101 protein-coding genes, 1 tRNA gene and 1 rRNA gene (1 of these 103 running past the window's edge) are annotated in these 115,343 nt (G+C 73.0%); 38 read left to right on the forward strand and 65 right to left on the reverse strand.

Features of this window, described 5'->3' with window-relative positions; translation table 11 throughout:
• The 14 genes from AB0N84_RS03555 to otsA form a co-directional block, all read right to left on the reverse strand.
• Positions 1-90: ribosomal RNA gene (locus AB0N84_RS03555) — 16S ribosomal RNA — on the reverse strand; the annotation flags it as partial.
• A 512-nt stretch (positions 91-602) separates the two neighbouring features.
• Positions 603-1,373 carry a fumarylacetoacetate hydrolase family protein gene (locus tag AB0N84_RS03560; RefSeq protein WP_363543773.1) on the reverse strand — a complete coding sequence of 257 codons (771 nt, stop codon included), beginning with the start codon at positions 1,371-1,373 and terminating at the stop codon, positions 603-605.
• A 24-nt stretch (positions 1,374-1,397) separates the two neighbouring features.
• Positions 1,398-2,549 (reverse strand): branched-chain amino acid aminotransferase, encoded by a 1,152-nt coding sequence (locus AB0N84_RS03565; RefSeq protein ID WP_363543775.1) that lies wholly within the window; start codon positions 2,547-2,549, stop codon positions 1,398-1,400.
• 15 nt (positions 2,550-2,564) lie between these two features.
• A complete protein-coding gene (locus tag AB0N84_RS03570; RefSeq protein ID WP_363543777.1) occupies positions 2,565-3,632 on the reverse strand; it encodes a 3-isopropylmalate dehydrogenase in 1,068 nt (355 codons plus the stop codon).
• A gap of 13 nt (positions 3,633-3,645) precedes the next feature.
• Positions 3,646-5,235 (reverse strand): phosphoglycerate dehydrogenase, encoded by a 1,590-nt coding sequence (serA, locus tag AB0N84_RS03575; protein ID WP_069712303.1) that lies wholly within the window; start codon positions 5,233-5,235, stop codon positions 3,646-3,648.
• 166 nt (positions 5,236-5,401) lie between these two features.
• On the reverse strand, positions 5,402-5,782 hold the full coding sequence (locus AB0N84_RS03580) for a hypothetical protein (protein WP_182047726.1): 381 nt from the start codon (positions 5,780-5,782) through the stop codon (positions 5,402-5,404).
• Positions 5,779-6,222, reverse strand: coding sequence for a hypothetical protein (locus tag AB0N84_RS03585; RefSeq protein WP_182047724.1), 444 nt, complete (start codon positions 6,220-6,222; stop codon positions 5,779-5,781). Before AB0N84_RS03585 ends, AB0N84_RS03580 begins: the two co-directional genes overlap by 4 nt.
• 52 nt (positions 6,223-6,274) lie before the next feature.
• Positions 6,275-7,465 (reverse strand): mannitol-1-phosphate 5-dehydrogenase, encoded by a 1,191-nt coding sequence (locus tag AB0N84_RS03590; protein ID WP_182047722.1) that lies wholly within the window; start codon positions 7,463-7,465, stop codon positions 6,275-6,277.
• 234 nt (positions 7,466-7,699) lie between these two features.
• Entirely contained in the window at positions 7,700-8,725 is a 1,026-nt protein-coding gene (ilvC, locus tag AB0N84_RS03595) for a ketol-acid reductoisomerase (RefSeq protein ID WP_363543781.1), read from the reverse strand.
• Between the two features lie 42 nt (positions 8,726-8,767).
• Positions 8,768-9,268: an acetolactate synthase small subunit gene (ilvN, locus tag AB0N84_RS03600; RefSeq protein ID WP_066654921.1), complete on the reverse strand. Its 501-nt coding sequence runs from the start codon at positions 9,266-9,268 to the stop codon at positions 8,768-8,770.
• On the reverse strand, positions 9,265-11,088 hold the full coding sequence (locus AB0N84_RS03605) for an acetolactate synthase large subunit (RefSeq protein ID WP_069712297.1): 1,824 nt from the start codon (positions 11,086-11,088) through the stop codon (positions 9,265-9,267). The genes ilvN and AB0N84_RS03605 overlap by 4 nt, the downstream gene beginning before the upstream one ends.
• A gap of 45 nt (positions 11,089-11,133) precedes the next feature.
• Positions 11,134-12,828, reverse strand: coding sequence for a dihydroxy-acid dehydratase (ilvD, locus tag AB0N84_RS03610; protein ID WP_069712296.1), 1,695 nt, complete (start codon positions 12,826-12,828; stop codon positions 11,134-11,136).
• A gap of 90 nt (positions 12,829-12,918) precedes the next feature.
• On the reverse strand, positions 12,919-13,701 hold the full coding sequence (otsB, locus tag AB0N84_RS03615) for a trehalose-phosphatase (RefSeq protein ID WP_289457544.1): 783 nt from the start codon (positions 13,699-13,701) through the stop codon (positions 12,919-12,921).
• The gene (gene otsA / locus AB0N84_RS03620) at positions 13,694-15,280 is read right to left on the reverse strand and encodes an alpha,alpha-trehalose-phosphate synthase (UDP-forming) (protein ID WP_069712294.1); all 1,587 of its coding nucleotides are present in this window, start codon (positions 15,278-15,280) and stop codon (positions 13,694-13,696) included. The genes otsB and otsA overlap by 8 nt, the downstream gene beginning before the upstream one ends.
• Before the next feature lie 107 nt (positions 15,281-15,387).
• On the opposite strand from otsA, the gene AB0N84_RS03625 reads away from it, so the two are divergent.
• The gene (locus tag AB0N84_RS03625; RefSeq protein ID WP_363543785.1) at positions 15,388-16,362 is read left to right on the forward strand and encodes a magnesium transporter CorA family protein; all 975 of its coding nucleotides are present in this window, start codon (positions 15,388-15,390) and stop codon (positions 16,360-16,362) included.
• A 10-nt stretch (positions 16,363-16,372) separates the two neighbouring features.
• Here AB0N84_RS03625 and AB0N84_RS03630 read toward each other — a convergent pair whose 3' ends face one another.
• The gene (locus AB0N84_RS03630) at positions 16,373-17,524 is read right to left on the reverse strand and encodes an SLC13 family permease (RefSeq protein WP_363543787.1); all 1,152 of its coding nucleotides are present in this window, start codon (positions 17,522-17,524) and stop codon (positions 16,373-16,375) included.
• A gap of 93 nt (positions 17,525-17,617) precedes the next feature.
• On the opposite strand from AB0N84_RS03630, the gene AB0N84_RS03635 reads away from it, so the two are divergent.
• Positions 17,618-17,809, forward strand: coding sequence for a hypothetical protein (locus tag AB0N84_RS03635; protein WP_069712291.1), 192 nt, complete (start codon positions 17,618-17,620; stop codon positions 17,807-17,809).
• A 79-nt stretch (positions 17,810-17,888) separates the two neighbouring features.
• Here the strand turns inward: AB0N84_RS03635 and AB0N84_RS03640 are convergent, their stop codons facing one another.
• The gene (locus AB0N84_RS03640) at positions 17,889-19,067 is read right to left on the reverse strand and encodes a mechanosensitive ion channel domain-containing protein (protein ID WP_289457542.1); all 1,179 of its coding nucleotides are present in this window, start codon (positions 19,065-19,067) and stop codon (positions 17,889-17,891) included.
• Between the two features lie 116 nt (positions 19,068-19,183).
• On the opposite strand from AB0N84_RS03640, the gene AB0N84_RS03645 reads away from it, so the two are divergent.
• On the forward strand, positions 19,184-20,722 hold the full coding sequence (locus tag AB0N84_RS03645) for an amino acid permease (RefSeq protein WP_069712289.1): 1,539 nt from the start codon (positions 19,184-19,186) through the stop codon (positions 20,720-20,722).
• Positions 20,723-20,769: 47 nt separating this feature from the next.
• Positions 20,770-21,075, forward strand: coding sequence for a hypothetical protein (locus AB0N84_RS03650; protein WP_363543790.1), 306 nt, complete (start codon positions 20,770-20,772; stop codon positions 21,073-21,075).
• A 73-nt stretch (positions 21,076-21,148) separates the two neighbouring features.
• On the opposite strand, the gene AB0N84_RS03655 is transcribed toward AB0N84_RS03650, so the two are convergent.
• From AB0N84_RS03655 to AB0N84_RS03670, 4 genes are all read right to left on the reverse strand, one after another.
• Positions 21,149-21,361 carry an SCO4848 family membrane protein gene (locus tag AB0N84_RS03655; protein ID WP_069712287.1) on the reverse strand — a complete coding sequence of 71 codons (213 nt, stop codon included), beginning with the start codon at positions 21,359-21,361 and terminating at the stop codon, positions 21,149-21,151.
• A 165-nt stretch (positions 21,362-21,526) separates the two neighbouring features.
• A complete protein-coding gene (locus AB0N84_RS03660) occupies positions 21,527-22,537 on the reverse strand; it encodes a hypothetical protein (RefSeq protein WP_363543792.1) in 1,011 nt (336 codons plus the stop codon).
• Entirely contained in the window at positions 22,534-22,995 is a 462-nt protein-coding gene (locus tag AB0N84_RS03665) for a M48 family metalloprotease (protein WP_069712285.1), read from the reverse strand. Before AB0N84_RS03665 ends, AB0N84_RS03660 begins: the two co-directional genes overlap by 4 nt.
• Positions 22,992-23,429 (reverse strand): hypothetical protein, encoded by a 438-nt coding sequence (locus tag AB0N84_RS03670; protein ID WP_289457537.1) that lies wholly within the window; start codon positions 23,427-23,429, stop codon positions 22,992-22,994. The genes AB0N84_RS03665 and AB0N84_RS03670 overlap by 4 nt, the downstream gene beginning before the upstream one ends.
• An 80-nt stretch (positions 23,430-23,509) precedes the next feature.
• Between AB0N84_RS03670 and AB0N84_RS03675 the strand changes: the two genes are divergently transcribed.
• Together AB0N84_RS03675 and AB0N84_RS03680 are read left to right on the forward strand one after the other, a co-directional pair.
• Positions 23,510-24,034, forward strand: coding sequence for a YigZ family protein (locus AB0N84_RS03675; RefSeq protein WP_363543794.1), 525 nt, complete (start codon positions 23,510-23,512; stop codon positions 24,032-24,034).
• On the forward strand, positions 24,031-24,159 hold the full coding sequence (locus tag AB0N84_RS03680) for a hypothetical protein (RefSeq protein ID WP_363543796.1): 129 nt from the start codon (positions 24,031-24,033) through the stop codon (positions 24,157-24,159). Before AB0N84_RS03675 ends, AB0N84_RS03680 begins: the two co-directional genes overlap by 4 nt.
• Before the next feature lie 119 nt (positions 24,160-24,278).
• Here AB0N84_RS03680 and AB0N84_RS03685 read toward each other — a convergent pair.
• Positions 24,279-24,354, reverse strand: a tRNA-Lys gene (locus AB0N84_RS03685).
• 114 nt (positions 24,355-24,468) lie between these two features.
• On the opposite strand from AB0N84_RS03685, the gene bcp reads away from it, so the two are divergent.
• Positions 24,469-24,939 (forward strand): thioredoxin-dependent thiol peroxidase, encoded by a 471-nt coding sequence (bcp, locus tag AB0N84_RS03690; protein ID WP_363543798.1) that lies wholly within the window; start codon positions 24,469-24,471, stop codon positions 24,937-24,939.
• A 137-nt stretch (positions 24,940-25,076) separates the two neighbouring features.
• On the opposite strand, the gene AB0N84_RS03695 is transcribed toward bcp, so the two are convergent.
• Positions 25,077-25,508 carry a hypothetical protein gene (locus AB0N84_RS03695; protein WP_069712282.1) on the reverse strand — a complete coding sequence of 144 codons (432 nt, stop codon included), beginning with the start codon at positions 25,506-25,508 and terminating at the stop codon, positions 25,077-25,079.
• Between the two features lie 256 nt (positions 25,509-25,764).
• Here AB0N84_RS03695 and AB0N84_RS03700 point away from each other — a divergent pair, with 256 nt between their 5' ends.
• Positions 25,765-26,013: a WhiB family transcriptional regulator gene (locus tag AB0N84_RS03700; protein WP_022904217.1), complete on the forward strand. Its 249-nt coding sequence runs from the start codon at positions 25,765-25,767 to the stop codon at positions 26,011-26,013.
• Positions 26,014-26,147: 134 nt separating this feature from the next.
• Here AB0N84_RS03700 and AB0N84_RS03705 read toward each other — a convergent pair whose 3' ends face one another.
• Positions 26,148-27,653 carry a PAS domain-containing sensor histidine kinase gene (locus AB0N84_RS03705; protein ID WP_289457536.1) on the reverse strand — a complete coding sequence of 502 codons (1,506 nt, stop codon included), beginning with the start codon at positions 27,651-27,653 and terminating at the stop codon, positions 26,148-26,150.
• A gap of 109 nt (positions 27,654-27,762) precedes the next feature.
• Between AB0N84_RS03705 and AB0N84_RS03710 the strand changes: the two genes are divergently transcribed.
• Positions 27,763-28,275: an Rv3235 family protein gene (locus AB0N84_RS03710; protein WP_363543801.1), complete on the forward strand. Its 513-nt coding sequence runs from the start codon at positions 27,763-27,765 to the stop codon at positions 28,273-28,275.
• 105 nt (positions 28,276-28,380) lie between these two features.
• On the opposite strand, the gene secA is transcribed toward AB0N84_RS03710, so the two are convergent.
• From secA to mtrA, 6 genes are all read right to left on the reverse strand, one after another.
• The gene (gene secA, locus AB0N84_RS03715) at positions 28,381-31,167 is read right to left on the reverse strand and encodes a preprotein translocase subunit SecA (RefSeq protein WP_069712279.1); all 2,787 of its coding nucleotides are present in this window, start codon (positions 31,165-31,167) and stop codon (positions 28,381-28,383) included.
• Positions 31,168-31,308: 141 nt separating this feature from the next.
• Positions 31,309-32,010, reverse strand: a complete 702-nt coding sequence (raiA, locus tag AB0N84_RS03720) for a ribosome-associated translation inhibitor RaiA (RefSeq protein WP_182047911.1) — start codon at positions 32,008-32,010, stop codon at positions 31,309-31,311.
• 173 nt (positions 32,011-32,183) lie between these two features.
• On the reverse strand, positions 32,184-32,951 hold the full coding sequence (locus tag AB0N84_RS03725; protein ID WP_363543804.1) for a phosphoribosyltransferase family protein: 768 nt from the start codon (positions 32,949-32,951) through the stop codon (positions 32,184-32,186).
• A 109-nt stretch (positions 32,952-33,060) separates the two neighbouring features.
• Positions 33,061-34,740: an LpqB family beta-propeller domain-containing protein gene (locus AB0N84_RS03730; protein WP_363543806.1), complete on the reverse strand. Its 1,680-nt coding sequence runs from the start codon at positions 34,738-34,740 to the stop codon at positions 33,061-33,063.
• Positions 34,740-36,575 carry an MtrAB system histidine kinase MtrB gene (mtrB, locus tag AB0N84_RS03735; RefSeq protein ID WP_363543808.1) on the reverse strand — a complete coding sequence of 612 codons (1,836 nt, stop codon included), beginning with the start codon at positions 36,573-36,575 and terminating at the stop codon, positions 34,740-34,742. The genes AB0N84_RS03730 and mtrB overlap by 1 nt, the downstream gene beginning before the upstream one ends.
• A gap of 5 nt (positions 36,576-36,580) precedes the next feature.
• Positions 36,581-37,255 (reverse strand): MtrAB system response regulator MtrA, encoded by a 675-nt coding sequence (gene mtrA, locus AB0N84_RS03740; protein WP_069712275.1) that lies wholly within the window; start codon positions 37,253-37,255, stop codon positions 36,581-36,583.
• Between the two features lie 145 nt (positions 37,256-37,400).
• Here mtrA and AB0N84_RS03745 point away from each other — a divergent pair, with 145 nt between their 5' ends.
• Genes AB0N84_RS03745 through AB0N84_RS03765 form a run of 5 tightly spaced genes read left to right on the forward strand, consistent with a single transcriptional unit; the run spans position 37,401 to position 43,000 of the window.
• Positions 37,401-38,735 carry a glycerophosphoryl diester phosphodiesterase membrane domain-containing protein gene (locus AB0N84_RS03745; RefSeq protein ID WP_363543811.1) on the forward strand — a complete coding sequence of 445 codons (1,335 nt, stop codon included), beginning with the start codon at positions 37,401-37,403 and terminating at the stop codon, positions 38,733-38,735.
• Entirely contained in the window at positions 38,732-39,364 is a 633-nt protein-coding gene (locus AB0N84_RS03750) for a DUF4129 domain-containing protein (RefSeq protein WP_363543813.1), read from the forward strand. The genes AB0N84_RS03745 and AB0N84_RS03750 overlap by 4 nt, the downstream gene beginning before the upstream one ends.
• Positions 39,361-40,653: a DUF4350 domain-containing protein gene (locus AB0N84_RS03755; RefSeq protein WP_363543815.1), complete on the forward strand. Its 1,293-nt coding sequence runs from the start codon at positions 39,361-39,363 to the stop codon at positions 40,651-40,653. The genes AB0N84_RS03750 and AB0N84_RS03755 overlap by 4 nt, the downstream gene beginning before the upstream one ends.
• Complete coding sequence (locus AB0N84_RS03760; RefSeq protein ID WP_363543817.1) at positions 40,650-41,642, forward strand: MoxR family ATPase; 993 nt, start codon at positions 40,650-40,652, stop codon at positions 41,640-41,642. Before AB0N84_RS03755 ends, AB0N84_RS03760 begins: the two co-directional genes overlap by 4 nt.
• Positions 41,642-43,000 carry a DUF58 domain-containing protein gene (locus AB0N84_RS03765; protein ID WP_363543819.1) on the forward strand — a complete coding sequence of 453 codons (1,359 nt, stop codon included), beginning with the start codon at positions 41,642-41,644 and terminating at the stop codon, positions 42,998-43,000. The genes AB0N84_RS03760 and AB0N84_RS03765 overlap by 1 nt, the downstream gene beginning before the upstream one ends.
• A gap of 6 nt (positions 43,001-43,006) precedes the next feature.
• Here the strand turns inward: AB0N84_RS03765 and AB0N84_RS03770 are convergent, their stop codons facing one another.
• The gene (locus AB0N84_RS03770; protein WP_289457526.1) at positions 43,007-44,002 is read right to left on the reverse strand and encodes a stage II sporulation protein M; all 996 of its coding nucleotides are present in this window, start codon (positions 44,000-44,002) and stop codon (positions 43,007-43,009) included.
• Between the two features lie 77 nt (positions 44,003-44,079).
• Between AB0N84_RS03770 and AB0N84_RS03775 the strand changes: the two genes are divergently transcribed.
• Positions 44,080-44,949, forward strand: a complete 870-nt coding sequence (locus tag AB0N84_RS03775; RefSeq protein ID WP_363543821.1) for an RDD family protein — start codon at positions 44,080-44,082, stop codon at positions 44,947-44,949.
• A gap of 177 nt (positions 44,950-45,126) precedes the next feature.
• Here the strand turns inward: AB0N84_RS03775 and ahcY are convergent, their stop codons facing one another.
• Both ahcY and AB0N84_RS03785 read right to left on the reverse strand, forming a co-directional pair.
• Positions 45,127-46,605, reverse strand: coding sequence for an adenosylhomocysteinase (gene ahcY, locus AB0N84_RS03780; RefSeq protein WP_363543823.1), 1,479 nt, complete (start codon positions 46,603-46,605; stop codon positions 45,127-45,129).
• A 107-nt stretch (positions 46,606-46,712) separates the two neighbouring features.
• Complete coding sequence (locus AB0N84_RS03785) at positions 46,713-46,928, reverse strand: DUF3499 family protein (protein ID WP_111241051.1); 216 nt, start codon at positions 46,926-46,928, stop codon at positions 46,713-46,715.
• An 80-nt stretch (positions 46,929-47,008) separates the two neighbouring features.
• Here AB0N84_RS03785 and AB0N84_RS03790 point away from each other — a divergent pair, with 80 nt between their 5' ends.
• Entirely contained in the window at positions 47,009-47,449 is a 441-nt protein-coding gene (locus AB0N84_RS03790; protein ID WP_069712265.1) for a hypothetical protein, read from the forward strand.
• 84 nt (positions 47,450-47,533) lie between these two features.
• On the opposite strand, the gene AB0N84_RS03795 is transcribed toward AB0N84_RS03790, so the two are convergent.
• The 5 genes from AB0N84_RS03795 to manA all read right to left on the reverse strand — a co-directional run bounded on the left by AB0N84_RS03795 (position 47,534) and on the right by manA (position 54,680).
• The gene (locus tag AB0N84_RS03795) at positions 47,534-48,937 is read right to left on the reverse strand and encodes a DUF5719 family protein (protein WP_363543825.1); all 1,404 of its coding nucleotides are present in this window, start codon (positions 48,935-48,937) and stop codon (positions 47,534-47,536) included.
• Positions 48,934-51,816, reverse strand: a complete 2,883-nt coding sequence (locus tag AB0N84_RS03800) for a glycosyltransferase family 2 protein (RefSeq protein ID WP_363543827.1) — start codon at positions 51,814-51,816, stop codon at positions 48,934-48,936. Before AB0N84_RS03800 ends, AB0N84_RS03795 begins: the two co-directional genes overlap by 4 nt.
• A 120-nt stretch (positions 51,817-51,936) precedes the next feature.
• A complete protein-coding gene (locus tag AB0N84_RS03805; protein WP_182046800.1) occupies positions 51,937-52,257 on the reverse strand; it encodes a WhiB family transcriptional regulator in 321 nt (106 codons plus the stop codon).
• Positions 52,258-52,454: 197 nt separating this feature from the next.
• The gene (gene galE / locus AB0N84_RS03810) at positions 52,455-53,417 is read right to left on the reverse strand and encodes a UDP-glucose 4-epimerase GalE (protein ID WP_363543830.1); all 963 of its coding nucleotides are present in this window, start codon (positions 53,415-53,417) and stop codon (positions 52,455-52,457) included.
• A 54-nt stretch (positions 53,418-53,471) separates the two neighbouring features.
• Positions 53,472-54,680 (reverse strand): mannose-6-phosphate isomerase, class I, encoded by a 1,209-nt coding sequence (manA, locus tag AB0N84_RS03815; RefSeq protein ID WP_363543832.1) that lies wholly within the window; start codon positions 54,678-54,680, stop codon positions 53,472-53,474.
• Positions 54,681-54,756: 76 nt separating this feature from the next.
• Between manA and AB0N84_RS03820 the strand changes: the two genes are divergently transcribed.
• The gene (locus AB0N84_RS03820; protein WP_363543834.1) at positions 54,757-56,838 is read left to right on the forward strand and encodes an acyltransferase family protein; all 2,082 of its coding nucleotides are present in this window, start codon (positions 54,757-54,759) and stop codon (positions 56,836-56,838) included.
• Between the two features lie 19 nt (positions 56,839-56,857).
• Positions 56,858-58,237 (forward strand): O-antigen ligase family protein, encoded by a 1,380-nt coding sequence (locus AB0N84_RS03825; protein WP_363543836.1) that lies wholly within the window; start codon positions 56,858-56,860, stop codon positions 58,235-58,237.
• Here the strand turns inward: AB0N84_RS03825 and AB0N84_RS03830 are convergent.
• Positions 58,200-59,552 carry a hypothetical protein gene (locus tag AB0N84_RS03830; protein ID WP_363543838.1) on the reverse strand — a complete coding sequence of 451 codons (1,353 nt, stop codon included), beginning with the start codon at positions 59,550-59,552 and terminating at the stop codon, positions 58,200-58,202. The two genes, AB0N84_RS03825 and AB0N84_RS03830, sit on opposite strands and share 38 nt — an antisense overlap.
• Before the next feature lie 87 nt (positions 59,553-59,639).
• Between AB0N84_RS03830 and AB0N84_RS03835 the strand changes: the two genes are divergently transcribed.
• On the forward strand, positions 59,640-60,950 hold the full coding sequence (locus AB0N84_RS03835; RefSeq protein WP_363543840.1) for an exopolysaccharide production protein: 1,311 nt from the start codon (positions 59,640-59,642) through the stop codon (positions 60,948-60,950).
• A gap of 76 nt (positions 60,951-61,026) precedes the next feature.
• Here the strand turns inward: AB0N84_RS03835 and AB0N84_RS03840 are convergent, their stop codons facing one another.
• The 4 genes from AB0N84_RS03840 to AB0N84_RS03855 form a co-directional block, all read right to left on the reverse strand.
• The gene (locus AB0N84_RS03840) at positions 61,027-61,779 is read right to left on the reverse strand and encodes a polyprenol monophosphomannose synthase (RefSeq protein ID WP_289457515.1); all 753 of its coding nucleotides are present in this window, start codon (positions 61,777-61,779) and stop codon (positions 61,027-61,029) included.
• 51 nt (positions 61,780-61,830) lie between these two features.
• The gene (locus tag AB0N84_RS03845; protein ID WP_363543842.1) at positions 61,831-63,195 is read right to left on the reverse strand and encodes a hypothetical protein; all 1,365 of its coding nucleotides are present in this window, start codon (positions 63,193-63,195) and stop codon (positions 61,831-61,833) included.
• Positions 63,196-63,342: 147 nt separating this feature from the next.
• Positions 63,343-65,412: a hypothetical protein gene (locus AB0N84_RS03850; RefSeq protein ID WP_363543844.1), complete on the reverse strand. Its 2,070-nt coding sequence runs from the start codon at positions 65,410-65,412 to the stop codon at positions 63,343-63,345.
• Positions 65,413-65,643: 231 nt separating this feature from the next.
• Positions 65,644-66,675, reverse strand: a complete 1,032-nt coding sequence (locus AB0N84_RS03855; RefSeq protein ID WP_182046789.1) for a glycosyltransferase family 2 protein — start codon at positions 66,673-66,675, stop codon at positions 65,644-65,646.
• Positions 66,676-66,796: 121 nt separating this feature from the next.
• On the opposite strand from AB0N84_RS03855, the gene AB0N84_RS03860 reads away from it, so the two are divergent.
• The 6 genes from AB0N84_RS03860 to AB0N84_RS03885 all read left to right on the forward strand — a co-directional run bounded on the left by AB0N84_RS03860 (position 66,797) and on the right by AB0N84_RS03885 (position 74,818).
• Positions 66,797-69,364: a glycosyltransferase gene (locus AB0N84_RS03860; RefSeq protein WP_363543846.1), complete on the forward strand. Its 2,568-nt coding sequence runs from the start codon at positions 66,797-66,799 to the stop codon at positions 69,362-69,364.
• Between the two features lie 69 nt (positions 69,365-69,433).
• Positions 69,434-70,330 carry an ABC transporter permease gene (locus AB0N84_RS03865; protein WP_259346164.1) on the forward strand — a complete coding sequence of 299 codons (897 nt, stop codon included), beginning with the start codon at positions 69,434-69,436 and terminating at the stop codon, positions 70,328-70,330.
• Between the two features lie 5 nt (positions 70,331-70,335).
• On the forward strand, positions 70,336-71,574 hold the full coding sequence (locus AB0N84_RS03870; protein ID WP_289457511.1) for an ABC transporter ATP-binding protein: 1,239 nt from the start codon (positions 70,336-70,338) through the stop codon (positions 71,572-71,574).
• Between the two features lies 1 nt (position 71,575).
• Positions 71,576-72,691 (forward strand): glycosyltransferase family 1 protein, encoded by a 1,116-nt coding sequence (locus AB0N84_RS03875; protein ID WP_363543849.1) that lies wholly within the window; start codon positions 71,576-71,578, stop codon positions 72,689-72,691.
• Positions 72,688-73,533 carry a glycosyltransferase family 2 protein gene (locus tag AB0N84_RS03880; RefSeq protein ID WP_363543851.1) on the forward strand — a complete coding sequence of 282 codons (846 nt, stop codon included), beginning with the start codon at positions 72,688-72,690 and terminating at the stop codon, positions 73,531-73,533. Before AB0N84_RS03875 ends, AB0N84_RS03880 begins: the two co-directional genes overlap by 4 nt.
• 100 nt (positions 73,534-73,633) lie before the next feature.
• Positions 73,634-74,818, forward strand: a complete 1,185-nt coding sequence (locus tag AB0N84_RS03885; RefSeq protein WP_363543853.1) for a glycosyltransferase family 2 protein — start codon at positions 73,634-73,636, stop codon at positions 74,816-74,818.
• Between the two features lie 62 nt (positions 74,819-74,880).
• Here AB0N84_RS03885 and AB0N84_RS03890 read toward each other — a convergent pair whose 3' ends face one another.
• From AB0N84_RS03890 to AB0N84_RS03910, 5 genes are read right to left on the reverse strand one after another with little or no spacing between them, the layout of a single operon-like run.
• Positions 74,881-76,869: a glycosyltransferase gene (locus tag AB0N84_RS03890; protein WP_363543855.1), complete on the reverse strand. Its 1,989-nt coding sequence runs from the start codon at positions 76,867-76,869 to the stop codon at positions 74,881-74,883.
• Positions 76,869-77,732 (reverse strand): glucose-1-phosphate thymidylyltransferase RfbA, encoded by an 864-nt coding sequence (gene rfbA / locus AB0N84_RS03895; protein WP_363543857.1) that lies wholly within the window; start codon positions 77,730-77,732, stop codon positions 76,869-76,871. The genes AB0N84_RS03890 and rfbA overlap by 1 nt, the downstream gene beginning before the upstream one ends.
• Before the next feature lie 9 nt (positions 77,733-77,741).
• Entirely contained in the window at positions 77,742-78,350 is a 609-nt protein-coding gene (rfbC, locus tag AB0N84_RS03900) for a dTDP-4-dehydrorhamnose 3,5-epimerase (protein ID WP_182046782.1), read from the reverse strand.
• Between the two features lie 30 nt (positions 78,351-78,380).
• The gene (locus AB0N84_RS03905; RefSeq protein ID WP_363543859.1) at positions 78,381-79,484 is read right to left on the reverse strand and encodes a glycosyltransferase; all 1,104 of its coding nucleotides are present in this window, start codon (positions 79,482-79,484) and stop codon (positions 78,381-78,383) included.
• The gene (locus AB0N84_RS03910; RefSeq protein ID WP_289457504.1) at positions 79,481-80,995 is read right to left on the reverse strand and encodes a hypothetical protein; all 1,515 of its coding nucleotides are present in this window, start codon (positions 80,993-80,995) and stop codon (positions 79,481-79,483) included. The genes AB0N84_RS03905 and AB0N84_RS03910 overlap by 4 nt, the downstream gene beginning before the upstream one ends.
• 185 nt (positions 80,996-81,180) lie before the next feature.
• Here AB0N84_RS03910 and AB0N84_RS03915 point away from each other — a divergent pair, with 185 nt between their 5' ends.
• The 5 genes from AB0N84_RS03915 to rfbD are packed head-to-tail and all read left to right on the forward strand — an operon-like array spanning position 81,181 to position 87,382.
• A complete protein-coding gene (locus tag AB0N84_RS03915) occupies positions 81,181-82,122 on the forward strand; it encodes a glycosyltransferase family 2 protein (RefSeq protein WP_289457503.1) in 942 nt (313 codons plus the stop codon).
• Positions 82,112-83,815, forward strand: coding sequence for a glycosyltransferase family 39 protein (locus AB0N84_RS03920; RefSeq protein ID WP_363543865.1), 1,704 nt, complete (start codon positions 82,112-82,114; stop codon positions 83,813-83,815). The genes AB0N84_RS03915 and AB0N84_RS03920 overlap by 11 nt, the downstream gene beginning before the upstream one ends.
• On the forward strand, positions 83,812-85,551 hold the full coding sequence (locus AB0N84_RS03925) for a hypothetical protein (RefSeq protein WP_363543868.1): 1,740 nt from the start codon (positions 83,812-83,814) through the stop codon (positions 85,549-85,551). Before AB0N84_RS03920 ends, AB0N84_RS03925 begins: the two co-directional genes overlap by 4 nt.
• Positions 85,548-86,534, forward strand: a complete 987-nt coding sequence (gene rfbB / locus AB0N84_RS03930; protein ID WP_182046776.1) for a dTDP-glucose 4,6-dehydratase — start codon at positions 85,548-85,550, stop codon at positions 86,532-86,534. Before AB0N84_RS03925 ends, rfbB begins: the two co-directional genes overlap by 4 nt.
• Positions 86,531-87,382, forward strand: a complete 852-nt coding sequence (rfbD, locus tag AB0N84_RS03935; protein WP_363543871.1) for a dTDP-4-dehydrorhamnose reductase — start codon at positions 86,531-86,533, stop codon at positions 87,380-87,382. Before rfbB ends, rfbD begins: the two co-directional genes overlap by 4 nt.
• A 119-nt stretch (positions 87,383-87,501) precedes the next feature.
• On the opposite strand, the gene AB0N84_RS03940 is transcribed toward rfbD, so the two are convergent.
• Entirely contained in the window at positions 87,502-88,611 is a 1,110-nt protein-coding gene (locus AB0N84_RS03940; RefSeq protein ID WP_363543874.1) for a glycosyltransferase, read from the reverse strand.
• Between the two features lie 68 nt (positions 88,612-88,679).
• Between AB0N84_RS03940 and AB0N84_RS03945 the strand changes: the two genes are divergently transcribed.
• The 3 genes from AB0N84_RS03945 to AB0N84_RS03955 all read left to right on the forward strand — a co-directional run bounded on the left by AB0N84_RS03945 (position 88,680) and on the right by AB0N84_RS03955 (position 91,722).
• The gene (locus AB0N84_RS03945; RefSeq protein ID WP_363543876.1) at positions 88,680-89,663 is read left to right on the forward strand and encodes a lysylphosphatidylglycerol synthase domain-containing protein; all 984 of its coding nucleotides are present in this window, start codon (positions 88,680-88,682) and stop codon (positions 89,661-89,663) included.
• 91 nt (positions 89,664-89,754) lie between these two features.
• On the forward strand, positions 89,755-90,897 hold the full coding sequence (locus tag AB0N84_RS03950) for a glycosyltransferase family 1 protein (protein ID WP_182046773.1): 1,143 nt from the start codon (positions 89,755-89,757) through the stop codon (positions 90,895-90,897).
• A 132-nt stretch (positions 90,898-91,029) separates the two neighbouring features.
• A complete protein-coding gene (locus AB0N84_RS03955) occupies positions 91,030-91,722 on the forward strand; it encodes a hypothetical protein (RefSeq protein ID WP_363543879.1) in 693 nt (230 codons plus the stop codon).
• Between the two features lie 57 nt (positions 91,723-91,779).
• Here the strand turns inward: AB0N84_RS03955 and purE are convergent, their stop codons facing one another.
• The 3 genes from purE to AB0N84_RS03970 all read right to left on the reverse strand — a co-directional run bounded on the left by purE (position 91,780) and on the right by AB0N84_RS03970 (position 95,043).
• Positions 91,780-92,292, reverse strand: a complete 513-nt coding sequence (purE, locus tag AB0N84_RS03960) for a 5-(carboxyamino)imidazole ribonucleotide mutase (RefSeq protein WP_259346161.1) — start codon at positions 92,290-92,292, stop codon at positions 91,780-91,782.
• A 23-nt stretch (positions 92,293-92,315) separates the two neighbouring features.
• Positions 92,316-93,782 carry a glycoside hydrolase family 6 protein gene (locus AB0N84_RS03965; RefSeq protein WP_363543882.1) on the reverse strand — a complete coding sequence of 489 codons (1,467 nt, stop codon included), beginning with the start codon at positions 93,780-93,782 and terminating at the stop codon, positions 92,316-92,318.
• Positions 93,783-93,906: 124 nt separating this feature from the next.
• Complete coding sequence (locus AB0N84_RS03970; protein ID WP_363543885.1) at positions 93,907-95,043, reverse strand: 5-(carboxyamino)imidazole ribonucleotide synthase; 1,137 nt, start codon at positions 95,041-95,043, stop codon at positions 93,907-93,909.
• 141 nt (positions 95,044-95,184) lie between these two features.
• Here AB0N84_RS03970 and AB0N84_RS03975 point away from each other — a divergent pair, with 141 nt between their 5' ends.
• Positions 95,185-95,736 (forward strand): GtrA family protein, encoded by a 552-nt coding sequence (locus AB0N84_RS03975; RefSeq protein WP_363543887.1) that lies wholly within the window; start codon positions 95,185-95,187, stop codon positions 95,734-95,736.
• Positions 95,737-95,870: 134 nt separating this feature from the next.
• On the opposite strand, the gene AB0N84_RS03980 is transcribed toward AB0N84_RS03975, so the two are convergent.
• From AB0N84_RS03980 to AB0N84_RS03990, 3 genes are read right to left on the reverse strand one after another with little or no spacing between them, the layout of a single operon-like run.
• Positions 95,871-97,178, reverse strand: coding sequence for a UDP-glucose/GDP-mannose dehydrogenase family protein (locus AB0N84_RS03980; protein ID WP_363543890.1), 1,308 nt, complete (start codon positions 97,176-97,178; stop codon positions 95,871-95,873).
• Positions 97,179-97,230: 52 nt separating this feature from the next.
• Complete coding sequence (locus tag AB0N84_RS03985; protein WP_363543893.1) at positions 97,231-97,779, reverse strand: PH domain-containing protein; 549 nt, start codon at positions 97,777-97,779, stop codon at positions 97,231-97,233.
• Between the two features lie 4 nt (positions 97,780-97,783).
• Positions 97,784-98,641, reverse strand: coding sequence for a biotin--[acetyl-CoA-carboxylase] ligase (locus tag AB0N84_RS03990; protein ID WP_363543896.1), 858 nt, complete (start codon positions 98,639-98,641; stop codon positions 97,784-97,786).
• 75 nt (positions 98,642-98,716) lie between these two features.
• Here AB0N84_RS03990 and AB0N84_RS03995 point away from each other — a divergent pair, with 75 nt between their 5' ends.
• Positions 98,717-100,312, forward strand: a complete 1,596-nt coding sequence (locus AB0N84_RS03995) for an acyl-CoA carboxylase subunit beta (RefSeq protein ID WP_069712232.1) — start codon at positions 98,717-98,719, stop codon at positions 100,310-100,312.
• A 40-nt stretch (positions 100,313-100,352) separates the two neighbouring features.
• On the forward strand, positions 100,353-100,646 hold the full coding sequence (locus AB0N84_RS04000) for an acyl-CoA carboxylase subunit epsilon (RefSeq protein WP_289457488.1): 294 nt from the start codon (positions 100,353-100,355) through the stop codon (positions 100,644-100,646).
• A gap of 555 nt (positions 100,647-101,201) precedes the next feature.
• Here AB0N84_RS04000 and AB0N84_RS04005 read toward each other — a convergent pair.
• The 4 genes from AB0N84_RS04005 to AB0N84_RS04020 all read right to left on the reverse strand — a co-directional run bounded on the left by AB0N84_RS04005 (position 101,202) and on the right by AB0N84_RS04020 (position 105,695).
• Positions 101,202-102,251: a hypothetical protein gene (locus AB0N84_RS04005; protein WP_259346140.1), complete on the reverse strand. Its 1,050-nt coding sequence runs from the start codon at positions 102,249-102,251 to the stop codon at positions 101,202-101,204.
• Positions 102,248-103,585: an ATP-binding protein gene (locus tag AB0N84_RS04010; protein WP_363543899.1), complete on the reverse strand. Its 1,338-nt coding sequence runs from the start codon at positions 103,583-103,585 to the stop codon at positions 102,248-102,250. Before AB0N84_RS04010 ends, AB0N84_RS04005 begins: the two co-directional genes overlap by 4 nt.
• A gap of 5 nt (positions 103,586-103,590) precedes the next feature.
• Positions 103,591-104,307 (reverse strand): response regulator transcription factor, encoded by a 717-nt coding sequence (locus AB0N84_RS04015; protein WP_069712231.1) that lies wholly within the window; start codon positions 104,305-104,307, stop codon positions 103,591-103,593.
• A 128-nt stretch (positions 104,308-104,435) separates the two neighbouring features.
• On the reverse strand, positions 104,436-105,695 hold the full coding sequence (locus AB0N84_RS04020) for a TRAM domain-containing protein (protein ID WP_363543903.1): 1,260 nt from the start codon (positions 105,693-105,695) through the stop codon (positions 104,436-104,438).
• A 14-nt stretch (positions 105,696-105,709) separates the two neighbouring features.
• On the opposite strand from AB0N84_RS04020, the gene AB0N84_RS04025 reads away from it, so the two are divergent.
• Complete coding sequence (locus AB0N84_RS04025) at positions 105,710-106,519, forward strand: Maf family protein (RefSeq protein WP_363543906.1); 810 nt, start codon at positions 105,710-105,712, stop codon at positions 106,517-106,519.
• A gap of 79 nt (positions 106,520-106,598) precedes the next feature.
• Positions 106,599-108,377 carry a biotin carboxylase N-terminal domain-containing protein gene (locus AB0N84_RS04030; RefSeq protein WP_289457485.1) on the forward strand — a complete coding sequence of 593 codons (1,779 nt, stop codon included), beginning with the start codon at positions 106,599-106,601 and terminating at the stop codon, positions 108,375-108,377.
• An 82-nt stretch (positions 108,378-108,459) separates the two neighbouring features.
• On the opposite strand, the gene AB0N84_RS04035 is transcribed toward AB0N84_RS04030, so the two are convergent.
• From AB0N84_RS04035 to AB0N84_RS04065, 7 genes are all read right to left on the reverse strand, one after another.
• Positions 108,460-109,395, reverse strand: a complete 936-nt coding sequence (locus tag AB0N84_RS04035; RefSeq protein ID WP_363543909.1) for a hypothetical protein — start codon at positions 109,393-109,395, stop codon at positions 108,460-108,462.
• Positions 109,396-109,590: 195 nt separating this feature from the next.
• Positions 109,591-111,243, reverse strand: coding sequence for a phospho-sugar mutase (locus AB0N84_RS04040; protein ID WP_363544169.1), 1,653 nt, complete (start codon positions 111,241-111,243; stop codon positions 109,591-109,593).
• A gap of 74 nt (positions 111,244-111,317) precedes the next feature.
• A complete protein-coding gene (locus AB0N84_RS04045) occupies positions 111,318-112,145 on the reverse strand; it encodes a purine-nucleoside phosphorylase (RefSeq protein WP_363543912.1) in 828 nt (275 codons plus the stop codon).
• 62 nt (positions 112,146-112,207) lie between these two features.
• Complete coding sequence (locus AB0N84_RS04050) at positions 112,208-112,486, reverse strand: PTS sugar transporter subunit IIB (RefSeq protein WP_069712225.1); 279 nt, start codon at positions 112,484-112,486, stop codon at positions 112,208-112,210.
• A complete protein-coding gene (locus tag AB0N84_RS04055) occupies positions 112,483-112,929 on the reverse strand; it encodes a PTS sugar transporter subunit IIA (RefSeq protein WP_069712224.1) in 447 nt (148 codons plus the stop codon). The genes AB0N84_RS04050 and AB0N84_RS04055 overlap by 4 nt, the downstream gene beginning before the upstream one ends.
• Positions 112,930-112,933: 4 nt before the next feature.
• Positions 112,934-114,046, reverse strand: a complete 1,113-nt coding sequence (locus AB0N84_RS04060) for an adenosine deaminase (protein WP_363543916.1) — start codon at positions 114,044-114,046, stop codon at positions 112,934-112,936.
• 109 nt (positions 114,047-114,155) lie between these two features.
• Positions 114,156-115,343 carry the 3' portion of a thymidine phosphorylase gene (locus AB0N84_RS04065; RefSeq protein WP_363543919.1) on the reverse strand. The gene runs 102 nt beyond the window's last position, so the window shows 1,188 of its 1,290 coding nt (coding positions 103-1,290); its start codon lies beyond the right edge, outside the window; the stop codon is at positions 114,156-114,158.

The raw sequence follows: 115,343 nt of genomic DNA on the forward strand, positions 1-115,343 counted from the left end.
ACAGGAGCAAGCTCCTGATCATCGTTCGACTTGCATGTGTTAAGCACGCCGCCAGCGTTCGTCCTGAGCCAGGATCAAACTCTCCGTAAAAAAATTACAGATCCGACACCCGAAAGCGTCGAACCGAGTTGAAACTGACTGTAAAGACTGTCTACTGACAATCAATTCAATCCAAAAGGAATTGTCTCCGTACCTCCACAAATGAAGGCAACGGGGTCAAAAAATTGGCATTGACAATGTGCACGCTGTTGAGTTCTCAAGGACCAGACGCACCCCCCACTCGACTCCATCAGGAGCTCCGCCAGAGGGGCTTGGTGTCTCGACACCACGAGACCGAACCATCCGGTTCACTGTCGTGGTGGGATTCGTTGCCGAGCGGGACCCCGTCCGGACTGCATCCCCAGGTCTTCGACCCGGTGACCGTCTCGGCCGTTCCGTTCTCCGCCTCAGCGGCAACGAGTGATTACTCTACACACGGCCCGGGGACTCGGCCAACCGGTCCGACACCCGGGCGTGTCGCAACGGTTCGGTCGGCAGTGGACCGACGACGAACGGCCCGCTCCCCTGCTGGGGAACGGGCCGTTCGGCACGACTGCACGCGGTCAGTGTCGGGCGATGACCGGGTTCTTGAGCGAGCCGATCCCCTCGATGAGGACCTCGACGACCTCGCCGTCACGGATCTGCCCGACGCCGGCTGGGGTTCCGGTCAGGATGACGTCGCCCGGCAGCAGGGTCCAGATCGAGGACACGAACTCGACGAGCGTCGGGATGTCGTGCACCATCTCGCTCGTCGACGCCGCCTGACGGAGGTCACCGTCGACGCGGGTCTCGAGTCGGATGTCCGAGGGGTCGATCTCGGTCTCGATGACCGGGCCGAGCGGGCAGAACGTGTCGAAGCCCTTCGCCCGGGTCCACTGCCCGTCGCGGGCCTGCAGGTCGCGGGCCGTCACGTCGTTCGCGATCGTGTACCCGAGGACGACGCTGGCGAAGTCCTCCCGGCGCACGTTCTTGGCGAGCGACCCGATCACGATGGCGAGTTCGCCCTCGTGGTCGACGCGGCCGACGTCGGCCGGGAGGCGGATGGGTTCGTCCGGGCCGATCACCGAGGTGTTCGGCTTGAGGAACACGACCGGGTCGTCACCGGAGCGCTCGTCCATCTCCGACGCGTGCTCGGCGTAGTTGAGCCCCACGCCGATCACCTTCGACCGCGGGATCACCGGCGCGAGGAGCTTGGCGTCGGCGAGCGGCACCCGCTCCCCCGTCGTCTCGAACCCCTGGTACATCGGGTCCCCCGCGAGCACGACCAGGTCACGCTCGTCGAGGATGCCGTACCGCGGGTCTTCACCCGTGCTGCTGAACCGTGCGATCTTCACCGTTCGACCCTACCGATCCCGCGCTCAGGCCGGGTCGGTCAGCTGCGTCATCCACCCGTGCGGGTCGGGACGGCGGCCGTACTGGATGTCGGTGAGTTCCTCGCGGAGGGACATCGTGAGCTCCCCGGCGCCGGCGGTCGGCAGGGTGATGGCGAACCCCTCGCCGCGCAGCTCGGCGATCGGCGTGACGACCGCGGCCGTCCCGCACGCGAACGCCTCGGTGATCGATCCGTCGGCCACGCCGTCACGCCACTCGTCGAGCGTGACGCGGCGGCGCTCGACCCGGAGCCCGCGGTCCTCGGCGAGCTGGAGGATCGAGTCGCGGGTGATGCCCTCGAGGATCGACTCGGAGTCGGGGGTGACGAGCGTGCCGTCGGCCTTGACGAGCACGACGTTCATGCCGCCGAGCTCCTCGAGGTACCGGCCCTCCTCGGAGTCGAGGAACATGACCTGCTGGCAGCCGTGCTCGTACGCTTCCTGCTGCGGGAGCAGGGACGCGGCGTAGTTGCCGCCGGTCTTGGCCGCACCGGTACCACCACGGGCGGCACGGGCGTAGTGGGTCGACAGCCAGATCGACACGGGCTGCGGACCCGACGTGAAGTACGCGCCCGCCGGGCTCGCGATGCAGTGGTAGGCGACCGCCTGCGCAGCGCGCACCCCGAGGAAGGACTCGGTCGCGATCATGAACGGGCGGAGGTAGAGGCTCGTCTCGGGCGCCGACGGCACCCAGTCGACGTCGGTCCGCACGAGCTGCCGGATCGACTCGACGAAGACCTCGACCGGGAGTTCGGGCAGCGCGAGCCGGCGCGCCGAGCGCTGGAAGCGACGGGCGTTGGCGTCCGGACGGAAGGACCAGACCGAGCCGTCGGCGTGCCGGTAGGCCTTCAGTCCCTCGAAGATCTCCTGCGCGTAGTGGAACACGCTCGCGCTCGGGTCGAGCGAGAGCGGTCCGTAGGCGTGGACCGCGGCGTCGTGCCAGCCCCCGTCGAGCGTCCACTCGACCGTGGCCATGTGGTCGGTGAAGTGCTTGCCGAAACCGGGGTCGGCGAGGATCTCCTCGCGCTCGGCGGCCGCGCGGCGCTCGGGCGACGGGGTGGACGCGAACTCGAGGGCGAAGTCGCCGGTGCCGGCGGTGTCGGGGCTCGTGGTGTCGTTGCTCGCAGTGTCGTTGCTCATCGGGGAAGGCTCCTGTCAGGCGGTGGTGGTGCGTGCTGCGGCCGCGGCGGCGATCGCGTCGCCGACCTCGGCCGTGCTGCGCGGCGTGGTGCCCCGGCTCGCGAGGTCCGCCTCGACCGCCTGCGTCACGGCCGCCGCCAGGTCCGCACGACCGAGGTGGTCGAGCAGCAGGGCGACGGACAGGACGGCTGCGGTCGGGTCGGCGACCTGCTGGCCCGCGATGTCCGGCGCGGAACCGTGCACCGGCTCGAACATGCTGGGGAAGGTGCCGTCGGGGTTGATGTTCCCCGACGCCGCCAGACCGATGCCGCCGCTGATCGCGCCGGCGAGGTCGGTGATGATGTCACCGAAGAGGTTGTCGGTGACGATGACGTCGAACCGTCCGGGCTCGCGCACCATGTGGATGGTGACCGCGTCGACGTGCTGGTAGTCGACGGTGACGTCCGGGTGCTCCTCGGCGACCGCCGCGACGGTCCGCTGCCAGAGGGCCCCGGCGTTGACCAGGACGTTGCTCTTGTGCACCAGCGTGAGGTGCTTCCGGGGACGACGCGATGCGAGGTCGAACGCGTACCGCACGACCCGCTCCACGCCGTGCGCCGTGTTGATCGACACCTCGGTCGCGATCTCGTGCGGGGTGCCCACCCGGATCGCGCCGCCGTTGCCGACGTAGGGGCCCTCCGTGCCCTCCCGGACGACGACGAAGTCGACCTCGCCCGGGTCCGCGAGGGGGCTCGCCACCGACGAGTACACCGTCGTCGGCCGGAGGTTGACGTAGTGGTCGAACGCGAAGCGCAGCTTCAGCAGGAGCCCGCGCTCGATGATCCCGCCGGCGAGCCGGGGGTCGCGCGGGTCACCGCCGACGGCGCCGAGCAGGACGGCGTCGTGCTCGGCGACGGACGCCATGTCGTCGTCGGTGAGGATGTCCCCGGTCTCCAGGTACCGCGCGGCGCCGAGCGAGAACGCGGTCTCCTCGACGACGAGGTCCGCCGGGAGGACCGCGTGCAGCACCTTGAGCGCCTCGTCCACGACCTCCGGGCCGATGCCGTCGCCGCGGATCACCGCGAGCTTGATCGTCTGCGCCACGTCCGTCACTCCCCTACAGCGTGATGTCGATCTCGCGGAGCGAGGTCGCGTCGATGGTGGAGCGGACGTGCTCGAGGATCTCGGCGGGCACGGGCGAGTCGACCGTCAGGACGCTGAGCGCCTGGCCGCCGGCCTCACGCCGTGAGATCTGCATGGCGGCGATGTTGATGCCGGCCTCGCCGAACTCCTTGCCGTAGACCGCCACGATGCCGGGGCGGTCGGTGTAGACCATCACGACGTGGTGCGCGTCGAGGGCGACCTCGACGTCGTGGCCGTTGATCTCGACGAGCTTCTCGACCTGCTTCGCGCCGGTGAGCGTGCCGGACACGCTGATCGCCGGACCGTCGGACTGTGCACCACGGATGGTGAGCAGGTTGCGGTACTCGGGGCTCTCCCCGTCGGTGATGAGCCGGACGGTCACCCCGCGCTGCTCGGCGATGAGCGGCGCGTTGACGTAGGACACCTGGTCGCTGACGACGTCGGTGAACACGCCCTTGAGCGCCGCGAGCTTCAGGACGCTGACGTCGTACTGCGCGAGCTCGCCGTGCACCTCGACGTCGATGCTCGTGACCGGGGAGGTCGCGAGCCCGGTGAAGACCTGGCCGAGCTTCTCCATGAGCGGGATGCCCGGGCGCACGTACGGGTCGATGACGCCGCCCGCGACGTTGACGGCGTCCGGCACGAGCTCGCCGCCGAGGGCGAGCCGGACCGACTTCGCGACCGAGACGCCGGCCTTCTCCTGCGCCTCGTCGGTCGAGGCACCGAGGTGCGGCGTCACGACGACGTTCGGCAGCGCCACCAGGGGCGAGTCCTTCGGCGGCTCGGACACGAAGACGTCGAGGCCTGCACCGGCGATCGCACCCGAGGTGAGCGCACGGTGCAGCGCGTCCTCGTCGATCAGGCCGCCACGGGCGACGTTCACGACGAACGCGGTCGGCTTCATCAGCGCGAACTGCTCGTCGGAGATCATGCCCACCGTCTCCGGCGTCTTCGGCATGTGGATGGTGGTGAAGTCCGCTCGGCGGAGCAGGTCCTCGAGCGAGACGAGCTCGACGCCGAGCTGCTGCGCGCGGGCGGTGGTGACGTACGGGTCGTACGCGATGACCGAGACCCCGAAGGCCTGCAGCCGCTGCGTGATGAGCGCGCCGATCCGGCCGAGGCCGATGATGCCGACGGTCTTCTCGTACAGCTCGACGCCCGTGTAGGACGACCGCTTCCAGGCACCGGCGGCGAGCGACGCGTGCGCGGCCGGGATGTGCCGTGCGAGCGAGAGGATGTGCCCGACGGTGAGCTCGGCGGCGGAGATGATGTTCGACGTCGGCGCGTTCACGACCATGACACCGGCGGTCGTGGCCGCCTTGATGTCGACGTTGTCGAGACCGACACCCGCACGGGCGACGACCTTGAGCTGCGGCGCGGCGGCGATCGCCTCGGCGTCGATCCTGGTGGCGGAACGCACCAGCACGGCGTGCGCGTCGGCGAGGGAGGCCAGGAGGGCGGGTCGGTCGGTGCCGTCCACGTTCCGGATCTCGAAGTCGGGCCCGAGGGCGTCGACGGTGGCGGGCGAGAGTTCTTCGGCGATCAGGACGACCGGCTTCGGCACAGCTGCTGTTCCTCACACGAGACGGGCGGTGTCCGTCCATCGTATCGACGCGACGGCACCGTTACGACCGGACCATCGGTCCCGCACGGGACCACACGACGGACGGGAGGCGCGTGGCGGGCCCGCCACGCGCCTCCCGTCCGTCGACCCGTCCGGTGTGGTCGCGTCAGAAGTCGAGCAGACGCGGGACGAAGAGCTGCAGGTCCAGCCACAGCGCGCCCGCCGCCGCGAACGCGACCACGAAGATGCCGACGGTCACCGCGAGCCGCGACCGCCGCGTCGCCCAGAGGGCGATCGCGAAGGCGACCGGCGCGATGGCGATGTCGAGGACGAGCCAGACCCACGGCGTGCTGCGCTGCAGCGAGTCGCCGCCGGAGGTCGTCTCGAGGAAGGTGTTGAACGCGCGCACCGACTGCGAGACGGTGACGAGGTTGCCGACGCTCTGCACCGTCATGTAGGTGAACAGCGCACCGAAGACGATCCAGACGACGACCCGGCCGACCAGCGGCGACGGGGTCCGGCGTGCGGCCGGCGTCGCCGCGGTCACCCGAAGCTCCTCGTCATGAGGAACGGCCAGGGGAAGAGCACGAGGGCGCCGAGCAGCATCCAGAGCAGACGGGTACGGGTCCGGCGACCGCGGCCGGCCCAGAGCACGACCGAGAACCAGAGCGCGGGCGCGACGATCGCCAGGAAGCGCAGCACCTCGACGAAGACGGTGAGCACGGTGTCGACGTCGGCGACGTACGCGGTCGACGCGGTGAGGAGCCAGGCCACCGTGTACAGGAGGTAGAGACCGCCGAACACGCCGAAGCCGACGAGAGCACCCGAGGTCTCCGGCGTCTCGGGGTCGCGGCCGCCGCGCTCGCGGACGACGACCGGGTTGTGGGCCGCGTCGACGTGGGTCGCGTCGTCGGCGTCGCCCCAGGCGAGGGCTTCCTCGTCGTCGTGGTCGACGGACCCGTCCGGTGGGGATGCTGCCGTGGTCATGCCGTCGATTCTACGAGGGACCCGCGACGGCGGGCACCACGCCGTGCGTCCGTCAGACGTCGGCCGCCTGCGTCTCGAGCACCTCGGCGACCACGTCGCGGACCGCCGGGAACAGCGGGTGGCTCTCCATGAGGCCGGTCAGGATCTCGGTCAACGCGTGCGCGGTGGCTCCGGAGCGCAGCAGCGCGTGCAGCTCGATCGACTCGGGGTCGTTCTCGTCGTCGAAGGCCAGGGCGACCCGCACGGCACCGAGCAGGTGCTCGACCGGCATGCCCCGTTCGGCGAGCTGCGACGCCGGACCGATGAAGCGCTCGCGGCGACCGAGCTTCCGCAGCGGGTTGCGGCCGACCCGCACGGTCGTGTCGGGCAGCAGCGGGTTCGCGATGCGCGTCAGGTTCGCCGCGACGTAGCGGGCGTGCTCGGCCGGGTCGAAGCCGTGCTTGGCGACGAGGAGCGCGGTGGTCTCGGCCAGGACGCCGTCGACCTCGGCGCGGACCTCGCGGTCCTCCAGGGCCTCGCGGATGAGCCGGATGCCCCGGACCGTGCCGTGGTAGGCGGCGGTCGCGTGCGCGGTGTTCACCGTGTAGAGCTTGCGCTCGACGAACGGCTGCAGGTCGTCGACCCAGGTCACGCCGTCGATCTGCGGCGGCTCGGCGTCGGAGTCCGCGAACGGCGTGCGCTCGATGACCCACTCGTAGAAGGGCTCGAGCACGACGTCGAGCCCGCCGGACTGACCGAGCACCCCGGACTGGTCCGGCACGATGCGGTCGATCGCGCAGTTCGCGAAGACCGCCGCGACGTCGCGGTCCTCGAGGATCGGTGCGCGACGGATGCTCGCGTGGAGCGAGTCGGTCGCGTTGAAGGCGTTCTCGCAGGCGACGATCGTGACGTCGCCGCGGTCGAGCGGACGGGCGGCGAGGCCCTCGGCGATGACCGGGGCGACGAGCGGGAGCGTCCGGGCACCGACCGCCGTCGTGACGACGTCCGCCTCGGCGATGGCCTGGACGACGCGCTCCCGGTCGGTCTTGCTGCTCAGCGCGTGGAAGCCGTGCACCAGGTGCTCGACGGGCTGCTCGCCGACCTCGTGCACGACGAAGCGGCCGGCTTCCTCGAGCGCCGAGACCACACGGTCGTCGACGTCGACGAAGGTGAGCTCGTAGCCGCTCGCGACCAGGAACTGACCCACGAACCCGCGCCCGATCTTGCCGGCGCCGATGTGGACCGCTCGCTTCGTCACCGCCATCCGACGATCCTCCCACGACGGAGGACCCGGTCGTGACCACTGCTCGTCATCCCCGCGGTGGGGGTGACGGCACGGGAAGCCGGGCCAGCGGAGGGGACGCGTGCGGGGACGCCGGAGTCGGGCCGGGCGTCGGCGCTGGAGCAGGAGGGGTACAGGTGCATGTCGTTCGGGTCACATCGCGAGGCGGCGGTGCGTCCGCACCGCCGCCTCGTCGTCGAGTGGTCGTTGCGCAGACTACCGCGCGGCCGAGCCGTCCACGTAGTCGGCGTCGTTCGACTTCCATGCGAACAGCGCGCGGAGCTCGCGACCGGTGGCCTCGATCGGGTGGCCCTCGCCCTTCGCGCGGAGCTCCTTGAACTCCGGGGCGCCGGCGTCCTGGTCCTCGATGAAGCGCTTGGCGAAGGTGCCGTCCTGGATGTCGGACAGGACCGCCTTCATGTTCTCCTTGACCTCGGGCGAGATCACGCGCGGGCCGGAGACGTAGTCACCGAACTCGGCGGTGTCGGAGATCGACCAGCGCTGCTTCGTGAGGCCGCCCTCCCAGATGAGGTCGACGATGAGCTTGAGCTCGTGCAGGACCTCGAAGTAGGCGATCTGCGGCTGGTAGCCCGCCTCGACGAGGGTCTCGAAGCCGTACTGGATCAGCTGCGAGGTACCACCGCAGAGGACGGCCTGCTCGCCGAACAGGTCGGTCTCGGTCTCCTCGGTGAAGGTCGTCTTGATGCCGCCGGAGCGCAGGCCGCCGATGGCCTTCGAGTACGACCACGCGAGGTCCCAGGCGCTGCCGGAGGCGTCGACCTCGACCGCGACGATGACGGGGACGCCACGGCCGGCCTCGTACTCGCGACGGACGGTGTGGCCGGGGCCCTTCGGCGCGACGAGCGACACGTCGACGCCCTCGGGCGCCTGGATGTAGCCGTAGCGGATGTTGAAGCCGTGGCCGAAGACGAGCGTCGCGCCCGGCTTGAGGTTCGGCTCGATGTCGTCCTTGTAGACGATCCGCTGCACCTGGTCCGGCGCGAGGATGACGACGACGTCGGCCCACGCGGTGGCGTCGGCCGGGGTGTGCACCTCGAAGCCTGCCTCTTCCGCCCTCTGACGGCTCTTCGAGCCCTCCTGGAGGCCGATCTTGACCTCGACGCCGGAGTCGCGGAGGTTGAGGGCGTGGGCGTGGCCCTGCGAGCCGTAGCCGATGACGGCGACCTTCTTGCCCTGGATGAGCGTCAGGTCGGCGTCGGCGTCGTACACGATGTCAGTCACGAGGGTGTGTCTCCTTGGTTCCGGTGGTTGTCTGGGGCGTGCTCAGCGCACGCGGTCGGTGATGCTCTTGGGTCCGCGGCCCATGCCGAGCAGGCCCGCACGGGCGAGCTCCTTGACGCCGTAGGGCTCGAGCACCCGGAGGATCGCCTGGATCTTGCCCGGGTCGCCCGTCACCTCGACGATGAGCGAGTCGGTCGCCACGTCGACGACCTGCGCACGGAAGAGGTTCACGGCCTCGAGCACGGCCGAGCGGGTCTGGTTGTCGACGCGGACCTTCACGAGCATGTGCTCGCGCTGCACGGACTGCGAGAAGTCGAGCTCGACGATCTTGATCACGTTGACGAGCTTGTTGAGCTGCTTCGTCACCTGCTCCAACGGCAGGTCCTCGACGTCGACGACCACCGTGATCCGGGACAGGCCCTCGACCTCGGTGCCGCCCACGGCGAGCGACTCGATGTTGAAGCCGCGACGGGCGAACAGTCCGGCGACGCGCGTCAGCAGACCCGGCTTGTCCTCGACGAGCAGGGAGAGGACGTGGCTCATGCGGGGTCTCCGGTCATGTCGGCGTCCTCGACGTCCCAGCTGGGCGCGTGGTCGCGGGCGTACTCGATCGAGGAGTTGCCGACCCCCTGCGGGACCATGGGCCACACCATCGAGTCGCGGCTCACGACGAAGTCGATCACCACGGGGCGGTCGTTCGTCTCGAGGGCGAGCTTGATCGCGTCGTCGACCTGGTCGGCGCGCTCGACGCGGATGCCGAGGGCACCGTACGCGTCGGCGAGCTTCACGAAGTCCGGCACGCGACGGCTCTGGTGCCCCGTCTCGAGGTCGGTGAACGAGTGGCGGCCGTCGTAGAACAGGGTCTGCCACTGCCGCACCATGCCGAGCGACGAGTTGTTGATGATCGCGACCTTGATCGGGATGTCGTTGATGACGCAGGTCGCGAGCTCCTGGTTCGTCATCTGGAAGCAGCCGTCGCCGTCGATCGCCCACACCACGCGGTCCGGCTGGGCCACCTTCGCGCCCATCGCCGCGGGCACCGAGTACCCCATGGTGCCGGCGCCGCCGGAGTTGAGCCACGCGTTCGGCCGCTCGTACCGGATGAACTGCGCGGACCACATCTGGTGCTGGCCGACGCCCGAGGCGTAGACGCCCTCGGGACCGGTCAGTTCCCCGATGCGGCGGATGATCGCCTGCGGCGCGAGCAGCCCGTCGGTCGGCTCCGCGTACCCGAGCGGGAAGTCCTCGCGGAGCTGGTCGAGCTTCGCCCACCAGGCGCTCGTGTCGGCGCGCTGGTCCGCCGGCACGTCGTCCCAGGCCTCGAGCAGGTCGACGAGGACCTCGCGGGCGTCGCCCACGATCGGGACGTCGGCGTAGCGGATCTTCGAGATCTCCGCGGGGTCGATGTCCACGTGCACGACCTTGGCACCGGGGGCGAACTCGTCGGCCTTGCCCGTCACCCGGTCGTCGAACCGGGCACCGAGGGCGATGATGAGGTCGCTGTCCTGCAGCCCGAGGACCGCGGGCACCGTGCCGTGCATGCCCGGCATGCCGAGGTGCTGCTGGTGCGAGTCCGGGAAGGCCCCGCGCGCCATCAGGGTCGTGACCACCGGGGCCCCGGTGGCCTCGGCGAAGCGCAGGAGCTCGGCGGACGCGCCGGAGCGGACCACGCCGCCGCCGACGTACAGCACCGGACGCTCGGCGTCCGCCAGCAGCTGCGCCGCCGCGGTGATCTGCTTGCCGTGCGCCTTGGTGACCGGCCGGTAGCCGGGCAGGTCGATCTTCGGCGGCCAGACGTAGGGCGCCGACTTCTGCTGGGCGTCCTTCGTGATGTCGACGAGCACCGGACCCGGACGCCCCGTCGTCGCGATCTGGTGGGCGGCCGCGAGGGTCGCCGGGATGTCGGCCGGGTCGGTCACGAGGAACGAGTGCTTCGTGATCGGCATCGTGATGCCGACGATGTCGGCCTCCTGGAAGGCGTCCGTCCCCATCAGGGTCGAGAACACCTGCCCGGTGATGGCGATGAACGGCACCGAGTCCATGTACGCGTCGGCGATCGCGGTGACGAGGTTCGTCGCCCCCGGACCGGACGTGGCGATGGCGACGCCGACCTTGCCGGACGACGAGGCGTAGCCCTCGGCGGCGTGGCCGGCGCCCTGCTCGTGGCGCACGAGGACGTGGCGGATGGTCGTGGACGCCATGAGCTCGTCGTAGAACGGGATGATGGCGCCGCCGGGCAGGCCGAAGACGTCGGTGATCCCGAGGTGCTCGAGCGTCCGGAGGACGGCTCCCGAGCCGGTCAGGATCTCCGGCGACCGGCGTGCACCGGCGGCCGCGGACAGCGGAGTGGCTTCCGTGGGCATGAGGTGTTCCTTGCCTGGAGGGATGGCGGTTCGAACGTGTCGACGCTAGCCCGTGACCGCGCCCTTGGCGGCGGACTGGACGAGCTTCGCGAACTTCGCGAGGACTCCGCGGGTGTAGCGCGGGGGCAGCGGGGCCCAGCCTGCTCGGCGGGCCTCCAGCTCGGCGTCGTCGACCAGTAGGTCGAGCGAGCGAGCCGCGATGTCGACACGGATGCGGTCGCCATCGCGCACGAATGCCACTGGACCTGCGTCCACGGCTTCCGGTGCGATGTGGCCGATGCACAGGCCGGTTGTGCCGCCTGAGAATCGCCCGTCCGTCAAGAGTAGTACATCCTTGCCGAGGCCCGCGCCCTTGATGGCCGCCGTGATGGCGAGCATCTCGCGCATGCCGGGGCCGCCCTTCGGACCCTCGTAGCGGATGACCACCACGTCGCCCTTCTGGATCTGACCCTCGGTGAGGGCGTCCATGGCGGCACGCTCGCGGTCGAACACCCGCGCGGGGCCCTCGAACACGGCGGCGTCGAAGCCGGCGGTCTTCACGACGGCACCGTCCGGCGCGAAGGAGCCCTTGAGGATCGTCAGCCCACCGGTCTCGTGGATCGGGTTGTCGAGCTTCCGGAAGACCTCGCCGTCGAGCTCCGGCGGGTCGATCTCGGCCAGGTTCTCGGCGAGGGTCTTGCCGGTGACGGTCATCACGTCGCCGTGCAGCAGGCCGGCCTCGAGCAGCGCCTTCATGATCACCGGGATGCCGCCGTTGCGGTCGACGTCGACCATGACGTACTTGCCGAACGGCTTCATGTCGGCCAGGTGCGGCACCTTCGAGCCGATCCGGTTGAAGTCGTCGAGGCTCAGCTCGACCTCGGCCTCGTGCGCGATCGCGAGGAGGTGCAGGACGACGTTGGTCGAGCCTCCGAGCGCCATCGCGACGGCGATGGCGTTCTCGAACGCCTCCTTCGTCAGGATCTGCCGGGCGGTGAGGCCGAGACGCAGCATGTTCACCACGGCCTCGCCGGAGCGGCGCGCGTAGTAGTCACGACGACGGTCTGCGCTCGGCGGGGCGGCGGAGCCCGGCAGCGACATGCCGAGGGCCTCGGCGACGCTCGCCATGGTGTTCGCCGTGTACATCCCGCCGCAGGCGCCCTCGCCCGGGACGATCGCGCACTCGATCTCCTTGAGCTCGGCCTCGGTCATCGTGCCGGCCTTGCACGCCCCGACGCCCTCGAAGGAGTCGATGATCGTGACCTCCTTGAAGGAGCCGTCGGCCTGCTTCACGTAGCCCGGCATGACCGACCCCGCGTAGAGGAAGACGCTCGCGAGGTCGAGGCGCGCCGCGGCCATGAGCATGCCCGGCAGCGACTTGTCGCAGCCGGCGAGCAGGACGGTGCCGTCCAGGCGCTCGGCGTTCACGACGGTCTCGACGCTGTCGGCGATGACCTCGCGCGAGACGAGCGAGAAGTGCATGCCCTCGTGGCCCATGGAGATGCCGTCGGAGACGGAGATGGTGCCGAACTGCAGCGGGTACCCGCCGCCGGAGTGCACGCCCTCCTTCGCGCCCTGCGCGAGGCGGTCGAGCGAGAGGTTGCAGGGGGTGATCTCGTTCCAGGAGGACGCGATCCCGATCTGCGGCTTGTCCCAGTCTGCGTCGCCCATGCCGACGGCCCGGAGCATGCCACGCGAGGTGGTCGCTTCGATCCCGTCGGTGACGACCCGGCTGCGCGGCTTCACGTCGATGTCAGGCATGGAGGCAGTCTAGGACCAGTTGGGATACCAGCCGTGCACACCCCGCGCTCCGCGCGCTCCCGCTCGGACGGGAGGCGCGGGGCCGGGTCGTCAGCGCGTGGCGCGCAGACGCGCGAGCTGCTTCAGGACGTCGGTGAGGGCCGCCGGGTCCGCGACGCGGTGACCGGCGAGCGTGTCGCCCTCCCCCACCTTCACGCCGACGTCGCCGTCGCGGAGCACCCGGAAGGCGTCCTCGTCCGTCACGTCGTCGCCGGCGAAGAACACCGCGTCCGCACCGCGGAGCTCGCGGAGTCGGTCGACGGCGTCGCCCTTCGTGACGTGCCGCACGGCGAACTCGAGGATGTCCTTGCCGCCGCGTTCGAGCACGTCGGGGTCGGCCTCGTGCGCCGCCGCGTGTGCGGCCGCGTTCGCCGCAGCCGCGTCCTCCGGGCTCGCCCGGCGGGTGTGGACGCCGTGCCCGGCGGGCTTGTGCTCGATCACCACGTCGGGGAAGCGGGTGCCGACCTCGTCGAGCGCGGCGCCGACACGGGCGACCCGGGCGAGCTCCTCCTCGCTCAGGGCGGCTTCGTCGTGGCCGTCGACGCGCCACTCGACGCCGTGCGAGCCGACGAGCGCCATCCCGTCAGGCGCGTACGACACCCGGGCGAGGCCCTCGAGCGGTCGGCCGGAGACCAGGACGACCTCGGTGTCGGCGGCGCGCTGCAGCGTGAGGACGGCCGCCCACGAGCCCGGGAGCGCGCCGACCTGCGCGGGGTCGTCGGCGAAGGGGGCGAGCGTGCCGTCGAAGTCGAGGGCGACGAGCAGTCGCGGCGCAGCCGCGAGCGTCTCGAGGGCCGCCGTCAGGACGGCCGGGTCGGTGGAGACCTCAGGCACCCCGTGCCTCCCGGGTGTCCTCGGCGGCGCGCGCCTTCTGTGCGTCCTGGTCGAAGATCGACATGCCGTCGTCCTCCGCCTCGCGGTGCCGCTCGCCGCCGTCGTCGGACGGGTCGATCCTCGACCCGCGCGGGGCGTGCCGGTCGAGCGCCTCGAGGAACGAGCGGGACCAGCGGGCCACGTCGTTGTCGCGGACGCGCTTCCGGAGCGCCCGCATGCGCGTGGAGCGCTCGCGCCGGGGCATCTCGATCGCGCGCTGGATCGAGTCCTTCAGCGCACCGATGTCGTGCGGGTTGACGATGACGGCCTGCTTGAGCTCGTCGGCGGCGCCGGCGAACTCGGACAGGATCAGGACGCCGTCGTTGTCGAAGCGGGCGGCGACGTACTCCTTCGCGACGAGGTTCATGCCGTCGCGGAGGGCGGTGACGAGCATGATGTCGGCGGCCAGGTAGAGCGCGACCATCTCCTCGCGCGGGTACCCGTGGTGCAGGTACGCGATCGGCTGGTGGCCGATGACGCCGAGGTCGCCGTTGATCCGGCCGACCGTCAGCTCGATCTCGTCGCGGAGCGCCGCGTAGGTGTCGACGCGCTCGCGGCTCGGGCTCGCGACCTGCACGAGCGTGGCGTCCTCGACCGCGATGCGGCCGTCCTCGACGAGCTCGCCGAAGGCCTTGATGCGGTGGCGGATGCCCTTCGTGTAGTCGAGGCGGTCGACCCCGAGGAGCACGGTCGTCGGGTTGCCGAGGCTCTCGCGGATCTCGCGCGCCCGGGCCTGCACCTCGGGACGGTGGGCGATCTCCTCGAAGCTCTCGGCGTCGATCGAGATCGGGAAGTGGCGCGCCTCGACGTGCCGGACCGTGATGCCCTTGCGGCTGCGCGGTGCGGCCGGGTCGTCGACGGGCACGTCGATCGTCGAGCCCTTGGTCGTGTAGCCCTTGATGTGCCGCACGGCGCGGAGGAAGTCGGCCGCGTCGTCCTGGCGCTGGAAGCCGATGACGTCGGCGCCGAGCAGACCGTCGAGGATCTGTGCACGCCACGGCAGCTGGGCGTAGATGCCGACGGGCGGGAACGGGATGTGGTTGAAGAAGCCGATCGTCAGGTCCGGCCGCTTCGCGCGGAGCAGTGCCGGGAGGAGCTGCAGCTGGTAGTCCTGCACCCAGACGACGCCGTCCTGCTCGACGATCTCGGCGATCTGCGTGGCGAACCGCTCGTTGACCCGCTTGTAGGCGTTCCACCAGTCGCGGTGGTAACTCGGGTGCTCGATGACGTCGTGGTACAGCGGCCAGAGCGTGTCGTTGCTGAAGCCCTCGTAGTACTCCTCGACGTCGTCGGCGCTCAGCGGCACCGGCACGATGTGGATGCCCTCGTTGTCGAACGGGGCGACCTCGACGTCGGGCTGGCCGACCCAGCCGACCCACGCGCCGTCGTTGGCGCGCATGACCGGCTCGAGGGCCGTCACGAGCCCGCCGGGCGAGTGCCGCCACCCCTCGTTGCCGTCCTCGTCGACGACGCGGTCCACGGGGAGGCGGTTCGAGGCGACGACGAAGGCGTACCGGTCGGGGTCGGTGTCTGCTGCCATGGGGTGGTGGGGTCTCCGTTCCCCCCGGCTCGAGCGCCGGGATCGTCGCCGACGGTACCAGCGTGCGTGCGCCGGGCTCCCGGGACGCCGCCAGTAGTCTCGTCCGCATGGTCATGACACGGGCGTGGCGGGACGGCACCGCGGTGGAGCGGGACTTCCCGGTCGACCGGGTCTCGGACCTCCTCGAGCACGACGACGGCACCTTCGTGTGGGTGGACCACGTCGACCCGGGCCCCGACGACCTCGACCAGGTCGAGGACGAGCTCGGCGTGCACGTGCTCGCCGTCGAGGACGCCCTCGAGCGCGGCCAGCGACCGAAGCTCGACCGCTACCGCGACAGCCTGTTCCTGGTGGTCTACGACGTGCAGGGCCTCGACGACGACGGGGAGCTCGTCACGCACGAGGTCAAGGCGTTCGTCACGCACCGCGCCCTCGTCACCATCCACGGGCCCGAGGTGGACCTCGGTGCCGTCGAGCGGCGCCTCGACGCGAACGCGGACCTCGCCGACCGCGGGGTGCCGTGGCTGGTCTGGGGCCTCCTCGACGCCGTGGTCGACCACGCCACGAGCGCGGTCGAGGACATCGGCGCGCGGATCGACGACCTCGAGGACGACCTGTTCGAGCACGGGAACCCGCGCGAGCAGCAGATCCAGCGGCGGTCGTTCCGGCTCCGGAAGGCCCTCGGGGTGCTCCGCCGACAGGTCGTGCCCACGCGGGACAGCGTCGGCTCGCTGCTGCACGGCGACGCCGAGACGATCGCCGACGGCATCCGTCCGTACTTCCGCGACGTCGAGGACCACCTCGTGTCGATCGCCGACTCGGTCGAGCAGCTCCGCGACGCCGTGTCGAGCGTCCTCGACACGAACCTGAACCTGGCCTCGAACCGGCAGAACACGGTCATGAAGAAGGTGACGAGCTGGGCGGCGATCATCGCGATCCCCACGGCGATCACCGGGTTCTTCGGCCAGAACGTGACGTTCCCGGGCGAGGGGCACTGGAGCGGGTTCCTCGCCTCGGTGTCGCTCATCGTCGCGACGTCGCTCGTGCTCTACCGCGTGTTCAAGAGCAAGGACTGGCTGTAGCCGCCCCGCTTCAGAGCTGCAGCGCCAGCACGCCGGCGACGACCGTGAGCGGGGCGACGACGCAGCCGAGCGCCATGTAGCGCCCCCACGACAGGTGCACGCCCTCGGACGCCAGGCGGGCGTGCCAGAGCAGCGTCGCGAGCGAGGCCCACGGGGTGATCAGGCACCCGGCGTTGACGCCGACGAGGAGCGCCGCGTAGCGGAGTGCCTCGTGCCCGGCCGCCGGCTCGAGGACCAGGTAGGCGGGCAGGTTGTCGATCGCGTTGGCGGCGACCCCGCCCGCGCCGCCGAGGAGCAGCAACGAGCCGGTGTCGGTGCCGCCGGACAGCGCGTGCACGATCGGGTCGGTGAGGCCGGTCGTGTGCAGGGTCTCGACGACCACGAACAGCCCGGCCGCGAAGACGAGCGTCGACCACGGGACGCGGGACGGCCGGAGCTCGGCCGGCGACCGCACGGCTGCGACGACGACGAGGAGCGCGGCCGCGACGAGGGCGGCGATCCACACCGTGACACCCGCGGTCAGGGCGACGACGAGGGCGACGAGCACCGCAGAGGCCGCCCAGAAGGACACCGGGTCGCGCGGACGACGGAGCTCCACGGGCGTGTACCGGCCGAACAGCTTCCCGCGGAACACCACGAGGAGTACGGCGCACGGCACGACGACGCCGGCGAGCGCCGCCCAGACCATGAGCCCGGCGAACGGGATCGGCCCGTCGAGTCCGATCTTGTCGACCGCGAGCAGGTTCGTCAGGTTCGACACCGGGAGCAGCAGCGACGCCGTGTTCGCCAGCCACACCGTCGTGAGCGCGAAGGGCATCGGCGGCAGCCCGACGCGGCGGGCGAGCGTGATGACGATCGGGGTGAGCAGCACCGCGGTCGTGTCGATGCTGAGGAACACGGTGCACACGACGGCGAGCACGACGACCGCGAGCCAGAGCCCGATGGTCCGGCCGCCGCCGATCCGCGCGGCGAGGTCCGCGAGCCGGTCGAAGACCCCGGCGTCGGCGGCGAGCTCCGACACGATCGTCAGTCCGAGGACGAAGGCGAGCACCGGGACGACGCGCTCGGCGAGGGTGGCGAGGTCGGACAGGGGCAGCAACCCGAGCGCGACGCACACCGCGCCGACGACGAGCAGCACTCCCCCGATGACGGCCTGACGCACGGTGTCTCCTCGCTCTGCGCCCCGGCAGGGCGACCGGCGGCGCTCCAATGTAGCGGCCGGTAGCGTGGCGGGGACGACCAGGAGGAGGAACCCGTGCGGAAGTTCATGTTCAGCGGTGCGGTGTGGAGTTCGATCATCAGCGGCTACAGCGTGCTGCAGACGACGCGGCAGGGTCCGCGCGACTGGCGCCTGGCCCTGACGTGGGTCGCGTGGATCGCGACGACGCTCGTCGCGGTCGGCACGGTCGTCGAGGACGACCGCGCCGTGAAGGCGCGCCAGCGCTAGGACGCGAGGTCCGGTCGCCCACGGTGACCGGATGACGGACGGGAGGCGCGGTACCAGCTGGTACCGCGCCTCCCGTCCGTCACCGCTCCGGCGGGATCTCCTCGGGGCGGATGCCGGAGGTCTGGATCGGCCCGGTGAAGAGCGCGGTGCGCTCGTCGCCCTCGCGGAAGAGCGCCGCGTCCTGCTCCTCGGTGCGGGCACGTCGCTGGCCGACCTGCTCGGCGCCCTGCGTGACCTGCACGCGCTGGCGCGGCAGGGCGTCCGGGTGCTCGCGCTGCACCCACTCGACCATCTCCTCGCGGACGTAGCAGCGGAGGTCGAACAGACCTCCGGCGTCCGGGGCCGACACCAGGATCCGCACGCGCACCAGGCCGCTCACCGCGTCCGTGACCTGCAGGACCTTGGTCCGGCCGTCCCAGATCGTCGACGTCGACAGGATGCGGTCGAGCTCGGTGCGCATCTCGGTCGGGCTGATGCGCCAGTCGAGGTCGAACTCGACGGCGCCGAGCAGTTCGCTGCCGGTGCGGGTCCAGTTCTCGAACGGCGTCGACGTGAAGTACGTCGACGGCAGCACGAACCGACGGTCGTCCCAGAGGTGGACGACGACGTAGGTGAGCGTGATCTCCTCGATGCGGCCCCACTGCTGCTCGACCACGACGACGTCGTCCACGCGGATCGACCCGGAGAACGCGAGCTGCATGCCCGCGAAGACGTTGCCGAGCGTCGACTGCGCGGCGAGGCCGGCCACGACCGAGATGAGCCCGGCGGAGGCCAGGACGCTCGCCCCGGCCGCCTCGACGCCGGGGAACGTGAGGAGGATCGCGCCGACGGCGATGATGACGAGCACGGCGATCGTGAGCCGTCGGATGATGAGCACCTGGGTGCGGATGCGTCGGGCGACGCGGTTGTCCGGCACGTCGACGCGGTACCGGTGCAGCCCGAGGTCCTCGAGGAAGATGGCGATCTGGCACGCGAGCCAGCAGCCGACCGCGATCGTCGCGATGAGGAAGGTGTGGGAGACCTCGTCGCGCCAGGGGAAGGTGTCCTCGTCCCGCGGGATGCTCGTGGTGAACGCCGTCCAGAGCAGGGCGACCAGCAGCACCGTCCGGAACGGGTGCTTGGTGCGTCGGGAGAGCACCGCGGCCCAGCGTTCCCGTCGGGCGACGGTCCGCAGGACCAGGTGCAGGACGAGGGCCGCGGCGGCGGTCACGAGCAGGGCTATCCCGGTCGCGACGAGGAGTCGGAGGAGGGTGTCCATCCGTCCATGGTGTCGGACGCGGATGCCGCGGTGCTCAGCGTCCGCTCCGCCTGTGGTGTCGTACAGGTCGGGCGCGGGTTCCGCCCGGGGCTGTCAGCGCATGTAGGTTGGCGCGCATGACAGCGCAGAACGACACGGGTGTCTCGAAGCCCGCGAACGACTTCTCGCACGAGCAGGAGGGCTACCAGCACGGTCTGAAGCCCCGGCAACTGCAGATGATCGCGATCGGCGGCGCCATCGGCACCGGACTCTTCCTCGGTGCAGGCGGACGCCTGAACACCGCGGGGCCGGCGCTGGCGGTCACCTACCTGGTCGCCGGGGTCTTCGCGTTCTTCATCCTCCGCGCCCTCGGCGAGCTCGTGCTGCACCGTCCGTCCTCCGGGTCGTTCATCTCCTACGCCCGCGAGTTCTACGGTGAGAAGTTCGCGTACGCCGCCGGGTGGATGTACTTCCTGAACTGGGCGATGACGTCGATCGTGGACACCACCGCCGTCGCGCTGTACCTGCACTACTGGAGCGCGTTCACCGCGGCGCCGCAGTGGCTCCTCGCGCTCATCGCCCTCGTCGTCGTGCTCGCGGCGAACATGGTGGCCGTCAAGGTCTTCGGCGAGCTCGAGTTCTGGTTCGCGCTCATCAAGGTCGCGGCGCTCGTCGCGTTCCTCGTGATCGCGCTCGTCTGGTTGGTCTTCGCCTTCCCGGTCGAGACCGGCGGCGAGGCCGTCCGGACCGGCTTCTCGATCTGGGCCGACAACGGTGGACTCATCCCGAACGGTGTGCTGCCGGCGGTCCTCGTGGTGCAGGGCGTCGTGTTCGCGTACGCGGCCATCGAGCTCGTCGGGACGGCCTCCGGCGAGACCCAGGACACCGAGAAGGTCATCCCCCGCGCCATCAACTCCGTCGTGTTCCGCATCGCGGTCTTCTACGTCGGGTCGGTCGTCCTGCTCTCCCTGCTCCTGCCGTACACCTCGTACAAGGACGGACAGAGCCCGTTCGTGACGTTCTTCTCGTCGCTCGGCAACCCGCAGGTCGGCGTGATCGCCGGGTCGATCATGAACTTCGTGGTCCTCACCGCCGCCCTGTCCTCGCTCAACGCCGGGCTGTACTCGACCGGTCGTGCGCTGCACTCGATGGGCATGAACGGCTCCGCCCCGAAGTGGACCACCAAGATGTCGAAGGGCGGGGTGCCCTACGCGGGCATCCTGCTCACCGCGGGCTTCACCGTCGCCGGTGTCGCGCTCAACTACTTCGTGCCGAAGCAGGCCTTCGAGATCGCGCTGAACGTCGCCAGCCTGGGGATCGTCACCGCGTGGGGCACGATCATCCTCTGCCAGATGAAGCTGCGGCAGTGGGCGAAGCAGGGCCTGGCCAAGGAGCCCTCGTTCAAGCTCCCCGGGGCCCCGGTGACGTCCTGGCTGACCCTGGCGTTCCTGGTCTCGGTCATCGTGCTCATGGCGATCGACTACCCGGTCGGCACGTACACGATCGCGTCGCTCGTGATCATCATCCCGCTGCTCGTCGTCGGGTGGTTCCTGCAGCGGGACCGCATCCTGCGCATCGCCGCGCTCCGCGAGGGAGTCACCGGTCCGTACCCGATCGGGGTCCGCGATCCGGCCGCACAGCTCCGTCGCGACGAGACGGGGCACGACCAGGGCTGAGGCCTCCTCGACGGACAGGGTCCGGTGCGCGCCGGTACGATCGGCACGTGCCGGACCCTTCTGTCTCCCCCACGCTCGACCTGCAGCTCACCTGGCGCGGGACGACCGGTCGGATCCGGTTCTTCGAGCACGGTGTCCGGGCCGAGACGAGCTTCGAGCAGGACGGCCGGACGCAGGTGCCGATGGAGCGCGTGACCGGGTGGCGCGTGGAGCCGTGCGACGTCGACGCGGTGTGCGTCGAGTTCGTCACCGACGACACGGTCTACCGCGTGCTCCTCGACACGGCCGACGAGCGATTGGCGCGTCTGGGGCTCGAGCGGGCGCTCGGCGCACCGCTGCCGAGCGAGGGCTGAGGCGGCGCAGATCAGCTCGACCCTGCCCGGGGTCCGGTGCGGCCCGGCCTCCCTCGGCCCGGCTCGGCTCGGGTCAGACGAGCAGCAGGATGCCCGCGACGACGGCCGCCAGGGCGATCGCGAAGGCGATGAGCAGCAGAACGAGGTGCACGGTGTAGAACGTCGTGGGCTTCCCGGCGGCGTTCCGCGCCCGCGGGTCCTTCGCCACCCGCTGGAAGAAGCGCGGCCACGTCACCACGTTGAAGACGGCGGCGAGGAACAGGACGACGGCGGCGAAGACGGTCACCCGACGAGTCTAGACAGCAGGGCCGCCCTCGGCGCGCGAGGTGTCGCGACCGACCGGGACGCCCACGAGCGGTGTCCGGGGGTGCTCGGCCGCCCCCAACGCGGCCGAGAGCTCCCCCGGCGTGCCGCGGCGCGGTGATCCGGCCTGTAGCACGTGCTACAGACCCTACACGGCGCTCGGACGAGAGGTCGAGTCCTGCTCGGGAACGTGACCGGACCGTTGCGGTCGCGTCCGGGACCCTGCCGCGCGGCCCGGGTCCTCGAGCGCCGCCTCCGCCTCGGCGAGGTCGGCCCGTTCCTGGTCGCCGAGCAGCTGTCGGGCCCGCCGGGCACCGTCGTTGATCTCCACGATGGTCCGGCTGAGGCGTGTGGCGGCGTCGCGGGTCGCGGGGTAGGCGTTGTCCGTGCCGATGCGCGCGTGCAGCGGCGCGAGGCGGGCGAGCGCGGCGTCGAGCCGGCGGGCACGGCGGTGCCGGGAGAGCCGGTGCCCGACGACGAGCAGCAGCATGCCGGTGGCGACGCAGAGCACCGCGCCGGGCGTGGTGACGTCGTACGGCAGGGCGAGCGCACGGGTGACGTCGAGGCGGCCGACGACGTGGGCGACGTCCATCACCGTCACCGTGACCATCCGCACGACGCCGAACACCCCGCCCACCACGAGGAGCCACAGCCCGACGAGGTCGACGGCCGTCCGGGCCTCGCGGAGCCGGAGGAGGCAGATGACCCCGGTGGCACCGAGGGCGACCCCGAGGTGGGCGGTCTGCGCGATCGAGTACACCGCGGCGGCCGGCTGGTCACCCGCCACGAGCATGAACGTCGTGGTCGTCGGCGGCTGCTCGAGCGCGACGAAGGCCGTCACGACCACCACGACGACCACGGCGAAGACGACGACGATCGCGGCGCGCAGCCACGGCCACCCGGCGCCGACGGCCTTCGCGACGCCCCACAGCAGCGCGCTCGTGCCCGCCACCATCAGGCAGTCGCTCACGACGGTCACCACGTTGCGGCCGCCGACCAGGGGGTCGAGCCACCGGTACAGCGGGTCGACGTTCGTGACGATCGTCGCGGAGAACAGCAGGAACGTGACCGCGAGGGTCCGGTCCTGCCCGCGCTGCAGCCGGAACAGCACCACCGTCCCGACGACGAGGAGCACCGCCATCGTGACGGAGACGATCACCCGAAGACCCCGCGGAAGGCGCTCGGGCGGCCGCGGTTGGCGCGGATGAGCGCTGCGAGCCGGTCGGCGAAGACCTCGGCCTCGTGCTCGTGGTCGTTCGAGAAGAGCCCGCGTGCGAGGGCGCGCTCGACCTTGTACTCGGGGACGTCCGGGAACACGTCGCGCACGTACGCCGACTGCGCCGCACGCTCGTGGTGCCGGTGGAGCACGTGCCCGAGCTCGTGCCCGATGACGAATGACCGGAACGTCCCCGAGCTCGTCGGCGAGATCATCACGAGGTGCTGGTGCTCGAGCGTGGCGACGAAGCCGCAGACCGGCTCGGTGCTGAGGAACGACTCCTCACGCACCACGACGGGCTTGCCCACGTGGTCCGATGCCGCCGCGACCGCCTGGTCGATGTCCGACCACCCCTCCGCCGCACCGCGGAGCCAGAACGCCTCGATCGACCGGTCCGTCACGCCACTCCCCCTCGAGCCGACTCCTCCTCGAGCACCTGCGCGATGCGACGCAGCGCCTCGGGCGACAGCTCACCGGGGAACGTCCGCGCCGCGAAGCCGCTCACACGTGCCGACCGGAGCGCGCGCACGAGCTCGATCTGGGCGCCGATGCGCTCGGGCACCGCGCTGTCCTCGAGCAGGAAGCGCTCGTCGACCTCGAAGAAGCCGGCCAGCAGACGGAGCAGGCCGCTGTCCCGGTTCCGACGCCCGTCACCGGAGAGCATGTACGTCCACTTCGCCCGCGACAGCGAGCCACCGCGGTCGGCGACGTACTCCTCGATCGCGGCGAACGGCACGGGATCACCGCGCTGCGACTCCTCGAAGTCGAGCAGCAGGTTGAGGCGTCGGGCGAGTTCGGCGGCCTCGAGGGCGCCGCCCGGGTCGGTGCACCGCATGTCGATCCGCCCCCTCCCCGATCGCCGGTCGGGCACCATGCTAGCGCGGGCCGTCCGGGCCGCGCCGGTAGCCTCGGAGCGTGACCCGCGCATACCCGTCGACCGTCGCCGGGCCCGTCGAGCACGAGATCACGGTCACACGATCGCGCTTCGTCACGACGATCGCTCCCGTGACGGACGTCGCGGACGCCGAACGGGTCGTCGCCGACGTCCGGCGCCGGTACTGGGACGCCCGGCACCACTGCACCGCGATGGTGACGGGGGTCCTCGGCGACCAGGCGCGCTCCTCGGACGACGGCGAACCGTCGGGCACCGCCGGCGTCCCCATGCTCGAGGTGCTCCGCCGTCGCGACCTCACCGACGTCGTCGCGGTCGTCACCCGGTACTTCGGGGGCGTGAAGCTCGGGGCCGGCGGGCTCGTGCGCGCCTACTCGACGTCGGTCTCCGAGGCGCTCGACCGCGCGGCCGTCGTCCGTCGCGTCGAGCTCACCCGGGTCGACGTCACGGCACCGCACGCCGAGGCCGGCCGGGTCGACAACGTGCTGCGCGACTGGTGCGGCACCACGGTGCGACGTTCGACGACCCGCACTACGGGGACGCGGTGACGTTCACGCTCTGGGTGCCCGAGGACGCGATCGGACGACTCCGGTCCGACCTCGCGGCGGCGACGGCCGGGGCGCTCGACGCCGTCGTCGGCGCCCCGCGTGTCGTCGACGTCGTGGCCGACTGACCGCCCGCGAGGACCCGCCGGACGGATCGAGCCCTCGGGAGCACCCCGCGCGTGTCGCGGAGACCGCACGATCCCGGGAACGACGAAGGCCCGGTCGGAGCGATCCGACCGGGCCTTGCTGGTGCGCCCCCTCGGACTTGAACCGAGAACCCACTGATTAAGAGTCAGTTGCTCTGCCAATTGAGCTAGAGGCGCATGGTGTGGAGTTGTCTGCCGCAGTCCGGAACTCCGTGCTGCAACGGGAAACAACAATAGCATGGCTTTCGCGTGCTCACGACCACACGAGCACCGGAACCCCCGAGGAGCCCCATGACGGACCGTCTCGCCGCCGGCGACACCGCCCCCGACTTCACCCTGCCGGACCAGGACGGGGTCGAGCACCACCTCGCCGACCTGCGCGGTCGCAGGGTGATCGTGTACTTCTACCCGGCGGCGTCGACCCCCGGCTGCACCACCGAGGCGTGTGACTTCCGCGACAACATGTCGTCGCTGCAGGCCGCCGGCTACGAGGTCCTCGGGGTCTCGAAGGACGAGCAGGCGAAGCTCCGGGAGTTCCGGCACGAGCAGGCGCTGACCTTCCCGCTGCTGAGCGACCCGGACCTGGCCGTTCACCGGGCCTACGCGGCCTGGGGCGAGAAGAACAACTACGGCAAGGTCGTCACCGGCACGATCCGGTCGACGATCGTCGTGGACGAGGACGGCGCCGTGCAGCTGCCGCTCTACAACGTGAAGGCCACCGGCCACGTCGCCAGCCTGCGGAAGAAGCTCGGGCTGGTCTGATCGCTGCGGCGACCGGACGACGGACGGGAGGCGCGGTGCCAGCTGGCACCTGGGCCCACGCCGGCCGGTTCCCGGCAGACGCGCCAGCGGCTGCCGGGCCGTGCCCGGCGGGGAGCCTCCCGTCCGTCGGCCGCGCGTCAGTCCTCCCGCTCGGCGCGCGGGAGCAGCGCGGCCGTGACCGGCCGCGACAGCACGAGGGTGAGCGCGAGGAGCGCGGGGATCAGCAGGACCCACCCGACCCAGGCCACGCGGAACACGCCCTGGAAGGCGCCGATCGCGATCGCGCCCTGCAGCACCTGCCAGACGATGATCCCGGAGCGCACCCAGGGGCGACGGTTCCGGAGTCCGACGACGATCGCGACGAGCCAGAGGGCGGCGATCGCGGCGAGCAGCACGAGGGCGATCGCGGACGCGATGCTCGACGCCGGAGCGACGACGAGTTCCACGACGAGTGCGACCGTCAGCACGACGAGGGCTGCCGCTTCGAGGCCGACGACGACGAGGAGCGTGCGGAACGCCGGGTGCCGCGCGGCGGTGGGCTCCGGGGCGTTCGGGGTGGTGTCGGGCACAGCGATCCTCCAGATGGAACCCTTGATTTGGCTCTACCAGTATGGAACGATATTGGAGGTCGTTTGGACGGCACGATGTGGTGTGCGTCTCCCGCGGTTCGACGCTCCTCCCCCGAGCGTTCAGCGGGCGTCAGACTCGCTCCCAGCGGAAGCCTCCCCCACAGGTTCCCCTCGTGCCCTGTGCATGCCAGCGTTCCGATCCCCGAGCCGCGGCCCCGGCCTGCCGTTCGAGCATCGACACCAAGGAGCACCACACATGGACTGGCGTGACCAGGCAGCCTGCCTCACCGCGGACCCCGAGCTCTTCTTCCCCGTCGGGAACACCGGACCCGCCGTCGACCAGATCGAGAAGGCCAAGTCGGTCTGTGCTCGCTGCACGGTGACCGAGATGTGCCTGCAGTACGCCCTCGAGAACAACCAGGACTCGGGCGTCTGGGGCGGCCTCAGCGAGGACGAGCGTCGTGCGCTGAAGCGCCGCGCGGCCCGCGCCCGTCGCGCCTCCTGACACAGCAGCACCACCCCGACGACGCCCGTCGCTCCCCCGGGAGCGGCGGGCGTCGTCGTGTGCGACGACGCCCGTCGCTCCCCCGGGAGCGGCGGGCGTCGTCGTGTGCGCGGGGCGGCGGAGCGCTCGGCCGCCTACGCGGCGCCGGCCGCCGTGAGCCAGCGGAAGGGGATCGTGATCGTGACCTCGGTGCCGCTGCCGGTCAGGGTGTGCCAGTCGATGGTCCCGCCGAGCTCGCCCTGGATGAGCGTCCGGACGATCTGCGTGCCGAGGCCCGACCCGACCTTGCCCTCCGGCAGCCCGACGCCGTTGTCGCGGACCTCGATGTCGAGGTGGTCGTCGGAGCGGTTCGCCACGATCTCGACCTCACCGTCCCGCCCGTCGAGCCCGTGCTCGACGGCGTTCGTCACGAGCTCGGTGAGCCCGAGCGCGAGCGGGGTCGCGGCCTCCGAGGGCAGGACGCCGAACTCGCCGGTCTTCTTCGGGCGGACCGTGGTGTTGTGGGACGCCGCGACCTCGGTGACGAGCTTCAGCACCGAGTCGAACACCTCGTCGAAGTCCACGTTCTGGCTGAGTCCGGCCGAAAGGGTGTCGTGCACGACGGCGATCGCGGCGACGCGGCGCATGGCGTTCTGCAGCGACGTGCGGGCCTCGTCGGAGTGCGTGCGACGCGCCTGGATGCGCAGCAGCGACGCCACCGTCTGCAGGTTGTTCTTCACGCGGTGGTGGATCTCACGGATCGTCGCGTCCTTGGTGATGAGCTCCCGCTCCTGGTGCCGCAGCTCGGTGACGTCGCGGCAGAGGACGATCGCGCCGATGCGGTCGCCGTGGTCGCGGAGCGGGATCGAGCGCAGGGAGACGGTGACGCCCTTGGCCTCGACGTCGGCACGCCACGGGGCGCGCCCGGTGACGACCAGCGGCAGGGACTCGTCGACGTCGAGCTGGGAGCCGATGAGCTCGGTCGTGACCTCGGCGAGGGACTTCCGCTCGAGCTCGCCCTCGAAGCCCATCCGGTTGAAGGCGCTGAGTCCGTTCGGGCTCGCGAACGTGACGACCCCGTTCGTGTCGAGGCGGAGCAGGCCGTCGCTCGCACGCGGCGCTCCACGGCGTGGGCCGGCCGGCGCACCGAGGTCCGGGAAGTCGCCCGTCGCGATCATCCCGAACAGGTCGTTCGCGCTCCCGGTGAAGTTGAGCTCCTGACGACTCGGCGTCCGCATCTCGTCCTGGTTCGAGTGCCGCGTGACGACGGCGATCGGGCGGTCGGTGGTCTCGGCGCTCTTCGCGCTGAGCCGACGCAGCACCGGGATCGCGCGGACGCGGGTCGGGGTGTCCTCGTACCAGTCCGGCTCGGCGGAGTCCACGAGCTCGGCGCTCGCGAAGCAGCGGACGACCTGGTCGCGCCACTCCTCGCGGATCTCCTGGCCCACGATGTCGCGGTAGAACAGCGTCGCCGCGGAGCTCGGACGGGCATGGGCGACGGCCACGAACGAGCCGTCCTCGGTGGTCGGGACCCACAGGACCATGTCGGCGAAGGACAGGTCGGCGAGGAGCTGCCAGTCCCCCACGAGCAGGTGGAGCCACTCCACGTCCGCTTCGGAGGATCGGCCTTGCGCGAGGACGAGGTCACTGAGGGTCGACACCCCGCAAGTCTAGGTGCGCTGCTCTGTGGACGAGGTCGCTCCTCCACAAGCCTCCAGGCTGAACATTTCACATGTTCAATTGCTCCGTACGCTCGGTCGCGGAGGGCAGATGGCGTCAGGAGAAGCACGTCCCATCGAGGACGACGAGGCGGGGCGGGAGCGACTGGGGCTCGCGCCGGTGCCGGACGAGGGGTCGGACGGCGCGCCGCCGCGTCGGGACGCCGTCGCGCTCGCACCCCTGCCGCGGCGTCCGGCACGCCGGGTGGACCCGACCCCGCCGGCCCCACCGGACGCCGCGGCCACGGCACGGGCCCTCGGGCTCTGCGTGGTCGAGGTCCTCACCGGCGGCCGCGAGGTCGACAGCATCGCACGGTGGGTCACCGAGGACGTCCACCGTCACCTCCAGCAGCGCGCGGCCGTCGCCACGCGTGCCCGGTCGCTCGGCGGACGCGCCCGAGCGCGTCCGCGGGTGCAGGTCGGGAGCGTCCGGACCTGCCCGGTCGCGGACGGCGTCGTCGAGGCCGCGGTCGTGGTCCACACGCGGAGTCACGCGCGGGCGGTGGCGCTGCGGCTGGAACTCCGGCAGGGCCGGTGGCGGGCGACCGCCGTCGGGGTGCTCTGACGGCGGGACCACACGCTGCCTGCGGTCCCACACGAGGACGGGAGGCGCGGTGCCCGCTGGCACCGCGCCTCCCGTCCGTCATCGTCGACCGTGACGGCCGCTGCGTCAGCCCTTCTTGGCCGCCTGGCGACGGTCCGCACGGTTGCCGGCGGACGCGGCCTGGCCGGACGCCGTGGCGGCGTTGCCGAATGCCGAGCCCTGCTCCGGCCCGGCGACGTCGGCCTCGGCCTCCGCCTGGGCCTGCTGCGCACGGGCGGTGGCCGCCTGCTCGAGGCGGCCGCGCTCGTCGCGCACCTCGACCTCGCCGTCGATCGACGGTGCGGAGTACTCGAGACCGGTCGCCTCGCCCTCACCGAGGCCCTTCGCCTCGATGACCGCGTTGTCGCCGTCGGACTGGACCTGCACCTCGAGGTTGAACAGGTAGCCGACCGACTCCTCGCGGATCTGGCCCATCATGCTCTGGAACAGGGCGTAGCCCTCGCGCTGGTACTCGACGAGCGGGTCACGCTGCGCCATGGCGCGGAGGCCGATGCCGTCCTTGAGGTAGTCCATCTCGTACAGGTGGTCGCGCCAGCGGCGGTCGATCACCGAGAGGACCACGCGGCGCTCGAGCTCGCGCATCGCCTCGTCGCCGAGCATCTCCTCGCGCTTCTCGTACGCGAGCTTCGCGTCGGAGAGGATCTCGCGGCCGAGGAACTCGCGCGACGCCTTGCCCTTCGAGCCGGCCTCGGTGATGACCTCGTCGATGGAGATCGAGATGGGGTAGAGCGTCCCGAGCTCCGTCCACATGGCGTCGAGGTCCCAGTCGTCGGGCGAGCCCTCGCCGGTGTGGGTGTCGATGACGTCGTCCACGACGGCCTTGAGGAACGACTGCGCACGGTCGTTGATGTCGTCGCCCTCGAGGATGTGGCGGCGGTCGCTGTAGATCGCCTCGCGCTGGCGGTTCAGGACGTCGTCGTACTTCAGGACGTTCTTGCGGATCTCGGCGTTCCGGCCCTCGACCTGCGCCTGGGCCGACCGGATCGCACGGCTGACGAGCTTGTTCTCGATGGCCATGTCGTCCGGGACGTTCGAGCGGCCCATGAGGCTCTCGGCGGCACCGGAGTTGAACAGGCGCATGAGGTCGTCCGTCAGCGACAGGTAGAAGCGGCTCTCGCCCGGGTCGCCCTGACGACCGGAACGACCACGCAGCTGGTTGTCGATGCGGCGCGACTCGTGGCGCTCGGTGCCGAGGACGTACAGGCCGCCGGCGTCGCGGACCTTGTCGGCCTCCTCCTTGATCTCGGCCTTGACGCGGGCGAACACGTCGTCCCACGCGGCCTCGTACTCCTCCGGCGTCTCCGTCGGGGACAGGCCCTTGGCGTGCATCTCCTGCACGGCGAGGAACTCGGAGTTGCCGCCGAGCATGATGTCCGTACCGCGGCCGGCCATGTTCGTGGCGACCGTCACGGCGCCGAGACGACCGGCCTGGGCGACGATCGCGGCCTCACGCGCGTGGTTCTTCGCGTTGAGGACCTCGTGCTTGACGCCCTTCTTCGCGAGGAGCTTCGAGAGGTACTCGGACTTCTCGACGCTCGTCGTGCCGACGAGGACGGGCTGGCCCTTCTCGTGGCGCTCGGCGATGTCGACGGCCACCTGCTCGAACTTGGCCTTCTCGTTCTTGTAGACGAGGTCGGTCTGGTCGATGCGCTGCATCGGCTTGTTCGTCGGGATGGGCACGACGCCGAGCTTGTAGGTCGACATGAACTCGGCCGCCTCGGTCTCGGCGGTACCGGTCATGCCCGAGAGCTTCTGGTACAGGCGGAAGTAGTTCTGCAGCGTGACGGTCGCGAGGGTCTGGTTCTCGGCCTTGACCTCGACGCCCTCCTTCGCCTCGATCGCCTGGTGGATGCCCTCGTTGTAGCGACGGCCCATCAGGATGCGGCCGGTGTGCTCGTCGACGATGAGCACCTCGCCGTTCATGACGACGTAGTCCTTGTCCTTCTTGAACAGGGCCACGGCCTTGATCGAGTTGTTCAGGAAGGAGATGAGCGGGGTGTTCGCCGACTCGTACAGGTTGTCGATGCCGAGGTAGTCCTCGACCTTCTCGATGCCGGGCTCGAGCACGCCGACGGTGCGCTTCTTCTCGTCGACCTCGTAGTCCTCGCCCGGGATGAGCCGCGTGGCGATCGAGGCGAACTCGGTGAACCAGCGGTTCGCCTCGCCGGAGGACGGGCCGGAGATGATCAGCGGGGTGCGGGCCTCGTCGATGAGGATCGAGTCGACCTCGTCCACGATGGCGAAGAAGTGGCCGCGCTGGACCATGTCCGACGCCTGCCACGCCATGTTGTCGCGCAGGTAGTCGAAGCCGAACTCGTTGTTCGTGCCGTACGTGATGTCCGCCGCGTACTGCTCGCGGCGCTCGGCCGGCGACTGGTTCGCGATGATGCAGCCGGTGCTCATGCCGAGCGCGCGGAAGACGCGCCCCATGATCTCCGACTGGTACGACGCGAGGAAGTCGTTGACGGTGATGACATGCACGCCGCGCGACGGGATCGCGTTGAGGTACGCCGCCGTCGTCGCGACCAGGGTCTTGCCCTCACCGGTCTTCATCTCGGCGATGTTGCCGAGGTGCAGGGCGGCACCGCCCATGAGCTGGACGTCGAAGTGACGCATGCCGAGGGTGCGCTTCGCCGCCTCGCGCACGGCCGCGAACGCCTCGGGCAGGAGGTCGTCGAGCGTCTCGCCGTTGGCGTAGCGCTCGCGGAGCTCCTTGGTCTCGTCCTGGAGTTCGTCGTCCGTGAGGGTCGAGAAGTCGTCCTCGAGGTCGTTGATGGCCGAGGCGTACGCCTTCAGCCGACGGAGGGTGCGCCCTTCGCCGATGCGGAGGACCTTCTCCAGCACGTTTGCCACGTGAGCTCCTTACGGGGTCGTCGCGCGCGACCTGCGCGATCCGAACAGCCAGTCATGCTAGCAACCCGCGCGGCCCGGGCGCTGGGAGGGAGACGGGTGTGCGCGGCCACCGGGACCGCGCACACCCGCCCGGGACACCCGTCAGGCGATCGCCGCGGTGCGCGACGCGTCGGCGTCCGCCGGGGCGTCAGCGCCGTGGCCGCCGTCGTCGATGCCGATCACGCCGTAGTCCCAGCCCTTGCGGCGGTAGACGACGCTCGGGCGGTGGGTCTCGGCGTCGACGAACAGGTAGAAGTCGTGTCCCACGAGCTCCATCCGGTAGAGCGCGTCGTCGACGGTCATCGGGGCCTCCTCGAAGACCTTGTGCCGGATGACCACGGGCGAGTACACCTCGGTGTCGTCCTCGTGCTCCTCGACCACGGGCACGGCGCCCGTCGCGACCGTCTCGATGAGCCGCCCGTCGGCCGGCGTCACGTCCATGTGCTCGAACCCGGTCCCCGCGGCCTCGGCCACGGAGGTCGGGCGGTGGCGCCCGCGGTGCACCTTGCGGCGGTCGCGTGCACGGCGCAGGCGCTCGGTGATGCGGGCGAACGCCAGGTCGAACGCCGCGTACTTGTCCGACGCGGCGGACTCGGCCCGCACGAGCGGTCCGGGACCGATCAGCGTGAGCTCGACGCGGTCCTCGCCCTGGGAACCGCCGGACTTCTCGTTGTGGCGGCTGAGGCGCACCTCGAAGGCGAGGGCGCGGTCGGCGAGCACGTCGATCTTCTCGGACTTCTGTTCGACGTAGGTGCGGAATCGATCGGTGACCCCGACGTTCCGGCCCGTGATCGTCACGTCCATGTGGCGGCTCCCATCCGTACTTCGGCGCGTCGCCTCCATCCGGCGATCCCGAACGCCTTGCCGCGAGGCTAGACCCCCCGACCGGACGGCGTCACCACCTCCGGGCGGGTCGCGCCGGACACCCACCGGATGCCCAGGCGACACCGGTCGTGCACCGGACGGACCCGTGCCGTTCACTCTGGCACCTCGGCGAGCGCCACGCACCGCACCACGCGGCCGCCCGCGGCACGGACCGCCCGGACCGCCTCGGCCATCGTGACGCCGGTCGTGACGACGTCGTCGACGACCACCACTTCGCGACCCGCGACACCGTGTGCGCGGAGCGTGCCGACGGTGGCCTCGACCCGTTCCAGGGCGGAGCGCCCCTTCTGCCCGTGGGCCCCGGCGGTCCCGATGATCCCGACGGTCCCAGGGGTCCCGGGGGTCCCGGCACCGGGGCCGACTGCCCCGCGCGGTCGCGGTGTGCGCCGCCGGGTCAACGACCGCGCCCGCCTCCGCACCGGCGCGCGGGACCGCCGCAGCAGCAGGTCGACGGGGTCGAAGCCGCGCCGACGGGCACCGGTCCGCGACGGCGGCACCCGGACCAGGAGCGCTCCGGGGGCATCGGCGAGCGCGGCGGCCACGAGCGCCCCGAACCGTGGGGCGAGCACCGGCGCGAGGTCGACCCGGCCCCGCAGCTTGAGCTCGAGGACGAGCACCCGCACCGGTCCCTCGTAGGCGAAGGCGGCGTCGAGCCGCACACCCGCGACGAGCCGTCGGCGGCGGGGACGGGCGTCGATCCCGGCACGGCAGGACGCGCAGCACGCCCGGTCGGGGGCACCGCAGCACACGCACGTGACCGGCAGCACGAGCCCGAGGACGGCGAGGACCGCGTCCCACCACGGCCGGGACGACCCGGCAGGCGAGGTGTGGCGGCGGACGGGAGGTGACGTCGGGTGCATGCCCCCATGGTCGGACCCGACCACCCGTGCCGGTGGGCCGGTCCCGCCGACGGTGGACGGGCCTCCCGGCCCAGACGCCTGTGCAGGAGCACCCTGCGGCGACGAGTGGTCAGCGCTGGGTGCCGAGCACGTCCGCCTCGATGCCCGTGGTGTCCCACCGGCCGCCGGTCGACTGCAGGACCGAGCCGTCCGCCATCCGGAGCAGGATCGAGCCGCCGCTGCCCCCGGTGACGGACCGCGCGACCCCGTCCGGCTCCGGGAGGACGGCGGACTGACCGCCGACCGTCGACCGGACGACGTCGGGCCCGTCGTCCGTCTGCCCCACCGAGACCACGTCGCTGTCGTTCACCCACGCGGCACCCACGGCGGTGCCCGTGGCGGCCTGCACCCGGACCGGCGAGCCGAGGGCCGTCGGCGTGCGGTCGCCGTCGCGCAGGATCGCCATGACGTACAGCGCCGGCCCGTCCGACGTCTCGATGAGGGCGAGCGCACGCGTGGAGTCCCGGGACACCTGGAACGAGACGAGCCCGCCCCGCGGCAGCTTCGTCGCGACCTCGTGCGGGTCGCCGCCGAGGCCGTACGCCGTGACGGAACCGGTGTCGCCCGCACCGCCGACCCAGACGAAGCCGAGGTCGTCGATCGACGGGGGCACCAGGTCGTCCGTCGCGTCGATGCGCACCGCCTGCTTGCCGCGCACGACCACGACGCCGCTGTCGTTGCCGACGGCGACCACCGAGCCGGAGGCGGACAGCGAGAACGACGTGGGGTCGAGCGCGGCGACGGCGGCACCCGCACCCCCGCCGAGCGACGCGACCTTCCCGTTCGCGGAGCCGTACCCGACCTGGTCGTCGCGGTCGACGAGCGGGCGCGGGTCGACGTCGGGGTTCACCTGTGCCGACGCACCCGTCTGCTCCGGCGGGGTGAAGGTGGCCCCCTCGAACGTGATCGACACCGAGGACACGGACGCGACCGAGGCGAGGGACCGCGTGAGCTGTTCCCGCATCCGGAGCTTGTCGTCGTTGCTCGACCGGAGCGCGTCGCTGGACAGGTCGACGACCGCCCGGCCGTTCTCGATGGAGACCGCGTTGAGCGACAGCTGCGTGCCCTCGGGGAACGCGGAGACGACGGCCCCCTTGAGCCAGTCGGCGGGACCGGCGATCAGGGCGCTCGCGATCCGGGTGCTCGTCGAGGACCGGGCGAGGAACCAGCGCTCGTCGGGCACGAGGTAGTCGTAGGACGGGTCGAAGAAGTACAGGGCGTGCTGCTCGAAGACCGACTCGAAGCTCACCGGCGTCAGGATGATCCCGTCCGGTGCGGAGGCGATCCGCCACTGCCCGTCCTCGCGGACGAACTGGAAGGTCAGGGTGGAGGTGGTGGGTCGGACGGCCTGCGTGTACTCCCCGTCCGCACCGACGGTGGCGCTCGCGGTGAGCGTGTAGGTGAGCTCCCGGTCGGCGACGCGGTCGACGGTGGCACTCCCCTGCGTCACCGTGACGCCGCGACGCGGGTTCCAGTCGTCGGCGAAGCCCTTCGCCAGGAACTCCCGCGCGATGGCGTAGTCGTCCTGGGCACCGGTGCCGGCGGCGACGAAACCGCGCAGGACGGCGGTCTGGTCGGCACCGGGCACGGGGCGGTCCGGTCGGTAGTCGACCCCGGAGATGGACTCGTCCTTGATCGACTGCCCGGAGCGCACGGCGCCGCCGGTCGGGATCGCCGCGCACGCCGTGAGCGCGACGAGGGCGAGGGCGGCGAGCGTCGTCGCGACCGCGGTGCGGAACCTGGAGCGCATCAGTCGTCCTCCCGGACGGCACGGGGGCCGTCGTAGGCGTCGTCGAGGTCGGGCAGCGGGATGGCGGACGTCGCCGTACCGAGCGACTCGCCGCGGGGCAGGGTCAGCACGAACGTGGAGCCCTCGCCGGGGCGGGACCACACGTCGATCCGCCCACCGTGCAGGTTCGCGTCGCCGAGCGAGATCGCGAGCCCGAGGCCGGTCCCGCCGATCGTGCGGCGGCGGGAGGGGTCCGCGCGCCAGAAGCGGTCGAACACGCGGGCGGCGTCCTCCGGGGGCATGCCCACCCCCTGGTCGCGGACGGCGATCGCGACCGAGCGCGCGTCGCTGTCCACCACGACCTGCACCGGCTTGGCGTCGCCGTGCTCGATGGCGTTGCCGACGAGGTTCCGCAGGATGCGTCGGATGCGCTTGGCGTCGAGCTGCATCGTGGTGTGCCCGCCGGGGGTCGCGAGCTGCAGCTCGGTCCCGGCGCGCTCGGCGAGCGGCTGGAACTCCTCGACGATGTCGGCCGCGAGCGACGCCGGCACGACGGGCTGGGTGTCGAGCTGCACGGCCTGGGCGTCGTACCGCGAGATCTCGAGCAGGTCCGCGAGCAGCAGCTCGAAGCGCTCGACCTGGGCGTGCAGCAGCTCCGCCGACCGCCCGACGGACGGCTCGAAGGCGTGGCGCGAGTCGAAGAGCATGTCCCCGGCCAGCCGGATCGTGGTGAGCGGCGTCCGGAGCTCGTGGGAGACGTCCGACACGAACCGCTGCTGCACGCGGGACAGCTCGGCGAGCTGCGTGATCTGCCGGCTCACCGCGTCCGCCATGTCGTTGAAGCTCCGCGCCAGGATCGCGATGTCGTCGTGCCCGCGCACCGGGATGCGCTCGTCGAGCCGACCGGCGGCGATCTTCCGGCTCGTCTCGGCGGCGCCGCGGATGGGCACGACGACGAGCCGCACCACGAGGGACGTCACGAGCGCGATGAGGACGATGAGCGCGACGCCGCCGATCGACAGCGTCTGCGACACGAAGTCGAGGGTCTGCTGGGCGTCCGAGAGGTCGTAGACGATGTAGAGCTCGTACTGCCCCGCGCTCGGGACCTGCAGCACGGACCCCACCGCGAGCCCGGGTTCGCTCCGGCCGCCGTCCTCGAGCCGGACGGGCTGCAGGCTGAGCCGTCCGGTGTCGCGGCCGACCTCGCGCCGTAGTGCGTCGGTGATGACCGCGTCGGGGAAGTCCTGGCTCGCGAGGTTCTGCAGGGTCTGCGGACTCGACTGCCCCGGCGATCGCTCGATGGCGATGCTCGTGCCGCCCGGGCTCGTCGTGTTGGACAGGATCGCCTCCTGCGCCTCGCTCTGCAGGGTCTCGAGCTCCGTCTGGTTGTTGTCGGACGCGGCGGTCGCGGCGTCGAAGATGCCCTGGGCGACGACCGTCGCACGCGCCGACTCGGCCTCGATCTGGTCCCGACGCTGCGCGTAGACGTTGTTCGAGATGCTGATCATGACCGCGGTGCCGATGACGGCGACCGCGAGGCCGCTCGTCGCGACGGTGATCGCCACCGACCGGACGAGCAGCGAGCGGCGCCACAACCACGCGACGGCGTACCAGCCCCGTCGGACCCACCGGCGAGCGCGCCGACGGGCGCGGAGCGCCCAGCCGCGGGCGAGCAGGTCGCGGCCCGCCGGCTGCCGGGGAGCCCCCGCGAGCGGGCCGCGCGCGGACGCGCCGGTTCCCGCGGATGCACCGGCTCCCGCGGACGCACCGGCTCCCGCGGACGCGCCGGGAGTCGCCGACGCCGGACCGGTGGGGGTCCGGTCCGGGGCGGGTGCGCCAGACGGTCCCGGCGGCACGGTGCTCAGGCTCCTCCGGCCCGGTAGCCGACGCCGCGCACGGTCGTGACGATCCGCGGGTTGTCCGGGTCGTGCTCGATCTTCGCGCGGAGGCGCTGCACGTGCACGTTCACGAGCCGGGTGTCCGCCTTGTAGTGGTACCCCCACACCTGGTCGAGGAGCATCTCGCGCGTGAACACCTGGTTCGGCTTCTCGGCGAGTGCGCGGAGCAGGTCGAACTCGAGCGGGGTGAGCGCGATGACGGTGTCGCCCCGACGGACCTCGTGCGCGGCGACGTCGACGGTCAGGTCGCCGGCGTGCAGCACCGACGCGTCGGCGGCCGTCGGACGGAGCCGCGTCTTGATGCGCGCCACGAGCTCCTTCGGGTTGAACGGCTTCACCACGTAGTCGTCCGCGCCGTTCTCGAGCCCGGCGACCACGTCGGCGGTGTCGCCCCTGGCGGTGAGCATGATGATCGGCGTCCCGCTCTCGGCGCGGATGCGCTTGCAGACCTCGATGCCGTCGATGCCCGGGAGCATGACGTCGAGCAGGACGAGGTCGGGCTTCGTGCCGTGGAACGCCTCGACGGCGTCGTTGCCGTCGGCGCTGAACTCCGGCTCGTAGCCCTCCGAGCGGAGGACGATGCCGATCATCTCGGCGAGGGCCTGGTCGTCGTCGACGACGAGGATGCGCGGTGTCATGGGCGTGGACTCCGTGTGGCGGGCGGTGGTGCCGGACCGGCACCTACGGTCACGATAGCCGAGCACCCGTCGAGCGGCGTTCTCCGGCAGGATGGGTCGGGTCGCGCGTTCCGCTGCGCGGCCGGTGCAGGACGAGGGGGCGGCGATGTCCGACTGGCAGGTTCCGGGTTCGCGCGACGGCGACGACCGGACGGGAGGCCCGACCCGGCCCCCGGCGCAGCAGCCGTCCGGCGGGTGGCCGGGTCAGCACCAGCAGCAGTGGCAGCAGCAGCAGTACGGCGAGCCGCCGCGGCCGCCGCAGCGGCCCGCCGTGCCGCTCCGCCCGCTGGGCTTCGGGGACGTGCTCGCCGGTGCCTTCACGGTGTTCCGTCGGAACGCGCGCGTCCTGCTGCTCTGGAGCCTGCTGCTCAGCGGTGTGCTCGGGCTGGTGTCGACGATCGCGAGCACGCTCGGGCAGCGGGTCCTCCAGTCGCGGACGGCCTCCGCCCTCGACGGCGGCAGCGGTTCCGACGACGTCCTCGCCGGCTCGGTCACCACGTACCTGCTGCTCGCCGTCGCCCTGCCGTTCCTCGCCTCCCTCGGCCGTGCGTTCCTCGTCGCACCGGTGGCGGCCGACACCGGCCAGCGCGTGCTCGGACGCCGGGGCAGCTTCCGCGGGCTCTGGTCGCTCCTGGCCGGGCGGCGCTGGTCCGTGCTGGCGTGGATCCTGCTGCAGCTCGCCGCCGGTGCCGTGCTCGGCGGGGTGTTCGTCGCCCTCGTCCTCGGCGCGTTCGGGGCCCTGTCGGCGGGCGCGTCCGGCGTCGGCGGGTACATCGCCGTCATCCTGCTGCTGTTCGTCGTCGCGGGCCTCGCTGTCGCGTGGCTCGGGACGAAGTTCGCCTTCACCGTGCCGACCATCGCGCTCGAGGGCCGCGGGGTGTTCTCGGCGGCGGCGCAGTCGTGGCGGCTCACCCGCGGCGCGTTCTGGCGCACGTTCGGCATCGTCCTGCTCGTGCGGGTGGTGTTCGGGATCGCGGCGTCGATCGCGGCCACACCGCTGACCTTCGCCACGGTGCTCGCCGCCGGGACCTTCGACCCGCTCGGACAGACCGACGCGAGCGCCGGCATCGGGCCCGGTGCCGTCGCGGCCGTCGTCGTCGGTGCACTGCTCACCATCGCCGTGCAGTGCACGACCGACGTCCTCAGCGCGTCGATCGTGACGTTCCTCGCGATCGACCGGCGGATCCGGACCGAGGCGCTCGACCAGCGGATCCTCGCGCACCTCGAGACCGGCGAGCCCGCCGACCCCTTCGCACCGGCACCCGCCGTCGACCGGTCGTCCCGTCCCGGACCGCAGTGGCCCGGGCAGCAGTGGCCGGGACAGCAGCAGTGGCCTGGGCAGCCGCGGCCGGGCGCGCAGCAGCAGTGGCCCGGGCAGCCGTGGCCCGGACCGCCCGACCAGGGCGGCTCCGGGCGGCACCCGCGGGACGGCGGCGCGTGAGCCTCGGCGCGGACGAGGCCCGACGGCTCCTCGAACGCGAGCTCGAGCGGTCCGAGTACGACGGCGCACGGGTCACCTGGTGGGACCGTGCCTCCCGGGCGTTCCTCGACTGGCTCGGGTCGTTCCGGGTCGGTGCTCTCGACTCCCCCGTGCTCACGCACACGTTCCTCGCGATCGCGGTCGTCGTGCTCGTCGCGGTCGTGGTCCTCGTGGTCGTCGCCCGGGGCCTGCCCCGTCGCCGACCACGGACGACACCGACGTCGGACGGATCGGTCTTCGACGCCGAGGACCGCCGCTCGGCGCGGGAACTCGGCGACGCCGGCCGGGCAGCGCTGCGGTCGGGCGACTGGTCCGGTGCCGTCCTCGACGGCTACCGTGCGCTCGCCCGCGGGCTCGGTGAACGCGACCTCGTCCGCGACGTGCCCGGTGCGACGGCCCGGGCGGTCGCCGGCCGTGCGGCACCGCTGTTCCCCGAGCAGGCGGAGCGGATCGACGCCGCGGCGCGCACGTTCGACGACGTCCGGTACCTCGGCCGCTCGGCGGACGAGGCGGTCGCCCGAGCGGTCCTCGACACCGAGCAGGCCGTGCGGACGGCACGCCCGCAGGCCGTCCCGGCGGTCCCCGCGTGAGCACCACGACCGCGACGCAGGGCGCTCCCCCGACTGCCGGTGCCGACGCCCGTCCGCTCCGTCGCGGCGGACGGGTCGTCGTCTGGGTCGTCGTCGTCCTCGTGGGTGTGCTGCTCGCCGCGCTGACGGCGGCGGTGCAGTCGTCCACCGGTCCGACCCGCGACCCGCTCGACCCCCGGTCCGCGACCGCCAGCGGTGCGGAGGCCCTCGTCCGCGTGCTCGAGCAGCAGGGGACGACCGTCGACGTCGTCGACCGCGTGGACCGCCTCGACGCCGGGGACCTCCGGGGCAGCACCGTCCTCGTCGACGACTCGGCCGCAGCACTGGACCCCGCGGTCGCGCGCCGGCTCGGCCGCGAGGCCCGGCACGTCGTCCTGCTCTCCGACGACCCGACGTCCCTCGAGGCGTTCGGCCTCGGCGTCGAGCCGGCCGGTCCGGTCACCGGCGACGCGGTCGTCTCCACGGCCGGGTGCGCGATCCCGGCAGCCGAGGCCGCTGGTCGGATCACGAGCACCGGGTCCGGCTACCGCCCGACCGACACGGTCCGCCCACCAGCCGACACCGACCTCTGCGTCCCGACCGGCACCGGCGACGACCGCGTCGCCGGCCTGGTCCGGACCTCCACGGCCGGCGGCGACGTGACCCTCGTCGGCACCACCGCGGCGTTCCGCAACGACACGGTCACCACGGCGGGCAACGCCGCGTTCGGGCTCGCGCTGCTCGGCTCGGCCGACCGCCTGGTCTGGTACACCCCGATGACGACCTCCGCCGACGCCGCACCGACGCTCGGCTCGCTGGCACCGCCGTGGGTGCCCGGGGCGCTGCTCCTCCTCGGGCTCGTCGCCGTCGCCGCGGGTGTCTGGCGCGGGCGGCGACTCGGGCCGCTCGTCGTCGAGCGCATGCCCGTCGTGGTGCGCGCTGCGGAGACCACCGAGGGCAGGGCCCGGCTCTACGCCCGTACCCGCGACCGGACGCACGCCCTCGACACCCTCCGGATCGCGGCGCTCCGACGGACCGCACGCCGACTCGGCCTGCCACCCGGGGCGCACGTCGACGAGGTCGTGCGCGCCGCCGCCCGCGCGACCGGGCGGCCGGACACCGCCGTCGGTGCCGTCCTCGTGGGCGGGCCGACGCACGACGACCGCGCCCTGGTCGACGGCGCCGCGGCGCTCGACGAGCTCGAGCGGGCCGTCCGCACGGCGACCGGCGAGGCGGCCGCCGGCCCCACCACGACCACACCCACGACCACACCCACGACCCACCGCGACCGACGAGGAGCACGACCGTGACCGATCCGTCCCCCGCCCACACCCCGACGGCCACCGCCCCGGACCCGCTCCGGGAGGCCTTCGGTCGCCTGCGCGCCGAGGTCGGCAAGGCCGTGGTCGGGCAGGAGGGCGCCGTGTCCGGCATGATCGTCGGCATCCTGGCGCAGGGGCACGTGCTGCTCGAGGGGGTTCCCGGGGTCGCGAAGACCCTGCTCGTCCGGAGCGTCGCGGCAGCGATGTCGCTCGACACCAAGCGCATCCAGTTCACGCCCGACCTGATGCCCGGCGACGTCACGGGATCGCTCGTCTTCGACGCGTCGACCGGCACGTTCCCGTTCCGGGAGGGACCGGTGTTCACGAACGTGCTGCTGGCCGACGAGGTCAACCGGACGCCGCCGAAGACGCAGTCGGCGCTGCTCGAGGCGATGGAGGAGCGCCAGGTCAGCGTCGACGGCGCAGCACGCCCGCTCCCCGAGCCCTTCCTCGTCGCCGCGACGATGAACCCGATCGAGTTCGAGGGCACCTACACGCTGCCCGAGGCACAGCTCGACCGCTTCCTCGTGAAGCTCACGCTCGACGTGCCCCCGCGGGACGTCGAGTGGCAGGTCCTGCGCCGGCACGCGGACGGCTTCGTCCCGCGGGACGTCCGCTCCGCCGGGATCCGACCGGTGCTCGGCGCCGACGAGGTGCTCGCGGCACAGCGGGCGGTCCGCGCGGTCCGAGCACGGGACGACGTCCTCGCGTACGTGGTCGACCTCGCCCGCGCGACACGACAGGCGCCGTCGGTCCGGGTCGGCGTCAGCCCGCGCGGCGCGACCGCGCTCCTCGCCGCGGCGAAGGCGTGGGCCTGGCTCACCGGGTACGACGCCGTCACCCCGGACCACGTGCAGGCGATGCTCGTGCCGGTCTGGCGGCACCGGCTCCGGGTGGCCGCGGACGCCGAGCTCGAGGGCGTCGGTGCGGAGGTCTTGCTGCAGCAGGTCGTCGAGCAGGTCCGGGTCCCGTTCTAGTGGCGGTCTCCGGTCGGTTCGTCGCGCTCCTCGCCGTCGCGATCGTCCCCGTCGTGCTGCTCGGGAGCGCGTGGGCCGGTGTGGCGTGGATGGTGGTCGTCGTGCTCGCCGCGGGGCTCGACGTCCTGCTCGCCGCGGACCTGCGGCAGGTGCGGGTCGAGCGCCGGATGCCGCGGCTCGCGCGACGGGGGACGACCGCCGACGGCACCCTCGTCCTCGTCAACGACGGCTCCCGCACCCTGCGCGCCCTCGCCCGGGACATGTGGGAGCCGTCCGCGGGTCAGACGCCCCGACGACTCCGCGCGACCGTGCCCTCCGGGGAGCGCCGCGCGCTCCGCGTCCGCTTCGCACCGTTCCGCCGCGGGCGGCGCTCGACCACCGGTGTCGCCGTCCGGGCCGCCGGCCCCCTCGGGCTCGCCGCCCGGCAGCGGGTCGTCGCGGCGCCCGCGGAACTCGTCGTCACGCCGCCGTTCCGCTCACGCCGCCACCTGCCCTCGCGGCTCGCGCGGCTGCGGGAGCTCGACGGCGAGACCACCCTGCAGCTCCGCGGCCACGGCACCGAGTTCGACTCCCTGCGTGACTACGTCCGCGGCGACGACGTGCGGTCCATCGACTGGCGCGCCACCGCCCGACGCCAGGACCTCGTGGTCCGCACCTGGCGTCCCGAGCGCGACCGACGGGTCGTCGTGGTCGTCGACGGCGGTCGGGCGGGAGCCGGTCGGGTGGAGGACGAGCCCCGACTCGACACGTTCATCGAGACGGCGCTCCTCCTCGGCGCGCTCGCGTCGGCGGCGGGCGACCGCGTGGACCTCGTCGTGCTCGACGACGGCGTGCGCCAGCGGGTCCACGGCGCGACGCGGACCGACGTCGTCCGGCGCTTCGGCGAGGCCCTCGCACTCGCGGAGCCCGGACTCGCGGCGACGGACTGGGCGGCGGTGCCCGGCCTGGTCGACGCGGTGACGACCTCGCGCTCCCTCGTCGTGCTCGTCTCCAGCCTCGACTCCGTCGGCGCCTCGGCGGACCTGCTCGCGGTGCTCCCGCGGCTCACGCGGCGGCACGCCGTCGTCGTGACCAGCGTCACCGACCCGACCGTCGAGCGGATGGCGGACGGGGTCCGGGAGCCGGGACGCGCGGAACCGGACCGGCGGGGCGGACGGGTGCCGGGCCTCCCGTCCCGGTCCGGTGCCGAACGCGACGTGTACCGACGCGCCGCGGCGACCCGGACGCTGCTCGACGCCGACGGTGTCGGGGACGTCGCGCGTCGCGCCGGGGCCGAGGTCGTCCGCGGCACGCCCGAACAGGTCCCGCCGGCCGTGGCGGACGCGTACGTCCGCGCCAAGGCGACCGGGCGGCTCTGACGCCGGTCAGCCGGCCGTGAGCGCGGTCGCGCCGCGCTCGAACTCCTCGACGTCACCGCGCTCGCCCGCACGGTGCGCGCGGCCCCCGAGCACCCACTGGTACCAGAGCACCGCGCCGAGGGCGACCGTACCGATGCCGATCTTGACCGCCCACGGCCACTCCTGACGGGTGACGACGCCCTCGACGAGGCCGGAGAGCAGCAGCGTGAGGACCAGACCCACCGCGACGGTGATCAGCGCTCGGCCGTCCTCGGCGAGCGCCTGGGCCCGGGTCCGTGCGCCGGGGGCGACCCAGGACCAGGCGATCATCAGGCCGGCTCCCCCCGCGAGGAACACCGAGTACAGCTCGAGCTGTCCGTGCGGCGCGATGTACAGGAAGAAGTCCCCGAGCCGGCCCTGCGAGTGCATGATCGCGGCGGACACGCCCAGGCTCACGGCGTTCTGCACGATCGAGACGGGCACGTAGAGGCCGGTGATGCCGAAGGCCACCATCCGTGCGGCGATGAAGGCGTTGTTCGACCACACCTGCGCCGAGAACGCGCCGAGGCCGTGGTCCGAGTAGTACGCCTGGAAGTCCTCGGTGGCGTACTGCCGGAGTGCCGCCGGCGAGCCGAAGGTGGCCGTGGCGCCGGGGGTGGTCGTGATCCACACCGCCACGATCACGGCGATCGCCGCGGTGGCGGCGCCCACCCACAGCGTCGTCCAGCGGATGCGGTACATCGCCGCGGGGAGCTGGCGGACGAAGAAGGCCGAGAGCGCCGTCAGCGGGTCGACCGGCGTGCCCGTGAAGCGGAGCCGTGCCCGCGACACCACGAGGGACAGCCGGTCCCCGGTCGCCGTGCGGGGTGCTGCGCCGCGGATGCGGGCGAGGTCGGTGGCGGCCTCCTGGTACCCGGCGACGAGCCGGTCGGCGTCCGCCCCGGAGGTGCGGCGGGTCCGGGCGAGCCGGTCGAGCTCCTGCCAGCGGTCGCCGTGCACCGCGCTGTAGGCCTCCAGGTCCACGTGACTCCCCGCCGTCCCGAGCACGCCCCGCCGTATCCGCCCGCGCGGTCGGCGACGTGCTCCGTCAGAATGATCCCATGTCGAAGACCCGTGCGCCGCGCGACCTGGCCGACGCCCGCTTCGGGGCGGTCCTCGACGACACCGCCGACGAGCTCGTCGTCGGCGAGGCCGTCGCACTCGACGTGCAGCCCGCGGGCATCGCGCTCCGGCTCGCCGCGGCGCTGCTCGACGCACTCTGCCTCGTCGCGTTGTTCGTCCTGCTGCTGCTCGGGCTGTCCCGTGTCCTGCCGAGCGGGATCGACGGCGCGTGGCTCGTCCCGCTGCAGATCGGGTCGGTCGTCACCGTGCTCGTGCTCGTCCCCGCCGCGGTCGAGACCGTGACCCGCGGCAAGAGCGTCGGCCGGTACGCCACCGGCACCCGGGTCGTCCGTGTCGACGGTGGGGCGATCGGGTTCCGCCACGCGTTCACCCGGGCGCTGGTCGGCCTGCTCGAGCTCTGGACCACCTTCGGGTCGATCGCGTTGCTCGTCGCGCTGTTCGGGAGCCGGCCGCGGCGCCTCGGGGACCTGCTCGCCGGCACCTTCGTGCAGCACGAACGCGCGGCACGGGTCCGTGGTGTCGAGGTACTGATGCCGGTCGAACTCGTCGGGTGGGCGGGCGTCGCCGACGTGTCCGCGCTGCCGCAGCGGCTCGAGAACCGGCTCGGCGCCTTCTTCCGCGGCGCCGCCGACGTGCGTCCGGATGCGCGGGCCGCGGCGGCCGAGCGGCTCGCGGCGGCGGTCGTGCCGTACGTGCACCCGGTGCCGCCCGTGCCGGCGGAGACCTTCCTCGCCGGCGTCACCGTCCTGCGTCGCGCGCGCGACGAGCGGGCGCTCCGGGCGCGGGCGGCGCTGCTCGACCGGGCGGCCGCGACGGCCGCGGCGCGGCCGCCGGGCTTCCCGCGCTGAGCCCGCGGCGCTCGCGGTGACGCGCGACCGGCGCAGGCGCGCACGGCTGGGTCGAACCACGGACGCGACATCGAACCGGCCCGCGGGCCTGGTTCGACGTCGCATCCGTGGTTCGTCCCGAGGCGTCCGCGCGGTGACGCGCCACGTCCGGCCGGGTCGCGGCGCGCCCGCCGCGGCTCAGTACCGGTAGTGCTCGGGCTTGTACGGCCCCTCGACCGCGACACCGATGTAGGCCGCCTGCTCCGGACGCAGCTCGGTCAACTGCACGCCGAGCGCGTCGAGGTGCAGCCGCGCGACCTTCTCGTCCAGGTGCTTCGGCAGCACGTACACGCCCGTCGGGTACTGCTCGCGCCGGGTGTGCAGCTCGATCTGCGCCAGCACCTGGTTCGTGAACGAGTTGCTCATCACGAACGACGGGTGCCCGGTCGCGTTGCCGAGGTTCATGAGCCGCCCCTCGCTGAGCACGAGGATCGAGCGCCCGTTCGGCAGCCGCCACTCGTGCACCTGCGGCTTGATCTCGACCTTCTCGACGCCGGCCAGCGCCTCGAGCCCCGCCATGTCGATCTCGTTGTCGAAGTGCCCGACGTTCGCGACGACCGCGAGGTGCTTCAGCGCGAGCATCTCGTCGACGCCGACGACGCCGAGGTTGCCGGTGCACGTGACGACCATGTCGACCTGGTCGGCGACGTCCGCCAGCCGGGCCACCTGGTAGCCGTCCATCGCGGCCTGCAGCGCGCAGATCGGGTCGACCTCGGACACGATGACCCGGGCGCCCTGGCCGCGCAGGGCCTCCGCGGCCCCCTTGCCCACGTCGCCGTACCCGACGACGAACGCGACCTTGCCGCCGATGAGGACGTCCGTCGCGCGGTTCAGGCCGTCGGGCAGCGAGTGCCGGATGCCGTACTTGTTGTCGAACTTCGACTTCGTCACCGAGTCGTTGACGTTGATCGCCGGGAAGCGCAGCTCGCCGTTCCGCGCGAGCTCGTACAGGCGGTGCACGCCGGTGGTGGTCTCCTCGGTCACGCCCTCGATCTCGGCGGCGATCCGGGTCCATCGGTCCGGGGACTCCTCGAGCGAGGCGGCGACGGTGGCGAGGACGATCCGCCACTCGGCACTCGCGTCGTCACCCGCGTCCGGCACGCGACCGGCGGTCTCGGCGTCGGCCCCGGTGTGCACGAGCATCGTCGCGTCACCGCCGTCGTCGAGGACGAGGTTCGGTCCCGACCAGTCGGCACCCGCGGCCGCGGCCTCGGCACTCCAGTCGAAGATGCGGCTCGTGCACCACCAGTACTCCTCGAGCGTCTCGCCCTTCCACGCGAAGACCGGCACGCCGGCGGGTGCGTCGGGCGTCCCCGCCGGGCCGACGGCCACGGCGGCGGCGGCCTCGTCCTGCGTCGAGAAGATGTTGCAGCTGGCCCAGCGGACCTGCGCGCCGAGGGCGACGAGCGTCTCGATGAGCACCGCCGTCTGCACCGTCATGTGCAGGGACCCGGCGATGCGCGCGCCGGCGAGCGGCTGCGTCGCGCCGAACTCCTCGCGCAGGGACATCAGCCCCGGCATCTCGTTCTCGGCGAGCCGGATCTGGTGGCGACCCGCCTCGGCGAGGGTGAGGTCGGCGACACGGAACGGTGCTGCGGTGCGGGTCTCGGTGGACATGCGGCCAGTCTTCCACGCCCGGCCGGGAGGCGCGGGTCGTCCGGCGACGTCGGTGCCGTCCGCAGCGCCTCCCGTCCGCAGCGCGCACCGCGACACGCAGGTCGGCCTCAGTCGGCGTCGCGGCGGAGCGGCTCGCGCCGCACCACGTCCCACCCACGCGGCACGCGCAGTCGCGCCGCATGGCGCGCGCAGAGGTCGTACCCGTGCGGCTCGACGCGGGTCGACAACGGTCCGACGACGACCATCGAGTCGGCGTAGTCGTACGTCAGGGTCGCCGACGCGCTCGCGCCACAGGCGACCTTGCTGCAGATCCGTACGTCCATACCGGCACCGACCCTACCCGCCGCCCTCCGGTGCCCGGCTGCGGGCGGAGCGGACGGACCCCGCCGCGTACGATGGCGGGATGCGTCGGAAGCCTCCTCTCGTCACCCCGGTCGACCGTGCCCGGGGGCGTTCCCGGCACGGACGCGGCGGGCGGTCGAGCGTGACCGGACCGGAGCTCGCGCCCGTGGTCACCCGTGCCGAGACCTTCGACCGGATCGTCGGCGACACCGCGCACTACCTGGTCGGGATGTGGCCGGACGAGCTCGCGGGCGTGGTGTTCCAGGTGGCGGACATGCCCACCGACCGGGACCTGCCGGACCGTCTGCCCCGCTGGCGGGTGGACCGCGACGACCGACGCGTGACGCTGTTCCGGATCCCCGTCGAGCGGGTGACCCACAGTCCCGAGAAGGACGACACGGACCGCCGCGTCGTCGTCGAGACCGCGGTGTTCCGTGCGGTGGGCGAGTTGATCGACAAGGATCCGTGGGATCTGGCGCCGGACCGCTTCCGGCACTGGTGATCGACAGGGACACAGCACCCACGGCCGGACCCGGCGCCGGACCGCTTCCGGCACTGGTGACCGACAGGCCGCTCTCCGAAGGACCTAGGGGTAGACGCGGAGCGGCGTCGAGACGTCGGTCGCCGGGCGGACCGGGAAGCCACCGATGCCGTCGCTGCCGTCGTAGCCGACCCCGGCGACGAGCCCCGCGGCACCCACGAGCTCGAGTTGCGTCGACGTGGGGACGCTGACGGCCGCGGTCGCACCGGAGGCCACGGTCACCTCCTGCTCCCGGTCCCCCGACCGGATCGTCACCTGCGCGTCGGACCGCGTCGGGTTGACCAGCGAGAGCTCCGGGTCGCGCCCCGGTGCCACGGCCGTGATCGCGTCGTCACCGAGCGGCTCGGCGGACGCGAACCAGCCGAGGTCGGTGCGGTCGTCGTCCGTCGGTGCCGTCGTGCGGGCCCCGGCGACGAGGGGCTGCGTCGAGGTGACGGTGAACGAGTACCGGCCGTCCGGGAAGTCGTCGAGCGCCACGTCGGTGACCACACCGGGCTCGGCGGTCGCGTTGACGGTCGAACCGCCGCCGTCCGCGGTCGTGATGCCCAGCGTCACCCGGGCGGCCTCGTCGCCGGGGACGAAGAGCCGCACGATCGGTGCGGCGTCCGCGGCGTCGTCCCCGCGCTGGGCCTCCTGCGCGCCGCGGAGCACCACGGCGGGGATGATCTGCGAGGTCGACGGCGCCGCGCCGCCCGAGACGACGTCGTACCCGCCCGGCACGAGCGTGCGCACGATGCTCTCCTGCATGTGCGCGACGATCTGCCCGCCGGTCGAGGTCACGTGCACGACCGTCGACCCCTGACCGGAGACGAAGCCGGACAGGGGCACGACCTTCTGCGTGTTCGGCGCGACCACGATGCCCGTGGTGCCGGGCGCGGTCACCGTGCCGGACGCGTCGTAGACCGCGAGGTCGACGGTCGCGTTGACGTCGGTGGGGTTCGACAGGGTGACCAGGCTCGTCCGTCCCGTCTCGGTCGAGCCGCCCACGAGCCAGGTCGACTGGCCGGGGTCGTCGCACGAGGCGGCGCCGAATCCGACGAGGTCGCCCGAGGACACGGTCTGCGCGCTGCTGCCGGCGACCTGCGGCGTCGTGCGACCCGCCGGCGCCGTCAGGAGCTGCGGCGCGCTGCCCCCGCTCGTGGACGACCCGAGGGTCGAACGGTCGACGGTGGAGCCGGTGGTCGCGGTCGCGACGGTCGCCGACCCGACGGTGCTCGCCGTCGTCGCGTCGTTGCCCGAGTCGTCGGACAGCCGCAGGGCGCTGCCGGCGCACACGCGCTCGGCGTCGGCGGGGACGGGCGTGACGGTGCGACCCGCCGGACGCGCCGGCGTGCTCTCGGTACCGATCGCGTGGGCGGCCGTCACGGCCCCGGCCGCCACGACCACGGCGACCGCGGTCGCGGTGCCGCGGACGACCCAGCGTCGGACGGACCGTGGGCTGGCGCTCATTCGTCGCGCTCCTCGTCGAAGGTGGTGGCGGGTTCCTCGGCCTCGATGACGTTCGAGGTGGCGCGGCGACGGCGGGGGGCCGTCGGGACCGCGAGCAGTGCGGCCGCGCCGAAGACGATCCCGAGCACCACCAGGTAGAGCACGTGGGTCGCCTGCGTGGCCGCCGAGCCCGAGGCGACGCGGTCGACGTCGCCCTCGTAGTGGAAGAGCTGGCCCGTGGCCGTCTCACCGATGCTCGTGAAGCGCGCGTCCTGCCCGATGGCACCTGCCGCCCGGTCGTGCACGGCCTCGGCCGCGGCATCGTCCGGGGCCTCGTCGAGCAGCACGAACGAGATGCCGAGGCTGCGGAGGGCGGGCTCGGGGTCGTAGCCGCTGCGGCTCGCGAGGTTGCCGGCGAGGGTCGCGAGCTCCGTCCCCTTGCTGCTGAGCCGCAGCGCCGTCGCGTCGAGGGTGGTCTGGTCGTCGAGGGTCGAGCCCTGCCCGCGCTCGAGCGACACCGCGAGGGAGCCGTCCGTCTGCGGGTCGACGACGAGCGTGCCGACGTCCGGGTTCGCCTGCGCCTCGGCGTTCACGTACGCGCTGAGCACGCGGCCGGTGGTCGGCTGCAGCACGGTGTCGCCGAGCGTGGACGCGGCGAAGGCCGGGGCGACCGCGACGCCCGCGAACACCGCGGCGACGATGCCGGTGACGGGAGCCGTCCGCGGCAGGACGTCGATGCCGATGCAGGCGGCGAGGACGAGGCCGAGGGCGGAGACGGAGAGCGCGCTGCCGGGCCAGACGATCGTGGTCGTCGAGCCCACGCCGGTCACGGTGACGTGCGTGGCGGCGACGGCGGTCGCGAACCCGAGCAGGGCGAGGACGAGCGCGGCCCCGGCGACCGCCCAGCGGTGGCCGAGGACCGCCCCGACGGCGAGCAGGGCGACGGGCAGTGCGAGCACGGCCATCGCGATCGGCAGCACGGCCGCGGCGAGTCCGAGCGTCGAGGTGGCGGGGAGCCAACCGTTCCAGTCCGGCACGGGCTGCCCGATCGCCAGCTGGAAGGCGGACGGGGCGCGGGTCGCGGACGGCACACCGGGGTCGGCGAGGACCGCGAGCGGGTTGCCCCTGGCGACCTGCGCCAGCACGAGCGGCAGGAAGAGCACCGCGGCCGGCACCGGGATGAAGACCCGACGGTGCGCGCGACGCCAGCCGACCACCAGCGAGACCACCCAGCCGACCAGGAGCACCGGCAGCAGGGACGGGGCCGAGGCCGCGACGACCGCGAACAGCAGCGCGGCGCCGGAGGCCCACGCCCACGAGCGGTGCGCCTCGAGCACGGCGAGCAGCAGCCACGGCAGGAGCACGTGTGCGATCACGGCGCCGAGGTGGCCGGTCGTGAGGGCGCCGACGAGCGCCGGTGCGATCGTGTACAGCGCGGCGCCGACCACCGGCACCCAGGTCCGGGTGGTGACCTTGCGGACCGCGAACCACGCACCGAGCGCCGCCATCGGCAGGGCGAGCAGGAGCACGACGACGACCCCGGTCGACGGCGACCAGGCGAAGACCGACCCGAGCACGGCGAGCACGGCCGTGAACGGGTCGCTGGGGCCCGTCGAGCCGGTGCCGATGGAGTGCCAGCCGTACCCGACGTTCTGCCAGAGCCGTCCGACCGAGGTGCTGAGCGGGAGCAGACCGCCGCCGGTCACCGCGGGGCTGCTGAGGAGCGGGTACAGCGTGACGACGCTGAGGACCGCCGCGGCGAGCACGACCCACACGCCGCCGTCGCCGAGGAACGACGCCCGCGCGATGGGGGCGTCCTCGACGCGGGCGAGCTCGACGTCACGCGAGGTGGTGCGACGCTCGTGCACCCGTCGCCAGCTCACGCGCAGGGGTTCGATCGCGGTCCAGCCCACCCGACGGGTCCTGGCGGCGTTCTTCCGCGCACGCCGGACCCCGCTGCCGAAGGCGACGGCGAACGCCGCGGCGAGCTCGCCCGAGACCGCGGCAGGGTGCTTCGCGACGAGGTGTCCGACGGCGCGACCGGTCGCGAACGGCACGAGGAGCAGCCAGTGCAGCCAGAGCAGTCCGGCCGGCGCTGCGGTGAGGCGTCGGTGCAGCTGCGCCTGCCGGTGCAGGCGGACGCGACGGGCCTCGGAGACGCGCTTCCGACCGAACTCCTCGATCGGGCCGGCGCTCGTCACCCGGGCCTCGGGCACGACGGCGACGCGGTGGCCGGCGAGGCGGGCGCGGATGCAGAAGTCGAGGGCGGCGTCGACGTCGGGCAGGGCCGGGTCGAAGCCGCGCAGGTCCCGCCAGACCGAGCGGCGGACGAGCATGCCGCCCGCGGCGACCCCCATCACGTCGGTGTGGCGGTCGTGCTGGCCCTGGTCGAGCTCGTCCTGCACGAGGCCGAGCGAGCGGCCGAAGCGCGTGGTGCTCTCACCGAAGGCGCGGATGAGCGAGGGGTCCTCGGTGGCGACGAGCTTGGGCCCGGCGACGGCGACCGACGGCGCGATCTCCACCGCGGAGAGCATCTCGGCCAGCGCGTCCGGTGCGGGGGCGTTGTCGTGGCCCAGGATCCAGAGCCACTCGTCGGACGGTTCGTCCGCGTCGGCGACCGCCGCCTCGCGCTCGGCCACCGCCACTGCCTCGCCGAACGGCCGTCCGGCGGGGAGCCGGACCAGACCGGCGGAGCCGCCGAGCGCGATGTCGGTCGTGGAGCCGTCGGACGAGCCGATGTCGACGACGACGAGTCCGTCGGGGTGCCGGGTCTGGGCGACGAGGGCGTCCAGGGTCCGGTCGAGGTGCCCGCCACCGTTCGCCGCCACCAGCACCGCGGTGACGCGGGGCTGGGCGGACCGGGACGGGGCCGACCGGGTTTGCGCGGGACTGGTCTGCATGACGCGCGTCACTCTACGGTCTGCCGGGCGGGGCTCCCGCGCCCACGGGCGGCGTGCCGTGAACCTGTGGGACCCATCAACGCGAGGTGCCGGTCGGAGCCGGCACCTGCCTCCAGGCCGTCAGGCGCGGCGGCGGAGCTTGCGGCGTTCGCGCTCGGACAGCCCGCCCCAGATCCCGAAGCGCTCGTCGTTCTCGAGCGCGTACTCCAGGCACTGCGACCGGACCTCGCAGGACGTGCAGATCTTCTTCGCCTCGCGCGTCGAGCCGCCCTTCTCGGGGAAGAACGCCTCGGGGTCGGTCTGCGCGCACAGCGAGTCGACCTGCCACGCGAGCGGGTTCTCCTCGTCGGCCTCGGCGCGACGGACGCCGGGGACGCCGAGCGCCACCGGATCGACGTGCCAGTCCTCCGGCACGTCGGCGTGGAAGTCGGAACCGTTCACCCTGATCACCCCTGACATGTCGACGACGGCCTGCAACGACCGGAGCCGCTGCCTGTAATTACAGCGGTGTCATTCGCCGGAGTCAAGTCGCGGATCATAGAAGGCTCTGACCGTCGCGGCGTGTCATGTCCCCCGTACGGGCGTGTCGCAGCGGTTCTGTCCTGCCGACGGGGGACACGGCAGGCACCGGAACGGGGTCAGCCGACGCGGCGACGGGCCTCCCACGCGCTCGACACCATCTCGTCGAGCGTGTGCCGCATCGCCCACTCGAGGTCGCGGGCCGCGGCGTCGCCGGTGGCGACGATCCTGGCCGGGTCGCCCGGGCGACGCGGTGCGACCTCGGGCTCGAAGGCGATGCCGGTGCCGGCCGCCATCGCGTCCATGATCTGCCGCACGCTCACGCCGTCCCCGCTGCCGAGGTTGTAGGCGCGCTCGAGCTGCTCCCCCGCCTCGAGCTTCCGGGCCGCGACCGCGTGCGAGTGCGCGAGGTCGGCGACGTGGATGTAGTCCCGCACGCACGTGCCGTCCGGGGTGTCGTAGTCGGTGCCGTTGATGCGCGGCGTCCGGCCCGCGAGCAGCGCGTCGAACACCAGGGGGAACAGGTTGTGCGGGCTCGCGTCGTACAGGTCGGGCTCCCCCGAGCCCACGACGTTGAAGTAGCGCAGCGACGTCGTGGTGAAGCCCGCGGCGACCTCCATGTCGCGCAGGAGCCACTCGCCGATGAGCTTCGACTCGCCGTAGGGCGACTCCGGTGCCTTCGGGGTGTCCTCGACGACGACGTCGACGTCCGGCGTGCCGTAGACCGCGGCGCTCGAGGAGAACACGGCCTTGGTGGCGCCGTGCTCGGCCATGGCCCGGAGCAGGGTCGCGGTGCCGGTGACGTTCTGCTCGTACGTGTGCAGCGGACGCTCGACGGAGACGCCGGCGTACTTGAAGCCCGCGACGTGGACCACGCCGCTGACGGCGTGCTCGCGGAGCGTGGCGGCGACCAGGTCGCCGTCGAGGATCGTCCCCTCGACGAACGGCACGTCCTCCGGCACGAAGGCGCGGAAGCCGCTCGACAGGTCGTCGAACGCGACCGTGTCGATGCCGGCGGCGCGCAGGGCGCGGACGACGTGGGACCCGATGTACCCGGCACCGCCGGTGACCAGCCAACTCATGCTCGTCACGCTAGCGGACGGCGTGGCACCGTCCGGCCGCACGTCGGTGCGTGTTCACGCACCCGTCGCGATGAAGACCGTCGAGGTGACCCCGGCGGCGACGTCCGCCTCGACGGTGACGTCCCCCTCGTCCGGCGTGACGTAGCAGGACTCCCCCTGCCGGAGCAGCGTCGCCGACCGCGCACCCACCAGCGTCACGGCACCGGCGGTGCACACCGCGATCGACGGACCGGACAGCGGGGCGACCCCGCCCGTGCCGAGCCCGACCGGACGACCGTCGCCGGTGACGCGCACGAGGGCGAAGCCGACGCCCTCCGGCGCGAAGCGGTCGACCCCGGCGTCCAGGTGCTCCGGCACGAGGACCGGTGCCGGGTACGCCGTGAAGTCGAGCACGCGGAGCAGTTCGGGGACGTCGACGTGCTTCGCCGTCAGACCGCCGCGCAGCACGTTGTCGGACGGCGCCATCAGCTCGACGCCGAGACCGTCGAGGTAGGCGTGGACGTTCCCGGCGGGCAGGTACATCGCCTCGCCCGCGGCGAGCGTGACCCGGTGCACGAGCAGCGACACGACGATGCCGGGGTCGCCCGGGTACGCCTCGGCGAGGTCGACGACCGTCTGCACGTTCGGGGTGCGCTCGCCCTCGGGCAGGGCCGCCGCGAGGTCCGTCGCGGCCTGCACCACGGCGAGCGCCGAGGGGTCGGCCGTCTCCAGCCAGCGGACGGTGTCCTCGAGCCCGTGCGCCAGGTGCGCCAGCAGCGGGCCGAGCCGACCGCTCCCGGCGTCGAGCGCCTCGACCTCGACGGTGGTGTCGGCGACCGGGCGGAACCCGCTGAGTGCCTCGAAGCGCTCGCTCAGCGCCACGACGAGCTCGGGCTTCGGGAACGGGTCCTTGTAGTTGCGGGACGGGTCGTCGAGCGGGACGCCCGCTGCCTCCTCGCGCCGGAACCCCTCCTCGGCCTGCTCCGGCGTTGGGTGCGCCTGCAGCGAGAGCGGCGCGGCGGCGGCGAGGAGCTTCAGCAGGAACGGCAGACCGCTCCGGTCCGGGCCGAGGGCGACCTCGGGTTCCGCGTCGATCCAGTCGCGGAGCGTGTCCGCGCCACCGACCATCGCCGGGTTCACGACGACGCTCGGGCTGCCGGCGTGGGCGCCGAGCCAGAGCTCCGCCTGCGGCGCCCCCGTGACGGTCCGACCGAGCAGTTCGGGGATCGCGGTGACGGATCCCCACGCGTAGTCGCGAGGCGTGTTGGTGATGCCGAGGAACATGCCCCGAGCGTAGCGGCAGGGATGCGACATCCCACCGAGGGGACATCGACGATCCGCGATACGTAGACTCACCGCGATGTCCGATCCGCGCCGCTCCGAGTCGACCCGTTGGGACGTCCAGGGGTTGCGCGCGTTCGCCGTGCTGGCCGTCGTGCTGTACCACCTCTGGCCGAACCGGCTGCCCGGCGGGTTCGTCGGGGTCGACGTCTTCTTCGTCGTCTCCGGGTACCTCATCACCGGGCACCTCCTGCGCGAACAGCTCCGCTCCGGGCGCATCGCCCTCGGTGCGTTCTGGGCCCGGCGGGCGAAGCGTCTGCTGCCCGGCGCCTTCCTGACGCTCGCGGCGACCGGGGTCGCCGTGCTGCTCGTCGTGCCGAGCACGCTCTGGGGGCAGTACGGCCGCGAGCTCATCGCGGCGAGCGTGTACGTGCAGAACTGGCAGCTCGCCTCGGACTCGGTCGACTACCTCGCCTCGGACAACCAGCCGTCCCCCTTCCAGCACTTCTGGTCGCTGTCGGTCGAGGAGCAGTTCTACATCGCGCTCCCGGTCCTGCTCGTGGCCCTCGCCGCGCTGCTCCGGCGGGCCCGCACCCTCTCCCCCGTGACGACGGCTCGCGTGCTGCTCGGCGCGGTGGTGGTGCTGTCGCTGGTGTGGAGCATCGTCGAGACGCGGACCGCACCGGGGGTCGCCTACTTCTCGACCGCGACGCGGGCCTGGGAGTTCGCGCTGGGCGGGCTCGCGTCGACGGTCGCGCTGCCGCGGCCGGTCACGACCGTCGCGCGGTCGGTGCGGACGGGAGGCGCGTGGCTGGGTGTCGCGGGTCTGGTCGCGTCGCTCTGGGTCGTCACCCCGGCGACGCCGTTCCCGGGGTCCGCAGCGATCCTGCCGGTCACGTCCGCGGCACTGGTGGTCCTGCTCGGTGCGAGTTCCGGGCTGGAACGGCTCGGCCGCCTCGCACCGGTCGCCTTCGTCGGGCGCACCTCGTACGCCGTCTACCTCTGGCACTGGCCCGCGATCGTGCTGCTGCCGCTCGTGACCGGGCACGCACTCGGGACCCGCGACAAGGTGGCGGTCCTCGTCGGTGCCCTCCTCCTGGCCGCGGTGACGACCCGGTTCGTCGAGGAGCCGCTGCGGTTCTCGCGCAGGATGCGCACCCTGCGGCCGCGGCGGGTGGCGCTCCTCGGCGCGCTGGCGACGGTCGTCGTGGTGGGGATCGGTGCCGCCACGCTCGGCGCCCTGGAGGTCCAGCAGGTGCAGGCGGCCGCCTACCAGCGCTCCCTCGAACGCGGCGACGTGCCCTGCTTCGGCGCGGCCGCCCGCATCGGCTCGGCGGAGCCGTGCGCCGACCCCCGGCTGGCCGACGTCCGGGTGCCGGCGCCGGCGGCCGCCGGGACCGACGACGCGAACCTCCCGGCGTGCTGGTCGAACACGACGGCGGACTTCAACGTCTGCTCGTTCGGACCGCGGACGGGGGCGCGGGCGCACCTCGCGGCGATCGGTGACTCGCACAACAACGCCCTGATCAGCGCCTACCGGGCGATCGCGGAGCGCAACCACTGGCGGATCGACGTCGCCGGCCACGTCGGCTGCTACCTGACGACCGCACAGCAGCAGGCACCCTCGGTCGCCTACACCGAGGCGTGCGAGGGCTGGAAGCGCGCCGCGATCGCCTGGATCGGGGACCACCCGGACCTCGATGCGCTCGTCGTCACCCACGCCGCGACGAAGAGCCCGGTGATCGTGCCGGAGGGGTCGACGAACGAGCAGACGGTCGTCGACGGGCTCGTGGGCGCGTGGCGCACCGCCGTCGACGCGGGCGTCCCCGTGATCGCGATCCGGGACAACCCGGTGACCGGTGCCGGCACCCTGGACTGCCTCGCGCGGATGAGCGGTCCGACCACCGACGCCTGCGACACCCCGCGCTCGGTGGCGACCGCGCCGTACGACGGGACCGAGGACGCGGTCCGCGCGGTCGGCGACCGGGCCCGCGCGATCGACCTGACCGACTCCTACTGCACGGCCACGACCTGCCCGGCGGTGGTCGGCGGCGTGGTGGTGCACCGCGACCCGACGCACGTCACCGGGACCTTCGCGCGGACGCTGGCCCCGTACCTCGGCGCGGACCTGGAACGCGCGCTCGCCTCGCTCGCACGGTGACCGGCACTAGCCTGTCACCGTGACGAACACCTGGCCCGTGGCGCGTGGCTCCGTGCCGGAGCGCGAGGCCTCCGCGCTCGCGACCGCCGTCCTGCTCGTCCTCTTCGCCGGGGACGCCCTGCCGAACACCCTGACCTGGTACGGCGCAGCGGTGGTCTGGGCGGCGCTCGGGTGCTGGGGCGTCTCGGTCGTGGTCCGCGCCCGCCCGAGTGCGGCGCGCACACCGCTCGCGCTCTGGTTCTTCCTCGCGTGGTGCCTGGTCTCCGTCGCGTGGTCGCACTGGCGCCCCGCCACCCTCGCGAGCGCCGTGGTCCAGGTCCTGTGCGCGGTCGTCGCCTTCGCGATCGCGTCGACGCTGACCTGGCGCCGCATCCTCGACGCGGCGAGCACCGCGTTCCGGTCGGTGCTCGCGCTCTCGCTCCTCTTCGAGGCGGTCGTCGCCGTCGTCGTCCGGCACCCGATCGCGCCGATCTGGACCGACTACGGCGACCGGGAGATCCCGGACGCCTTCTACTTCTCCCGTGCCGAGCTGCTCACCGGCGGGCGCATCCAGGGCCTGCCCGGCAACGCGAACCTGCTCGCGATGGTGGCGCTCCTCGCGGCGATCGCGGTCGCCGTGCAGCTCGCCGAGGGACGGATCCGCCGGAGTCGGGCGATCGGGTGGCTCGCCGTCGCCGCCCTCGTCCTCGCGCTCACCCGGTCGTCCACCGTGCTCGTCGCCGCGGTGGTCGTCGTCGTCGTGCTCGCGCTCGCGCTGTGGATCCGCCGGACCCCGACCGAGCGGCGGACACCCCGGTACCTGCTCGTCCTCGCCGCGGCCGTGGTGGCCGCGGTCGCCGCGGTCGCCCTGCGCGGGCCGATCACCGCGCTGCTCGGGAAGAGCCCCGACCTCACCGGCCGCGGTGAGATCTGGGCCGGCGTCGTCGGCCTCGCACAGCAGCACCCCGTGCTCGGGTGGGGCTGGATCGGCTACTGGTGGCCGGACATCCCCGTGCTCGCGGAGCTCGCACCGCGGAACGGCGTCACGTACCTGCAGGCCCACGACGCCTACCTGGACGCCTGGATGCAGACCGGCATCGTCGGGCTCGTGCTCTTCGTCGTCTACGTCCTCACGACGCTGCTGCGCTCCTGGGCGGGCGCGACCCGGGTCCGCTTCGGTCCGGACCTGCGGCCGCGTGGGTTCGACGCGGTGTCGCTGTTCCCGCTGCTCGTGGTGGCGGCGCTGCTCGTGCAGTCCGTGGCGGAGTCACGGCTGCTCTACCAGGGCAACTGGCTGCTCTTCGCGCTCATCGCGGTGAAGTCGCGCATCGTGCTCGTCGGCGAGGAGCCGGAGAGCGTCGGCGACGGCCCCCGCACGCCGGTCACCGCCCGGGCGTTCCGGACGACCCGCGCCCGCTGAGGACGAGCCAGCACGGCACGGCGGCGTCCCACGGCTGCGCGAGGACGTCGAGCACGAGGTCCGGCTCCGCACGGCACAGGCCGACCCGCGCGGACACCTGCGGCTCCCACTCGGGGCCGCCGGCACGCACGGAGGCCGCGGGCGCGACGTTCCCGACCGCGGCGGCCACGACGGCGGTGACCACGCACCATCCGACGGCCGCGCCGACGAGTCGACCCGCGCCTCCCGTCCGCTGCACGAGCACCGCGGCAGCCAGCACCGCGGACGACACGAGGAGCACGGCGGACGCCGCCGCGTAGCGCGACGGCGTCTGGGACTGGAGGCCCGCGACGTCCAGGTCCGTCCAGTGGCCGTCGGCGGAGGCGTTGGCGACCAGCGCCGCCGTCCAGACGACCACCGAGCCCAGTCCGAGGGCGACCACCAGCGCGCGTGCACGCCAGCTGCCCACGAGCACGGCCGCGGTGCCCACGAGGACGAGCGCGACCGTCGGAGCGACCAGGACCACCCAGCCGTGCGCGACGACCGCGTGCCCGACCACCCCGAGCCGACGGTCCCAGGACCCCGCGAGGGGCTGCAGGAGGTAGCCGACGACGACGTCCGCGACCGCGGGCCCGCCCGGGCGCGACTCGCGGACCGAGGTCGTCGCCGTCAGGACCTGCGCGGCACCGGCGGCGACCGTGGCGACCGTGACCGGGAGCGCTCGCAGCACGGACCAGCCCGGCGAGCCGGGTGCCCGCCACCAGGCGAGGACGAGGAGCGGGGTGAAGAGGAGTGCCTGGGGCTCGGTGAGGACCACCGCCGTCGCCACCACCGCGACGACGACCGCGGACCACCAGGAGCGGGCGCGGTGCGCGAGCAGCCAGGGAGCGAGGACCAGGGCGAACCAGTGCAGGTTCGCCGCGTTGCCGCTCACCTCGTACGGCACCACCGGCACGACGACCGGGACCGCGGCGAGCACGATCCGCAGCGGCCACGCCGGCACCACGGCACGTGCGAGCACGAAGACCCCGGCGGCGACGAGCCCGACCGCCGCGCAGCTGAGCGCCGAGACCGTCAGTGCGTACTGCTCGACGGGACGGCTGACGGCGACGTCCACCACGAGCCGCGGGACCACGTGGAGGTACCCCGCGTACGGGCGGAGGAGCGTGTCCTCGAAGCCGTACTGCAGCCGTTCGCGCAGGAAGACGCCGGCGTCCTCGGCCCACGCGGTGCCGCGTGCGACCGGGCCGAGCCGGTACCAGGCGAGGGTGGCCGCGAGGACGGCGACGACCAGCGCGGCGGCTGCCCGCGACCCGGTCGAACGCAGCGCCCTCATCGCCGACGACGATATCGCGCTGCGCGATCACGCCCGCGGGCACACGCCGCGCAGCGCCCGCCGGGCCGCATGCGCAAGGATGGGTGGGTGACGGACGGACGGGTGACACGCGGAGCACTCGCGCGCCGCTACCTGTCCGCCTGGATCGGCTTCTCGGCCGGTGGCCGGTTCAGCCAGGCCCTCGCGACCGTGATCGTCCTGTTCGCCTTCGGGCAGCCCGCCGTGCACGACGTCGTCGGGACGGCCGGCACCTGGTCGGTGCTCGTGACGCTCGTCGTGCTCGCCGGCCTGAGCCTGCTCGGCCAGCGGTACCGGATCGAGTGGCACGGCGTGCTCCCGCTCTCCCTGCTCGCCTTCGTGGGGTTCTGCGGGCTGAGCGTGCTGTGGAGCCAGTACTCGTGGGTCGCCCTCCGCGGCTTCACCGAGACGGTGTGCTTCGTCGGCCTCGGGCTGTACCTGGCGCTCGGACGCGACCTGGTGCAGGTCATCCGGGCGTCCGGCGACGCCTTCCGGATCCTGCTCGTGGTCGCCCTCGGGCTCGAGGTCCTGTCCGGTCTCGTGCTCGACGTCCCGTTCCCCGGCTTCGGCATCCGCGGTGACATCGCCTACGGCGGCCCGATCCAGGGCATCGGCGGCACCCGCAACTTCATGGGCTTCGTCGCGGCGACGGCGCTCGTCACCTTCGTGGTCGAGTTCCTCACCCGCTCCGTGACGACGTGGCGCGCCCTCGCGTCGACCACGCTCGCGGTCATCGCCCTGATGCTCGTGCAGTCCCCCATCACCGGGCTCGCGATGATCGCCCTCGCCGTCACCGCCCTCGCGCTCTGGGCGCTGCGGCACGCGAGACCGACGACCAGACCGGTCGTGAACACCGTGCTCGGCGGCACGGTGCTCGCCATGCTCGTGCTCGCGGTGCTGGCGCGGCAGCGGATCCTCGCCGAGATCGGTGCCGCCGGCGGCACCCGGACGCGCATCGACCTGTGGACGCAGATCCGGGTGCTCGCGGAGCAGTTCCCGATGCAGGGCTGGGGCTGGGTGGGCACGTGGCCGTCCGAACCCGTGGTGCCGTTCGTGGCCTTCGTCGACCCGTCGGGGGTCCGCTACACGTCGGGCCTCAACGCCTTCGTCGACGCGTCGCTGCAGATCGGACTCGCCGGGACCCTGGTGCTGGCCTTCGCGGCCCTCCTGGCGTTCGCGCGGGCCTGGGTCACCGCCACGACCTTCCCCGGGGTCGCGTACGTGTGGCCGGCCGCGCTCCTGGTGCTGCTCGGGGTGACGAGCACGGCCGAGAGCTACCTGCTGCACGGGGCCGGGCTGATGGTGTTCACCGCCGTCCTCGTGATCGCGGCCCGCCGGCGGTCCTGGCGTCGGCACCTGCCCCGCGTCGACCACGGCTGACCGGGCACGGCTGACCGGGCGCGGCTGACCGGGCGCGGACCGGACGGTACCGCCCGACCGCGCCGGTCGCGCTCCGTCAGCGCCGGCGGCCGAACCGGCGCTGCAGCCCCCACTGCGTGGTGCGCAGCATCGCCTCGACCACGATGGCCTGGCTCATCTTCGAGACGCCGCGGACGCGGTCCCGGAAGCGGATCGGCACCTCGACGATGCGGCCGCCGAGGTCGTGCACGCGCAGGGTCATGTCGACCTGGAAGCAGTAGCCCTTCGAGTCGACGGCGTCGAGGTCCATGCGGGCGATCGCGTCCGCCCGGTAGACGCGGAAACCGGCCGTGATGTCGCGCACGTCGAGTCCGAGCACGATGCGGGCGTAGGCGTTCCCGCCGCGGCTGAGGACCTCGCGGTGCTTCGGCCAGTCGACGACCGAGCCGCCGGCGGTCCACCGCGACCCGATCGCGAGCAGCACGTCGTCCGCGGGGTCCGCCGAGGCGACGGCGTCGATGAGCGCCGGGAGCCGGTCGGCGGGGTGCGAGCCGTCGGCGTCCATCTCGACGAGCAGGTCGTACCCGCGCTCGAGGCCCCAGCGGAACCCGGCGACGTAGGCGGTGCCGAGCCCGAGCTTGCCCGTGCGGCGGAGCAGGTGGACCCGGTCGTCCTCGGACCCCATCGCCTCGACGATGTCGCCGGTGCCGTCCGGGCTGCCGTCGTCGACCACGAGCACGTCGGCACCGGGCACCTCGGCGAGCACGCGGCCCACGATCTCCTGGACGTTCTCGGCCTCGTCGTAGGTGGGGATGACGACGAGCGGGCGAGGCGTGGACGGGTCAGGCATGGTTCTCCGAGTGGTGCGGGGGCGGTACGGGGGCGCTGGCGCCCGGGGCGGTCAGGGCTGGTGCTCCGGGAAGGCGTCGGTGCGGATCGTGGTGCACCGCAGGGTGACGCCCCACCCGGTCGGCGCCTGCTGCAACCGGGTGTCCTGGACTCCCCCGTCGCACTGCTGCCGACCGTCGCGCACCGCACTGGTCCACGTCGGTGCACCCGACCGTGCCACATCGTACGGGGTCGCGCGCCAGCCGAGGAACGCGACCCACCCGACGAGCACGAGCACGGCGACGACCACCAGCGGTCGACGCCCGGTCCGGAGCAGCCGGTCGGCGGCCAGGACGACGAGCGCGACCAGGAACATCGAGGACGCGGCCGCGTAGCGCAGGTAGCCCGTCCGCCCGAGTGCACCGAGCCCGTCCTCGGAGAAGTCGATGAGCGGCGTCGGGTTGAGGAGGACCCCGGCGGCCCAGGCCAGCGGTGAGGCGACCAGGAGCGTGATCGCGAGCGTCCGGAGCGGTCCGAGACCGTCGCCCCGGCGCCAGCGCCCGACGAGCACGACGGCCGTCGCGGCGACGAAGCCCACGGCCAGGAGCGCCGGGAGGACCAGCCCGTACTCGCCGAGGCGGTCCGCGGCGGACGACGCCTTCGGGTAGAGGACGCTGAGCACCGGCTCGACGAACCAGCCGGTGACGACGTCGCCGAGGCCCTGCTGGAACGGCGGCCGCACGCGCGGCGACGACAGCACGGAGGCGAACTGGAGCGCGAGTCCGACCAGGAGGCCGCCGGCCACCGGCCACGCGCGACGGTGCCGCACGGTCAGCAGCACGAGCGGCAGGAAGTACACCGACTGGATCTCGCTGAGGGCGACGACGAGCGCGACGACCCCAGGCGTGACGGCGCCGGCCCAGGTGCGTGGGCGGACGAGCAGCACCACCGGGACGAGGAAGAGCAGGAAGGAGTGGAGGTTCGCCGTGTTGCCCAGGACCTCGAACGCGACCACCGGGGTCAGCACGGGAACGAGCGCGAACAGCGACCGCGTCACGGGGTGCGGCAGGACCGCACCGGAGAACGCCACGGTCGCCGCCGCGACGAGCCCGACGACGATGCAGCAGAGCGCCGTCACGGCCCGGGCGTAGTCGGCCACGGGCAGCGCGGTCGCGACGTCGGTGAGCAGCCGCGGCACGAGGTGCTGGTAGCCGTCGTAGGGGTGCACGAGCGACGCGAGCGGCCCGAGCTGCAGTCGCTGCTGGAGGAACAGCGCGGAGTCCTCGGCCCAGAGCGTGTCCCGTGCACCCGCCGGCAGGCGGAGCCAGGCGACCACGGCGGCCACGACGCCGACGAGGACCGGCAACGAGCGGCTCGCCCACCGGGGAACGGCGACGGTCCTCGTCGTCGGTGCGGGGACGGCGCTGGCGGTGCTCACGTCGGACATCATGGCGGACGGCGGTGCGGTTCCGCCCGAGGACGAGCCGCTGGTCCTCTCAGCAACGGACGCGTCAGCAACGGACGGGGCCGCCGGCGCCGTCGGTCCCCCGACGACCCGACGGCCCCGACCGACCCGGTGCCGGCCCTACGGGACCGTGACCGTCCGGCAGCCGAGCGTGGTGTTGGCCCCGCCGTTCGCGTCGATGGCGTACACGCACACGTCGTGCTTCCCCGACGCGGCCGCGACGGTCCCGCTGAACCCGCGGTTCCGCCCGGCGGCCGGGTACGCCTTGGCCACGTCCGCACGCAGCCCGTTCGCCTGGAGGCGCGCACCCCGCCCGTCGACGTAGACGTCGACGGGGACCACCGCGGTGGTGTCGGCGTCCCACGCCCACCCGCGCACCGCGACGCCGCCGCTCGTCGCGGTCACGGCGTCGAGCCCACCGCGCGGCGCGTTGCCGACCTGCACGGTGTCGCAGCGGAAGGTCGGGTTCGACCCGCCGGCCGAGTCGATGCCGTAGACGCACACCTGGTGCGGTCCCGGCGCCGCCGTGGCGGTCAGCGAGAACCCGTGCGCGGCGCCGTAGGCGGGGAAGATCCGGCCGATGTCCGAGCGGGTCTGGTTCGCGACGAGCCGCCGGCCGGCACCGTCGATGTACACGTGCACGTCGATCGGGTTCGTGGTCTTGCCGTCGATCGCCCAGCCGCTCACGGTGATGCCCGTCGCGGTGCCCGTGAACGTGTCGAGCCCGCCGTCCGGCCGCGCCGCGGGGACGCGCACCGATGCGGTGGCGCCGAGCTGCTTGTCGATCCCCTTGCCGGTGTTGACGCCGGTGACGGTCACGTCCTGGGTGCCGTCGACACCGGGGACGACGGCGTCGAAGCCGTGTCCGGACCCGGCTGCCGGGTACACCCGACCGACGTCCGAGCGGACCTTGTCGGCGCGGAGCGTGGTGGTCTTCCCACCGGCGACCACGCGGACCGAGATCGCCGGCTTCTGCTGGTCGGCGTCGATCGCCCAGCCGCGGACCCGGATCCCGCCGGGGACGGCCTGCGCGGAGTCGACGCGACCGAACGGCGACGCGGAGACGACCGTGACGGTCTTGCACCCGAGGGTCGTGTTGCGCGCGCCGTCGACCGAGACGGCGTACACGCACACCTTGTGGCTGCCGGGGGCGGCCGGCACGTCGGCCGAGTACCCGTGGGCGCTGCCGGCCCCGGGGTGTGCACGGCCCACGTCCGAGCGGGTCTGGTTCGCCACGACCTTCTTGGCGGCCGAGTCGACGTAGACGTGCACGCTCGAGGACGACCCGGGGGCCGTCGGGTCGATCGTCCACCCGCGGACCGTGACGACGTCGCCACCGCCGACGACCGCGTCGAGCGCGCCGATCGGCTTGGCGGACGCCGTGGGCGAGCCGAACCAGTCGCTGTACATGCGCCAGAAGTTGCGGTTGCCGTAGGCCGAGCAGCCGTCACCGGTGCCGTAGAGGTTGTTCAGCGCGGCGGTGTTCGGCGTGTACGGCGTGTAGTAGTACAGGGCCGCGGTCGCCTTGTTCTGCACGGCGACGCCCTTGGTGCCGCACGAGGTCGGCACGTTGTACTGGATCTGCCGGGTGCCACCGGGCGCGAACCAGGTGAAGTAGTTGCTCGTGCCCGAGGGGTTGCCGTAGCGCTTCCACTGCCACGCAGCCCAGTACACCTGGTTGCCCACGCCCGCGTAGGCCGGGTCGCAGCGGCCCTGCGCGTTGTCCGGGCAGGCGTAGCCCATCGCCCGCTCGAGCACGGCGGCGGAGGGGCCGCGCGAGGTCACGAGCGCCTGCTCCTTCTGCAGCGTGACGAGGATCACCTTCGGGCTGATCGAGCACGCCCGACCGACCCGCGTGATGATGTCGGCCGCCGAGAGCGAGGAGCCACCGGTGAGCGCACCGCACATGGCGTCGGCGCCGTGGCTGTTCAGCGAGTAGCGCCCGTTGCGGAGGCAGCCGCTGTTCGTGCACGAGCCGACCTGGCCGTTGAGGAACGACTGCACCTGCGACGCCGACATGGAGTCGCCGTCGTAGAAGTTCGCGTCGGAGATGATGTTGCCGGCCTGGAACGACGACCCGCTGAGCGCGTCGGCGCGCTCCTGGGAGGACGTCGGGCCGGCGAGCTGCACGGCGACGAGCACGCTCGCGAGCATGAGCACGCTCGCGAACGCGGCGATGACCTTCTTCACGTCGGGGGCCTTCCTGCGGGGCGACGACGGGTGACGGGAGGTACACGGGTTCGGGAAGCGGATCGGCCGACCCTGGAACGGCCTGATCCACACGTGTCGCATCAGGTTACATCGGTCACAGCGATCACACAGCCCCCATCTGTCCCCCCGTCCGGGAGGCGCGCGGCGCGTCCGTCGGGCGGGCTGCGGTGACCGAGCGGGCCGCTCTCCGGGCGGCGGCTGCGCGGTCCGTCAGCCCCCGTCGACCAGCAGGGCCTCGACCGCGCGACGCGCGGAGCCGTCGACACCGTCGCGCCGACGGGCGCGACGGGCGTGGCGGACGATCCCCGGTGCCTCCCGGACGAACCGCAACCACTGCCCGGTCGTCAGCTGCGCCCCCGCGGGGCGCAGGACGTCGCGCACCAGTCGGGCGAGCGTGCGGAGCACGACGCGCCCGACGAGCGCGGGCGACCCGTTCCGCAGCACCACCGCGAGGCGGTTCCGCATGCTCTGGTACCGCACCAGGGGCGAGTCGCTCCCCGAGCTGGCCGCGTGGCGGTGCGTCGCGACCGCGTCGGGGGCGTGCCGGACCTCGTACCCGGCGAGGCGGAGCCGCCACGCGACGTCGAGGTCCTCGTAGTACATGAAGAGGGACTCGTCGAACCCGCCGACGGCCTCGAGCGCGGCACGCCGGAGGAACACCGCACCGCCGGAGAAGCCGAACAGCGGCGCCGTCTCCGGCGCGTCCTGCAACGGGCGCAGCCAGTCGCGGTCGCGGCCGTTCCCGGAGCGGTCGAGCACCACGCCGGTGCCGTTGACCAGCGTCCGGCCCGCCGGCGTCCGACGCCACCGGCCGCCGTGCGGCGCCACGAGGTCGTCCGGCTCCGGGTCCGTGCCGGTCGGGACCGGGGCGAATCCGCCCTCGAGCACCACCGTCGCGGCGACCGCGGCGACGCGCTCCCCGCCGGCCCGGAGCGCGGCGAGTCCGCGGTCGAGGAACCCGTGGTCGGCGACGGCGTCGTTGTTGAGGAGCACGACGACGTCCCCGGTCGCCGCCGCGAGGCCGCGGGACACCCCGCCGGCGAACCCGGCGTTCGTGCGCTCCGGCACCACCACGACCGACGGCAGGTCGGCCCGGTAGGCCGCCACCGTGTCGTCGTCCGCCTCGTTGACGACCAGCACGAGCTCGACGGCCGCCTCGACGCGCTGCGACAGGACGGACGCGACGGCCCGACGGGTGAGCTCCGGCTGGTGCCAGTCGACGATGATCACGGAGACGTCCACGGCCCCAGTGTCGCAGGCGGCGCGGGGCCGCGGGCCGCCGAGCACGCCCGGGTATAGTGGTGCCGCTTTCCGGGCGACCGTTCCGAGGGCACCACCGCAAGCCGACCCATGGAGTCCTTCCGTGTCCACTTTCGCGCCCCGCGTGTCCGTCGTCGTCATCAACTTCCGCGGGACGGACGACACCCTCGAGTGCATCGCCCGCCTGACCGAGGTGGACTGGCCGGCCGACCGGCTCGAGATCGTCGTGGTCGAGAACGGCTCCGGCGACGACAGCGAGCAGCGCCTCCGCGCCGAGCTCGGCGGGCGGTCGAACGTCCGCATCATCGTCTCCGCCGAGAACCTCGGCTTCACCGGCGGCAGCAACCTCGGCGCGCGCGAGGCGACCGGCGAGGTCGTCGCGTTCCTGAACAACGACGCGAAGCCCGACGTCAACTGGATCAAGGAGGGCATCGCCGGCTTCGCCCCGAGCCCCCGGGTCGCGGCGGTCGCCAGCAAGGTCCTCGACTGGGAGGGCAAGACCATCGACTTCGTCGAGTCCGGCCTGTCCTGGTTCGGCATGGGCTACAAGAACCACATCGCCGAGCTCGACGACGGCCGCTTCGACGCCGCGCGCGACCTGCTCTTCGGCACCGGCTCGGCGCTCTTCGTGCGCCGCGACGTCTTCCTCGAGGTCGGCGGCTTCGACGAGGGCCTGTTCATGTTCTACGACGACGTGGACCTGGGGTGGCGCCTCAACCTGCTCGGCTACCGGGTGCGCTTCGCCCCGCGCTCCGTGGTCTTCCACAAGCACCACGGCTCGATGAAGTCGTTCGGCGACCACCGCGAGATGTACCTGCTCGAGCGGAACGCGCTGCACCTGCTCTACAAGAACCTCTCCGACGAGAACCTCGGCACCTTCCTGCCCGCGGCCCTCGCCCTGCTGGCCCGCCGCGCGGTGGCGAAGAGCGGCCGCGACTCGGAGGAGTTCGACATCCGCCGGTTCACCGGCGCTCCGGACGAGTTCGACCCGACGACGCCGATGTCGAAGGAGGCCGTCGCGGGGCTCTACGCCCTCGACCAGTTCGTCGCCGACCTGCCGGGGCTCTCCGAGGAGCGCCGCCGCATCCAGGCCCAGCGCGTCAAGACCGACAAGGAGGTGTTCCGCCTGTTCGGCGACGCCTTCAAGCCGCTGTTCGAGGACGGCTACTTCCTCCAGGGCTACCAGGCGATCATCGAGGCCTTCGACGTCGAGCAGCCGATGCACCGCACCCGCGTGCTCATCATCACCGGCGACGCCCTCGGCGAGAAGATGGCCGGCCCGGGCATGCGCGCGTGGAAGATCGCCGAGGCGCTCAGCGAGCACAACGACGTCCGCCTCGTCACCTGGAACGTGGCGAACCGGAAGACCGACCGCTTCGAGGTCTCCCGTGTCCCGCTGCAGCACGAGCGGACGATGAAGGACCACGAGGAGTGGGCTGACGTCATCTTCTTCCAGGGCTACGCGCTGCACCACTTCCAGACGCTCCAGCGCTCGAACAAGATCATGGTCGTCGACCTCTACGACCCGATGCACCTCGAGCAGCTCGAGCAGGCGCGGGACAACGGCGACGTGGGCTGGCGCAACCAGGTCCAGAGCACGACCGAGGTCATCAACGCGCAGCTCGAGCGCGGCGACTTCTTCCTCTGCGCCTCGGAGCGACAGCGCCTGTTCTGGCTCGGGCAGCTCGCCGCGGTCGGCCGTGTCAACCCGGACAACTACCTCGCTGACGACAACCTGAACAAGCTCATCGCGATCGCCCCGTTCGGCATGGACTCCACCCCCCCGGCGCACGAACGCGGGGCGATCCGCGGTGTGACGCCCGGCATCGGCGAGGACGACAAGGTCGTCATCTGGGGCGGCGGCATCTACAACTGGTTCGACACCCCGTCGCTCGTCCGTGCCGTGGCGAAGGTCGCCGAGACCCACGACGACATCCGGCTCTTCTTCCTCGGGGTCGCGCACCCGAACCCGGACGTGCCCGAGATGGCGATCGTCTCGGAGACGCGGCGCATCAGCGACCAGCTCGGCCTGACGAACAAGCACGTGTTCTTCAACGAGCAGTGGGTGGCCCTCGACGACCGCCAGAACTACCTGCTCGAGGCGGACGCCGGCGTCTCGACGCACTTCGCGCACATCGAGACGACGTTCTCGTTCCGCACCCGCATCCTCGACTACATGTGGGCGAACCTGCCGATCGTCACGACGGACGGTGACAGCTTCGGCGACCTCGTGGCCGCGGAGGGCATGGGCGTCGCGGTCAAGGAGCGGGACGTCGACGGACTCGCCGCCGCGCTCGAGTCGATGCTGTACGACCCCGAAGCCGCCGCCGCCGCGCGTGCCGCCGTCTCCCGCGTCCGCGAGGACTTCACGTGGGAGCGGGCGCTCGAGCCGCTCGTCGAGTTCTGCAAGGACCCGCACGTCGCGGCGGACCGGGCCCACGAGGCCGCCGTGCCCGCCGGGTCGGTCGCCGCCGCCGGACGCCCGCGCGTGCAGCTCAGCCCGGCCCGCGCCCGTGAGCTGCGGTTCCACCAGATCGCGAACAGCCGGCACGGACTCGTCCGCGACGCCCGGCTGGCCGCCTGGTACCTCCGCGAGAACGGTGCGTCGGGCCTCCGCGACAAGGTCGCGAACCGGGCGCGCCTGATGCGGGAGAGCCGGAACGGGCGCTGACCGTCGGCGGCCGTCGACGGTCGCCGATGTACAGTTGTCCGTCGCCCGCGTCGAACGTTAGGACCCCCCTTGAGCAACATCGTCACCGAGCGGTTCGAGCGCCTCCGGCAGGAACAGATGGTCCCGGCCGGTCGCCCGGCCACCGCCGTCATCGGCTCGCTGCGGGAGATCGTCGCGCACCGCCAGCTGCTCGACCTGCTGATCCGCCGCGACCTGAAGTCCCGGTACAAGGACAGCGCGCTCGGCTTCGCGTGGACGCTCATCCGGCCGCTCGTGCAGCTGGCGATCTACTACTTCGTGCTCGGGCAGATCCTCGGTGCGTCCCGGAACATCCCCGAGTTCGCGATCTACGTGTTCTCCGGGCTGACCCTGTACGGGCTGTTCAGCGAGATCGTCGCCGCCGGGACGGCGTCGATCGTGTCGAACGCCGGGTTGATCAAGAAGATCTACCTGCCCCGTGAGATCTACCCGCTCGCGAGCGTCGGCGCGGCACTGTTCAACTTCGCCGTCCAGCTCGTCGTGCTGCTCGCGGCCGCGATCCTGCAGAGCGGCTTCGCCTGGGTCCGCCTCGACCTGCTCTACTTCCTGCCGTCGGTCGCCGTCGTGCTGATCTGGGCCACGGCGCTGGCCCTGCTCCTCGCGGCGCTCAACGTCTACCTGCGCGACATGCAGTACCTCGTCGAGGTCCTCGTGCTCCTGCTCATGTGGGCATCGCCGATCGTCTACAGCTGGCAGATGGTCGCCACCCGGGCACCCGAGTGGCTGCTGTCGATCTACACGTCCAACCCGATCACCCTGGCCGTCCTCGGCATCCACCGCGCGTTCTGGACCGCGGGCGCCGACTCCGAGTACCCGTCGCACCTCCTGCTCCGCATGGCCGTCGCCGCCGTCGTCGGGCTGGTCGCGCTCCTCGTCTGCCAGCGCGTGTTCGCCAAACTGCAGGGCAACTTCGCCCAGGAGATCTGACCCCGATGAGCACCGAAGAGATCGACCAGGAGACCCGCTCGCCGTTCCGCGACGCCCCCGCCGTGGTGACCGTGCGGAACGTGTCGAAGCGGTTCACGATCCGCAAGGACAACTCGCTCAAGGAGCGCGTCGTGACCCTCGGCCGTGCCGGACGCCGGCACAGCGAGGACTTCTGGGCGCTGAAGGACATCAGCCTCGACATCCCGGCGGGCACCACGATCGGGCTGCTCGGTCCGAACGGGTCCGGCAAGTCCACGCTGCTCAAGACGATCGGCGGCATCCTCGAGCCGACCACCGGCTCCGTCGAGCGTCGCGGACGCCTCGCCGCGCTCATCGAGCTCGGCGCCGGGTTCCACCCGGACCTGACCGGCCGCGAGAACGTCTACCTCAACGCCGCGATCCTCGGCCAGACGCAGGAGGAGACCGAGGCCCGCTTCGAGGACATCCTGCAGTTCTCCGGCATCGGCGACTTCATCGACACCCAGGTGAAGTTCTACTCGTCCGGCATGTACGTGCGACTCGCCTTCGCGGTCGCCATCAACACCGACCCCGACGTCCTGCTGGTCGACGAGGTCCTGGCCGTCGGTGACGAGCAGTTCCAGAAGAAGTGCCTCGACAAGATCCGCGAGTTCCAGGAGCAGGGCCGCACGATCATCCTCGTGTCGCACTCCCTCGGCCAGGTGCAGGAGCTGTGCGACTCCGCCGTCGTGCTGCACCACGGCGAGGTCAAGTTCCAGGGCTCCGCCCGTCTCGCCGTGAAGAACTTCCGCGAGATCCTCGAGGGCCGTCGCCTGGCCGAGGCCGAGGCGGCGCACCCGGAGGAGGACGCGAACCCCGCGGCGGTGGAGCGCGTCGAGCTCGAGATCCCCGGCCGCGCCCCGGGGTCGGAGCACCACCACGGCGACGACCTCGTGGTCCGGGCGACGTTCTCCCACAAGGACGTGCTGCCCGAGTGGCGCGCCGGCATCAAGATCGAGAACCACCTCGGCCACCCCGCCTTCGGCATCGACAGCCGCCAGACCGAGGTCCGGCACGACCCGCTGCGCGGCACCGCCACCGTCGAGTGGCACCTGAGCGACCTGCGCCTGGGCGGCGGGCAGTACTTCGTCCACGTCTTCCTGGCGAAGCCGAACGGCGAGCACATCGTGATCCAGCGCGAGGCCGCGCGCTTCGTGGTCGAGGACGAGGACACCCAGTCCGGCATCGCCTGGACCCGGACCACCGAGCGCCAGGTCAGGGACTGACGTGGGGGCACGCCCCGTGCTCGTCGACGCCACCTCGGTCCCGCCCAACCGCGGCGGCGTCGCGCGCTACATCGCCGGGCTGCTCACCGGACTGCACGAACTCGGCGTCGTCGTCGACGTCGTCGCGAAGCCCGAGGACGTCGCCTGGCTGCACGACGCCGCCCCGTCGCACCGGTACCGGGTCGCGCCGTCGTGGACGCGCTCGCGCCCGCTGCGGCTCGTCTGGGAGCAGGTCGGCCTGCCCGGCGTGCTGCGCCGGTCGGGTGCCGAGGTGCTGCACAGCCCGCACTACACGTTCCCGGTGACCCGCGCCTCCCGGACCGTCGTCACCCTGCACGACGCGACGTTCTTCAGCGACCCGGCGGCACACTCGCGCCTGAAGGGCGCGTTCTTCCGGACCTGGACCCGGCTGGCGCGGCGGTTCGCACGCGCCACGGTCGCGCCGAGCGCCGCCACCGTCGCCGAGATCGACCGCTTCGGGGTCCCGGCCCGCCGGCCGACCGCGGTGGCGCACCTCGGCGTCGACCGCAGCGTGTTCCACGAGCCCGGCGCCGACGAGGTGGCCGCCTTCCGGACCGCACACGGCATCGCCCCGGACACCGACTGGATCGCGTTCCTCGGCACGGTCGAACCGCGCAAGCAGGTCCCGGCGCTCGTCGCCGCGCACCGTGGGCTGCCGGACGCTCCCCCGCTGCTCGTCGCGGGCGGCCTCGGCTGGGACGACGAGGCGCGTCGCCTGCTCACGGCCGCCGGTGACCGACCGGGCGCGTCCCTGCGACACCTCGGGTACCTGCCGATCGAGGAACTGCACACGTTCCTCGGCGGCGCGCGGGTGGTCGTGTACCCGAGCACCGGCGAGGGGTTCGGGTTGCCCGTGCTCGAGGCGATGGCCTCGCACGGCGACGTCCTGACGACGCGTCGGCTCGCGATCCCCGAGGTCGGCGGCGACGCGGTGACCTACACCGAGCCGGGAGCCGACGCCATCGGCGACGCACTCGCGGCGATGCTCGCGGACGACCCCGCGGTGCGGGCGGACCGGGTCGCGCGGGCTGCGCGCCGGGCCGCCGGGTTCACCTGGGCGGCCTGCGCCGCGCGGCACGTCGAGGTGTACGCGTGACCGCCCGCGCCGCCATCGTCACCGTCTCCTACAACTCGGAGGACGTGCTGCCGGCGTTCCTCGCGTCCACCGCGGCCGCGTCGGGTCGGCAGGTCGAGGTCGTCGTGGCCGACAACGACTCCGCCCACCCGGACGTCCTCCGTGCGGTGGTCGAGGGGGCCGGCGCCCGGTTCCTCGAGCTCGGCGAGAACCGCGGCTACGGGGCCGCCGCGAACGCCGCGGTCGCGACCCTCGACACGGACGTGTCCTGGGTGCTCGTCTCGAACCCGGACGTCGTGCTCGAGCCCGGCGCACTCGACCGGATGATCGCGACGGCCGCGGACGACCCGACGATCGGCGCGGTGGGACCGCGGCTGCTCGAACCGAACGGCGAGGTGTACCCGTCCGCGCGGCTGGTCCCGTCGCTCCGGACCGGACTCGGACACGCCCTGTTCGCGAACATCTGGCCGCGCAACCCGTGGACCCGCCGGTACCGGCAGGACGACGACCACGACGGGCAGCGGGACGCGGGCTGGCTGTCCGGTGCCTGCCTGCTCGTCCGCCGGGACGTCTACGACCGACTCGGCGGCTTCGACGAGCGCTACTTCATGTACTTCGAGGACGTCGACCTCGGGTGGCGGATCGGACGTGCCGGCTACCGGAACGTCTACGAGCCGCGCGCGGCCGCGACCCACGTCGGCGGGACCGCGACGCAGGGCGCCTCGGAGCGGATGCGTCGCGCCCACCACGAGAGCGCGTACCGGTTCCTCGCCGGCAAGTACTCCGCGTGGTGGCTCCTGCCGCTGCGGGTCGTGCTCCGTGCCGCCCTGACCGTCCGCGCCCGCTCCACCCACACGCGCTGACCGCGCGTCGCGGAGCCGGCCCCACCGGACCGCGGTACCCTCGCTCAGCCCTCCGGGCGCATGCAGCGCGCCCCGACCCGATCCCCCTCCCGGAGTCCCGATGAAGACCGCCGTCACCCTCATGGTCCGCGACGAAGCCGACGTCCTGCCCGCCTGGCTCGAGCACCACGTGGCGCAGGGCTTCGACGTCTTCGTGATCACGGACAACGGCTCCGTCGACGGCACGGCCGAACTGCTCGCCGCCTTCGCCGACCGCGGGGACGTCGTCGTCGACCTGCGCCACGACCCGGTGCACCGCAAGCAGCAGGGCGTCGTGGTGACCGGGATGGCCCGGGACGCCGCCGTCCTGCACGGTGCGGACTGGGTCGTCAACGCCGACGCGGACGAGTTCATCGTGCCCGTCGACCGCTCGCTCACCGTCGGGCAGGTCCTCGAACGGCTCGACCCCGCCGTCGGCGCGTTCACCGTGCCGGTCGTGAACATGACGGGGGCGATGGCGGAGTCCGGTGCCGGGCTCGGACGGCTCCACTGGCGCGACGAACGGAGCGCCGAGGAGCTCCGGGCCGTCGGGCTCCTCGCGCCGCCGAGCTCGAACGCGGTGCACGTGGGCGACCCCGAGGTCGTCGTGGTGCAGGGCAACCACCAGGTGAGCGTGGCGAACGGCGCCCCGGTGCCCGACGAGCTCCGGCTCGAGGTGCTGCACCTGCCGTGGCGCTCCTGGGCACAGTACGCGCACCGGGTCGAGGTGAGCGGACTGGCCTACGAGGCGAACCCCGAACTGTCGCCGAGCCCGCGCCACCACGGCATGCGGGACTACCGCCGCCTGCGGGAGGGCGTCCTGCGTGCGGTCTTCTCCCTCCGGTTCGTCGACGACGAGGACGCGGCGGTCGGCCCCTTCCGCCGGGACGACACGATCGCCGAGCTGCTGCTCACGCCTCGGGGTGGAGCCGCCACCGGCACCGCCTCCGGCGTCGAGGTGCCCGCTGAGGTCGAGGTGCCCGCTGAGATCGAGGTGCCCGCCGACGAGTTCCGGGCGCTCCGGGCGACCGGCCGGGCGGTCCTGGCGCGCGACCACCGCATCGAGGAGCTCGAGGACGCCGTCCGTGACGCCGAGGCCACCGCCGAGATGCTCCGGTCGACGGTGCAGCACGAGCGGGACCGTGCGGACGCCGCGAACCGACGCATCGGCGAGGTCGAGGCCGAGTTGACCGCCGTGCGGGCACGCCGCGTGGTCCGGCTCGCCGACCGGGCCGGCGAGGTCGCCCGCCGCGTGCGGCGCCACTGACGTCAGCGGCGCACCGCCGTCAGCGGCAGCGCATAGCCCTTCAGCGGCAGCGCGCCGCGGGCTCAGCGCCCGCGCTGCCGCCGCACCGCGTCCAGCAGCACCTCGGCCCGCGCCCGGAACGCGTGCTCCTCGCCGATCCGCCGGCCCCGCTCCCGACGCTCCTCCGCCGTCAGCCGCTCCCCCTCGGCGACGACCGCGCGGAGCGTCTCGACCGAGTCGTACGTCCGGACGGCGCCGTGGAAGAGCTCGTCGACGCCGGGCACCGGGTCGGTGACCACGAGCGCCCCGGTCGCCGCGGCGTCGAACAGCCGGTTCGAGACGAACCCGTCCCGCGCCATGTCGTGCCAGTGGTCGTTCAGCACGACCCGGGCGTCCCGGTAGAGCGCCGGGAGCTCGTCGTTCGGGACGAACACCCCGCGGTGCACGCCCGCGGGCAGCAGGTCCTCCCACCCCTCGCCCCACACGGCCAGGTCGAGTCCCGCCGCCAGTGCGTCCCGCACGACCGGTCGGAAGACGTCGCGGGTCTTGCCGACGAAGACCGTGCCGAGGTCCGGGTGCGCGGCCGCCGCGGTCACGTCCGGGTGGAAGCGCGCCGGGTCCGTCGCCTGGAGCAGCGGCCGCACCTCGAGCCCGGTCTCGGCGGACACCCGCGCGGCCCAGACCGGGCCGGCGGCGAACCGCAGGTCGTACCGCGCCAGTTCCGCCGGGCGGACGAGGTCGGGGTGCGAGATGACCCAGAGCACGTTCGTCGCGGACGGGTGCACCGGGGTGTCGTCGAGCCCCCGCAGGGTGAGGGCGACGTCGTCCAGGTGCTCGGACGTCGGGCGGACGTGCGACTCACGGTGGTCGACCACGACCTCCTGCCCGAGCGAGCGCAGCGCCGCCGCCAGGTCGGCGGCGAAGAACGTGTCGCCCCAGTCGTCGCCGCGGGCACCGGGGTGTGCCGCGATCCGGACCGACCAGCGCAGGCGTTCGCCCCGGTCGCGCAGCTCCAGGCGGGCGGCGTCCCGTTCCGCGCGCACCAGCGGCTCACGGAGGGCCACGGGTGCACCCACGGGGTCGGCCGTGCCCGCGGCGGGGACGAAGCCGAGCCGTGCGAGCGCGGGTGCCGTCACGGTGTCGATGCGGTCCCGCCACACCGCGAGGGCGTCCGCCGCGTCCGTGTCGTAGCGTCCCTCGCGGATCCCGCCGCCGTCGGCCGTCGCGCCCACGGCGACGTACGCCCGGCCCACCGGCAGCGCGACGCACCGACCGCCGGCGGCGTCGGCGGTGTCCCGGGTCAGGCGGGCGACCGCGGTGCGGGTGTCCACGGTGCGGACCGGGGTGGCGAGGTCGGCCGTGCGCGCGGCGAAGCAGGGCAGGTCGGCGGCGAACACCGGCGTGCCCGGCTCGTGCGGGCCGGCGAACGCATCGGCGTCCGCGGCGGGGTGACCGCGCAGGAGCGACGCGACCGGGGCGGTCGGCTGCGGCAGGGCGGCGCCGGCACTGGCGACCAGGTCGTCGGTGGTGCGGAGCACCGGGACCGCGACGACGACGGGCTCGACCACCGCGGCCGTGGTCGGCGTGACGGCCGCGACCAGGCGGTGGTGGGCACCGTCGGGCAGGGTCACCCGTGCGTCCTGCACGAGCACGACCGCGGACCGCAGGAGCGGGCGGGCCGCGGCGACCGCGCCGCCCCACGTGGCGGCGACGGTCGGGCGCGCCACGGTGTACCCGTCCCCCGGCGCGACGGGCGGGTAGGTGCTGGTGGGTCCGGCGTGCACGTCGTGGACCGTGACCACGACCGCCCCGGCACCGGCGGCCCTGGCCGCCTCGACGGTCGGCAGGTGGGCACCCCGGCGGAAGGCGCGCTCGTCGACCGTGACCACGACGTCGAAGCCGTCCGCGTCGGCCTGCGGTGCGTCGACCACCAGGGACGTGTCGACCGGGAGGCGCGGCTCGACCGGCGAAGCACCCGCCGTCGCGGGGGTGGTCGTGTCGTCGTCCGCGGCGCCGGCGGGCGGCACCGGACCGGACCGCCCGAACAGGCGCCCCAGCCCGGTGCGCGCCATCAGCCGCGGAGCAGGTTCTGCAGGTACACCCCGTAGCCGCCCTTGACGAGCGGGGCGGCGAGGTCGGCGAGCTGCGCGTCGTCGATCCACCCGTTCCGCCAGGCGATCTCCTCGATGCAGCCGATCTTGAAGCCCTGCCGGTCCTCGATGACCTTCACGTACTCGGACGCCTGCATCATCGACTCGAACGTGCCGGTGTCGAGCCACGCGGTGCCGCGGTCGAGGACCTGCACGCCGAGGGAGCCGGCCTCGAGGTAGCGCTCGTTGACCGTCGAGATCTCGAGCTCGCCGCGGGCGCTCGGCTCGATCGTCTTCGCGATCTCGATGACCGCGTTGTCGTAGAAGTAGAGCCCGGGCACGGCGTAGTTCGACTTCGGCTGCGCCGGCTTCTCCTCGATGGAGACGGCCGTGAAGTCGTCGTCGAACTCGACGACGCCGTAGGCGGTCGGGTCGGCAACGTGGTACGCGAAGATCGTGGCGCCGTCGACCGCGGTGTTCTTCCGCAGGTTCGTGCCGAGGCCGGTGCCGTGGAAGATGTTGTCCCCGAGGACGAGCGCGACGCTGTCGTCCCCGATGAACTCCTCGCCGATGACGAACGCCTGCGCCAGCCCGTCCGGGCTCGGCTGCACGGCGTACTGGATCTCCATGCCGAGCGACGAGCCGTCGCCGAGCAGCGCCCGGAACTGGTCGTTGTACTCCGGGGTCGTGATGACGAGGACCTCGCGGATGCCGGCCATCATGAGCGTCGACAGCGGGTAGTAGACCATCGGCTTGTCGTAGATCGGCATGAGCTGCTTGCTGATGCCCTTGGTGATCGGCCAGAGACGGGTGCCGGAACCGCCGGCGAGGATGATGCCCTTCACGGGTCTCCCTTACTTCTTCGTCCGGAGGGACTCGGTGTACGCGACCGCTTCCTCGTAGGTCGGGAGCAGCCCCTGCTCCGCCGCCTGCTCGAGGGTGGGCGCCGTGGTGTCCTTCTCGGAGAGCACGGGCTCCCCGAGGCCGTCGGGCAGCGTCAGCCCGACGGTCGGGTCGAGGATGGTGATCCCCTTCTCGCGCTGCGGGTCGTAGTGCGCGCTGACGAGGTAGTTGACGGTCGAGCGGTCCTCGAGCGCGACGATCGCGTGCCCGAGCCCCTCGGACAGGTAGACGGCCTTGCGGTCGACGTCGTCGATGCGCACGCTGTCCCACTGGCCGAAGGTCGGGGACCCGACGCGGATGTCGACGATGTAGTCGATGAAGGCGCCGCGCACGGCGGTGACGTACTTCGCCTGGCTCGGGGCGACGAGGGCGTAGTGGATGCCCCGGGCGACACCGGCCGACGAGATCGACATGTTCACCTGCCGGAGGTCCAGCGGGTGACCGACGGTCTCCTCGAGGACGTCGGCACGGTACGCCTCGAGGAACGCTCCTCGTGCGTCGCCGTGCTGGACGGGCGTGAACTCCCACGCGCCGGGGATCTTCAGTTCGCGGATCTGCACCGCATCACCCTAGCAACGTCCCCGTCGCGGTCAGAGACCGAGCGCCGCGCGCCAGGGACCGTCGGCGGTGAGCAGCCGTTCGGCCGTCACGTACGCCCTGGCGTCCGCGACGCGCTGGTCGGCCTCGCGGAGCGCCGTGCCGAGCTGCTGCCGCCAGGACGCCGGACGGTCGTCGGCGAGCAGTCCGCCGTGTTGCTCGACCCCGTGGTACGACGGCCGGTCCGAGCCGACGAAGGGCAGGCCGAGCATCGTGTACTCGAGGAACTTGAGGTCGCTCTTCGCGTCGTTGAACGGGTCGTCGGTGAGCGGCGCGACGCCGGCCGACCACCGGTCCGCGTGCTGCCGGAGGAAGGCGACGAAGTCCGGGTAGTGGGTCGCGTCCGCCGGGAGCGGCAGTCGGTCGTACCAGGTCGCCGCCTCGTCACCGGTGACCCCGACGATCTCGAGCCGCACCGGACGGCCGTCGTCGTCCGTGAGCCCGTCGAAGGCCGGGCGCAGCAGGTCGAGGTCGTCCGTGTGCGTCGCGGAGCCCATGTAGAGCACCCGCCGCGGGCCGTCCGGGTCCGGGGCGGTGCGTCCGGCGTCCCAGAGTCCCGGTTGGACCGCGTTCGGCACGACGACCGCGTCGGCGACCCCCGCGTCGGCGAGCACCCGCCGGAGGCGGTCGGTGGAGACCACGACCGCGTCCGCGCCGTGGACGAGCCGCTCGACCGAGGCGAGTCGCTGCGGGTCGTACTCAGCGCGCGCGAGCCGGGCACGTGCCTCCCGGCTGAAGAAGTCGTCGTCGACCTCCGCGACCACGCGCGTGCCCTCCGAGGCGGCGCGCGCGAGCGCGGCGTCGAGGTGCGACGCCGGGAAGGCGTCCCGCTGCACGAGCAGCACGTCGAGGTGTGCGGTGTCGGTGCCGTCCGCCCAACGGGTCGGTTCCACCTGCGCGACCCGGGCGGCACCCGTCGCTGCGAGGGCCGAGAGCCGACCCGTCACGCGGACGTGGGCGGAGGCCGGGTGCACCCCACCCGCCCCGTGCACGACGAAGCCGACGAGCGGTGGCTCGACCACCGGTCCGGCGGGGGCCACCGGCGTCGTGCCCGTGCGGCCCAAGAGCCGGCCGACCGCCGAGCGGAACCCGCTCACCGCTCGGAACCGACCGTCGCGGGCGCCGCCGGCACGTCGGGCGTCGGCGTCTCCGGAGCCGTCACCCGCGGGCGGCGGAGGGCGCTGATCCAGAAGACCGCCAGCGTGACCACGAGGGCGACGACCGCCGCGACGGTCGCGACCCGGGCGATCTGCAGGGGGACGGCCGAGAGGTACGGCGGGGTCGCGAGCTGCAGGATGTCGAACCACACGCGCCCGGCGACCACGGTCCACACGGTGACGAGCACGGGCGAGACGAACCGTCCCCAGCTCGCGAGGCCGTAGCCCATGACGACCGCGAGGATCGGCATCATCGGCAGGCCGTACCGGGTCTGCGGCGCACCGCCCTGCATCACGAAGAACACCTGCAGCACGACGAGGAGCACGAACACCGCCAGGAGCATGAGGACGACGAGGGGCTCCGCGAGGACGGACGGCTCGGCGACCGGCGCGGTGGCACGACGTCGGGCGAGCAGGCCCGTGCGCGGGGCGACCGGTGCGGCCATCCGGTTGCGCCGGAGCCGACCGACGACGAGCACGACGAGCCCGAGCACGACGGGGACGACCAGCAGGGCGTAGGTCCAGTCGGACGAGCCCACCGGCTCGTGCCCCCGGAAGACGGCGAAGACGCCCTTCCAGAACGACGCGCTCGTCACGGTGTCCGGGAAGGTCGCGGTGACGCGGTTCATGTGCGTCTGGGACCACTCGGGGTGGCTGCCGGCGACGTTGCCGCTCGTGGCGATGTTGTGCAGGTAGAACCACCCGGCGGCGGCCACGGGCACGACGACCGAGAGGGCGGCGGCGACCACCCGACCGACCCAGCCGTTCCAGAAGCCGGGGCCGCGGCGCAGGCCGAGGGCGCAGAGCAGGCCCACGGCGACCGCCACGAGGAACACCGCGAACGTGAGGCGGCTCAGCATGCCGCCGGTGGTGACCAGTGCGGCGCCGACCACGAGGGGGGTGGAGATCCCGCGGCGGATCGCGGTCGCCGCGACGCCGAGCGCGAGGGCACCGAAGGCGACGTTCGGCAGGTCGTTGTAGACCGCCCCGCCGACCAGGAGCAGCATGCTCGTGCAGGACACGACGATCGCGGCGACCGAGGCGACCTCGGGCCGACCGGGGGCGATGCGCCGTGCGGCCCAGGCACACGCCAGGACGGACGCACCGGCGAACAGCGCGTTGACGCTCCGTCCGGCGAGCACCGCGAAGTAGAGGTGTCCGCCGTCCCACAGCGGTCCGACGACCGGGGCGAGCACCCAGTAGAAGAGGGGCGGGTGCTGCGCGACCCACTGCACCGGCGGCAGCGGACCGAACGGCGGTCGGATCGTCAGGCCGTTCTCGAAGACCGGGAACGTGCCGTGCCAGACGTCGATGACGTAGTCCAGGTGCGCGGGCTCGTCGGCCGAGTTCAGCGGGGGCGCCTGGAAGGCCACGGCGGCGGACGCCAGGACGGCGAAGACCGCGGCGGCGATGACGACGACCGTGTGGACGGAGGGGAGGAAGCGACGCACGGTCCCCGATCCTCCCATGCCCGGCCGTGTGCTGACGCTTGCTCGACACACGGGTGTGGTGCGGTTCCGTGCCGTCGAGGGCATCCCGTAGGGTGTCGGGTGGCCGATCGGCCGACCACGAGTCCGGCGGGGCGACAGGGCACCGCACGCGGCCGACCACCCGAGAGAACGAGAACGCAGCCACAGTGAAGCTCTTCATCCAGATCCCGTGCCTGAACGAAGAACAGACCCTCCCGGCTGTCCTCGAGACGATCCCGACGGCGATCGAGGGCATCGACGAGATCGAGGTCCTGGTCATCGACGACGGGTCCACGGACCGCACCGTCGAGGTCGCGAAGGCGCACGGCGTCCGGCACTTCGTCCGCCACACCACGAACATGGGGCTGGCCCGCTCGTTCCGCGACGGCGTCGACTACGCCCTGCTGCACGGCGCCGACATCGTGGTGAACACCGACGGCGACAACCAGTACCCCCAGGCACAGATCGCCGAGCTCGTGCAGCCGATCGTGCACGGCGAGGCCGACATCGTCATCGGCGACCGGCAGACCCGGACGATCGAGCACTTCTCCGGGTTCAAGAAGCTCATGCAGCGCTTCGGCTCGTGGGTCGCCTCCCGCGCCGCCGGTCTCGACCTGCCCGACGCCGCGAGCGGCTTCCGCGCCTACTCGAAGTACTCGCTCATCCGGCTCAACATCGTCACGCGGTTCAGCTACTGCATGGAGACGATCGTGCAGGCGGGCTACAAGCGCCTGGCGATCGCGAGCGTGCCGATCACCACGAACGCGAAGACCCGCGAGTCGCGCCTGTTCAAGAACATCTGGCAGCACATGTTCCAGTCCGGCTCGGCGATCGCCCGCGTGTACCTCATGTACCGGCCGATGGCGCTCTTCGCCTGGGTCGCCGTCGTGCTCGGCGCGCTCGGCCTCTGGCCGCTGGTCCGCTACCTCGTGCTGATCGTCTCGGGCAGTACCGGCAACCACCTGCAGTCGATCATCCTCGGCGTGGTGCTGCTCATCACGGCGCTGCTGTCCCTGGTGATCGGGGTCGTCGCGGACCTGACGAGGATGAACCGCACCCTCGCCGAGGAGCAGCTCGACCTGCAGAAGCTCGCCCGGTATGGCGACTGAGGCCCCCGTCTCCGACCGCCCCGCCGACCGTCCCGTCACGCCCGGCACCGCCGCGCACCACCCCGTCGTGCACCACCCCGTCGTGCGACGCACGGAGCGCGTCGTCGTCGCGATCGTGACGGCGGCCTTCGCGATCGTCCTGTTCACCTGGGCGGCGGTCGTGCCGATGTACCAGGCCGCCGACGAGCGCGCACACTTCGACGCCGTCGTCCACGTGGCGATCGGTGACGGCTGGCCTGACCCGGGCGACCTGCACCTGCTCCGCGCGGTCGACGAGGCCGACACCGCGCCGCCGTCCGCCACGATGGGGCAGCTGCTCGACGAGACCGGTCGTGCCGAGACCGACACCGTCGACCAGATGACGCAGCACCCGCCGACCTACTACGCGGTCGCCGCCGGCGTGCTCCACCTCGTCGACTTCGCCGCGCGCACCCCGGACCAGGCGCTCCTGGCGGTCCGGCTGCTCGGTGCCCTCCTCCTCGTGCCGCTGCCGGCGCTCGCCTGGGCCACCGTCCGCCGGGTCACCCGCTCACCGCGCGCGGCGCTGGTCGGCGCCTTCGCCGTCGTCGCGGTGCCCGAGCTCGCGTCGATCGGCGCCTCGGCCTCGAACGACGGGCCGGTCGTGCTCTTCTCGGCGACCACGGTCTGGCTCGCCACCCGCGTGCTCACCGGGGACCGCCGCGTCCGGACGTCGGTCGCCCTCGCGGTGTCGCTGGGCGTCGCCATCCTCTTCAAGGGCACCGCGCTGCCCCTGATCCCGTTCGTCGCGGTCGCGCTGCTGCTCGCCGGTGGCCCGGCCGTCCGGTTCGGCGCCCGGCTGGTCCGGACCGTCGGCGTGCTCGCCGGCGCCGCGGTGATCGGCGCGTGGTGGTGGCTCCGCAACCTGCTCGTCTTCCACACGCTGCAGCCGAGCGGCTTCGAGTCGATCCGGCCGCCGAAGCCGTTCCCGGCCGGCACCGGACCCGACCCCTTCCGGTTCGCCGACGTGTCGTGGAGCACGATCGCCCGGACCTTCTGGGGCAGCTTCGGCGGCCGCGCGCAGTGGATCCTGTCGCCCGTGGTCTTCGAGACCGCGACGGTGCTCGCCCTCGGGGCGATCCTGGTCTGGGCGTTCCGGCGCGAGCCGGGGCTCCGCCTGGCCGTGGCCCTCGCGTCGCTCCCGGCGGCGGTCCTGGTCTTCCAGACGGCGAACGCGTGGGGCAGCTACTCGGCCACCACGGTCGTCGGTGCCACGCAGGGCCGGTACTACTTCCCCGCCCTGGTGGCGTTCATCGCCCTCAGCGCGATCGCCTGGCGCCGCGCGCTGACCACCGACACCGGCCGGCGCCGGGCGACCGTCGTCGTCTCCGCCCTCGGCGCCGCGCTCGGGTGCTACGCGCTGGTGTTCGTGTACGGGTCGTTCGCGGAGCAGTCGCGGGTACGCGTCACGCCCGCCGGCCTGGACGTCCTGGCCGCCTCCTCCCCCGTGCCGGTGCCCGTGCTCGTGACGGCCTGGTGCGCGGCGGTCCTCCTGCTCGCGGTGGCCGTGGTGCTCGCGTACGGCCGGGTCGCCCGGCGTCCCCGCACCGAGGACGACGCGGTCGAGCGCGACACGAGCCCGGCACACGCCCACGAGCGCGACACGACACCGGCACCCGCCGACGACCCCGTCCTGCCCGACTCCACCGACGTCCGATCGGAGCACGCCGGATGAGCGTCGTCCCCACCGCAGTCCGACCGCGCGTCACCCGGACCGAGCTCCTCGCCGTCGTCGGCACGACCCTGCTGTTCGGCCTGCTGCTGACCACCTGGGCGTACGTCACGCCGCCGCTGCACGGTCCGGACGAGCTCGCCAACGTCGACGCCGCCCTGCACCTGGCGATCGGTCAGGCCTGGCCCGCGGCCGGGGACCTGCACTACATCCAGGGGCTCATCTCGCAGAACGTGCCGGCGCTGCCACCGGCGGCCGCCGACCGCGGCAGCATCGCCGCGATCGTCGGCGACGGCTCCGTCAACGAGCTCGTGAACCCGATGTCGCAGCACCCGCCGACCTACTTCCTCGGGCAGGCGGTGGTCGCCCACCTCATCGACTTCACCACCCGCCGGTGGGACGTCGTGCTCCTCGCGATGCGCCTGGTCGACGTGCTGCTCGTCCTGCCGGTCCCGGCGCTGGTGTGGGCGTCCGTCCGCCGTGCGACCCGGTCACGTCGTGCCGGCGCCGCCGCACTCGCCGCCGTGTTCGCGGTCCCGCAGCTCGCGCAGCTCGGCTCCTCCGTCTCGGCGTGGGCCCCGGTGATCACCGCCGGAGCGCTCGCGACCTGGCTGGCCGTCCGGGTGTTCACCGGCGACCGGTCCTGGTGGACCGTCCTCGCCCTCGGCGGGTCGCTCGCCGTGGGCACCGCCGTGATGGCGGCCGGGTTCCTCGCGGTGCCGTTCGCGATGGTCGCCGTCCTCGCACCGCGCGCACCGCTGGCGCCGTCGTGGCCCGGACGGGTCCTCCGTGCCGTCGTGGTGCTCGCGGTCCCTGCCGTCACGACCGGCTGGTGGTACGCGCGGCAGTTCGTCCGCACGGGCACCCCGCAGCCCCAGGCCTTCCCGACGGCCACGGCGACGTGGCCGGTCGGCGAGCCGCCGGCACCGACGCAGTTCGCCGGGACGTTCTGGAACGGGCTCTCGGAGTCGTTCTGGGGGCGCTTCGGCCGCTACGAGTGGCCGCTGTCCTCGGTCGTCGTCGACACCGCCACCGTCGTCGCCCTCGCCGCCGTGGTGTGGGCCGCGACCCGTCGGGGGGCCGACCGCCGCACGATGCTCGTCGCGGGAGTCTTCCCGGCGACGGCCCTGCTCGTCGTGCTCGGCCGCGACTGGGCGACCTACGCCGGCCACATGTCGGTCGCGGTCACCCAGGGCCGCTTCCTCTTCCCGGCCCTCGCGGCGCTGCTCGTGCTGCAGGCGGCGGCGTGGAGCGGCCTGCTCCGGCGCCCGTCCACCGCCACCCGGTTCGCGCGGTGCCTGCTCGTCGTCGCGGCGCTCGTCGCGGTCGGTGCGATCGGCCTGCTCGCGGTCGCCTCGTACCAGGCACTGCAGTTCCCGCCGTCGACCGCCGGGCTCTCCACGATGGCGATAACGGTGCCGTACGGACTGAAGCCGCTCGCGCTGCTCGTCGCCGTGACGGGTGTCGTCGCCGTCGTGGTGGGCGCCACGCTCTGGCACGCGGTCGGGCCGACCGCGGACGTCCTCCGCGACGGGTCCGCCCCGGACGACGACCGGGTGGCCGTGGCGCACCGCGCCGCCCCCGGCACGGTGCCCGCCGCCCACGACGTCGTCCCCGCACACGATCACGAGCCCGTCCCCGCACACGATCACGAGACCGAGGACGCCGACCGGGCTGCGGACGCCGTACCGCTAGACTCTCCGCCGACCGACGCACCGACACAAAGGAACCATCCGTGAAGATCCTCGTCACCGGAGGGGCCGGCTTCATCGGCTCCAACTTCGTCCGCCGGACCCTGCAGGACGCCTACCCGGGCCTCGAGGGCGCCGAGGTCGTCGTGTACGACGCGCTGACCTACTCCGGCAACCTCGAGAACCTCGCGCCGGTCGCCGACTCCCCGCGCTACTCCTTCGTGCAGGGCGACATCCGCGACGCCGAGAAGCTCGACGAGGTCGTCCCCGGCATCGACGCGATCGTGCACTTCGCCGCCGAGTCCCACGTCGACCGCTCGGTCCGCGACTCCGGCATCTTCGTCGAGACGAACGTCGTCGGTACCCAGCGCCTGCTCGACGCAGCCCTGCGCCACGGCACCGAGCGCTTCGTCCACGTCTCCACCGACGAGGTCTACGGTTCGATCAGCGAGGGCTCGTGGGACGAGGAGCGCCCGCTCGAGCCGAACTCGCCGTACTCGGCGTCGAAGGCCGGCAGCGACCTGCTCGCCCGCAGCTACCACCGCACGCACGGGCTGAACCTCTCGATCACCCGCTGCTCGAACAACTACGGGCCCTACCACTTCCCCGAGAAGGTCATCCCGCTCTTCGTCACGAACCTGATCGACGACAAGAGCGTCCCGCTGTACGGCGAGGGCAACAACATCCGCGACTGGCTGCACGTCGACGACCACACCCGCGGCATCGCGATGGTCCTCGTCAAGGGTCGCGCGGGCGAGATCTACAACATCGGCGGCGGCACCGAGCTGACGAACAAGGAGCTCACGCAGCTCCTCCTCGACGCCACCGGCAAGGACTGGTCGTCCGTCGAGCACGTGCAGGACCGCCTGGGCCACGACCTGCGCTACTCGGTCGACATCTCGAAGATCCAGGCCGAGCTCGGCTACGAGCCGCAGGTGCCGTTCGAGCAGGGCCTGGCGGACGTCGTGCAGTGGTACCGCGACAACCGCGCCTGGTGGGAGCCGCTGAAGGAGCGCGCGGCCCTCGCATGACCCGGTACCTGATCACCGGCGCCGCCGGCATGCTCGGTCGCGACCTGCAGCACGCGCTGCAGGGACGTGACGTCACCGCGCTCGGTCGTGCCGACCTCGACGTCACGGACCCGGCGGCGGTCGACGCGGCCGTCGCCGGGCACGACGTCGTCATCAACTCCGCGGCGTACACGAAGGTCGACGACGCCGAGAGCCACGAAGACGACGCGGCGGCGGTCAACGCCACCGGCCCGCGGCTGCTCGCCGAGGCGGCCGTCCGGCACGGTGCGAAGCTGCTGACGGTCTCGACGGACTACGTGTTCGACGGCAACGGCACCGCGCCCTACACCGAGGACGCCCCGACCGACCCGCTGAACGCCTACGGGCGGACCAAGGCGGACGGCGAGGCGCACGTCCGCCGCATCGCACCGGACTCGTCGTACGTCGTCCGGACCGCCTGGATCTACGGCGCGCACGGGCCGAACTTCGCCGCGACGATGCTCCGGCTCGCCGGGATGCACGACACGGTGTCGGTCGTCACCGACCAGGTGGGCCAGCCCACGTGGACGGGTGACCTGGCCGCCCGGATCGTCGAGCTCGTGGACTCGGACGCCCCCGCCGGTGTCTACCACGGCACCAACTCGGGGCAGGCGTCCTGGTACGACTTCACGAAGGCGATCTTCGCCGAGGCCGGCCTCGACCCGGAGCGCGTGCTCCCGACGGACAGCGCCGCCTTCGTGCGGCCCGCGCCGCGTCCGGCGTACAGCGTGCTCGGTCACGACGGCTGGTCCCGCGCCGGGCTCGCGCCCATGCGCGACTGGCGGGAGGCGCTGCACGCGGCGTTCCAGGCGGGCGCGCTCGGCGCCTGATCGGTCCCACCACGACGGACGGGAGGCGCGGTACCAGCCGGTACCGCGCCTCCCGTCCGTCACGGCGTCCGTCCACCCCCGGTGCCGGCCCGACGGGACCGGCGCACCGGATCAGCAGATCAGCGCACGACGGCGCGCAGGCGCTCGTCGAGCGGCTCCACGGCACCCGCGGGCCGGAAGCGCTGGGCGGCCGCGGCGGCCGCAGCGCGCCGACGACCGAGGAGCGCACGGTCGGCCGCGAGCGTCCGCAGGGCGTCCGCCAGGGCGGCCGCGTCGCCCGCGGGCACGGTCACGACCGCGTCCCCGAACGCGCGACGCTGCGGGGCGGTGTCGCTCGTGACCACCGCGAGCCCCGCCGCCGCGCACTGGTACACCTTGTTCGGCACGACCTTGAGCGCCTTCGGGGTCGTGCCGGTGATGCCGATGCCGACGTCGTGGCCCGCCACCACACCGGGGAGGTCCGCCGACTCCACCCAGGGCACCCAGGTCGTCGGCGCTCCGCCCTCGGCAGCGGCGCGCGCGGCGTCGAGGTCCTGGCCGGAGCCGATCATCGTCACCTCGACGCCGTCGTCCGCGGTGAGCAGCCCGACGGCCTCGCCGATCGTCACGGCGCCCTGCAGCGGCGTGAAGAGCCCGAAGAAGACCACGCGCAGGGGCCCGCCGTCCGCGCCGTCACCGTCGCGGGCCGCGTCGTACCACGCCTCGGTCGCCCCGACGGGGACGACGACGGCCTTGCCGCGGAGCCGGTCGGGAACCAGGTCGCGGTGCTCCTCGGTGTCGACCACGACGACGTCGGCGATGCGCAGGGCGGCGCCGTCGAGGGCGCGCAGCAGCCGCTGCTTGAGGCCGGTGCCGCCGACGCCGCGGTCCTGCGCGGTCGTGGCGGCGAAGATCAGGTGGTCGAGCAGGATCGGCGTGCGCGGGAACAGCAGCCGCGCGAGCCACACGTCGAAGTGCCCCATGTACCCGACGAGCAGGGCGTCCGGACGTCCGGCGGCCCGCGCACGCAGCGCGAGTCCGGTGAGCCGGGTCCAGCTGCGGGCGAGCCGTAGGGCCATCTGCGCCGCGCCCGACCGCGCGCCGAGCATCGCCACGCGGTCACGCGTGGACAGGCCGAGCGGGACGTTCGCCTCCGCCACGACGTGCCCGCGCGCCCGCAGGCCGTCCGCCAGCACGCGGACCCGGGGGTGGTCCGCCGCCTGGTATGTTCCGAAGGCCAGGATCCGCACGCTCGTCGTCCTTCCGGGTGGTCGCGTGTGCCACCGGTCCCGGCGCACCCGACCAACCCTAGGTGAGAATGACCGACGTCCCGAAGCCCGCCGAGCGCTCCCGCGTGAAGACCGTCGTCCGGGTGTCCGCCCTGGTGCTCGCCCTCGCCCTGTGCGTGGCCTTCCTGGTCCCGCGCGCAGGCGACATCGCCGACGCGTTCACCCGGCAGGACCCCTGGACGCTCGTCCTCGCGTTCGTCCTCGGCGCCGCGGCGACGTACGTGACGTTCCTGTCGTGGCGCTCCCTCATGTCCGGCGCCGGGCACCGGATCCCGATCGCCGCCGCGCAGCGGGTGTTCTTCCTGTCGCAGATCGGCAAGTACATCCCGGGCTCCGTCTGGCCGATCGTGGCGCAGGCCGACCTCGGGCGGGAGCACCGGGTCCCGCCGGCGCGGAGCGTGGCCGTCGGCATGCTGACGCTCCTCGTGAGCTGCGGCGCAGGCGTCTCCGTGGCGGCGGTGACGATCCCGTTCGTGCAGCCGGACGCCTTCGCACGCTACTGGTACGTGGTGCTGCTCGTCCCGGTCGTGCTCGTCGCCCTGCACCCGGCCGTGCTCCGGTTCGGCCTCCGGCTCGCCTCGAAGGTCACCCGGCGCGACCTCGGCACCATCGACATCCGGCTCGCCGCCGTGCTGCGCGCCTTCGGCTGGGCGGTGCTCGCCTGGCTCGTCTTCGGCCTGCACATCGCCCTCGTCCTCGCGCCGCTCGGGCCGCTCGACGTCCGGGTCGCCACGCTCGCCGTCGGCGCGTACGCCCTTGCCTGGCTGGTGGGGTTCCTGGTGTTCTTCCTCCCCGCCGGACTCGGCGGACGCGAGGCCGTCCTCACCGCGCTCCTGACCGCCGGGGTGCCCCTCGGCGCGTCCGCCGCCGTCAGCGTCGCCGTGATGTCCCGCGTGCTCCTGACGGTCGTGGACCTCGTGTTCGCCGCCCTGGCCGTGCTCGGCGAGCGTCGGCGCCGTCGGTCGCGCATCGCGGTCGACGGAACCGTCACGGACACCCGCGCCGACGCGTAGGCGCCCCAGCGCCCGCTGGTATCGTCTGCCGGGACGCCCGGACCGGCGGACGACGCCGACCGGCGGCAGGACCTGCGAGGAGCACCACCAGATGACCACTCTCCGCGTGATCGTCGACCAGATGGTCGCTCCGGTCCCCGGCGGCATCGGCCGCTACGCGGAGGAACTCACCCGCGAGCTCATCGCCAGGGCCCCGGCCGGCTGCGACGTCGCCGGCATCGTCCCGGCCGCCGGTCGCGACGACCTCGAGCGCATCACCACCCTGCTCCCCGGGCTCGCCGAGCTCGAACGGCTGGTCCTCCCCCGCCGCGAGCTCGCCCTCGCCTGGCAGGGCGGCCTGACCGGCGGCGCCGCACACGGCATGGTGCACGCGCCGAGCGTCCTCGCGCCGCTCGTCAAGCACGACCGCGGCCTCGAGCCGGGCCGCCAGACGGTGGTCACCGTGCACGACACCGTGCCGTGGACGCATCCGGAGACCCTGACGCCGCGGGGTGTGCGCTTCCACCGGGCGATGGTGAAGCGGGCGTGGCGGTACGCGGACGCCGTGGTCGTCCCGACGCACGCCGTCGCGGCCGACCTCAACGCGGTGCACCCCTTCGGCGAGCGGCTCCGGGTCATCGGCGGCGCACCGAGCGGTCGCCTCCGGCTCCCCGCGGACGCCGACCTGCGCGCGGAGCGGCTCGGGCTCCCCGAGCGGTACGTCCTCGCCGTGGGCACGCTCGAGCCCCGGAAGGGCCTGGCACACCTCGTCGCCGCGATGGCGCACCCGGCGGCACCGCAGGACGTCCCGCTGGTGGTCGCCGGCCCCGACGGCTGGGGGGACGTCGACGTGCACGGCGAGGCCGAGCGCGCCGGACTCGCACCCGAGCGCCTGCACGTGCTCGGCCGCATCGACGACGCCGACCTCGCGGTGGCGTACGACCGGGCCACCGTCTTCGTGTTCCCGAGCCTCGCGGAGGGCTTCGGCCTGCCGGTGGTCGAGGCGATGAGCTTCGGCACGCCGGTCGTGCACTCCGACGACGCGGCGGTCTGCGAGGTCGCTGCGGACGCCGGTGTCGTCGTGGCCCGCGACCCGCGCGACTCCTACGCGGAGCGGCTCGCGCAGGCCGTCTACCAGGTCGTCGAGGACCCGAACCTGGCGGCGCAGCTCGCGGTCGCCGGGCCGGACCGCGCCCGCATGTTCAGCTGGCGGGACGCCGCCGACGAGACCTGGCAGCTGCACGCCGACCTCTGAGCCGGACGCCCCGGGGACACGAGCGCGGCGGCGGACGTCGGGTGGCGCACGCCCGGTCACGGATGGGCGTCGATCCCCCGGCCCCGCCGTGTCGTCCGCGGCGGGGGTCGACCCGGCTGCGAGGATCGCACCATGACGCGTCGACACCGGCTCACCACCATCACGGCCTCGATCGCCCTCGGCGTCGCGACGGCGACACTCGCCAGCGGGTGCTCCGGTCCCGACACCGCCGACCGCAGCCCGTCCCCCACGCGCTCGTCCTCCGCCTCGGCGACCGCGACGCCGACGCCGCGTCCCTCCTCGACCCCGACGGACGCCGCCACCTCGGCCCCGGGGACGGCGCCGTCCGCCGCGCCGACCACCCCGGTCGACGACGGCACCGGGCCGGGCACCGGCAACGGCAGCGGCGTCGAGACGCCCGCGAACGTCGACTTCTCCCGGATCGCGGCGCAGGGCGTCGCGGCGGCCGGGGGCGGCACGGTCGTCTCGCTGACCGGGTCCGGGGACAACTGGACGGTCGTCGTCGCGTCGCCGGACGGCTCGCTCACGCAGTCGGTCGTGTCGGCGACCCTCGACCGCGTCACCTCCGGACCGTTCCCGAAGGACTCCGACGCCGCGACGAAGGCCGCGAACGCCGCTCGTGCGGGAGCGGTCCGCGTCGACGCCCCGACCGCCGCGGCACGGGCGGCGTCGTCCGCGGGCGGTACCGTCACCGGCATCGTGCTCGGGGGCAGCGGTCAGGCGCCGACCTGGGCGGTGTCCGTCTCGGTCGGTGGGGCCGGCCGGACGGTGACCGTCGACGCGGTCAGCGGCGCCGTCCGCTGATCCCGAGCCGCCGCGCACCGGCGGCCCCATCGGCCGCCGGACTGCGGACCGGCCCGGTCAGAGGGCGTCGCGGAGCCGCGCGGCCTTCTCCTCGACGACGCGCTCGAGGTCCTCGGCGTGCTGCCGCAGCCGGTCGGCCACCGCGGGGTCGGCGGAACCGATGATCCGCGCCGCGAGGAGCCCCGCGTTGGCCGCACCGTTGATGGCGACGGTCGCCACGGGGATGCCGGCCGGCATCTGCACGATCGACAGCAGCGAGTCGAGGCCGTCGAGCCGCGCGAGCTGCACGGGCACGCCGATCACGGGCAGGGTCGTCATCGAGGCGACCATGCCCGGCAGGTGCGCCGCTCCGCCGGCACCGGCGATCACGACGCGGATGCCCCGGCCCGCCGCGGCACGGGCGTAGCGGACCATCTTGTCCGGGGTGCGGTGGGCGGAGACGACGTCGGCCTCGAACGGGATGCCGAGCTCGTCGAGCGTCTCCGCGGCCGCTCGCATCGTCGGCCAGTCGGAGTCCGACCCCATGATGATCGAGACGAGCGGCTGGGCGGTGGCTGCGGTTCCGGTCACGCGCCGAGCCTAGCCGAGCGGGGTCAGCGGACGGTCACGGTCGAACAGCCGAGCGCGGTGTCCCCGCCCGCGCCGATGCCGACCGCGGTCAGGCACACCGTGCGCTTGCCGCTCGGCACGGCGAAGGTCGCGTCGAACCCGTGCTGCTTCCCCACGCGGTGGGCGCGGTCGACGTCCGGACGGCTGCGGTCGGCCGTCGCCGTGCCGATCACCGACCGGCCGACCGTGACCCGGACCGAGACCGCCTTCGCGGTGTCGTCGCGGTCGAAGGCCCAGCCGCGGATGGTGACCCGACGCGTCGAGGACGAGCGCACGTCGTCGCGTCGTCCGGTGGGCGCGACCGAGGGGGTCTTCGCCGCGGGCGCCGTGGCCGTGGGCGACGGCACCGGGGTCGGGGACGCGGCCGCCGTGGGTGCGGGGGTGCCGAGGCGGGCGTTCGCCACGAGCGCCTGCGCGAAGGACGACCACCACCGGCCGGCAGCGGGCCCGCCGTTGCACGTGCCGTCGCTCGCGCCCGGTGTCTTCACCCAGAGCAGCGCGTCGAGCCGGGTGCCGTCCGTCACGACCCGTGGCGTGGTGCCGAGGCCGGAGCCGGGGGCGTTGCACCAGGTGCCCTTCCAGCCCTGTCCGTTGCGGGACGTGTCGATCACGTAGTGCGAACCGCCGGTGGCCGCCGACACCCGCTCGGCGTACGCCTGCTCCTGCGCGGTCGGGTAGTAGTTCGCGACGTTCGTGAAGAACCCGCGCGCCGAGCGCACCCCGGCACGGTCGAGGCGCTCCGCCATCACGGTCGGCGGCACCCAGTTCGAGTTGCCGGCATCGAGGTACGCGGGGACGCCGGCGGCCGTGAACGCCGCGACCTCGCGGGACAGGACGCGGAAGCGCTGCTCGCCGAGCGACGCGTCGCACGCGCTGTTGCTGAGCATCGCGAGCGAGTCCGGTTCGACCAGGACGGCCGCGCGGTGCCCCCGCAGCCGCTCGGCGATGCGGTCGACCCACGCGGCGTAGGTCGCCTCGTCCATGCCGCCGGCGGAGTAGCCGCCGCAGTCGCGGTGCGGGATCGCGTAGGTCACGAACACGGGCGTCGTCCCGGTGCGCTCGGCACCCGCCACAGCCTGGTCGATGGTGCGGTCGAGGGTCGTCCCCTGCGTCCAGTCGCCGAGCCAGATCGCCACCGGGTGCTCGCTGATCGTCCGGGCCGCCCGCGCGCCCGCGGGGTCGCTCGTCGCGAGTGCGGTCACCTGCTTCGCCGCCTCGCTCGTGTCCGACCGGTACGGACCGGCGCCGTACAGCTGGGTGGACGACGCGGACCGGAGGTCCGGTGCGGCAGCGGCGGGCGCGGCCGGCAGGAGCGCGGTCCCGACGAGGGCGACGAGCGCCCCGACGGCGCTGACGGCACCGACCGAACGGAGCGCGGTGGTCGCGAGCGGCGGTGTGCCGGCGGCGGGGACGCCGAGCACGGGCGTGCCGGGCACGGTGGTGCGGCGCATGGTGGTCTCCTGACTGACCAGACCATGGGAGCACGGCACCGGGGCCGGCGTCAGGCACCAGTCAGGGTGCCACCCGAGCGGGTGTCCGCCGTCCTGCGGACGCCCGCCCGTGCGGTCGTGGGGGTCAGTCGTCGAAGTGCGCCGCTGCCGACCGTGCCCGGTAGGTGACGTCGTCGAGGTCGTCGCCGGTCACCGTGACGTGCCCGATCTTCCGTCCCGGCCGCGGCGCCTTGCCGTAGAAGTGGTACTTCGCCTCGGGGAACGCCGCGAGCGCCGCGGGGTAGCGTGCGGCCAGGTCGCCGTCGGCCGGGCCGCCGAGCACGTTGACCATGACCGCGGCGGGCGCGTGCACGCCGGTCGACCCGAGCGGCAGGTCGAGCACGGCACGCAGGTGCTGCTCGAACTGGCTCGTCGTCGCACCGTCGATCGTCCAGTGCCCGGTGTTGTGCGGTCGCATCGCGAGCTCGTTGACGAGGATCCGCTCGTCGTCGGTCTCGAACAGCTCGACGGCCAGCACACCGGTCACCCCGAGGGCCTCGGCGACGCGGACCGCGAGGTCCTCGGCCGCGTCCGCGAGCCGCCCGGCACTGTCCGGCGCGGGTGCGAACACCTCGGCGCAGACACCGTCGCGCTGCACGGTCTCGACCAGCGGCCAGGCGACGACCTCGCCGGAGGGTCGGCGCGCGACCGACTGTGCGAGTTCGCGTCGGAAGGGCACGAGCTCCTCGACGAGGAGCGCCTGGTCGCCCGCCGCCTCGTCGACCGCAGCGAACCAGTCGACGACGTCGGCCGGGTCCGTCACGACCCGCACGCCCTTGCCGTCGTAGCCGCCGCGCGCGGTCTTCACGACCGCACGGCCGCCGTGGTCGTCGAGGAAGGCCTGCAGCGCCGCGGCGTCGCGGACCGCCGCCCAGTCGGGCACGGGGACGCCGAGTGCGCTGAGCCGCTCGCGCATGGTGATCTTGTCCTGGGCGACCGCGAGCGCCTCGGGTCCGGGCCGCACGGCGACACCGGCGTCGACGAGCGCACGGAGGACGTCCTGCGGCACGTGCTCGTGGTCGAAGGTCACGACGTCGACGTCCCGCGCGAACGCGAGCACGGTGTCGAGGTCGTGGTAGTCGCCCTCGGCCGTGGCGGCGAGCGCCGCCGACATGCCCGGCCCCTCGGCCAGCACCCGGATGTCGATCCCGAGCTCCAGTGCGGCCGGCACCATCATGCGTGCCAGCTGTCCGCCACCGATGACCCCGACGCGCAACGCCATGCTGTGTGTTCCCTCCGTCGTTCACACCGTCCCCGGGGAACGCACTGTCTAGAATCGATCTCCGTTGCCGGCACCCCTGCGGGCTGACGGCGGTCCGTGCCCGGCACGGTCAGCGACAACTCTACGGATCCTGGAGACACCGTGCGGCGACTCATTGCCCAGCTGGCCCGCTTCGGCGTGGTCGGCGCTGTCGGGTTCGTGGTCGACTTCACGGTCTTCAACCTGCTGCGGGCCACCGTGCTCAACCCGGACGAGGTCCACTCCGGGCCGTTCTGGGCGAAGGTGGTCTCGACGGTCGTCGCCATCCTCGTGAACTGGATCGGCAACCGGTACTGGACCTTCCGCGACCAGCGCCGTGCCGTGGCCGCGCGCGAGGGCGTGGAGTTCGTCATCGTCTCGCTCGGCGGCATGGTCATCTCGCTCGGCTGCCTCGCCGTGTCGCACTACGTGCTCGGCTTCACCTCCGCCCTCGCGGACAACGTGTCCGGCAACGTGATCGGCCTGGGCCTCGGCACGGCGTTCCGGTTCTGGCTGTACAAGACGTGGGTGTACCACCCCGAGCGCGGCGGTCGCCGCACCGCGGACGAGACGACGGACGGCCCGACGGCCGGAACCCCCACGACCGGCACCTCGACGACGGGCTCCCGCCCGGCGGCCGTCCGCTCGGTCGACGGCGATCTCGCCGGACGCTGACGGCGCCGCTGCCGCTGCCGCTGCCGCTGCCGCTGTCGACCAGCAGACCCCCGGCCCCGAGCCCCGGCACCAGGGCCGGACGACGAAGGCCGCTCCCCGACGGGGAGCGGCCTTCGTCGTGAGCGGCGGTGGGGTCAGCGCCCCATGCCGCGGTAGGTGAAGCCGGCGGCCGTCCAGGCATCGCGCTCGAGGCAGTTGCGCCCGTCGACGACGACCGGGACCGCCACGAGCGATGCCGCCTCGGTCGGGTCGAGCTCGCGGAACGCCGTCCACTCGGTGAGCACCAGCACGAGGTCCGCCCCGGTCAGCGCCGCGGTGGCCGACTCCGCGTAGTCGAGCTCCGGGTGCAGCCGCCGCGCCGTGCCGACCGCCTCGGGGTCGTACGCGGCGACAGATGCGCCGAGCTCGTGCAGTCGCGCCGCGATGTCGAGCGCCGGGGAGTCGCGGACGTCGTCGGAGTTGGGCTTGAACGCCAGGCCGAGCACGGCCACGCGCTTGCCCGAGGCCGAGCCGCCGAGCAGCTCGGTCGCCAGGTCCACCACGTGCGCGCGACGACGGAGGTTCGTGGCGTCGACGTCGGCCAGGAACGCGAGGGACTCGCCCACGCCCAGTTCGTCGGCGCGGGCCTGGAAGGCACGGATGTCCTTCGGCAGGCAGCCGCCGCCGAACCCGAGGCCGGCGTTGAGGAACTTGCGACCGATGCGGTCGTCGTGCCCGATGGCGTCGGCGAGCGCCGTGACGTCCGCCCCGGCGACCTCGGCGATCTCGGCCATCGCGTTGATGAACGAGATCTTCGTGGCGAGGAACGCGTTCGCGCTGATCTTCACGAGCTCGGCGGTGGGCAGGTTCACGACGAGCCGGGGCGTGCCCGCGGCGAGCGCCTGCGCGTAGACCTCGTCGAGCGCGGCGACGGCCCGTTCGCCGGCCTCGCCCTCGGGCACGCCGTAGACGAACCGGTCGGGCGAGATGGTGTCCTGCACCGCGAAGCCCTCGCGGAGGAACTCGGGGTTCCAGACGAGCGTCGCTCCCGGCACGGCCTGCTCGACCTCGGCGGCGAGCCGGGCGGCGGTGCCCACCGGCACCGTGGACTTGCCGACGACGAACTCACCGGCGGACAGGTGCGGCGTCAGGGCGGCGACGGCGGAGTCCACGTACGTGAGGTCCGCGGCACCGGTCGGCCCCTGCGGGGTCCCGACGGCCAGGAAGTGCACCGTGGACCCGGCGACCTCGGCCATGTCCGTGGTGAAGCGGATGCGCCCGGAGGCGAGCGCCTCGGTCAGGATCTCGGGCAGCCCCGGTTCGAAGAACGGAGCGTCGCCCGACGCGAGACGCTCGATCTTGGCGGGGTCGACGTCGACCGCGACGACCTCGTGCCCGAGCTTGGCCATGGAAGCGGCGTGCACGGCACCGAGGTACCCGCAGCCGATGACGGAGATACGCACGGCACGACGCTACCGGCTCGCGGGGGACGAACCCAATCCTCGGTCGAGGACGTCAGCGTCGGTCGTCGCCCCACGGCGGTCGCGCGGGACCGCCGACGATCTCGTCCCAGTCGGGTTCGCGGTGGCGTCGGCGGGCCTCGTACGCCTCGACGAGGTCGTGCAGCACCGCGACCACGAGGTCGGCGTGCGGCACGTCGGCGAGCACGAGCGGCGGTTCGTCGCCGGGGAACACGAGCACGTCGCCCGATCGCCACACCCCCTGCATGCCCTGCCGCCGGACCGTCACGTCGTACCCGCGGGAGTGCAGGAGCTCGCGGCGGGTGCGGGTACCGAGACCGTGCGACACGACGAGCCGCCGGGTCGTGACGACGTACCGCTCGGACATCCACCGCAGCAGCGGGACGAGTCCCCCGACCACCACGAGCAGCACGGTCAGACCGGCGACGACGACGTTGAGCCAGGCGAGCTGCGCCCGGAAGACGCCGAAGCCGAAGCCCCCGGCGAGTGCCACGAGCACGACGAAGACGGCCGGGCGGACCAGCCGGCGGGCGTGGGGCCGGAGTCGCGCGACGACGCGTTCGGGCGGCGTCTCGGCGGTCATGCCGTCATGCATACCGCAGGTGGGTGAGGTCCCCCACCGCGACGCCCCTGGACCGGCCGTCCCGATCCCGGATCGTGATGCGGCCGTCGTCGTCGATGCCGGTGGCGTCGACCTCCTCCACCGTGCCGTCGGGCAGCTCCAGGCGGACGCGGCGACCGATCGTGCCGCAGGCGGCCCGGACGCGGGACCGCACCGTCTGCGCGGCGTGACCGCCCGCGACCAGGGCGGCCACCGCCTCCAGGACGGCCGACGTGGCGGCGGACAGCACCGCGTCCGCCAGGGCGGGTGCGTCGTCGACGGCGCCCGCGACCGTGAGCGACGTGGACGTCGGCGTCGGCAGGCGGTCGGCGGGGATGGTCAGGTTGACGCCGACCCCGACGACGACGCTGCCGTCCGACGCGACCTGGCAGAGGATGCCGGAGACCTTGCGGCCGTCGACGAGGACGTCGTTCGGCCACTTCACCAGCACGCGCGGCTCCGTCGTGCCGCCTGCTGCGTCGTCGGTCGGACGGGAGGCGCGGTCCGGCCCGGTCGTGTCCGGCAGCACCGCGGTCACCGCGTCGCGCATCGCGAGTCCGGCGACGAGCGGCAGCCAGCCGCGGTCGCGGTCGTCGAGGTCGGCGCGGACGAGGACGCTCGCGGCGAGCGCCTGCCCGGCCGGGGCGCTCCAGGTGCGGTCGAGACGCCCGCGACCCGCGGTCTGGTCGAGGGTCACCACGACGCTGCCGTGCGGCCGGTCCGGCGCGACGGCGAGCAGGTCGGCGTTCGTCGAACCGGTCCGGTCGCGGCGGTCGAACCGCCCGCCCGCGGCCTCGACGACGGCACGGGATCGCGGCAGGTCGGCCTGCTCCGGTGTGGACATGCACGCAAATGTACGGGCAGGAACCGTGGGGGTCCTCCAACCGGGGCCGTCCGTGCCCGCCGGTAGGGTGAGCGGGTGACCACAGGAGACACCCCCGACCTCTCGACCACGGCCGGTCGCCTCGCGGACCTGCGCGACCGGTACCACGAGGCCGTGACCGCCGCGGGCGAGGCCGCCATCGCGAAGCAGCACGCGAAGGGCAAGGGCACCGCCCGCGAGCGCATCGAGCAGCTCCTCGACGAGAACTCGTTCGTCGAGTTCGACGAGTTCGTCCGCCACCGCACGACGTCGTTCGGCATGGACGCCAAGCGGCCCTACGGCGACGCGGTCGTCACCGGCGTCGGCACGATCCACGGCCGCAACGTCGCGGTCTACGCGCAGGACTTCACCGTCTTCGGTGGGTCCCTGGGCGAGGTCGCCGGCGAGAAGATCGTCAAGGTGATGCAGCACGCACTGAAGACCGGGGTGCCGATCATCGGCATCCTCGACTCCGGTGGCGCCCGTATCCAGGAGGGCGTCGTCGCCCTCGGCAAGTACGGCGAGATCTTCCGCCTCAACACGCAGGCCTCCGGTGTCATCCCGCAGATCTCGATCGTCATGGGCCCGGCCGCCGGCGGCGCGGTCTACTCCCCCGCCCTGACCGACTTCGTGATCATGGTCGACAAGACGAGCCACATGTTCGTCACCGGACCGGACGTCATCAAGACCGTGACCGGCGAGGACGTCGGCTTCGAGGAGCTCGGCGGTGCACAGACGCACAACGCCGTCTCCGGGGTCGCGCACTACCTGGCCGAGGACGAGTCCGACGCGCTCGACTACGCCCGTTCGCTCGTCGGCTTCCTGCCGGACAACAACCTGTCCGACGCACCCGCCTACGACGTCGCGCCCGAGCTCGAGACCACCGACGCCGACCACGAGCTCGACACCGTCATCCCGGACTCGACGAACCAGCCGTACGACGTCACGACGATCATCGAGCACGTCGTGGACGACGGCGAGTTCCTCGAGGTCCAGCCGCTCTTCGCGCCGAACATCATGGTCGGCTTCGGTCGGGTCGAGGGCCGTACGGTCGGCATCATCGCCAACCAGCCGCAGGCCATGGCCGGCACGCTGAACATCGACGCCGGCGAGAAGGCAGCCCGCTTCGTCCGGTTCTGCGACGCGTTCGGCATCCCGATCCTCACCCTCGTCGACGTGCCCGGCTACCTGCCCGGCACCGACCAGGAGTGGACGGGTGTCATCCGCCGCGGGGCGAAGCTCCTCTACGCCTACGCCGAGGCGACGGTGCCGCTCGTCACGGTGATCACCCGCAAGGCGTACGGCGGGGCGTACATCGTGATGGGGTCGAAGCAGCTCGGGGCCGACATCAACCTGGCCTGGCCCACGGCGGAGATCGCGGTCATGGGCGGGCAGGGCGCCGTCAACATCCTGTACCGCGCCGAGATCAAGCGCGCCGAGGAGGCCGGCGAGGACGTCGCCGCCGTCCGGGCGCGGCTGGCGAACGAGTACACCTACAACGTCGCGTCGCCGTACCTGGCGGCCGAGCGCGGTGAGCTCGACGGGATCATCCAGCCGCACGCGACGCGCGTCGCGGTCATCAAGGCGCTCCGGGCACTGCGGGGCAAGCGTGCCGCGCTGCCGCCGAAGAAGCACGGGAACATCCCGCTGTGACGGCCGTGCAGTGCACCGAGGGCCCCGGAGGCGACGCCTGATGGGCCGCCACGCCGCGGCCGTGCCCGCCGACGCTCCGGTGCCGACCGACGCTCTCGTGCCGGCCGACGCTCTCGTGGGGACGGGGGCCGACGTGACCGTCGTCGCCGGGGACCCGAGCCCCGAGGAACTCGCCGCCGTCGTCGCCGTGCTGCAGCGCCGGGCAGACGAGGTCGCCGCCGCCGGGCGTGCCGAGGTGACCGTGTCGCCCCGCGCCGGCTGGGACGCCTCGGCGCGCGGCCTGCGCCGCCCGCTCGAGCACGGGCACGACGCCTGGAGCCGCTCGATCCGCTGACGCCCCGGCCGCACCAGCCGCGCACCCGACCCCCGCCGTTCACCGGCGGGGGTCTTGCGCGTCCGGGGGAACCGGGCGACGATGTACCCCGTGGCCGAGCGCCGCTCGCGACCGGATCGACGGGTTGCAGCGTGCACTTCCCGGTCCGTCTCCCCCTGATCGGGGGACAACGCGCGGGGCACGGCACCGGAACGGGCTGATTTGTCCCCCGAAATGACGACTGACACGCCCGTGCGGACCGGGCATAGTAGTTCGTGTTCGGTGTCCTTCAACGAAGAACATCATCGGTCGGTGGCCGACTAGGGTACGACGCCATCGACCAGCTACGAGCCAGGGCGGTATTCGGGTTGTCGCTCAGGCTCGGGTCGTGAACGGGCCGGTTCCTCGGAACCGGCCCGTTCCCCGTTTCCGGCACCATCCTCGATCCGGTCTCGCTCCCCACAGCTCGGGCCTGCCGGCCGCACTCCGCGCCGCAGTCGCCCGTCACGCCGCAGTCGCCCGTCACACCGCAGTCGCCCGTCACGCCGCCGAAGCCTGCAGTGCGGCGGCCGCCGGTCAGACGGTCGCGTGCCGCGGGATCTCGAGCCAGAGCACGACGGAGTCGTCCTCGTCCCCGTCCTCGTCGTCCAGCCCCGCTCCGAGGGCCGCCGACTCGCTCGCCGCCGTGTCGAGCCGCAGCCCCACGACGGTGACCGCCGCGTCCGCGCCCTCGGCGACGGTCCGCACGATCACGTTGTCCGCCCCGCGGGCCCGACGCAACGCCTCGGCGATCTCGGCGTGCACGCGCCGCAGGTCCTCCACCTCGAGCTCGTCGAGGCCGCCGTCGTCGTGCAGCTGCACGGTGGCACCCCGTCGTCGGAGGCGCATGACCTCGTCGCGGACGTCGTCGGAGAGCAGCGAGCGCCCGCGGATCTCGTCGCGGATCGCCTGCTCGAGGTGCAGGCTCTCCGCGCGCTCCGCCTCCGTCAGGTCGCCACCCTGCGCGATGACCTGCTGCAGCATCGGCAGCGCCATCCGGGTCGTCTGGCTCAATCGGAGCTGCCGTTCGAACACGTGGGCGTCCTGCGCGGCCTGCCAGTCGGCGGTCTCCTGCTCGGCGCGGAGGAACTCGGTGGTCGCCGTGGTCGCCCGGCTCATCGCGACGGCGAACCACGTCGCGATCGCCACCCACGCGACGCTGCCGGCGACCCCGAGGTCGGCGAACGCCCCCGGCCCCGCCCAGAGCACGACGTAGAGCGTCAGGAAGGCCACGCCCACCCACGCGAACGCGCGGCGGCCCCGCACGACGAGCACGACCATGAGCGTGCCGACGGCGGCGACCCACCAGGTCGTCGAGTCGTTCTTGTGCGCGAGGTCGGCGACGGGGGCGGCGATCACCGGCAGCACCAGCGCCGTGGCGAGCGCGAAGCACGCCGCCCAGACCGGCAGCGCCCGCCCCGGGGCGAAGAGGACGACGGCGCTCGCCACGGCGTAGAGGGCCATGCACGCCACGACGGGCGAGACGTCGGTCACCGTCGTGAACGAGGCGAAGCCGAGCACGAGCTGGTACACCGAGAACAGCGCGGCGAGCCCGATCGCGACCCGCGCGGGCAGCGACACCCTCACGCCGGCACCTCCGGGGTCCACTCGAGCCGGATGCGCGTCCCCGCGCCGGGGTTGCTCGCGACCACGGCGGTGCCGCCGACGGCCTGCACACGCTCGACGATCGACCGCCGGACGCCGAGCCGGGCTGCCGGGACGGCGCCCAGGTCGAAGCCAGCGCCGTCGTCACCGACCTCGACGCGCACCGCGCTGCCGCGCTGGTCGACGCTCACCCAGCGGTCGACCTGCGGTCCCCCGGCGTGCTGCACGCTGTTCACCGAGGCCTGGACCGCCGCGGCGGCGAGGGCCTCCGCGACGATGGCCGGCACACGCAGCCCACCGTCGTGCCCGTCGATCAGCCGGACCGGTGCGGCGAGCCCGTCGACGGCCTCGGCGATCCGGTCCCGCAGTTCGTGGACCGGGACCGGCGGGGCCTCGCCGGGCTGGTCGGTGGCGGCGGCGGCGAGGTGGTCGATCGCGTTCCGGGCCATCCGCGCCGCGAGCGCCCGGGCCTCGGGTGTGTCCGCCCGCGCAGCGGAGAGCAGGGTCGTGAGCACGCTGTCGTGCACGATCGCGTCCACCTGCACGCGCTCGACCTCGGTCGCGTGCTCGCGGATGGCCGCCGAGTACCGCCGGACCGCCGTCGCCTGCGCCGTGTCCACCGCGGCCGCCGCGCGACGCAGCAGCACGGCGATGACGAGCACCGCGCCGCTGAGGAACGCGGTGAAGACGCCCTGGAGCACGGCGGGCAGTCCCGCTTCGCCCCCGAGCGGCGTCAGGCGGATCGCCACGTAGACGGCGGGCACGAGCGCGGTGTAGACCGTGGCGCGCCAGGGCGCGAAGCCGAGCGCGGCCGCGGTCGAGCCGACCGTGCAGAACCACCACGGCCACGGGACCTGGTCTGCGGGGATCGCCTGGTGCACGGTGAGCGGCCACGTGACGAGCACCACGAGGAACAGCAGGGCACAGCTGATCTGGGCGACCTGCGCCAACCGCTGCACGAACGCCGTCGCCCCGACGAACAGGAACGAGGCACCGAGTGCCGCCGCCGACACCGGACCCCAGACCTGGTCGAGGTTCGGGAACTGCCCGACGACGTTCGGCGCGTACAACGCGCCGAACCCGATGGCGGTGAGTGCGAGGAGCACCGAGAACAGCCGCTCGACCGACGCCTGGGTGATGGCGGACCGCACCCCACGCGTCGGGTCGGCCCCGAACGGTGCCGAGGTCGACGACGCCCCGGTCGCCGCGCCGGGACCGACGTCGACGGACGGCGCTGCGGCGGCGCGGGTGGCGGTGTCGGCCGGTGCGGTCCGGTCGGTGCGCCGGGACCTCGCCGGCTCGGCCGTGGTGGCCACGGTCGTCAGCGGCCGTCGGTGTCGGGGTCGATGCCCGAGTCGAGGCCCGGGAGGATCCCGTCCTCGACGGCACGACGGAGCAGGTCGACCTTCGTCGGCGCCGGACGTCCGACCTCCACGTACTTCACGCGGATGCGGTCGAGGTACTCCCGGGCCGTCGAGTAGCCGATGCCGAGCTGCTGCGCGGCGAGCTTGAGCGGCAGGCCGGACGCGTAGAGGTGCAGGATCTCGCGCTCACGCCGTCCGAGCTGCGCCTTCGCGAAGTCGCGGTCGGCGTCGATCGCGCTCGCCCACTCGAGGTTGTTGAGGACGTCCCCGCGGGCGACGGTGGCGACGGCGGCCATCACCGTCTTCGTCGCCGAGGACTTCGGGATGACGCCGGCCGCCCCTGCGGCCAGGGCCTCGCGCACGCTGGCGACCCGGTCGGCGATGGAGTGCACGAGGACCGCCGATCCGGTCCCCTGCACGCCCTTGACGTTCGCGGTCACGGTCGAGCCGTCGCCGAGCGACAGGTCGAGCACGACGACGTCGACCTCACGCCCGCCGAGGTTCGCGACGTACTCGGGCACGCTCGCGGCGGTGAGCACCACCTCGAACCCCTCGTTCTGGCACGCCGCCTGGATGCCGAGCCGCACGGACTCGTGGTCGTCGACGACGGCGACACGGACGGGCCTGGTGGCCAGTCCGGTCGCTCCGCTGCTGGTGTTCGTGTCTGCTGCCACGGTGGCCTCTCGTTCCGATGCACGCCCGGCCCCTGTCGCCGGGAGCGATCATCGTCTGAGGATACCCGTGTCGGCGGCTCCGACGGTGTTCCTGCACACCGCGGCACACCGGGCCGGGCCCGCGCGGCTCAGGCGATCGGCACGAGCCGCGCGACGGCCTCCAGGTGGTGGGTGTGCGGGAAGAGGTCGAAGGCCCGCAGCGCCTCGAGCCGGTAGCCGAGGTCCGCGAAGGTCGCGACGTCGCGTGCGAGGGCGACGGGGTCGCAGGCGACGTAGACGACCTGCGCCGGCTGCAGGGCCGCGATCTGCACGACGACCTCGCGACCGGCTCCCGAGCGGGGCGGGTCGAGCACGACGGTGCCGGCGCGGAAGCGCTGCAGTTCCGGTCGGGAGGCATCCGCCGCGGTCCGGGCGAGCCAGCGGTCCACGCGGCCCGTCTCGGCACGGGCACCGATCCACTCGGCCAGGTTCTCCTGCGCGTGCTCGGTGGCGCGCGCGGCGCTCTCGACGCTCGTGATCCGGGCCTTCGGACCGACGACGTCCCCGAGCGCCGCCGCGAGGAGCCCGACGCCGCCGTAGAGGTCGAGGTGCTGCCCCTCGGGGTCGAGCCGGTCCCGGTCGACCAGGTCCTGCACGGCTGCGGTGAGCACGGCCGGCGCCTGCCGGTGCACCTGCCAGAAGCCGGTGTCGTCGACGGTGAAGGAGCGGTCCCCCACGACCTCGGTCACGGCGGTGGGCTTCTGCTCGTCGATCACGAGTCGGGCGCCCTCGGCACCGCTCGGGGCGAGGACGTCGACGACCGAGGCCCCCGGCATCGCCCCGCGGGCCAGCGGCGCGGCGTCCTGCACGCGCTGGGCGGCGAGGGGCAGGGAGGTCACCGGCACGACCGTGTGCGACCGGGCGGCGAAGGGCCCGGCGGTGCCGTCCTCGTCGACGTGCAGACGGACACGCGTGCGCCACCCGAGGCCGTTCGTCTCGTCGTCGCCCGGGGCCGACTCGACCGTGACGTCGTGCCCGAGGACCTCGGTCAGGTCGGTCCGAGCGAACCGCGAGAACGCGTCGACCAGGACGTCGTGCTTGAGCGTGCGCTGGTGCGGGAGCGCGATGTGGCCGAACTCGGCACCGCCGGCGCGCACGGCCGGGTCGCGGTCGAGCGCTGCCTCGGGCCAGACGTGGTCGACGCGGTGCTCGCTCGGCGTCACGACGGACACGGTGTCGGCGCGCCAGAACGACTTCTTCCGGTCCTCGGTCACGCGGGCGACGACGCGCTCGCCCGGCACCGCGTCCGAGACGAAGACCACGCGCCCCTCGTGCCGTGCCACCGAGATGCCGCCGTGGGCGATCCCGGTGACGTCGAGTTCGAGCAGCGTGCCGACGGATTCACCCATGGTTCGATGTTCCCATGCGTCTGTACCTCGCGAGTACGTCCCCCGCCCGCCGTGCGCTCCTCGCGCAGACCGGCATCGAACCCGTGGTCGTCGCGCCGGGGGTCGACGAGGACGCCGCGGTGGCCGCCGCGTCCGCCGCGCTCGTGCGCGACCTGACCGGACCCGAGCTGGTCGGGCTGCTCGCGGTCGCCAAGGCGGACGCCGTCGCGGACGCCCGGATCGCCGGCTCCCCCGTCGACGGCTTCGTGTTCGGCGGCGACTCCGCGTTCGAGGTGGACGGTGTGCTCTACGGCAAGCCCCACGACCCGGAGGTCGCCCGCGAGCGGTGGCGGCAGATGCTCGCCGCGGGCGGCGGCACCCTGTGGAGCGGACACTGCGTCGTGGACCGACGGCTGGACCGCGGGGCGGACGCGGCCCTGGACTCGACCACGGACCGGACGGGAGGCGCGGGGCGGGCCGGCACCGTGCCTCCCGTCCGACAGGTGGACCCGTCGGGCGGCGGGGCGCTCGGCGTTGCCGGCCACCTGGGGGACGTCGCGCCCGGCGGGTCGACGCTGGTCGCCGCCGGCGACCACGTCGTCGCGGTCGACAGTGCGGTGCTCACGTTCGCCGACGACATGGGACCCCAGGAGATCGACGCGTACGTCGCGACGGGCGAGCCGCTCGAGGTCGCCGGGGCCTTCACCATCGACGGCCGGGCGGCCGCGTACATCACCCGGATCGACGGAGCACCCTCGGCCGTCGTCGGCCTGTCGCTGCCCGTGCTCCGGTCGATGCTGCTCCGCGGGTTCGGCGTCGCGTGGCACGACCTCTGGTCGCTGTAGACATCCACACTCGATCGACGTCGTTCTTTGTACGTGCCGGTCAATTCCGGCTGCCGTGGCACGAATAGGCTGACTCACCATGCCCCGTATCAGCAAGGTCCTCATCGCGAACCGCGGCGAGATCGCCGTCCGCATCATCCGCGCGGCCCGCGACGCAGGCAAGGCATCGGTCGCCGTCTACGCCGACCAGGACCGTGACGCGCTCCACGCCCGCCTGGCGGACGAGGCCTACGCGCTGAACGGCACCACGAGCGCCGACACCTACCTCGTCATCGACAAGATCATCTCGGTGGCCCGCCGCTCCGGCGCCGACGCCGTGCACCCGGGCTACGGGTTCCTCGCCGAGAACGCCGACTTCGCGCGCGCCGTCATCGACGCCGGGCTCACGTGGATCGGGCCGTCGCCGGAGTCGATCGAGCGTCTCGGGGACAAGGTCTCCGCCCGGCACGTCGCCGAGAAGGTCGGCGCGCCGCTGGCCCCCGGCACCATCGAGCCCGTGCAGGACGTGTCCGAGGTGTTCGACTTCGTCGACCAGGTCGGGCTGCCCGTCGCGATCAAGGCCGCCTTCGGTGGTGGCGGGCGAGGGCTGAAGGTCGTGCGGTCCCGCGAGTCGGTCGAGGAGCTCTTCGAGTCGGCGACCCGCGAGGCCATCGCCGCCTTCGGTCGCGGCGAGTGCTTCGTCGAGAAGTACCTCGACAAGCCGCGGCACGTCGAGACGCAGTGCCTGGCGGACGAGCACGGCAACGTCGTCATCGTCTCCACGCGTGACTGCTCGCTGCAGCGCCGGCACCAGAAGCTCGTCGAGGAGGCACCGGCGCCGTACCTGACGTCCGAGCAGGAGACGCGGCTGTACGAGTCGTCGAAGGCGATCCTCCGCGAGGTCGGCTACGTCGGTGCCGGCACGTGCGAGTTCCTCATCGGCGCCGACGGGACCGTGTCGTTCCTCGAGGTGAACACCCGCCTGCAGGTCGAGCACTGCGTGTCCGAGGAGGTCACCGGGATCGACCTGGTCCGTGAGCAGTTCCGCATCGCCGAGGGCGGCACGCTCGACCACGAGGACCCCGCCCCCCGCGGCCACTCGTTCGAGTTCCGCATCAACGGCGAGGACCCGGGCCGCAACTTCTTCCCGGCGCCCGGCCCCGTCCACGCGTTCAACGCCCCGTCCGGCCCCGGCGTCCGTGTCGACTCGGGCGTCGTGTCCGGCGACGTCGTGTCCGGCTCGTTCGACTCGATGCTCGCGAAGCTGATCGTCACCGGCGCCACGCGCGAGGAGGCGCTCGAGCGCTCCCGTCGTGCCCTCGCCGAGTTCGAGGTCACCGGTCTGCCGACCGTGCTGCCCTTCCACCGCGCCGTCGTGTCCGACCCGGCCTTCGCCACGGACGACGCGACGCCGTTCAGCGTGTACACGCAGTGGATCGAGACCGACTTCCAGAACGACATCCCCGCCTGGAGCGGGTCCCCCGAGGAGCTCCCGGCTCCCGTCGCGCGCGAGAGCGTCGTCGTCGAGGTCCAGGGCAAGCGCATCGAGGTCACCATGCCGTCGATCGTCGGCGGTGGCGCTGCCGGTGCTGCCGGCCGTCGTCCCGCCGGCCCGTCCGCTCCCCCGAAGCGCCGGTCGTCCGGCGTGAAGGGCGGTCTGGTGTCGTCCGGCTCCGTGACGTCGCCGATGCAGGCCACGGTCGTGAAGACCGCGGTCGCCGAGGGTGACACCGTGGTGAAGGGCGACCTGCTCGTCGTCCTCGAGGCCATGAAGATGGAGCAGCCCGTGCAGGCCCCGCGCGACGGCGTCGTCACCGGGCTGAACGCCCCCGTCGGCCAGACGGTCTCGTCCGGCCACGTGCTGCTCGAGCTCGCGTAGGGCCACCCCGCTTCGAACCACGAAAGCGACGTCGAACCACGGCCCAACCCCGGTTCGACGTCGCTTTCGTGGTTCGTCGCGCTCACCACTCGGGCGTCACGCGGAGCCCACGACGCACCGGGACGCCGGCATCGGCCAGCATCGCGGGGAAGCGTCCTCCCGGAACGACGTCACGCCAGACCGGGCGGATGACGCCGCGCACCTCCGGGAGCGCTCGGAGGCGGTCCTCGCGGAGCTTCTCCGCGATGACGACCTCGTCCGCGGAACGCCCGTCGCGCAGATCGGGATCGCGGTACTTCGCGAGCCCGTCGAACTCGACGACGAGGCCCTGGTCAGGCAGCCAGAAGTCGACCCGGCCGATCAGACCCGAAGCGTCGTTGAACACCTGCTGCTGGACGGGCGGCGGGCAGCCGACGTCGTGCATGACCAGATGCGTGACGCTCTCCCCCGCCGACTCGGACAGCCCGGACGCGAGTCCGAGCACCTGTCGAGCGCGGCGGTGCGCGCGGACGGGGAGCCGTCGCGTGAGCATCTCCTGGAGGTCCGACTGCTCCACGCCCCGACGGACGGCCGCGTCCGCGACCGCCAGCGCACGGCCACGGTCGTACCGTAGGAGGACGTCGATCGCCGTCTCGGGGACGTCGGTGACGACCAGTCCGTCGACGACCGCGGTGCGCACCCGACGGCCGGCACCGGGCACCTTGTCGACGTGCCGGGTCCGCTGCGTCGTGGTCCGGCGGGGATCGGTCAGCGTCACCCGGTCGGGCACGGGCAGGATCCACGGCAGGCGGTGGAGCACGACCGCGGATGCGTGGGACACCACGGTCTCGGGTGCTCGCTCGTGCGCTGCCCTCGTCCGAGCGATGTGTCGCTCCCACTCGGTCGCCACGTCCCACTCGGCCTGGACGGCGAACGCCCCGTAGCCGATCACGACCAGCGCCCCACGCTCGACCATGCGCCGCTGGCGGCGTGCCGCGGCCGGGTCCGGGTGCTCTCGGACGACGTTCGGAACGGTCATCTGGTCAGGATGCCGATCCTCGGGCTCCCCGACCGCGCTCGACGGCCGCGGCGTGGAGGACGCCCCCGTTCCACAGCGCCGCGACGACGAGTGACGAACCACGGATCCGACGTCGAACCAGGCGCAGGGCGTGGTTCGATGTCGGATCCGTGGTTCGACAGCGCGGCGGCGGCGCGTGGCGGCGCCGCCGGTGGGCTACGACACCAGCGGGCGAACGTCGGCGGCGAGGGCGTCGACGAGCGCCTGCGCCTCGGTCGGCGACTGCGCCACGGTGTCGATGTACACCTTCACCTTGGGCTCGGTCCCGCTCGGGCGCACGATGACCCGCGCACCGCCGTCGAGGTCGTAGCGCAGGATGTCGGAGGGCGGGAAGCCCTCGACGCCGTCGGCGTAGTCGGTCACCTGCGACACCGTCCGGCCGCCGAGCGTCGTCGGCGCAGCAGCGCGCAGGGCCGCCATGACCTCGCCGATGCGCGACAGGTCGTCGACACGCGTGGCGACCTGCCCGGACGCGAACGCCCCGAACCGCACCGCGAACGCGTCGAGCTCGTCGGCGATGGTCTTCCCCGCGGCGGCGAGCGACACGGCGAGGTCGAGCAGCGCGAGCGCGGCCGAGATCCCGTCCTTGTCGCGGACGACCGCGGGGTCGACCAGGTAGCCGAGTGCCTCTTCGTAGCCGAAGACCAGGTCGGGGACGCGCGACACCCACTTGAAGCCGGTCAGGGTGTCCCGGTAGGCCAGGCCGTGGTGCTCGGCGACGCGGGCGAGCGCCGGCGAGGAGACGATCGACGCGGCGAGGGTCCCGCCGGTGCCGGCCTCCTCGGCGCGGGCGGCCGCGCGCCATCCGAGCAGCCAGCCGACCTCGTTGCCGGACAGCCGCCGGAACGACCCGGAGCCGTCCGGGATCGCGAGCGCGAGACGGTCGGCATCGGGGTCGTTGGCGATGACCAGGTCGGCACCGACGGCGACGCCCCGGGCGATCGCCAGGTCCATCGCACCCGGCTCCTCCGGGTTCGGGAACGACACCGTCGGGAACGCCCCGTCCGGCTCGATCTGCTCCGGCACGACGGCCGGCTCGGCGAAGCCCGCGGCGGCGAACACCGCGCGGGCGGTCTCCCACCCGACACCGTGCATCGCCGTGTAGACGACCGTCGGCTGGGCGTCGACCGGGAGGCTCGGGGCCGGCACCGTCGCGGCCGTCGCGTCGACGTAGGCCTGCACCAGGGCGTCGCCCGCCACCGTGTAGTCGGTCGCCCGGGCGAGCTCGCGCACGTCACCGGCGGCGACGACGTCGATCGCCGCGGCGATCTCGCCGTCGACCGGCGGCACGATCTGCGAACCGTCGTCCTCACCGCCGAGGTACACCTTGTAGCCGTTGTCCCGCGGCGGGTTGTGGCTGGCGGTGACCATCACGCCCGCGCCGACCCCGAGGTGCCGGACGGCGAACGCGAGCACCGGTGTGGGCAGCGCCGACGGCAGCAGCGTGACCTCGAGCCCGAGGCCGCGCATCACCTCGGCGGAGTCACGGGCGAACACGTCGGAGTTCACGCGGCCGTCGTACCCGATCACGACGCTCCGGTCGCGCCCGGTGTCGATCAGGAAGCGCGCCAGGCCGGCGGCGGCCTGCGTCACGACGACGCGGTTCATCCGCTGCGGCCCGGCTCCGAGCTCGGCGCGGAGGCCCGCGGTGCCGAACGTCAGGCGTCCGGAGAAGCGCTCACGCAGCGAGTCCGCCGCTGCGGCGTCCCCGGACGCGGCGGACGAGACGAGCGCGTCGAGCTCGGCGCGGGTCTCGTCGTCCGGGTCCTGGGACGACCACGACCTGGCGGTGGCGAGGAGCGCCTCCAGACCGTCGAGGGGTTCGGCGCCCTCGCCGAGGTCACCGTCCGCGATGGCGCCGTCGGAGGGGCCGTCGTGCCGGGTCACAGTGCCGCCACCACGCGGGCGAGGAGGTCGGCGATGACCGGCTCGGCCTGCTTGCCGGCCTCGAGGACCTCGGTGTGCGACAACGGCGTCTTCTGGATGCCCGCGGCGAGGTTCGTGATGAGCGAGAAGCCGAGGACCTCCATCCCGGTCTGGCGGGCGGCGATGGCCTCGAGCGCGGTCGACATGCCGACGATGTGCCCGCCGATGGTCTTCGCCATCTGGACCTCGGCCGGGGTCTCGTAGTGGGGGCCGCGGAACTGCGTGTAGACGCCCTCGTCGAGGCTCGGGTCGATCGACCTCGCGACCTCGCGCAGCCGCGACGAGTACAGGTCGGTCAGGTCGACGAACGTCGCGCCCTCGAGCGGGCTGTCCGCGGTGAGGTTGATGTGGTCGCTGATGAGCACCGGGGTGCCGGGCGTCCAGGTCTCCTTGATGCCACCGGCGCCGTTCGTCAGCACCATGATCGACGCCCCCGTGGCGGCGGCGGTGCGGACGCTGTGCACGACGCGGCGGACGCCGTGGTTCTCGTAGTAGTGGGTGCGGGCACCGATGACGAGCGCGTGACGGCCGTCCTCGAGGCGGATCGAACGCACCGTGCCGGAGTGCCCGGGCACGGCGGAGGCACTGAAGCCGGGGACCTCGGCCGCGGGGATCTCGGACACGGTCTCGCCGATGATGTCGGCGGCCTTGCCCCACCCGGACCCGAGGGTGAGGGCGATGTCGTGCCGCTCGATGCCGGACCGGTCGGCGATGACGGCGGCGGCGTCGCGGGCGACCTCGAACGGGTCGGCGGCGGGGTCGTTCAGCGGGTTCTCCGTGCTCATGCCCCGATCCTAGGGCGCGAGCGTCGAGCGGAGAGCCGACCACGCGGCCCTGTGGACAGCCGTCAGTGCTCCCCGAGCGCCCGGTCCACGGCCGCGGTGATCTCGCCCTGGTCGAAGTGGTTCCGGATCACGATGACCTCGGCGTAGGTGTCCCCGATCGCCTCGACGAACTCCGCGCTCGTGAGGATCACGTTCGCGTCCTCGGCGACGGCGCGCACGGACCCCACGTCCGCCGCGACGACCGACGCCGACAGCCCGAGCGCGCCGAGGGCCTTCTCGGCGTTCACCTTGAGGATGCCGCTCGAGCCGATGCCCGCGCCGCAGATGGTCACGATCTTCACGCCGGTGCCCCCAGGATCGTCCGGACCTCGTCCGCCGAGGACGCCGCTGCGAGGCGCCCGGTCACGGTGTCGTCGTTGAACGTGTTCGCGATCGCGCCGATCGACTCGAGGTGCGTGCCGACCTCCGCCACCGCCAGCCCCAGCACGACCGACACGGGGTCGTTGTGCGGGTGCCCGAACGACACCGGTCCGCGCAGGGTCACGACCGCCAGGCCGTCCCGCAGCACCGCGGGCCCCGGCCGGGCGTGCGCGAAGGCCAGCCCGGGCGAGATCACGATGTACGGGCCGTGCTCCTCGACGAGCTCGACCATGGCGTCCGTGTACGGCGGCGTCGCGGCCCCGGAGCGCACGAGTGCCGCACCGACGAGCCCGAGCGCCTCACGCCACGAGGACGCGTCGGCCCCGAGCACGACCGCGTCGTCCGGCAGCGGCGGGAGGGACATCGGACTACGCCTCCTGGTGTCCGGCCGTGATGGTCGCGATGATCTCCTCGCGGTCCTCGAGCGGCAGGAACGAGCCGAGCGCGGCGTTGATCTGGAAGGCGGCGAGGTCGTCGAGGTCGTACCCGAAGGTGCCGGCGAGCAGGGCGAGCTCGCGGGAGAGCGACGTCCGGCTCATCAGGCGGTTGTCGGTGTTCACCGTGACGCGGAAGCCGAGCTGGTACAGCACGTCGAACGGGTGGTCGGCGAGGTCGTCGCCCCACGCCGCGATCGCACCGGTCTGCAGGTTCGAGGACGGCGCGACCTCGAGCGGGATCTCCCGGTCGCGCACCCACGAGGCGACCTCGCCGAGGGCGGCGAGGGTCGACCCGTCACCGGCGTCGGACAGCGTGACGTCCTCGAAGATCCGCACGCCGTGGCCGAGGCGGAGCGCCCGGCCGTCGACGAGTGCCGAGCGGATCGAGGCCAGGCCGTCGGCCTCGCCGGCGTGCACGGTTGTCGGGAAGAGCTCGGACGCCAGGTAGTCGAAGGCGGCACGGTGGTTGGCGGGCGGGAAGCCGGCCTCGGCCCCCGCGATGTCGAAGCCGACGACGCCGCGGTCGCGGTGCCGGACGGCGAGCTCGGCGATCTCGAGGGACCGGTCGGCGTGCCGCATCGCGGTGACGAGCTGCCCGACGCGGATCGAGCCGCCGGCCGCGTCGACGGCCTCGGCGATGCCGGCCTGCACGGCCTCCACCGTCTCGTCGAGGGTCAGTCCACCGCGCAGGTGCTGCTCGGGCGCCCAGCGGATCTCGCCGTAGACGACGCCGTCGGCGACGAGGTCCTCGACGAACTCCTTCGCGACGCGGTGCAGCTGCGGGGCCGTCTGCATCACCGAGGTGGTGACGTCGAAGGTCTTCAGGTACTCGACGAGCGAACCCGAGTCCGCCTGGTCGGCGAACCACTGCCCGAGTGCCTCGGGGGCGGTGGTCGGCAGGTCGATGCCGGCCTCTGCGGCGAGCTCGACGATCGTCGCGGGCCGGAGGCCGCCGTCGAGGTGGTCGTGCAGCGAGACCTTCGGCAGGTCGTCGATGACCGCTCCGGCGTCGGGCAGGCGGTGGGTCGGGGCGTCGGCGCTCATGCGGTCCAGGCTATCGGTGGTCACCGACTCCGTGCAGGTACCTGTGGACAACAGCGGCCGACACGCACTGGAGGCTTCCCACAGCGGTGCGGGAAGCCTCCGGACGCGGTCAGGACGCGATGCGCTCGCGCACGATCGGCCCACGGGGCTCGGCCGACGTCCCGATCGCCCACGCACCCTCGAGCGATGCGAGCGCGCGGTCGAAGCGGTCGGCCTCGTCGGTGTGGAGCGTCCACAGCGGCTGCCCGGCGGTGACGGTGTCGCCCGGCTTGACGTGCAGCTCGATGCCCGCCCCCGCCTGCACGGGGTCCTGCGCCCGGGCCCGACCGGCGCCCAGTCGCCACGCGGCGATGCCGAACGGCAGGGCGTCCTGCTGCACGAGCACCCCGGACTCCGTCGCGGTGACGACGTGCTGCTCGCGGGCGACCGGGAGCGCGGCGGACGCGTCGCCGCCCTGCGCCTCGATCATCCGCCGCCAGGTGTCCATCGCACGGCCGTCGGCGAGTGCGGCCGCCGGGTCGGCGTCCGGCAGCCCGGCGAGCGTGAGCATCTCGGTGGCCAGCGCGACCGTCAGCTCGACGACGTCGGCCGGACCACCGCCTTCGAGGACCGCGACCGACTCGCGCACCTCGAGCGCGTTGCCGATCGTCAGCCCGAGCGGGACCTCCATGTCGGTCAGCAGCGCCGAGGTCGCGACCCCGGCGTCGTTCCCGAGGTCGACCATCGTCCGCGCGAGCTCCCGCGATGCCTCGTACGTCGGCATGAACGCGCCGGAGCCGAACTTCACGTCGAGCACGAGCGCGCCCGTGCCCTCGGCGATCTTCTTCGACATGATGCTCGACGCGATGAGCGGGATGCACTCGACGGTGCCGGTGGTGTCGCGGAGCGCGTAGAGCTTCTTGTCCGCGGGTGCCAGGCCGGAGCCGGCCGCGCAGATGACCGCGCCGACGTCGCGGAGCACGTCCATCATGCGGTCGTTCGAGATCGCCGCCTGCCAGCCGGGGACCGACTCGAGCTTGTCGAGCGTGCCGCCCGTGTGCCCGAGCCCGCGCCCGGAGAGCTGCGGCACCGCGACGCCGAACGACGCCACGAGGGGCGCCAGCGGCAGCGTGATCTTGTCGCCGACGCCGCCGGTGGAGTGCTTGTCCACGGTCGTCTTGCCGAGCGAGCCGAACGACATCCGCTCCCCCGACGCGATCATCGCCAGCGTGAGGTCCTTGATCTCCCGGCGCTCCATGCCGTTGAGGAAGATCGCCATCGCGAGGGCCGCCATCTGCGGGTCCTCGACGTAGCCGCG

Source organism: Curtobacterium sp. NPDC089185, assembly GCF_040685235.1.
GTDB lineage: Bacteria > Actinomycetota > Actinomycetes > Actinomycetales > Microbacteriaceae > Curtobacterium > Curtobacterium citri.

Bases quoted from the DNA above. Each gene is read 5' to 3' on its own strand.
- mtrA (WP_069712275.1), bottom strand. From the start codon at position 37,255: ATGACACCGCGCATCCTCGTCGTCGACGACGACCAGGCCCTCGCCGAG.
- AB0N84_RS03870 (WP_289457511.1), top strand. From the start codon at position 70,336: ATGAGCACCGAAGAGATCGACCAGGAGACCCGCTCGCCGTTCCGCGAC.
- otsA (WP_069712294.1), bottom strand. From the start codon at position 15,280: ATGGCAGCAGACACCGACCCCGACCGGTACGCCTTCGTCGTCGCCTCG.
- bcp (WP_363543798.1), top strand. From the start codon at position 24,469: ATGACGGACCGTCTCGCCGCCGGCGACACCGCCCCCGACTTCACCCTG.
- AB0N84_RS03985 (WP_363543893.1), bottom strand. From the start codon at position 97,779: ATGACCGCCGAGACGCCGCCCGAACGCGTCGTCGCGCGACTCCGGCCC.
- manA (WP_363543832.1), bottom strand. From the start codon at position 54,680: ATGTTCCTCGGCATCACCAACACGCCTCGCGACTACGCGTGGGGATCC.
- raiA (WP_182047911.1), bottom strand. From the start codon at position 32,010: ATGGACGTGACGATCACGGGCCGGAACGTCGGGGTCACCGATCGATTC.
- galE (WP_363543830.1), bottom strand. From the start codon at position 53,417: ATGAGTTGGCTGGTCACCGGCGGTGCCGGGTACATCGGGTCCCACGTC.
- AB0N84_RS04020 (WP_363543903.1), bottom strand. From the start codon at position 105,695: ATGGGTGAATCCGTCGGCACGCTGCTCGAACTCGACGTCACCGGGATC.
- AB0N84_RS04060 (WP_363543916.1), bottom strand. From the start codon at position 114,046: ATGAGCGCCGACGCCCCGACCCACCGCCTGCCCGACGCCGGAGCGGTC.
- AB0N84_RS03625 (WP_363543785.1), top strand. From the start codon at position 15,388: ATGGTCATGACACGGGCGTGGCGGGACGGCACCGCGGTGGAGCGGGAC.
- AB0N84_RS03950 (WP_182046773.1), top strand. From the start codon at position 89,755: ATGACCACTCTCCGCGTGATCGTCGACCAGATGGTCGCTCCGGTCCCC.
- rfbD (WP_363543871.1), top strand. From the start codon at position 86,531: ATGACCCGGTACCTGATCACCGGCGCCGCCGGCATGCTCGGTCGCGAC.
- AB0N84_RS03890 (WP_363543855.1), bottom strand. From the start codon at position 76,869: ATGGCGCGCACCGGGCTGGGGCGCCTGTTCGGGCGGTCCGGTCCGGTG.
- AB0N84_RS03885 (WP_363543853.1), top strand. From the start codon at position 73,634: ATGAAGACCGCCGTCACCCTCATGGTCCGCGACGAAGCCGACGTCCTG.
- AB0N84_RS03785 (WP_111241051.1), bottom strand. From the start codon at position 46,928: ATGGACGTACGGATCTGCAGCAAGGTCGCCTGTGGCGCGAGCGCGTCG.
- AB0N84_RS04000 (WP_289457488.1), top strand. From the start codon at position 100,353: ATGGGCCGCCACGCCGCGGCCGTGCCCGCCGACGCTCCGGTGCCGACC.
- AB0N84_RS03800 (WP_363543827.1), bottom strand. From the start codon at position 51,816: ATGCAGACCAGTCCCGCGCAAACCCGGTCGGCCCCGTCCCGGTCCGCC.
- ahcY (WP_363543823.1), bottom strand. From the start codon at position 46,605: ATGTCCACCGAGACCCGCACCGCAGCACCGTTCCGTGTCGCCGACCTC.
- AB0N84_RS03700 (WP_022904217.1), top strand. From the start codon at position 25,765: ATGGACTGGCGTGACCAGGCAGCCTGCCTCACCGCGGACCCCGAGCTC.
- AB0N84_RS03605 (WP_069712297.1), bottom strand. From the start codon at position 11,088: ATGCCCACGGAAGCCACTCCGCTGTCCGCGGCCGCCGGTGCACGCCGG.
- AB0N84_RS03775 (WP_363543821.1), top strand. From the start codon at position 44,080: ATGTCGAAGACCCGTGCGCCGCGCGACCTGGCCGACGCCCGCTTCGGG.
- AB0N84_RS03830 (WP_363543838.1), bottom strand. From the start codon at position 59,552: ATGAGGGCGCTGCGTTCGACCGGGTCGCGGGCAGCCGCCGCGCTGGTC.
- AB0N84_RS03970 (WP_363543885.1), bottom strand. From the start codon at position 95,043: ATGGCGTTGCGCGTCGGGGTCATCGGTGGCGGACAGCTGGCACGCATG.
- AB0N84_RS03790 (WP_069712265.1), top strand. From the start codon at position 47,009: ATGCGTCGGAAGCCTCCTCTCGTCACCCCGGTCGACCGTGCCCGGGGG.
- AB0N84_RS03640 (WP_289457542.1), bottom strand. From the start codon at position 19,067: ATGGACACCCTCCTCCGACTCCTCGTCGCGACCGGGATAGCCCTGCTC.
- AB0N84_RS03955 (WP_363543879.1), top strand. From the start codon at position 91,030: ATGACGCGTCGACACCGGCTCACCACCATCACGGCCTCGATCGCCCTC.
- AB0N84_RS04025 (WP_363543906.1), top strand. From the start codon at position 105,710: ATGCGTCTGTACCTCGCGAGTACGTCCCCCGCCCGCCGTGCGCTCCTC.
- AB0N84_RS03840 (WP_289457515.1), bottom strand. From the start codon at position 61,779: ATGCCTGACCCGTCCACGCCTCGCCCGCTCGTCGTCATCCCCACCTAC.
- AB0N84_RS03745 (WP_363543811.1), top strand. From the start codon at position 37,401: ATGTCCGACTGGCAGGTTCCGGGTTCGCGCGACGGCGACGACCGGACG.
- AB0N84_RS03725 (WP_363543804.1), bottom strand. From the start codon at position 32,951: ATGCACCCGACGTCACCTCCCGTCCGCCGCCACACCTCGCCTGCCGGG.
- AB0N84_RS03925 (WP_363543868.1), top strand. From the start codon at position 83,812: ATGAGCGTCGTCCCCACCGCAGTCCGACCGCGCGTCACCCGGACCGAG.
- AB0N84_RS03590 (WP_182047722.1), bottom strand. From the start codon at position 7,465: ATGGCGGTGACGAAGCGAGCGGTCCACATCGGCGCCGGCAAGATCGGG.
- AB0N84_RS03920 (WP_363543865.1), top strand. From the start codon at position 82,112: ATGGCGACTGAGGCCCCCGTCTCCGACCGCCCCGCCGACCGTCCCGTC.
- AB0N84_RS04055 (WP_069712224.1), bottom strand. From the start codon at position 112,929: ATGTCCCTCCCGCCGCTGCCGGACGACGCGGTCGTGCTCGGGGCCGAC.
- AB0N84_RS03820 (WP_363543834.1), top strand. From the start codon at position 54,757: ATGTCCGATCCGCGCCGCTCCGAGTCGACCCGTTGGGACGTCCAGGGG.
- ilvD (WP_069712296.1), bottom strand. From the start codon at position 12,828: ATGCCTGACATCGACGTGAAGCCGCGCAGCCGGGTCGTCACCGACGGG.
- ilvN (WP_066654921.1), bottom strand. From the start codon at position 9,268: ATGAGCCACGTCCTCTCCCTGCTCGTCGAGGACAAGCCGGGTCTGCTG.
- AB0N84_RS03710 (WP_363543801.1), top strand. From the start codon at position 27,763: ATGGCGTCAGGAGAAGCACGTCCCATCGAGGACGACGAGGCGGGGCGG.
- AB0N84_RS03990 (WP_363543896.1), bottom strand. From the start codon at position 98,641: ATGTCCACACCGGAGCAGGCCGACCTGCCGCGATCCCGTGCCGTCGTC.
- AB0N84_RS04045 (WP_363543912.1), bottom strand. From the start codon at position 112,145: ATGAGCACGGAGAACCCGCTGAACGACCCCGCCGCCGACCCGTTCGAG.
- AB0N84_RS03565 (WP_363543775.1), bottom strand. From the start codon at position 2,549: ATGAGCAACGACACTGCGAGCAACGACACCACGAGCCCCGACACCGCC.
- AB0N84_RS03670 (WP_289457537.1), bottom strand. From the start codon at position 23,429: ATGCGGTGCACCGACCCGGGCGGCGCCCTCGAGGCCGCCGAACTCGCC.
- AB0N84_RS04035 (WP_363543909.1), bottom strand. From the start codon at position 109,395: ATGACCGTTCCGAACGTCGTCCGAGAGCACCCGGACCCGGCCGCGGCA.
- AB0N84_RS03945 (WP_363543876.1), top strand. From the start codon at position 88,680: ATGACCGACGTCCCGAAGCCCGCCGAGCGCTCCCGCGTGAAGACCGTC.
- AB0N84_RS03795 (WP_363543825.1), bottom strand. From the start codon at position 48,937: ATGAGCGCCAGCCCACGGTCCGTCCGACGCTGGGTCGTCCGCGGCACC.
- AB0N84_RS03585 (WP_182047724.1), bottom strand. From the start codon at position 6,222: ATGACCACGGCAGCATCCCCACCGGACGGGTCCGTCGACCACGACGAC.
- AB0N84_RS03730 (WP_363543806.1), bottom strand. From the start codon at position 34,740: ATGCGCTCCAGGTTCCGCACCGCGGTCGCGACGACGCTCGCCGCCCTC.
- AB0N84_RS03645 (WP_069712289.1), top strand. From the start codon at position 19,184: ATGACAGCGCAGAACGACACGGGTGTCTCGAAGCCCGCGAACGACTTC.
- AB0N84_RS04030 (WP_289457485.1), top strand. From the start codon at position 106,599: ATGCCCCGTATCAGCAAGGTCCTCATCGCGAACCGCGGCGAGATCGCC.
- AB0N84_RS03965 (WP_363543882.1), bottom strand. From the start codon at position 93,782: ATGCGCCGCACCACCGTGCCCGGCACGCCCGTGCTCGGCGTCCCCGCC.